Origin of the sequence: Actinomadura sp. DC4, from assembly GCF_030406325.1 — a bacterium.
Lineage (GTDB): Bacteria > Actinomycetota > Actinomycetes > Streptosporangiales > Streptosporangiaceae > Actinoallomurus.
In genome coordinates, this window is the sequence record NZ_JAUEQY010000004.1 from 1 (window position 1) to 113,013 (window position 113,013).

106 protein-coding genes, 1 tRNA gene and 3 pseudogenes (1 of these 110 only partly in view) are annotated in these 113,013 nt (G+C 70.9%); 61 read left to right on the plus strand and 49 right to left on the minus strand.

What is annotated here, in order from left to right:
• Positions 1 to 80 precede the first annotated feature (80 nt).
• The gene (locus QWU11_RS07320; protein WP_290104278.1) at positions 81 to 530 is read left to right on the plus strand and encodes an aldo/keto reductase; all 450 of its coding nucleotides are present in this window, start codon (positions 81 to 83) and stop codon (positions 528 to 530) included.
• Between the two features lie 56 nt (positions 531 to 586).
• Here QWU11_RS07320 and QWU11_RS07325 read toward each other — a convergent pair whose 3' ends face one another.
• The 4 genes from QWU11_RS07325 to QWU11_RS07340 form a co-directional block, all read right to left on the minus strand.
• Positions 587 to 973: an SCO5389 family protein gene (locus QWU11_RS07325; RefSeq protein ID WP_290104279.1), complete on the minus strand. Its 387-nt coding sequence runs from the start codon at positions 971 to 973 to the stop codon at positions 587 to 589.
• Between the two features lie 176 nt (positions 974 to 1,149).
• Complete coding sequence (locus QWU11_RS07330; RefSeq protein ID WP_290104280.1) at positions 1,150 to 2,118, minus strand: ATP-binding protein; 969 nt, start codon at positions 2,116 to 2,118, stop codon at positions 1,150 to 1,152.
• 142 nt (positions 2,119 to 2,260) lie between these two features.
• Positions 2,261 to 2,689 (minus strand): Fur family transcriptional regulator, encoded by a 429-nt coding sequence (locus tag QWU11_RS07335; RefSeq protein ID WP_290104281.1) that lies wholly within the window; start codon positions 2,687 to 2,689, stop codon positions 2,261 to 2,263.
• 26 nt (positions 2,690 to 2,715) lie between these two features.
• On the minus strand, positions 2,716 to 3,516 hold the full coding sequence (locus tag QWU11_RS07340) for a helix-turn-helix domain-containing protein (RefSeq protein ID WP_290104282.1): 801 nt from the start codon (positions 3,514 to 3,516) through the stop codon (positions 2,716 to 2,718).
• A gap of 259 nt (positions 3,517 to 3,775) precedes the next feature.
• On the opposite strand from QWU11_RS07340, the gene QWU11_RS07345 reads away from it, so the two are divergent.
• Entirely contained in the window at positions 3,776 to 5,725 is a 1,950-nt protein-coding gene (locus QWU11_RS07345) for a putative Ig domain-containing protein (protein ID WP_290104283.1), read from the plus strand.
• 55 nt (positions 5,726 to 5,780) lie between these two features.
• On the opposite strand, the gene QWU11_RS07350 is transcribed toward QWU11_RS07345, so the two are convergent.
• From QWU11_RS07350 to QWU11_RS07360, 3 genes are all read right to left on the minus strand, one after another.
• On the minus strand, positions 5,781 to 6,431 hold the full coding sequence (locus QWU11_RS07350) for a choice-of-anchor P family protein (RefSeq protein WP_290104284.1): 651 nt from the start codon (positions 6,429 to 6,431) through the stop codon (positions 5,781 to 5,783).
• A gap of 65 nt (positions 6,432 to 6,496) precedes the next feature.
• On the minus strand, positions 6,497 to 7,321 hold the full coding sequence (locus QWU11_RS07355) for a L,D-transpeptidase (protein WP_290104285.1): 825 nt from the start codon (positions 7,319 to 7,321) through the stop codon (positions 6,497 to 6,499).
• Between the two features lie 139 nt (positions 7,322 to 7,460).
• The gene (locus tag QWU11_RS07360; RefSeq protein WP_290104286.1) at positions 7,461 to 8,840 is read right to left on the minus strand and encodes an amino acid permease; all 1,380 of its coding nucleotides are present in this window, start codon (positions 8,838 to 8,840) and stop codon (positions 7,461 to 7,463) included.
• Between the two features lie 154 nt (positions 8,841 to 8,994).
• Here QWU11_RS07360 and QWU11_RS07365 point away from each other — a divergent pair, with 154 nt between their 5' ends.
• Entirely contained in the window at positions 8,995 to 9,798 is an 804-nt protein-coding gene (locus QWU11_RS07365; RefSeq protein ID WP_290104287.1) for an SDR family oxidoreductase, read from the plus strand.
• Here QWU11_RS07365 and QWU11_RS07370 read toward each other — a convergent pair.
• Both QWU11_RS07370 and QWU11_RS07375 read right to left on the minus strand, forming a co-directional pair.
• Positions 9,795 to 11,219 (minus strand): ATP-binding protein, encoded by a 1,425-nt coding sequence (locus tag QWU11_RS07370; protein ID WP_290104288.1) that lies wholly within the window; start codon positions 11,217 to 11,219, stop codon positions 9,795 to 9,797. The two genes, QWU11_RS07365 and QWU11_RS07370, sit on opposite strands and share 4 nt — an antisense overlap.
• Positions 11,216 to 12,874, minus strand: a complete 1,659-nt coding sequence (locus QWU11_RS07375) for an FAD-dependent oxidoreductase (protein ID WP_290104289.1) — start codon at positions 12,872 to 12,874, stop codon at positions 11,216 to 11,218. The genes QWU11_RS07370 and QWU11_RS07375 overlap by 4 nt, the downstream gene beginning before the upstream one ends.
• A gap of 235 nt (positions 12,875 to 13,109) precedes the next feature.
• On the opposite strand from QWU11_RS07375, the gene QWU11_RS07380 reads away from it, so the two are divergent.
• The 3 genes from QWU11_RS07380 to QWU11_RS07390 all read left to right on the plus strand — a co-directional run bounded on the left by QWU11_RS07380 (position 13,110) and on the right by QWU11_RS07390 (position 15,758).
• Positions 13,110 to 13,520: a hypothetical protein gene (locus QWU11_RS07380; protein ID WP_290104290.1), complete on the plus strand. Its 411-nt coding sequence runs from the start codon at positions 13,110 to 13,112 to the stop codon at positions 13,518 to 13,520.
• Between the two features lie 98 nt (positions 13,521 to 13,618).
• Positions 13,619 to 14,677, plus strand: a complete 1,059-nt coding sequence (locus tag QWU11_RS07385) for a D-alanyl-D-alanine carboxypeptidase family protein (protein WP_290104291.1) — start codon at positions 13,619 to 13,621, stop codon at positions 14,675 to 14,677.
• 127 nt (positions 14,678 to 14,804) lie between these two features.
• Complete coding sequence (locus QWU11_RS07390) at positions 14,805 to 15,758, plus strand: hypothetical protein (RefSeq protein ID WP_290104292.1); 954 nt, start codon at positions 14,805 to 14,807, stop codon at positions 15,756 to 15,758.
• Positions 15,759 to 16,353: 595 nt separating this feature from the next.
• Here QWU11_RS07390 and QWU11_RS07395 read toward each other — a convergent pair.
• Together QWU11_RS07395 and QWU11_RS07400 are read right to left on the minus strand one after the other, a co-directional pair.
• Positions 16,354 to 17,013 carry an RcpC/CpaB family pilus assembly protein gene (locus tag QWU11_RS07395; protein WP_290104293.1) on the minus strand — a complete coding sequence of 220 codons (660 nt, stop codon included), beginning with the start codon at positions 17,011 to 17,013 and terminating at the stop codon, positions 16,354 to 16,356.
• Positions 17,010 to 17,813, minus strand: a complete 804-nt coding sequence (locus QWU11_RS07400) for an S-methyl-5'-thioadenosine phosphorylase (RefSeq protein WP_290104294.1) — start codon at positions 17,811 to 17,813, stop codon at positions 17,010 to 17,012. The genes QWU11_RS07395 and QWU11_RS07400 overlap by 4 nt, the downstream gene beginning before the upstream one ends.
• Positions 17,814 to 17,983: 170 nt before the next feature.
• Between QWU11_RS07400 and QWU11_RS07405 the strand changes: the two genes are divergently transcribed.
• Positions 17,984 to 20,065, plus strand: coding sequence for an MMPL family transporter (locus QWU11_RS07405; protein ID WP_290104295.1), 2,082 nt, complete (start codon positions 17,984 to 17,986; stop codon positions 20,063 to 20,065).
• 37 nt (positions 20,066 to 20,102) lie between these two features.
• On the opposite strand, the gene QWU11_RS07410 is transcribed toward QWU11_RS07405, so the two are convergent.
• The 4 genes from QWU11_RS07410 to QWU11_RS07425 all read right to left on the minus strand — a co-directional run bounded on the left by QWU11_RS07410 (position 20,103) and on the right by QWU11_RS07425 (position 23,755).
• A complete protein-coding gene (locus QWU11_RS07410) occupies positions 20,103 to 20,441 on the minus strand; it encodes an FmdB family zinc ribbon protein (protein WP_290104296.1) in 339 nt (112 codons plus the stop codon).
• 86 nt (positions 20,442 to 20,527) lie between these two features.
• Positions 20,528 to 22,006, minus strand: a complete 1,479-nt coding sequence (locus QWU11_RS07415; RefSeq protein ID WP_290104297.1) for a potassium/proton antiporter — start codon at positions 22,004 to 22,006, stop codon at positions 20,528 to 20,530.
• Between the two features lie 90 nt (positions 22,007 to 22,096).
• Positions 22,097 to 23,083, minus strand: a complete 987-nt coding sequence (locus tag QWU11_RS07420) for an NAD(P)-dependent oxidoreductase (protein ID WP_290104298.1) — start codon at positions 23,081 to 23,083, stop codon at positions 22,097 to 22,099.
• Positions 23,084 to 23,176: 93 nt separating this feature from the next.
• A complete protein-coding gene (locus QWU11_RS07425; protein ID WP_290104299.1) occupies positions 23,177 to 23,755 on the minus strand; it encodes a 5-formyltetrahydrofolate cyclo-ligase in 579 nt (192 codons plus the stop codon).
• Positions 23,756 to 23,858: 103 nt separating this feature from the next.
• Between QWU11_RS07425 and galU the strand changes: the two genes are divergently transcribed.
• The 7 genes from galU to QWU11_RS07460 all read left to right on the plus strand — a co-directional run bounded on the left by galU (position 23,859) and on the right by QWU11_RS07460 (position 28,847).
• Positions 23,859 to 24,767: a UTP--glucose-1-phosphate uridylyltransferase GalU gene (galU, locus tag QWU11_RS07430; RefSeq protein WP_290104300.1), complete on the plus strand. Its 909-nt coding sequence runs from the start codon at positions 23,859 to 23,861 to the stop codon at positions 24,765 to 24,767.
• 2 nt (positions 24,768 to 24,769) lie between these two features.
• Positions 24,770 to 25,978 (plus strand): gephyrin-like molybdotransferase Glp, encoded by a 1,209-nt coding sequence (glp, locus tag QWU11_RS07435; RefSeq protein ID WP_290104301.1) that lies wholly within the window; start codon positions 24,770 to 24,772, stop codon positions 25,976 to 25,978.
• Positions 25,975 to 26,460: a cyclic pyranopterin monophosphate synthase MoaC gene (gene moaC, locus QWU11_RS07440; RefSeq protein ID WP_290104302.1), complete on the plus strand. Its 486-nt coding sequence runs from the start codon at positions 25,975 to 25,977 to the stop codon at positions 26,458 to 26,460. Before glp ends, moaC begins: the two co-directional genes overlap by 4 nt.
• On the plus strand, positions 26,457 to 26,939 hold the full coding sequence (locus QWU11_RS07445) for a MogA/MoaB family molybdenum cofactor biosynthesis protein (protein ID WP_290104303.1): 483 nt from the start codon (positions 26,457 to 26,459) through the stop codon (positions 26,937 to 26,939). The genes moaC and QWU11_RS07445 overlap by 4 nt, the downstream gene beginning before the upstream one ends.
• 55 nt (positions 26,940 to 26,994) lie before the next feature.
• Positions 26,995 to 27,609: a GNAT family protein gene (locus QWU11_RS07450; RefSeq protein ID WP_290104304.1), complete on the plus strand. Its 615-nt coding sequence runs from the start codon at positions 26,995 to 26,997 to the stop codon at positions 27,607 to 27,609.
• Positions 27,610 to 27,778: 169 nt separating this feature from the next.
• Positions 27,779 to 28,399 carry a hypothetical protein gene (locus QWU11_RS07455; RefSeq protein ID WP_290104305.1) on the plus strand — a complete coding sequence of 207 codons (621 nt, stop codon included), beginning with the start codon at positions 27,779 to 27,781 and terminating at the stop codon, positions 28,397 to 28,399.
• A 374-nt stretch (positions 28,400 to 28,773) separates the two neighbouring features.
• Positions 28,774 to 28,847, plus strand: a tRNA-Ala gene (locus tag QWU11_RS07460).
• Between the two features lie 230 nt (positions 28,848 to 29,077).
• Here QWU11_RS07460 and QWU11_RS07465 read toward each other — a convergent pair.
• Positions 29,078 to 29,788 (minus strand): class I SAM-dependent methyltransferase, encoded by a 711-nt coding sequence (locus QWU11_RS07465; protein WP_290104306.1) that lies wholly within the window; start codon positions 29,786 to 29,788, stop codon positions 29,078 to 29,080.
• A gap of 216 nt (positions 29,789 to 30,004) precedes the next feature.
• Between QWU11_RS07465 and QWU11_RS07470 the strand changes: the two genes are divergently transcribed.
• The gene (locus tag QWU11_RS07470; protein WP_290104307.1) at positions 30,005 to 31,111 is read left to right on the plus strand and encodes a hypothetical protein; all 1,107 of its coding nucleotides are present in this window, start codon (positions 30,005 to 30,007) and stop codon (positions 31,109 to 31,111) included.
• Here the strand turns inward: QWU11_RS07470 and QWU11_RS07475 are convergent.
• Both QWU11_RS07475 and QWU11_RS07480 read right to left on the minus strand, forming a co-directional pair.
• Positions 31,071 to 31,961, minus strand: a complete 891-nt coding sequence (locus QWU11_RS07475) for a hypothetical protein (protein WP_290104308.1) — start codon at positions 31,959 to 31,961, stop codon at positions 31,071 to 31,073. The genes QWU11_RS07470 and QWU11_RS07475 overlap by 41 nt on opposite strands.
• Before the next feature lie 12 nt (positions 31,962 to 31,973).
• On the minus strand, positions 31,974 to 32,669 hold the full coding sequence (locus tag QWU11_RS07480) for a TetR/AcrR family transcriptional regulator (protein WP_290104309.1): 696 nt from the start codon (positions 32,667 to 32,669) through the stop codon (positions 31,974 to 31,976).
• Between the two features lie 86 nt (positions 32,670 to 32,755).
• On the opposite strand from QWU11_RS07480, the gene QWU11_RS07485 reads away from it, so the two are divergent.
• Entirely contained in the window at positions 32,756 to 33,634 is an 879-nt protein-coding gene (locus tag QWU11_RS07485) for an NAD(P)H-binding protein (protein WP_290104310.1), read from the plus strand.
• Positions 33,635 to 33,694: 60 nt separating this feature from the next.
• Here the strand turns inward: QWU11_RS07485 and QWU11_RS07490 are convergent, their stop codons facing one another.
• Positions 33,695 to 34,024 (minus strand): helix-turn-helix transcriptional regulator, encoded by a 330-nt coding sequence (locus tag QWU11_RS07490; RefSeq protein WP_290104311.1) that lies wholly within the window; start codon positions 34,022 to 34,024, stop codon positions 33,695 to 33,697.
• Positions 34,025 to 34,120: 96 nt separating this feature from the next.
• Here QWU11_RS07490 and QWU11_RS07495 point away from each other — a divergent pair, with 96 nt between their 5' ends.
• Positions 34,121 to 35,119, plus strand: coding sequence for a zinc-dependent alcohol dehydrogenase family protein (locus tag QWU11_RS07495; RefSeq protein ID WP_290104312.1), 999 nt, complete (start codon positions 34,121 to 34,123; stop codon positions 35,117 to 35,119).
• 24 nt (positions 35,120 to 35,143) lie between these two features.
• On the opposite strand, the gene QWU11_RS07500 is transcribed toward QWU11_RS07495, so the two are convergent.
• From QWU11_RS07500 to QWU11_RS07550, 11 genes are read right to left on the minus strand one after another with little or no spacing between them, the layout of a single operon-like run.
• On the minus strand, positions 35,144 to 35,326 hold the full coding sequence (locus QWU11_RS07500; protein ID WP_290104313.1) for a hypothetical protein: 183 nt from the start codon (positions 35,324 to 35,326) through the stop codon (positions 35,144 to 35,146).
• A 14-nt stretch (positions 35,327 to 35,340) separates the two neighbouring features.
• Positions 35,341 to 35,502 carry a hypothetical protein gene (locus QWU11_RS07505; protein ID WP_290104314.1) on the minus strand — a complete coding sequence of 54 codons (162 nt, stop codon included), beginning with the start codon at positions 35,500 to 35,502 and terminating at the stop codon, positions 35,341 to 35,343.
• A 31-nt stretch (positions 35,503 to 35,533) separates the two neighbouring features.
• Complete coding sequence (locus QWU11_RS07510) at positions 35,534 to 36,385, minus strand: class I SAM-dependent methyltransferase (RefSeq protein WP_290104315.1); 852 nt, start codon at positions 36,383 to 36,385, stop codon at positions 35,534 to 35,536.
• The gene (locus tag QWU11_RS07515; protein WP_290104316.1) at positions 36,382 to 37,158 is read right to left on the minus strand and encodes an alpha/beta hydrolase; all 777 of its coding nucleotides are present in this window, start codon (positions 37,156 to 37,158) and stop codon (positions 36,382 to 36,384) included. The genes QWU11_RS07510 and QWU11_RS07515 overlap by 4 nt, the downstream gene beginning before the upstream one ends.
• Positions 37,155 to 37,763 carry a LysR substrate-binding domain-containing protein gene (locus tag QWU11_RS07520; protein ID WP_290104317.1) on the minus strand — a complete coding sequence of 203 codons (609 nt, stop codon included), beginning with the start codon at positions 37,761 to 37,763 and terminating at the stop codon, positions 37,155 to 37,157. Before QWU11_RS07520 ends, QWU11_RS07515 begins: the two co-directional genes overlap by 4 nt.
• On the minus strand, positions 37,756 to 38,475 hold the full coding sequence (locus tag QWU11_RS07525) for a DUF6182 family protein (protein ID WP_290104318.1): 720 nt from the start codon (positions 38,473 to 38,475) through the stop codon (positions 37,756 to 37,758). Before QWU11_RS07525 ends, QWU11_RS07520 begins: the two co-directional genes overlap by 8 nt.
• The gene (locus QWU11_RS07530; protein WP_290104319.1) at positions 38,472 to 39,623 is read right to left on the minus strand and encodes a hypothetical protein; all 1,152 of its coding nucleotides are present in this window, start codon (positions 39,621 to 39,623) and stop codon (positions 38,472 to 38,474) included. Before QWU11_RS07530 ends, QWU11_RS07525 begins: the two co-directional genes overlap by 4 nt.
• On the minus strand, positions 39,620 to 41,026 hold the full coding sequence (locus QWU11_RS07535; protein ID WP_290104320.1) for an FAD-dependent oxidoreductase: 1,407 nt from the start codon (positions 41,024 to 41,026) through the stop codon (positions 39,620 to 39,622). The genes QWU11_RS07530 and QWU11_RS07535 overlap by 4 nt, the downstream gene beginning before the upstream one ends.
• A 3-nt stretch (positions 41,027 to 41,029) precedes the next feature.
• On the minus strand, positions 41,030 to 41,911 hold the full coding sequence (locus QWU11_RS07540) for an SAM-dependent methyltransferase (RefSeq protein WP_290104321.1): 882 nt from the start codon (positions 41,909 to 41,911) through the stop codon (positions 41,030 to 41,032).
• Positions 41,901 to 43,616, minus strand: coding sequence for a GH3 auxin-responsive promoter family protein (locus QWU11_RS07545; protein WP_290104322.1), 1,716 nt, complete (start codon positions 43,614 to 43,616; stop codon positions 41,901 to 41,903). The genes QWU11_RS07540 and QWU11_RS07545 overlap by 11 nt, the downstream gene beginning before the upstream one ends.
• On the minus strand, positions 43,603 to 44,256 hold the full coding sequence (locus QWU11_RS07550; protein ID WP_290104323.1) for a hypothetical protein: 654 nt from the start codon (positions 44,254 to 44,256) through the stop codon (positions 43,603 to 43,605). The genes QWU11_RS07545 and QWU11_RS07550 overlap by 14 nt, the downstream gene beginning before the upstream one ends.
• Before the next feature lie 249 nt (positions 44,257 to 44,505).
• Here QWU11_RS07550 and QWU11_RS07555 point away from each other — a divergent pair, with 249 nt between their 5' ends.
• From QWU11_RS07555 to QWU11_RS07595, 9 genes are all read left to right on the plus strand, one after another.
• A complete protein-coding gene (locus QWU11_RS07555; RefSeq protein ID WP_290104324.1) occupies positions 44,506 to 45,528 on the plus strand; it encodes a glycoside hydrolase domain-containing protein in 1,023 nt (340 codons plus the stop codon).
• A 714-nt stretch (positions 45,529 to 46,242) separates the two neighbouring features.
• Positions 46,243 to 47,529: an iron-containing redox enzyme family protein gene (locus QWU11_RS07560; protein ID WP_290104325.1), complete on the plus strand. Its 1,287-nt coding sequence runs from the start codon at positions 46,243 to 46,245 to the stop codon at positions 47,527 to 47,529.
• 123 nt (positions 47,530 to 47,652) lie between these two features.
• Entirely contained in the window at positions 47,653 to 48,051 is a 399-nt protein-coding gene (locus QWU11_RS07565; protein ID WP_290104326.1) for a Rieske 2Fe-2S domain-containing protein, read from the plus strand.
• Between the two features lie 31 nt (positions 48,052 to 48,082).
• Positions 48,083 to 49,198 carry a 50S ribosomal protein L11 methyltransferase gene (locus QWU11_RS07570; RefSeq protein WP_290104327.1) on the plus strand — a complete coding sequence of 372 codons (1,116 nt, stop codon included), beginning with the start codon at positions 48,083 to 48,085 and terminating at the stop codon, positions 49,196 to 49,198.
• Complete coding sequence (locus QWU11_RS07575) at positions 49,195 to 50,610, plus strand: iron-containing redox enzyme family protein (RefSeq protein ID WP_290104328.1); 1,416 nt, start codon at positions 49,195 to 49,197, stop codon at positions 50,608 to 50,610. Before QWU11_RS07570 ends, QWU11_RS07575 begins: the two co-directional genes overlap by 4 nt.
• Positions 50,607 to 51,707 (plus strand): hypothetical protein, encoded by a 1,101-nt coding sequence (locus QWU11_RS07580; protein ID WP_290104329.1) that lies wholly within the window; start codon positions 50,607 to 50,609, stop codon positions 51,705 to 51,707. The genes QWU11_RS07575 and QWU11_RS07580 overlap by 4 nt, the downstream gene beginning before the upstream one ends.
• 63 nt (positions 51,708 to 51,770) lie before the next feature.
• Positions 51,771 to 53,009 carry an ATP-grasp domain-containing protein gene (locus tag QWU11_RS07585; RefSeq protein ID WP_290104330.1) on the plus strand — a complete coding sequence of 413 codons (1,239 nt, stop codon included), beginning with the start codon at positions 51,771 to 51,773 and terminating at the stop codon, positions 53,007 to 53,009.
• The gene (locus QWU11_RS07590) at positions 53,006 to 54,385 is read left to right on the plus strand and encodes an MFS transporter (protein ID WP_290104331.1); all 1,380 of its coding nucleotides are present in this window, start codon (positions 53,006 to 53,008) and stop codon (positions 54,383 to 54,385) included. The genes QWU11_RS07585 and QWU11_RS07590 overlap by 4 nt, the downstream gene beginning before the upstream one ends.
• On the plus strand, positions 54,382 to 55,644 hold the full coding sequence (locus tag QWU11_RS07595) for an ATP-grasp domain-containing protein (protein WP_290104332.1): 1,263 nt from the start codon (positions 54,382 to 54,384) through the stop codon (positions 55,642 to 55,644). Before QWU11_RS07590 ends, QWU11_RS07595 begins: the two co-directional genes overlap by 4 nt.
• A 55-nt stretch (positions 55,645 to 55,699) precedes the next feature.
• On the opposite strand, the gene QWU11_RS07600 is transcribed toward QWU11_RS07595, so the two are convergent.
• From QWU11_RS07600 to QWU11_RS07610, 3 genes and pseudogenes are all read right to left on the minus strand, one after another.
• Complete coding sequence (locus QWU11_RS07600; RefSeq protein ID WP_290104676.1) at positions 55,700 to 55,879, minus strand: helix-turn-helix domain-containing protein; 180 nt, start codon at positions 55,877 to 55,879, stop codon at positions 55,700 to 55,702.
• 27 nt (positions 55,880 to 55,906) lie between these two features.
• A pseudogene (locus QWU11_RS07605) lies at positions 55,907 to 56,062 on the minus strand (helix-turn-helix domain-containing protein); the annotation flags it as partial.
• A gap of 84 nt (positions 56,063 to 56,146) precedes the next feature.
• Complete coding sequence (locus QWU11_RS07610; RefSeq protein WP_290104333.1) at positions 56,147 to 56,563, minus strand: ATP-binding protein; 417 nt, start codon at positions 56,561 to 56,563, stop codon at positions 56,147 to 56,149.
• 163 nt (positions 56,564 to 56,726) lie between these two features.
• On the opposite strand from QWU11_RS07610, the gene QWU11_RS07615 reads away from it, so the two are divergent.
• Positions 56,727 to 57,602, plus strand: a complete 876-nt coding sequence (locus QWU11_RS07615) for a helix-turn-helix transcriptional regulator (protein WP_290104334.1) — start codon at positions 56,727 to 56,729, stop codon at positions 57,600 to 57,602.
• Positions 57,595 to 57,690, plus strand: a complete 96-nt coding sequence (locus tag QWU11_RS07620; protein ID WP_290104335.1) for a DUF397 domain-containing protein — start codon at positions 57,595 to 57,597, stop codon at positions 57,688 to 57,690. The genes QWU11_RS07615 and QWU11_RS07620 overlap by 8 nt, the downstream gene beginning before the upstream one ends.
• Positions 57,691 to 57,752: 62 nt before the next feature.
• Here QWU11_RS07620 and QWU11_RS07625 read toward each other — a convergent pair whose 3' ends face one another.
• Positions 57,753 to 60,467, minus strand: coding sequence for a DEAD/DEAH box helicase family protein (locus tag QWU11_RS07625; RefSeq protein WP_290104336.1), 2,715 nt, complete (start codon positions 60,465 to 60,467; stop codon positions 57,753 to 57,755).
• Positions 60,468 to 60,714: 247 nt separating this feature from the next.
• Between QWU11_RS07625 and QWU11_RS07630 the strand changes: the two genes are divergently transcribed.
• The 3 genes from QWU11_RS07630 (at position 60,715) to QWU11_RS07640 (ending at position 65,353) form a co-directional block, all read left to right on the plus strand.
• Positions 60,715 to 62,226, plus strand: coding sequence for an LCP family protein (locus QWU11_RS07630; RefSeq protein ID WP_290104337.1), 1,512 nt, complete (start codon positions 60,715 to 60,717; stop codon positions 62,224 to 62,226).
• Between the two features lie 246 nt (positions 62,227 to 62,472).
• Positions 62,473 to 63,987 (plus strand): LCP family protein, encoded by a 1,515-nt coding sequence (locus tag QWU11_RS07635; RefSeq protein WP_290104338.1) that lies wholly within the window; start codon positions 62,473 to 62,475, stop codon positions 63,985 to 63,987.
• A 70-nt stretch (positions 63,988 to 64,057) separates the two neighbouring features.
• On the plus strand, positions 64,058 to 65,353 hold the full coding sequence (locus QWU11_RS07640; protein WP_290104339.1) for a HAMP domain-containing sensor histidine kinase: 1,296 nt from the start codon (positions 64,058 to 64,060) through the stop codon (positions 65,351 to 65,353).
• Between the two features lie 4 nt (positions 65,354 to 65,357).
• Here QWU11_RS07640 and QWU11_RS07645 read toward each other — a convergent pair whose 3' ends face one another.
• Positions 65,358 to 66,047 (minus strand): response regulator transcription factor, encoded by a 690-nt coding sequence (locus tag QWU11_RS07645; RefSeq protein ID WP_290104340.1) that lies wholly within the window; start codon positions 66,045 to 66,047, stop codon positions 65,358 to 65,360.
• Between the two features lie 106 nt (positions 66,048 to 66,153).
• Here QWU11_RS07645 and QWU11_RS07650 point away from each other — a divergent pair, with 106 nt between their 5' ends.
• Both QWU11_RS07650 and QWU11_RS07655 read left to right on the plus strand, forming a co-directional pair.
• On the plus strand, positions 66,154 to 68,967 hold the full coding sequence (locus QWU11_RS07650) for a bifunctional glycosyltransferase family 2 protein/CDP-glycerol:glycerophosphate glycerophosphotransferase (protein ID WP_290104341.1): 2,814 nt from the start codon (positions 66,154 to 66,156) through the stop codon (positions 68,965 to 68,967).
• Positions 68,960 to 70,045 carry a glycosyltransferase gene (locus tag QWU11_RS07655; RefSeq protein WP_290104342.1) on the plus strand — a complete coding sequence of 362 codons (1,086 nt, stop codon included), beginning with the start codon at positions 68,960 to 68,962 and terminating at the stop codon, positions 70,043 to 70,045. Before QWU11_RS07650 ends, QWU11_RS07655 begins: the two co-directional genes overlap by 8 nt.
• A gap of 3 nt (positions 70,046 to 70,048) precedes the next feature.
• Here the strand turns inward: QWU11_RS07655 and QWU11_RS07660 are convergent, their stop codons facing one another.
• The gene (locus QWU11_RS07660; RefSeq protein WP_290104343.1) at positions 70,049 to 70,450 is read right to left on the minus strand and encodes a luciferase family protein; all 402 of its coding nucleotides are present in this window, start codon (positions 70,448 to 70,450) and stop codon (positions 70,049 to 70,051) included.
• A 130-nt stretch (positions 70,451 to 70,580) separates the two neighbouring features.
• Between QWU11_RS07660 and QWU11_RS07665 the strand changes: the two genes are divergently transcribed.
• Together QWU11_RS07665 and QWU11_RS07670 are read left to right on the plus strand one after the other, a co-directional pair.
• A complete protein-coding gene (locus tag QWU11_RS07665) occupies positions 70,581 to 71,495 on the plus strand; it encodes a threonine/serine dehydratase (RefSeq protein ID WP_290104344.1) in 915 nt (304 codons plus the stop codon).
• A gap of 30 nt (positions 71,496 to 71,525) precedes the next feature.
• Positions 71,526 to 72,107, plus strand: coding sequence for a Uma2 family endonuclease (locus QWU11_RS07670; protein ID WP_290104345.1), 582 nt, complete (start codon positions 71,526 to 71,528; stop codon positions 72,105 to 72,107).
• On the opposite strand, the gene QWU11_RS07675 is transcribed toward QWU11_RS07670, so the two are convergent.
• Together QWU11_RS07675 and QWU11_RS07680 are read right to left on the minus strand one after the other, a co-directional pair.
• The gene (locus QWU11_RS07675; RefSeq protein ID WP_290104346.1) at positions 72,104 to 73,084 is read right to left on the minus strand and encodes a magnesium transporter CorA family protein; all 981 of its coding nucleotides are present in this window, start codon (positions 73,082 to 73,084) and stop codon (positions 72,104 to 72,106) included. The two genes, QWU11_RS07670 and QWU11_RS07675, sit on opposite strands and share 4 nt — an antisense overlap.
• On the minus strand, positions 73,075 to 74,637 hold the full coding sequence (locus QWU11_RS07680; protein WP_290104677.1) for a phospholipid carrier-dependent glycosyltransferase: 1,563 nt from the start codon (positions 74,635 to 74,637) through the stop codon (positions 73,075 to 73,077). The genes QWU11_RS07675 and QWU11_RS07680 overlap by 10 nt, the downstream gene beginning before the upstream one ends.
• 113 nt (positions 74,638 to 74,750) lie before the next feature.
• On the opposite strand from QWU11_RS07680, the gene rsmI reads away from it, so the two are divergent.
• Complete coding sequence (gene rsmI / locus QWU11_RS07685) at positions 74,751 to 75,608, plus strand: 16S rRNA (cytidine(1402)-2'-O)-methyltransferase (protein WP_290104347.1); 858 nt, start codon at positions 74,751 to 74,753, stop codon at positions 75,606 to 75,608.
• Positions 75,609 to 75,726: 118 nt separating this feature from the next.
• Positions 75,727 to 76,014 (plus strand): hypothetical protein, encoded by a 288-nt coding sequence (locus QWU11_RS07690; RefSeq protein ID WP_290104348.1) that lies wholly within the window; start codon positions 75,727 to 75,729, stop codon positions 76,012 to 76,014.
• A gap of 17 nt (positions 76,015 to 76,031) precedes the next feature.
• On the opposite strand, the gene QWU11_RS07695 is transcribed toward QWU11_RS07690, so the two are convergent.
• The gene (locus QWU11_RS07695; protein WP_290104349.1) at positions 76,032 to 77,768 is read right to left on the minus strand and encodes a hypothetical protein; all 1,737 of its coding nucleotides are present in this window, start codon (positions 77,766 to 77,768) and stop codon (positions 76,032 to 76,034) included.
• A 213-nt stretch (positions 77,769 to 77,981) separates the two neighbouring features.
• Here QWU11_RS07695 and QWU11_RS07700 point away from each other — a divergent pair, with 213 nt between their 5' ends.
• The 6 genes and pseudogenes from QWU11_RS07700 to QWU11_RS07720 all read left to right on the plus strand — a co-directional run bounded on the left by QWU11_RS07700 (position 77,982) and on the right by QWU11_RS07720 (position 84,692).
• The gene (locus QWU11_RS07700) at positions 77,982 to 79,283 is read left to right on the plus strand and encodes a glycosyltransferase family 2 protein (RefSeq protein WP_290104350.1); all 1,302 of its coding nucleotides are present in this window, start codon (positions 77,982 to 77,984) and stop codon (positions 79,281 to 79,283) included.
• 126 nt (positions 79,284 to 79,409) lie between these two features.
• Positions 79,410 to 79,622 (plus strand): annotated as a pseudogene (locus tag QWU11_RS47255) (sigma factor); the annotation flags it as partial.
• A 164-nt stretch (positions 79,623 to 79,786) separates the two neighbouring features.
• Positions 79,787 to 80,905: a CU044_5270 family protein gene (locus tag QWU11_RS07705; RefSeq protein ID WP_290104678.1), complete on the plus strand. Its 1,119-nt coding sequence runs from the start codon at positions 79,787 to 79,789 to the stop codon at positions 80,903 to 80,905.
• A 234-nt stretch (positions 80,906 to 81,139) separates the two neighbouring features.
• Positions 81,140 to 82,021, plus strand: a complete 882-nt coding sequence (locus QWU11_RS07710) for a CDP-alcohol phosphatidyltransferase family protein (RefSeq protein ID WP_290104351.1) — start codon at positions 81,140 to 81,142, stop codon at positions 82,019 to 82,021.
• A 71-nt stretch (positions 82,022 to 82,092) separates the two neighbouring features.
• Positions 82,093 to 83,883 carry a methionine--tRNA ligase gene (gene metG, locus QWU11_RS07715; RefSeq protein ID WP_290104352.1) on the plus strand — a complete coding sequence of 597 codons (1,791 nt, stop codon included), beginning with the start codon at positions 82,093 to 82,095 and terminating at the stop codon, positions 83,881 to 83,883.
• Positions 83,880 to 84,692 (plus strand): TatD family hydrolase, encoded by an 813-nt coding sequence (locus QWU11_RS07720; RefSeq protein WP_290104353.1) that lies wholly within the window; start codon positions 83,880 to 83,882, stop codon positions 84,690 to 84,692. The genes metG and QWU11_RS07720 overlap by 4 nt, the downstream gene beginning before the upstream one ends.
• On the opposite strand, the gene QWU11_RS07725 is transcribed toward QWU11_RS07720, so the two are convergent.
• From QWU11_RS07725 to QWU11_RS07735, 3 genes are all read right to left on the minus strand, one after another.
• Positions 84,655 to 85,281 (minus strand): hypothetical protein, encoded by a 627-nt coding sequence (locus QWU11_RS07725; protein WP_290104354.1) that lies wholly within the window; start codon positions 85,279 to 85,281, stop codon positions 84,655 to 84,657. The genes QWU11_RS07720 and QWU11_RS07725 overlap by 38 nt on opposite strands.
• 89 nt (positions 85,282 to 85,370) lie before the next feature.
• Positions 85,371 to 86,600 (minus strand): hypothetical protein, encoded by a 1,230-nt coding sequence (locus QWU11_RS07730; RefSeq protein ID WP_290104355.1) that lies wholly within the window; start codon positions 86,598 to 86,600, stop codon positions 85,371 to 85,373.
• Positions 86,597 to 87,100, minus strand: coding sequence for a SigE family RNA polymerase sigma factor (locus QWU11_RS07735; RefSeq protein ID WP_290104356.1), 504 nt, complete (start codon positions 87,098 to 87,100; stop codon positions 86,597 to 86,599). The genes QWU11_RS07730 and QWU11_RS07735 overlap by 4 nt, the downstream gene beginning before the upstream one ends.
• Before the next feature lie 67 nt (positions 87,101 to 87,167).
• Between QWU11_RS07735 and rsmA the strand changes: the two genes are divergently transcribed.
• The 5 genes and pseudogenes from rsmA to QWU11_RS07760 form a co-directional block, all read left to right on the plus strand.
• Positions 87,168 to 88,028, plus strand: a complete 861-nt coding sequence (gene rsmA, locus QWU11_RS07740; RefSeq protein WP_290104357.1) for a 16S rRNA (adenine(1518)-N(6)/adenine(1519)-N(6))-dimethyltransferase RsmA — start codon at positions 87,168 to 87,170, stop codon at positions 88,026 to 88,028.
• Positions 88,025 to 88,924 (plus strand): 4-(cytidine 5'-diphospho)-2-C-methyl-D-erythritol kinase, encoded by a 900-nt coding sequence (locus QWU11_RS07745; protein ID WP_290104358.1) that lies wholly within the window; start codon positions 88,025 to 88,027, stop codon positions 88,922 to 88,924. Before rsmA ends, QWU11_RS07745 begins: the two co-directional genes overlap by 4 nt.
• Before the next feature lie 92 nt (positions 88,925 to 89,016).
• Entirely contained in the window at positions 89,017 to 90,753 is a 1,737-nt protein-coding gene (locus QWU11_RS07750; protein ID WP_290104359.1) for an ABC-F family ATP-binding cassette domain-containing protein, read from the plus strand.
• 783 nt (positions 90,754 to 91,536) lie between these two features.
• Positions 91,537 to 92,652, plus strand: a complete 1,116-nt coding sequence (locus tag QWU11_RS07755) for an amidase (protein ID WP_290104360.1) — start codon at positions 91,537 to 91,539, stop codon at positions 92,650 to 92,652.
• A pseudogene (locus QWU11_RS07760) lies at positions 92,649 to 93,032 on the plus strand (DUF488 domain-containing protein); the annotation flags it as partial. The gene QWU11_RS07755 and the pseudogene QWU11_RS07760, both read left to right, overlap by 4 nt.
• 150 nt (positions 93,033 to 93,182) lie before the next feature.
• Here QWU11_RS07760 and QWU11_RS07765 read toward each other — a convergent pair.
• From QWU11_RS07765 to QWU11_RS07775, 3 genes are all read right to left on the minus strand, one after another.
• The gene (locus QWU11_RS07765) at positions 93,183 to 93,683 is read right to left on the minus strand and encodes a MarR family transcriptional regulator (protein ID WP_290104679.1); all 501 of its coding nucleotides are present in this window, start codon (positions 93,681 to 93,683) and stop codon (positions 93,183 to 93,185) included.
• Between the two features lie 72 nt (positions 93,684 to 93,755).
• Positions 93,756 to 94,943: a HAMP domain-containing sensor histidine kinase gene (locus tag QWU11_RS07770; protein WP_290104361.1), complete on the minus strand. Its 1,188-nt coding sequence runs from the start codon at positions 94,941 to 94,943 to the stop codon at positions 93,756 to 93,758.
• Positions 94,940 to 95,596 (minus strand): response regulator transcription factor, encoded by a 657-nt coding sequence (locus tag QWU11_RS07775; RefSeq protein ID WP_290104362.1) that lies wholly within the window; start codon positions 95,594 to 95,596, stop codon positions 94,940 to 94,942. The genes QWU11_RS07770 and QWU11_RS07775 overlap by 4 nt, the downstream gene beginning before the upstream one ends.
• A 155-nt stretch (positions 95,597 to 95,751) precedes the next feature.
• Here QWU11_RS07775 and QWU11_RS07780 point away from each other — a divergent pair, with 155 nt between their 5' ends.
• The 5 genes from QWU11_RS07780 to QWU11_RS07800 all read left to right on the plus strand — a co-directional run bounded on the left by QWU11_RS07780 (position 95,752) and on the right by QWU11_RS07800 (position 100,093).
• Entirely contained in the window at positions 95,752 to 96,273 is a 522-nt protein-coding gene (locus QWU11_RS07780) for a hypothetical protein (RefSeq protein ID WP_290104363.1), read from the plus strand.
• Positions 96,270 to 97,316, plus strand: coding sequence for a peptidoglycan-binding protein (locus QWU11_RS07785; RefSeq protein WP_290104364.1), 1,047 nt, complete (start codon positions 96,270 to 96,272; stop codon positions 97,314 to 97,316). Before QWU11_RS07780 ends, QWU11_RS07785 begins: the two co-directional genes overlap by 4 nt.
• Positions 97,313 to 97,999 carry an ABC transporter ATP-binding protein gene (locus QWU11_RS07790; RefSeq protein ID WP_290104365.1) on the plus strand — a complete coding sequence of 229 codons (687 nt, stop codon included), beginning with the start codon at positions 97,313 to 97,315 and terminating at the stop codon, positions 97,997 to 97,999. Before QWU11_RS07785 ends, QWU11_RS07790 begins: the two co-directional genes overlap by 4 nt.
• Positions 97,996 to 99,189 carry an ABC transporter permease gene (locus QWU11_RS07795; RefSeq protein WP_290104366.1) on the plus strand — a complete coding sequence of 398 codons (1,194 nt, stop codon included), beginning with the start codon at positions 97,996 to 97,998 and terminating at the stop codon, positions 99,187 to 99,189. The genes QWU11_RS07790 and QWU11_RS07795 overlap by 4 nt, the downstream gene beginning before the upstream one ends.
• 529 nt (positions 99,190 to 99,718) lie before the next feature.
• Positions 99,719 to 100,093: a VOC family protein gene (locus QWU11_RS07800; protein WP_290104367.1), complete on the plus strand. Its 375-nt coding sequence runs from the start codon at positions 99,719 to 99,721 to the stop codon at positions 100,091 to 100,093.
• Here QWU11_RS07800 and QWU11_RS07805 read toward each other — a convergent pair.
• The 3 genes from QWU11_RS07805 to QWU11_RS07815 all read right to left on the minus strand — a co-directional run bounded on the left by QWU11_RS07805 (position 100,090) and on the right by QWU11_RS07815 (position 102,331).
• Positions 100,090 to 100,383, minus strand: coding sequence for a hypothetical protein (locus tag QWU11_RS07805; protein ID WP_290104368.1), 294 nt, complete (start codon positions 100,381 to 100,383; stop codon positions 100,090 to 100,092). The genes QWU11_RS07800 and QWU11_RS07805 overlap by 4 nt on opposite strands.
• A 70-nt stretch (positions 100,384 to 100,453) precedes the next feature.
• A complete protein-coding gene (locus QWU11_RS07810; RefSeq protein ID WP_354670822.1) occupies positions 100,454 to 101,155 on the minus strand; it encodes a TetR/AcrR family transcriptional regulator in 702 nt (233 codons plus the stop codon).
• 222 nt (positions 101,156 to 101,377) lie between these two features.
• The gene (locus QWU11_RS07815; RefSeq protein ID WP_290104369.1) at positions 101,378 to 102,331 is read right to left on the minus strand and encodes an acyl-CoA desaturase; all 954 of its coding nucleotides are present in this window, start codon (positions 102,329 to 102,331) and stop codon (positions 101,378 to 101,380) included.
• Positions 102,332 to 103,583: 1,252 nt separating this feature from the next.
• Between QWU11_RS07815 and glmU the strand changes: the two genes are divergently transcribed.
• The 8 genes from glmU to cysN all read left to right on the plus strand — a co-directional run bounded on the left by glmU (position 103,584) and on the right by cysN (position 112,281).
• Positions 103,584 to 105,029: a bifunctional UDP-N-acetylglucosamine diphosphorylase/glucosamine-1-phosphate N-acetyltransferase GlmU gene (gene glmU, locus QWU11_RS07820; RefSeq protein ID WP_290104370.1), complete on the plus strand. Its 1,446-nt coding sequence runs from the start codon at positions 103,584 to 103,586 to the stop codon at positions 105,027 to 105,029.
• A gap of 3 nt (positions 105,030 to 105,032) precedes the next feature.
• Positions 105,033 to 106,013, plus strand: a complete 981-nt coding sequence (locus QWU11_RS07825; protein WP_290104371.1) for a ribose-phosphate diphosphokinase — start codon at positions 105,033 to 105,035, stop codon at positions 106,011 to 106,013.
• A gap of 182 nt (positions 106,014 to 106,195) precedes the next feature.
• Complete coding sequence (locus tag QWU11_RS07830; protein WP_290104372.1) at positions 106,196 to 106,846, plus strand: 50S ribosomal protein L25/general stress protein Ctc; 651 nt, start codon at positions 106,196 to 106,198, stop codon at positions 106,844 to 106,846.
• Between the two features lie 134 nt (positions 106,847 to 106,980).
• The gene (gene pth, locus QWU11_RS07835; RefSeq protein ID WP_290104373.1) at positions 106,981 to 107,562 is read left to right on the plus strand and encodes an aminoacyl-tRNA hydrolase; all 582 of its coding nucleotides are present in this window, start codon (positions 106,981 to 106,983) and stop codon (positions 107,560 to 107,562) included.
• Between the two features lie 251 nt (positions 107,563 to 107,813).
• Entirely contained in the window at positions 107,814 to 109,292 is a 1,479-nt protein-coding gene (locus QWU11_RS07840) for a sugar transferase (RefSeq protein ID WP_290104374.1), read from the plus strand.
• Between the two features lie 15 nt (positions 109,293 to 109,307).
• On the plus strand, positions 109,308 to 110,060 hold the full coding sequence (locus tag QWU11_RS07845) for a 3'(2'),5'-bisphosphate nucleotidase CysQ (protein ID WP_290104375.1): 753 nt from the start codon (positions 109,308 to 109,310) through the stop codon (positions 110,058 to 110,060).
• 26 nt (positions 110,061 to 110,086) lie between these two features.
• A complete protein-coding gene (cysD, locus tag QWU11_RS07850) occupies positions 110,087 to 111,016 on the plus strand; it encodes a sulfate adenylyltransferase subunit CysD (protein ID WP_290104376.1) in 930 nt (309 codons plus the stop codon).
• A 2-nt stretch (positions 111,017 to 111,018) separates the two neighbouring features.
• Positions 111,019 to 112,281, plus strand: a complete 1,263-nt coding sequence (gene cysN / locus QWU11_RS07855; RefSeq protein WP_290104377.1) for a sulfate adenylyltransferase subunit CysN — start codon at positions 111,019 to 111,021, stop codon at positions 112,279 to 112,281.
• Between the two features lie 399 nt (positions 112,282 to 112,680).
• Here the strand turns inward: cysN and QWU11_RS07860 are convergent, their stop codons facing one another.
• Positions 112,681 to 113,013, minus strand: partial view of a PPOX class F420-dependent oxidoreductase gene (locus QWU11_RS07860; RefSeq protein WP_290104378.1) — the 3' portion only. Its footprint extends 132 nt past the window's final position; 333 of the gene's 465 nt are visible here — the last part of the coding sequence; its start codon lies off the right edge, out of view — the gene reads right to left on this strand; its stop codon occupies positions 112,681 to 112,683.

The following is a 113,013-nucleotide window of genomic DNA, read 5'->3' on the forward strand; positions in this document are numbered from 1 at the left end:
GCACGCCGTGGGCGTCTTTCCGCTGGTCGGCCGAGATTCGACCGTATGAGACCACGGGGACGAGCGAACTGGATGGGGACATGGCCACCTCCGATTACTTCTTGCCGGAGGTTAAGTTCTACAACCTCCTCCACCGGGAGGAGGAGCGCGAGATGCTGCCGCTCTGCGCCGACCAGGGGATCGGCGTGATCCCGTGGAGCCCGCTCGCGCGCGGCCGCCTCACCCGCGACTGGGACGCGACCAGCGCCCGTAGCGAGACCGATGAGTTCGGCAAGTCGCTGTACCAGGAGAGCGACCGTCAGATCGTCGACGCCGTGGCCGAGGTCGCCGGGGCCCGCGGCGTCGACCGGGCCCAGGTGGCGCTGGCCTGGGTGCTGCGCAACCCGGTCGTCACCTCGCCCATCGTCGGGATGGGCCGGGACAAGCACCTCGACGACGCCCTGGCCGCGCTCGCGATCGAGCTGACCGACGACGAGGTGGAGCAGTTGGAGAAGCACTACACGCCGCGGGAGATCGCAGGCTTCCGCTGACGGCCCCGTGGTGCCCGGAATCCCCCGAGTGGTCCCGGGCACCACGCGCGCGGGGGTCAGCAGTCGACGAGCTCGGGGCGCTGGTTGAGAATCTGTGCACGGGAGGTGACGAAGTCCTGGTAGGCCTCCTCCGCGCCCGGCAGGAAGGCCGCCGCGCGGTGGCAGTTCTGGAACGCCAGCCGTACGCCGAAGTAGCGCTCGATCGTCCCGCGCATGGCGTCGCTGGCCATCAGGCGCAGGAGCTGGCCGCGCGCGGCCTCGTCGGGAGGCGGTGTCCGGTTGTCGGCGAACTCGGCCTCGCTGACCCGGAGGTCGTCGATCAGCCCGCTGACGACCTTCCAGGCGTACGGCAATGAGTCGCGGATGCAGTCGATGAACGCGGCGTCGTCGACATCGCCACGCTGGGCCTGCTGGACGAGTTGCGGAGACACGGTCAGCGACATGAATCTCTCCTGTCGGTCTGCCACGCTTGTCGGTAACGGTTTTCATCTTCCATAAGTGACGATGAGAAATCAACCGAATCGGCGGGCCGGTCAAGGACGGCTCTTCGCCGGTCAGCGGCACAAAACATCGATAGAAGACAACCGATAAGGGCCGCCGTTCGCGAGAGCCTGGGCCGTTACGAACGCCGGCCGGTCAGGGCGGCCTCGGCGAGCGTGAAGCCGGGGTCGACCTGAGCCTCGAGGTCCTCCCCGATGGCGGCGTTGGCCCAGGCGCGGGCGTTCTTCACGTGGAACTCCACGGCCTGGCGGGTGAACTTCGGCCAGTCCTTCGCCCGGTCGTCGACGGCCGCCCGGAGGGCGCCGAGCGAGGAGCGGTCGGCGGCGGTCAGGTCGCCGATGCCGAACGGGCGGCCCTGCTCCATGCCTCGTACGGCCGCGGACTGGCCGAGGCAGCACAGCAGCGCGTCGCCGACGTGCTCGCGCAGGAAGGCGACGTCCTCGGCGTCGTGCACCTTGTTACCGACGACCCGCAGCGCCACGTCGAAGTCGGCGGCGTAGTCGACCCACTGGCGGTAGACCGCGACGCCCTTTCGCGTCGGCTCGGCGACCAGGAAGGTCAGGTCGAAGCGCGTGAACATGCCCGACGCGAAGGACTCCGCGCCCGCCGTGCAGTCGACCACGACGTATTCGCCGGGGCCGTCGACCAGGTGGTTGAGGTAGAGCTCGACCGCGCCGGTCTTGGAGTGGTAGCACGCCACCCCGAGGTCCTCGCCGGTGAACGGCCCGGTGGCCATCAGGCGCGCGCCGGCCGCGTCGACCGCGAGCCGCGTGTGGATCGGGTCGTCGTCGCCCAGGCGCAGCAGCCGGGAGCCGCGGCCCGGCGGGGTGGTCTTGACCATCGACGCCGCCGAGGGGATGCGCGGGTTGGCGCCCCGGAGGTAGGACTTGATCTCCGGCAGGTGCTCGCCCATCGCCGGGATCGCGGCCGCGGTGTCCTCCTCGAGGCCGAGCGCGACCCCGAGGTGCTGGTTGATGTCCGCGTCGATGGCGACCACCGGCGCGCCCGCGGTCACCAGGTGCCGGACGAACAGCGAGGACAGCGTGGTCTTCCCGCTGCCGCCCTTGCCGACAAAAGCGATCTTCACGGTCCCTCCCAGGACGGGTAAGCATCGACACTCAGCGTCAGTGGCCACCACTCATTGTGACCGTTCGCGGCAGGCGGTGACGCCGGAAGCCGTCATCTGTGGACGGCCCCCTCCCGCACTCTAGCGATAGTGATAACCGTTTTCAGGTATCCGGGCGGTCCCCGGCGCAGTCCGGGCACAGCCCGAAGATCTCCACGGTGTGGTCCACGTCGACGAAACCGGCCTCGGTGGCGACCCGGTCGGCCCACCGCTCCACCGCCCGTCCCTCGACCTCCACGCTGCGCCCGCACGAGCGGCACGTCACGTGATGGTGGTGCGCCCGCGTCTCGCAGCGCCGGTAGAGCGTCTCGCCGTCCTCGTCGCGGATGGTGTCGACCGCGCCGTCCTCGCTGAGCACCATGAGGTGGCGGTAGACGGTGGTCAGGCCGATGCGCTCACCGCGCCGGCGGAGCTCCGCGTGGATGTCCTGGGCGCTGCGGAACCCGGCCAGGCTCTCCAACGCGGTGGCCAGCACCTCCGCCTGCCGCGTGCCGCGGACGCGGGTGCCCCGAACCGGCTGTGACGACCTCACCCTCGCACCGTATAGCAGCATCCCCCTCAGGTGACCGGCTCCGCGCCGTCCCAGATGGCCTCGAACGCGTAGGCCAGGCACTGCGCGAGCGCCGGGTGCTCGATGAAGACGTTCGTCGTGGAGGCGGACTCGGCGACCGGATCCCGCAGCGACATCACCACTCGCGAGCCGTCCACGATCCACATGCGCATCGGCACGCTGGCCGCGATCCGTGCGTGCTCGCCGGCGGCGGCGTACCTCCGGATGTCGGCGAGCATCTCGCCGTGGTCCATCGTGTCGCGTTCGTACAGGCAGCGCACGCTGCCGCCGGCCTCGTTCAGCCGGTGGATGGTGGCGATCCCGGACTCGCTCGTGCCGGTGAGGTAGGGGAGCTTGGCCATGGCGAGGATCTCCCGCTCGGCCTCGGCCTGGATCTCCTCGATCCGCTCGGACAGCATCTCCCGGTCGCGCAGCACCTCGACGTAGTCGAGCGGGTCGGTCTCGTCCCGCCCCTGCGACCAGGCCGGTACGAGCGCCTCGACGAGCCGCGCGGTGGTCTGCTCCAGGTGGCTGAACGTCGCGCGGTGCGTCGCCATGAGGCGCTCGATCGCCGAGGCCGGGTCGACCGCGGTGAAGCGCGCCACCTGGCCGGGCAGCGCCCGTACGAGCCCGCGTTCGGTGAGGCCGGACAAGACGTCGTAGACGCGCTGGCGCGGCACGCCCGACTCGCGGGCGATCTGCGCCGCCGTGTAGCGGGACCGGTTGACCAGCGCGAGGTACACGCGCGCCTCGTACCCCGTCAGTCCGAGGTCGGTCAGCTCTCGGCGCCACCCGTCCAAATCCGCCACTCTCCCAAATTATCGGGCGTGCACGAAACACCACTAAAAGCGCTCTTACCGTCCAGAAGCGGACGCATCGGTCAAGAGAGAGTAAAGGCATATTGACCCTCTTGTACCGCATGCCTATCGTCCGCGGCATGCACCACTGACCGTGGTGTCACAGGCTAGGCGACGCTCACCCCGATCGGTTTCGGACCCCCGCCGTACCGCCGCCCGGCCTCCCGCCAGGAAAGGGAGCAGGATGTCACCCCCCACCCTCGCTCGACGGATGAGACGTGCCGGACTCACGGTGCTCGCCTCCGTCGCGCTGGCCGCGGGTTCGCTCGCCGCCTCAGCCTCCGCCCAAGCCGCCCCCGCCAGGGCCGCGAGTCAGCAGGCGGCCGCCGCCGCGCCGGTCCAGCGGGCCTGCGCCACGCCGACCCGCAAGAACCAGATGGCCTGCCTCACGCTCGTACGCACCGACGTGCAGGCGCGGCGCGGCCTCCAGCCGCAGGTCGCGCCCTCCGGATACGGCGCGACCGATCTGAAGAGCGCCTACGCCCTGCCCTCGGGCGGGTCGGGGCAGACGGTCGCGATCGTCGACGCCTACGACGACCCCAACGCCGAGTCCGATCTGGCGACGTACCGGTCCCAGTACGGGCTCGCGGCGTGCACCACCGCCAACGGCTGCTTCAAGAAGGTCAACGAGACCGGCGGCAGCACCCCGCCGAGCGCCGACTCCGGATGGGCCGAGGAGGAGTCGCTCGACCTCGACATGGTCTCCGCGGTCTGCCCGACCTGCCACATCCTCCTGGTCGAGGCGAGCCAGCCGTCGATGGAGGACCTGGGCACCGCGGTCAACACCGCGGTCAGCCTCGGCGCGAAGTACGTCTCCAACAGCTACGGAGGGGACGAGGACTCCACCGACCCCAGTTCCGACTCCGCCTACTTCAACCACCCGGGCGTGGCGATCACGGTGTCCTCCGGCGACGACGGGTACGGCGTGGAGTACCCGGCCGCCTCCCGGTACGTCACCGCGGTCGGCGGCACCTCGCTGTCCCGCGCGTCCAACGCGCGCGGCTGGAGTGAGACCGCGTGGAGCGGTGCCGGCTCCGGCTGCTCCGCCTACGACGCCAAGCCGTCCTGGCAGACCGACACCGGCTGCTCCCGCCGTACGGTCGCGGACGTCTCGGCGGTCGCCGACCCCAACACCGGCCTGGCGGTCTACGACACGTACGGGACCGGCGGCTGGCTGGTCGTCGGAGGAACCAGCGCCTCGGCACCGATCATCGCCGGCGTGTACGCGCTGGCCGGGCCGCCCGCGGCGGGCTCGACCCCGTCCTCGTTCCCCTACTCCCACACCGGCAACCTGAACGACGTCACCTCCGGCAGCAACGGCTCGTGCAGCCCGGCCTACCTCTGTAAGGCGGCGGCCGGATACGACGGGCCGACCGGTCTCGGCACCCCCAACGGCGTCACCGCGTTCGGCAGCGGCTCGACCGGCGGGAACACCGTGACGGTCACCAACCCGGGCAGTCAGACGTCGACGGTCGGCACGGCGGCGAGCCTGCAGATCCATGCCTCTGACTCCGCGTCGGGCCAGACACTGACCTACAGCGCGTCGGGCCTGCCCGCCGGGCTGTCGATCAACGCCTCCAGCGGCCTGATCTCGGGCACGCCGACCACGGCGGGCACGTACAGCGTGACCGTGACCGCCACGGACACCACCAGCGCCTCGGGCTCGACCTCGTTCACCTGGACGGTCAACCCGGTCGGCGGCGGCTGCTCCTCGCCGGGCAACAAGGTCACCAACGGCGGCTTCGAGTCCGGCACCACGCCGTGGACGACGACCTCGGGCGTCGTCTCGGCCAACGGCTCGGGCGAGACCGCGCACGGTGGTACGCACTTCGCCTGGCTGGACGGCTACGGCACCACCCACACCGACAGCGCCGGCCAGTCGGTGACCATCCCGGCCGGCTGCCACGCCTCGCTTAGCCTCTACCTGCACATCGACACGAGCGAGTCCGGCAGCACCGCCTACGACAAGTTCACCGTGAAGATCGGCAGCACGACCCTCGCGACCTACAGCAACGCCAATGCGGCGTCCGGCTACGTGAACAGGACCTTCGACGTGTCCTCGTTCGCCGGCCAGACCGTGACGCTGGCGTTCAGCGGCACCGAGGACTCGTCTCTGCAGACCAGCTTCGTCCTGGACGACGTGGCGGTGAACGCGTCCTGATCCGATGAGAACCGGGCTTCCGCGGGGGACCTCGTCCCCCGCGGAAGCTCCGGCGTCAGCCGGTGACCGGAAGGTCGCTTGGGATCGGGGTCGGCTTCGGAGCCTCGCCCGTGGGCGCGCAGGTCGCGGAGGCGATGTCGATCGTCTGGCTCTTGCCCAGCGCCCGTACGTCGAGGTGGAGGCCGGTGACCGTGAGGGTGCCGTCGGGATTGCGCACCTGCCGGTCGACCGTGACCTGGACGCCGCCGAGGCCCGCGACCGGCACCGTGAGCGTGCTGTTCGGCGAGCCGCCCGCCTCGATCGGCCGCCCGGCCAGGCGTACGTCGGCCAGCTTGGAGACGCCGGCGCCCTCGTCGCACGTGGCCGCGATCAGCTTGGCGGACAGGACCGCGTCCGGGCCGAGCGCCGTCGCGGCGACACGGAGGTCGACGACGCTCGCCTCCGCGTGCCCGGGTACGGCGCGGGCGCGGAGCACCGACACCTTCACCAGCGGGTTGCCCGGGATCGAGGCGACACTCCTGGAGTTCGGGCGCGCGGCGGAGGTCACCGAGGGCGTCGCGGGGACGTTCACCGGACCGGTGGCGGAGATGCCGTACGCCGACGAGGAGTGCCCGCCTGCGTTCGCCGGCGCCGGCACGATGACGGCGGCGGCGGCCGGCGCCGCGAGGACACCGGCGACCAGGCCGAACTTCAGGTGCTTGCGCATGGGGTTACTGCTCCTAAAAGGGATAACGGCTTCCACGCGGGAAGGCCGTGGGTGCGGGGCATGGGCTAAACGGCGATCGAGACGGACGTCCCCAGCGGCACTTTGGCGAGCTGCTGGAGCGCGTCCGACGGGACCCGTACGCAGCCGTGCGTGACCGCCTGGCCGAACACCGACTTCTGGGGCCAGCCGTGGAACGCCACGGTGCCCGGACCGCCGCCGAACGTGTCGAGCGACTCAGAATGCGCGCCGACCGGAAGGATCAGCGGGCTGTAGGTCGGCTTGGCCGGCGCGAGCGAGGCCATGATGAACGTACGGCCGACCGGCGTCGGCGTCTTGGGCGCGCCCACGGCGACGGTCCAGGTGCCGACCGGCCGCCCGGACTTGAGCAGGGAGAGGCGTCGCGAGGACGTGTCGACCTTGATCGTGTACGGGCTGTACGCCGTGCGCACCTTGTCCTTGCCGTCGGCGATCCAGCCCGTCGCGCCGTTGGGGCGGCTGGGCAGGAGGACCCGCTGCCAGCCCGGCTTGGTCTCGACGACCGGGACCCAGGTGGGACCGCCCAGCTCCTTGTCGGGCAGGGTCGCGACCGGCGGGCCGCCGGGGGCCGCCGAGACCGGGATGGCCTTGATCGGGTGCGTGACGGTGCCGTCGGCGGCCGCCTTGGTGTCCTGGGCGATGTTCTTCAGCGTCGCGAAGGTCGTGACGAGCGGCAGGCTGCCGGACGTCGGGGCCACGGAGGGCGGAGGCGACGACGCGGCGTGGCTCGGGCTCTTTCCCGCACAGCCCGTGACGAGGGTCGCCGCGACCGCGGCCCCCACCGTCAGACTGAGCGGGCCACCGGCCGGCCGGAACGAACGGCCGAGGCGAGCCCGCGTGGAGCGAGTGCTCACGGAGGAACTCCAAAGAAAGCGGACAGAGGGGAATCGTGCGAGACCGTAATCTCGCAGGGAAGTCATATAGCTACCACAGGTAATCGAAGACCCGCAGGAGAGTCTGACAACCCAGCACCACGCTGTCTGACTTGTCCGGTTAGTGCATATCGGCCATGGCCGGCTCGGCGGCGCGGGCGCGGCCGTGGCGGACGAACGCGGCGACGAGCACGACCGCCGCGACCGCCATCGACCAAAGCACTTGCGGGCGGCCGTCGTGGTCGAACAGCATGACCACCAGGATCGCGGCGATGCCGACGATCGTGGCGACGGTGAGGTAGGGGTACAGCCACATCCGTACGAGGATGCGCTCGGGTGCCTCACGCTCCAGGCGGCGGCGCATGCGAAGCTCCGAGACGGCGATCACCGCCCAGACGAACAGCGCGACCGCGCCGGAGCCGTTCAGCAGGAACAGGAACACCGTGTCCGGGCTCGTGTAGTTGAAGACCACCGCCACGAAACCGAACGCCACCGACACCCAGATCGCGACGTACGGGACACCGCGCCTGTTCGTACGGGAGAAGCTCTTCGGCGCGTCACCGCGCTCGGCCAGGGAGAACGCCATGCGCGACGCGGTGTAGAGACCGGAGTTCAGGCACGAGAGCACCGCGGTCAGCACGATGACGTCCATGATCGTGCCCGCGCCGGAGATGCCGATGTTGTCGAGCACCGCGACGTACGGGCTGGTCGCCACACTGCCGGCGTTCCACGGCAGCAGCGTGATGACCACCGCGATCGAGCCGAGGTAGAAGACGAGGATGCGCCAGATCACGCTGTTGACCGCCTTGGTCACGGCGCGGCCCGGGTCGCGGGACTCGCCGGCCGCGATGGTGACGATCTCGCTGCCCATGAACGCGAACACGACGGTCAGCAGGCCGGTGATCACGGCGCCGTACCCGTGGGGGAAGAAACCCCCGTGCCCGGTCAGGTTGCTCCCGCCGACGGAGTCCGTGCCCGGGAGCAGACCGAAGATCGCGAGTACGCCGAGCACGATGAAGACGCCGATGGCGACGACTTTGATCGTGGAGAACCAGAACTCGAACTCGCCGTAGGACCCGACGGAGAACAGGTTGGTCGCGGTCAGCAGGATCATCAGGATCAGCGAGAGCGCCCACTGCGGCAGCCCCGGGATCCAGCCGTGCACGATCTTCGCGCCCGCCGTCGCCTCGACCGCGAGCACCACCGCCCAGAACCACCAGTAGAGCCAGCCGATCGTGAACCCGGCCCAGCGCCCGATCGCGCGGTCGGCGTACGCGGAGAACGAGCCGGTGTCCGGCGAGGCCGCCGACATCTCGCCGAGCATGCGCATCACCAGGACGACGAGCAGACCGGCGATGCCGTACGAGATGAGGATCGCCGGACCGGTGCCGTGGATGCCGGCCCCCGAGCCGACGAACAGGCCCGCGCCGATGACGCCCCCGATGGCGATCATTCCGACGTGACGGTTCTTGAGACCTTGCTGGAGGCTCGTATCGGTCATCCGGGGAAGCTCCTTGGGACTGGCGGGGACCCTGCGTGGAACGTTACAGCGAGTCGTGATCGGAGTCAGCCCCGCATTTCGATCACCCTCCCCGGCCCCCGGCGCGCTGGTTATTCGATTGCGGTGGCCCGGCCGGGGCGTCGAGGCTGGGGGCATGACCTCTGACCCGCTTCCGCTGCGCGGCCGCGTCGCGCTGGTGACGGGAGTGAGCCGTCGCGCCGGTATCGGGTACGCCATCGCGCGCCGGCTGGCCGCCCTGGGCGCCGGCCTGTTCCTGCACCACCACGTGCCGCACGACCGGGAGCAGCCGTGGGGAGCCGACCCCGGCGGCCTGGACGCCGTCGTGAGTGGCGTGTCCGAGGCTCTCACCGAGGGCGCGGAGCTGCACCATCAAGGCCTGGACCTCGCCGCCCCCGACGCGCCCGACCGCCTGGTCGAGGCGGCGGCCGGGGCGTTCGGCCACGTCGACGTCCTGGTCTGCAACCACGCCCGCAGCGGTGGCGACGGAGCGCTCGAGGCGCTGGACGCCGCGATGCTCGACACGCACTGGGCGGTGAACACCCGCTCGGTGATCCTGCTGGCCCAGGCGTTCGCCGCCCGGCACGACGGCCGTCCCGGCGGGCGGGTCATCTTCCTGACCTCGGGCCAGAACCTCGGCCCGATGCGCGACGAGGTCGCCTACGCGACCGCCAAGGGCGCCCTCGCCGCGATCACGCCGACGCTGGCCGACCATCTCGCCGACCGGGCGATCACCCTCAACACGGTCAACCCGGGCCCTGTGGACACCGGCTACGCCCCGCCTGGCGTCCTGGAGGAGGTACGCCGCCGCTTCCCGGCCGGACGCTGGGGCGTACCGGACGATCCGGCCCGCCTCATCGCCTGGCTCACCACCGACGACGCCGCCTGGATCACCGGTCAGGTGATCAACACCGAGGGCGGCTTCCGCCGCTGGACCTAGTCCTGGTCCTCTTCCTCCTCGGTGACGGGGAGCAGGACCTGAAAGCGGGTGTCGCCCGGTTCGGAACGGAGTCGCAGGTCGCCTCGGTGCTTGTTCACCACGATTCGCCATGAGATGTCCAGGCCGAGCCCGGTGCCCTCGCCGACCGCCTTCGTCGTGAAGAACGGTTCGAAGATTCGCTGGCCGAGGTCCGCGGGCACCCCGGGGCCGTCGTCGCAGATCTCGACCATCAAGCGGTCGTTCTCGCGGCTGGTCCGGATGGTCAGCGTGCCGGTGCCCTTCATCGCGGAGACCGCGTTGTCGACCAGGTTCGTCCATACCTGGTTGAGTTCACCGGCGTACGCCGGGATCGACGGGAGCGACCGGTCGTACTCTTTGATCACCGCGATGTGGCTCAGCTTGCCCGACAGCATGATGAGCGTCGAGTCGAGGCCGTCGTGCACGTCGATCCACTGGTACGGCGCGCGGCCCATCTGGGAGTACTGCTTGGCGGCGCTCAGCAGCGTCGAGATGCGCGTCGTGGCGTCCTCGATCTCGCCCATCAGCGACTCCGTCTCCACCGCGTACCCGAGCCAGCGCAGCGCCGGGTTGAGGAACGCCTCGCCGACCGCCTCGTTGACCTCGTCCAGGCGCGCCGTGGTGATGCCGGCCGGTACGAAGAGCGCGGCGAGATCCCACCCGTCGGCGACGCCGTGGTCCTCCATCCAGTCCGACAGCTCGTCCTCCAGGTCGGAGGTCTGTATCGCGCTGAGCTTGGGTGCGCCGGCGACCGCCTTGACCAGGACCTCCTGGACGTCCACGAGCTGTTCGAGGAGGTTCGGGTCGATGTCGTTTCGGGCGAGCATCGCGAGCTTCTGCCGCATCCCGGCGACGCGTTCGCGCAGCGAGGAGGTCGCGCGTACGGCCGCCGCGGCGGGGTTGTTCAGCTCGTGGGTCAGGCCCGCGGACAGCGCGCCGAGGGCGAGCAGCCGCTCCCGCTGGCCGACCACGGCGTCGGTGTTGCGGCGGCCGAGGAACATGCCCTCCAGCAGGTGGGCCGCCATCGGGAACCAGGAGGTGAACTCCTCGCCGAGCTCGGCCGCCGGCAGCGACAGGAACTCGGTGTCGGTGACCGCGTGCACCGACGCGGAATAGCGCTGGTCACCGCGCTGGCCCATCAGGAACTGGGTGGCGCCGCAGTACGCCCCGCGCTGGTCGGTGCGGGTCATCTCCAGCTCGTCGCCGTGGACGAGCCGCGTCATCCGCAGCGTGCCGGACAGCAGCACGTAGAAGCAGGTCGCCGGGTCGCCCTCCTGGAGGATCGGCGTGCCCTCGGCGTACTTCTCGATCTCACCGTGCTCGGTGACCCAGTCGAGCTGCTCGTCGGTCAGCTTCTCGAAGAGGAAGAGCGTCCGCAGCTCGTCCCGCGCGATCGAGGTCATCGCTCCTCCAGGTACCGGTGGACCAGCGTCACTGCCATCGCTCCTTCGCCGACCGCCGAGGCGACCCGTTTGACCGACTGCGACCGTACGTCGCCCGCGACGAAGACGCCGGGAACCGACGACTCCAAGTACAACGGGTCGCGGTCGAGAGTCCATCCCTTCGGCCGTTTGCCCTCGGCCAGCAGGTCGGGTCCCGTACGCACGAAGCCGTGGGAGTCGCGGACGATCGCGTCGCCGAGCCAGTCGGTGTACGGGGCGGCGCCGATGAAGACGAACATGTGGCTGCACGGCACCGTCTCGGTCTTGCCGCTGTCGCCCTCGCAGATCGTCACGTGCTCGAGGTGCTCGCTGCCGTGGGCCTCGATGACGGATGTGCCCACGCGTACGGAGATGTTCTCGATGGCCCTGAGCTGCTCGATCAGATAGTGCGACATCGACTGTTCGAGCGACGGGCCGCGTACGAGGAGGGTGACCGAGCGCGCGTAGCGCGAGAAGAACACGGCGGCCTGGCCGGCGGAGTTCGCGCCGCCGACGATGTAGACGTCCTCGTCGCTGCACGCCTGGGCCTCGGTGGAGGCCGAGCCGTAGTAGACGCCGCGGCCGGTGAGGTCGTTGCAGCCGGGTGCGCCGAGCGAGCGGTACGAGACGCCGCTGGCGAGGACGACGGAGTGCGCGGCGATCTCGGTGCCGTCGCTGAAGGTGATCACCCGGGCCGAGCCGCGCGCCTCCAGCGCGACAGCGTCGCGCGCGGTCAGCACCTCGGCGCCGAACTTGCGCGCCTGCCGTCGGGCCCGGTCGGTCAGCTGGCTTCCGGACACACCGTCGGGAAAGCCCAGGTAGTTCTCGATCCGGGAGCTCTGCCCGGCCTGACCGCCGGTCGCCCGGCGTTCGACGAGTACGGTCCGCAGGCCCTCCGAGGCGCCGTACACCGCCGCGCCGAGCCCGGCGGGGCCGCCGCCGATGACGATGAGGTCGTAGAAGTCGGCGGCCGGCTCGGTGGACAGGCCGACCACGGCGGCGATCTCGGCCCCGGTCGGCGAGCTCAGCGCCTTGCCGTCGGGCGTGATGACCACCGGGATGTCGTCCGGCCCGGCGCCCGCGGCGTCGAGGAGCCGGCGTCCCTCGGGCTCGTCCACGGAGTACCAGCGGTACGGCACGAGGTTGCGGGCCAGAAAGTCGCGGACCTTGTACGTCGGCGCGGACCAGCGGTGCCCGACGACCTTGGTCTCCTCGACCGGCCGGTCGTCGGCCGCGCGCCAGGTCTCCACCAGCGCGTCCACCACCGGATAGAGCTTCTCCTCCGGCGGGTCCCACGGCTTGAGCAGATAGTGGTCGACGTCCACGAGATTGATCGCCTGGATCGCGGCGTCGGTGTCCGCGTACGCGGTGAGCAGTGCCCGCCGGGCGTGCGGAAACAGGTCCATGGCCTGCTCGAGGAACGCGATGCCGTCCATGTGCGGCATGCGGTAGTCCGCGAGCATCGCGGCGACGGTCTCCCCCCGGAGCTTGATCTCTCGCAGCGCTTCAAGGGCGTCCGGTCCCGAGTCGGCTCTCACCACTCGGAAGTTCTGTCCGTACCGGCGTCTGAGGTCGCGAGCGACCGCCCGGGACACCGATGGATCGTCGTCTACGGTCAACAAGATCGGTATCCCCATAGTCGGAGTATCCCAGGCCGAGGGGTCTCCCGACGAGACCGGGCATATGCCGTGATTCGGGCAGGACTGATCGTTAGATTCGCGGTCCGGCGGAGTCTGCGCCGGTCGCCCGCGTGGGCGGGCGTTCCGGCGGTCCGTGGGCCGCCGGAGCCGGACCCACGGCGCCGTGTTCCTCGCTACTCTGCTCGGCGTGAACGGGCGACATACGTGGGCATCGGCGCTGAATCCAACAGTTTTGGCGCGTCGTCTGTGGACCAGGTTCGAGTTCCTGCCGTTCCGGTACGGCGTGGCGCTGGGCTCCGGCGCCATCGTCCTGGCCGGCGTGCTGGTCCTCGCGGTGACGCTGGCGGGCGGTGGCTCGGGCGAACCGTTGAAACCGGCCGCCTCGACCGGCGTCCAATCGAGCCGGCCGCCGGCGGGGGCCGCCGTACCGCCCCCGCCGACCTTCGGCGCGTACGTCCCGCCGCGCCGTACGAAGACCACGATCGTCCCCGTACCCCGGCCGCGCGTCGTGGCCACGACCCCGCGCCCGAAGCCGAAGCCGGCGCCGACCCACACCGCCCCGCGCCCGACCATGAGCTGCCCGCCGACGCTGAAGAAGTGGTCGTGGATGTGGCAGATGTGTCACCGCAGGCCGAACGGTTGACCGGCTCCTCGTCCGTCACACGCGGGGCTCTGTCCACGGCGGCACCTGTAGTACGGTCGAGCAGCGTCACGTAGTCGCCAGCCCCCGGAAGGATCCCCGTGCGAAGCCCTCGGCCGGCGGCGCTGATCGCGGCGATCTCGGTGTTCGCGTCGCTGACGATGGCCGGTGCCTCGGACCGGTCGTCCGCCTCCCAGACACCGTCGCCCAGCAGCGCCGAAGCTCTCCGTAAGCAGGCCGACAAGGCCCGCAACGAACTCACCGCGGCGACGAAGACGTGGGAGACCCGCAGCAAGCAGCTCAACGCCTCCGAGGAGAAGCTGAAGAAGACCCTGGCCGACCTCGGCGTCGCCGACGCCCAGCTCAACCAGATCCGTGAGCCGCTGGCGCGCCTGGCCGCCAGCTCGTACAAGGAGCCGGGCGTGCTCGGCATCCCGGCGCTCATCGGCGGCGACGACCCCGACCAGGCGCTGGCCGCCGCGACCGACCTCACGCTGCTGTCCAACGAACAGAAGACGCTGATCGACAAGGCGAGCCAGCTGCGCAAGCAGCACGAGCAGCTCGCCGCCACCGCGCAGGACCTGCAGTCGCGCAACGCCATCGAGCAGACCCGGCTGCAGCAGGAGATCAGCGGCCTGAAGTCCCGCGCCGCCACGCTGACCACGCAGCTGACCGCCGCGCTGAAGAAGCTGGACCCCAACACCCGGCTGCGCCTGACGTGCCGCAAGAGCCTGGTGGCGGACGCGCGCAAGTACCCGAACGGGCTGATCCCCTCTCGCTTCCTGTGCCCGCTTCCTCAGCCGGGCCGGGCGCTGCGCGCGGACGCGGCGCTGGCCTTCTACAACCTCAACGCCGCGTACAAGTCGCGGTTCGGCACCCAGATGTGCCTCACCGACTCCTACCGGCCGCTCGCCGAGCAACAGCGGATCTACTCCCAGCGCCCCGGGATGGCCGCGGTGCCGGGCCACAGCAACCACGGGTACGGCACGGCCGTCGACCTGTGCGGAGGCGTGCAGAGCCAGGGGTCGGCGCAGTTCAACTGGCTGCAGGCCAACTCCAAGCGCTATGAGTTCTTCCACCCGTCGTGGGCCTACAGCAGCCCCTTCGAGCCCTGGCACTGGGAGTACACGAAGGAGAACACCCCGACGGGCAGCGACTGACTCCGTACGTGACCGCAGGTCGGTGTCCGGATCAGGCCACCGCATGAACCGTTGAGGGACCGCACCCGTGGCGAGTGCGGGGATCCGCGATGGTGCGGGTTCCCCGCCACAGGAGCGGAGGACTCTCATGTTCACCACATCGTCGGCTCATGCGACGGCCGCACGCCGGATGTCGACCGTCGTCGTCGGCTTAGCGATCATCCTGGGCTTCGCGGCGGCGGGCGCGTCGGCCGTGTTCGCGGCCACCGGAGGCACACTCGCGAGCCTGACCATCTCCCCGCACACGGTCGACGGCGGCACACCGGCGCAGGGCGCCCTGACGCTGACCGCCGCGGCGGCGGACGACACGGTCGTGTCGCTGTCCAGCACGGACACGACCGCGGCGACCGTACCGGCCTCGGTGACGATCCCGGCCGGTGCGACGACCGCCACCTTCGCGGTGACGACGTTCCGGTTCGACGGGCCGGGGGAGTTCGCCTGCGTCAACGCGACGGCGGGCACGACGCAGACCGACTGCCTCAACATCTTCCCGCCGCCCTCCGGACCCGCCGTCACCTCGGTGACCTTCAGCCCGGCCACCGTCGTCGGCACCGCCGGCGACACCGCCACCGTGACGATGGCCTCGGCGCCGTCCGGCGGCCGGGTGGTCACGCTGACCAGCAGCAACCCGGCCGTGGCGAGCGTGCCCAGCGAGGTCGTGGTCGTGGACGGCACGCGGAGCACGGTCTTCGCGGTCGTCACGACGGCCGTGACGACGGCGACCCCGGTGACCATCACCGCGTCGGCCGACGGCACCACCGCGACCGGCACCCTGACGGTCACCCCGGGCACTCCGCCGGCCCCTGACGTCGTGCGCGTCACCAAGGCCACGTGGAACCGCCGCCTCCTGACCGTCCAGGCGACCTCCACGAACCCGAACGCGATCCTCAGCGTCTTGGACTCGCAGGGCGGCTTCATGTTCACCCTGACCAACACCGGCGGCGGCCGCTACCAGGACCAGCGCGGCTGGCTGGACAACCCGCTGAACATCACGGTCCGCAGCAACTTCGGCGGCGCGAGCAGTTCGGCGGTCCGCTCGTAGCTCGGTGTGTGGGGCGTGTGCCGGGGGCCGCGGGACTTCGGGACAGGCCTCGCCCTGCACACTGCGCGGCGTGCACTCGGCCGTGATGGCTGGACGTCTCGTCCGTCTGCGTGTTGATCCGGACGGAGAGCGGCCTCATAGGGAGGTCCGTCCAGGAGGCTGCGGGCACCGGCCCGACGGGGGTTGGGCCGGTGCCCGCAGCCATTCGGTGCGGTGACGGCTGGGGGGCCGGCGAGGGCGCCTTGTGTCTGTGGCGCACCGCGGAACGCTCTGGAGGGCGGTCGTCGTCAAGGTGATCGCAGGCGCGGACTGTACGGGGCCGGGGTCGTCGTCGGCCACCGAGAGTGGCGACGGAGGGGCGAGAGCCGGCGGCTCTGGCGAGGGCGGTACGTATCCGTCGCCTCCTGCGGAGGCTGGACTGGCGTCGTTGGTTGCCAAGGGTGGTGGCGGACAGGCAGGAGTCGGGGGCGGCCCTGGCGGGAGTGGCGGCCTGGTCGCGGGTGGTGCGTACCGCTGATCTCCTGCGGACCGTTTTGGGAGGTCGCCGGTCCGGTGGCTGTGGGGCACCGGGCTGCCGGGGGTCGGGGTGGTGTCGTCAGTTGCCGAGGATGGTGACGGATAGGCGGGAGTCGGTGGCGGCTCTGGCCAGGGTGGCGGCCTGGTCGCGGGTGGCGCGGACCACGATCAGGGCGCCTTCGTCCGTGTCCGGGTCCGGCTTGGGGACGGCGATGACCGGCACCCCCGACGCGATCGCTCTTGCCGGGGTCGGGGTGTCCGCCCGGGCGGCCAGGACGTCCACGTGGTCGCCTGGGTGCAGGAGGCGTGCGACCGCGGCGTCGGCCAGGCGTATCGGGACCGCCACCGCGGCCGGGTCGGCCGAGTCCGGCAGGCCGCCCACACCGCCCGTACCACCGCCCCCCGTACTGCTCCCGCCCGACCCCGGCCGCCCGCTCCCGCCCAGCAGGCCGTCCGCGCGCAGGCGGACGTCCGTCAGTGGTTCGCCCCGCCGGACCGGGGCCGCAAGCGTCCGGCCCGCCGCCCGGCCGACCACTCCCGCCGGCACGACCCCGGCCGGCAGGACGCGGACCGTCACGTCCCCGGGCCCCAGCACGGCGCCGGCCGCCAGGTCGCGGGCCGCGACCACGACTCGCACGCCCTTCGGGTCGGCGCGGGTCGCGGTCAGGGCCAGCGCCGCGGCCGCGGCGGCGAACGCGGCGGCCAGCAGGCGGCGGTGGCGGCTCAGCAGCGCTCTCATGGCAGGTCGATGGGGAGCTCCAGCCCGTCGAGCGTCTGCGGGCACGGGCACTTGCGCTCGGTGGGGAGGGCGGCCACGATCTTGCCGACCAGGTCGCGCAGGCGGTCGACGTTCTGGGCGAAGACGCGCATGACCTCCTCGTGCGTCACGCCCGCGCCCTCCTCGACGCCCGCGTCCAGGTCGGTGACCAGGCACGCCGGGATGTAGCAGAGCGCCAGCTCCCGGGCCAGCACGCCCTCCGGATGGCCGGTCATGCCGACCAGCGTCCACCCCTGCGCGGCGAACCAGCGGGACTCCGCCCGCGACGAGAACCTCGGCCCCTCGATGACCACCAGCGTGCCGCCGTCGACGGGCTCCCACCCGGCCGCGCCCGCGGTGTCGAGCGTCGTGCGGCGGCCGACCGGGCAGTAGGGGTCGGAGAACGACACGTGCACCGCGCCGTCGTCGTAGTAGGTCTGCGCGCGCCCGCTCGTACGGTCGATGACCTGGTCCGGGATGGCCAGCGTGCCGGGGCCGTACGTCGCCGTGAGGGAGCCGACGGCGCTCGGCGCGACCACCTGGCGCACGCCGACCGACCGCAGCGCCCAGAGGTTGGCGCGGTAGGGGATCTTGTGGGGCGGAAAGCGGTGGTCACGGCCGTGCCGGGGGAGGAAGGCGACCCGCCGTCCGGTGCCGGGCAGGGTGCCGACCGCGATGGGGTCGCTGGGCGGGCCGTAGGGGGTGGACACCTCGACCTCCTCGACGTCGTCGAGGAAGGAGTAGAAGCCGGAGCCGCCGATTACGCCGATCTCTGCATGCATGAGCGGGACATTAGCCGCCCGCCGAACCTCCCCGCGACACCCCGCCCCCGCCTGTGGACAACGTGCGCGACTCCTCGCACGACCGGAGACGCGACATGTCTTGACGAGCAACGAGACGCGTAATATCTTCTCGGAAACCGAGACGACTTCGCAAGGCGAGGAGCCCAGCAATGATCAGCCGACTGGCCCGGCTACCGGCCGGCCGCCGTACGAAATGGCTCGTCCTGACCGCGTGGGTGGTCCTGCTCATGGCCGGCGGCGCGCTCGGCGGCAAGCTGCAGGGCGTGACGCAGAACAACGCCGACGCCTACCTTCCGGGCAGCGCCGAGGCGACCCGCGTCATCAAGCTGCAGGACAAGGTGCGCCAGGAGGACTCGATGCTCGCCGTCGTCTCGTACGAGCGGCGCAGCGGCATCACCCCGCAGGACCGCGCGAACGCCCAGGCCGCCGCCGCGAAGGCCGGCGAGCTACCGCACGCCGGGCAGGTCGTCGGGCCGCTGACCTCCAAGGACGGTCAGGCGATGCAGGTCTTCCTGCCCTTCACCGGCGACGGCGGCGTCGTGCTCCCGGCCATCGACGACCTGCGCGACATCGTCGAGCACGGTCGGCCCGCCGGCCTGGACGTTCACGTCACCGGGCCGGGAGGGAGCCTGTCCGACCTGGTCAGGGTCTTCAGCAGCATCGACGGCCCGCTCCTGCTGGTCACGCTCGCCGTCGTGATCATCATGCTGCTCCTGACGTACCGCAGTCCCTTCCTGTGGCTGGTCCCGGTGGTCTGCGCCGGCGCGGCGTACACGCTGTCGCAGGGTGTGGTGTACCTCCTGGCCGAGGCGGGCCTCACCGTGAGCGGCCAGAGCACCGGCATCCTGGCCGTACTGGTCTTCGGGGCCGCCACGGACTACGCCCTGCTGATCATCGCCCGCTACCGCGAGGAACTGCACCGGCACGAGGACAAGCACGCGGCCATGGCCGTCGCCCTGCGCCGCGCCGGGCCGGCCGTGCTGGCGAGCGGCGCGACGGTCACGATCGGGCTGCTGTGCCTGCTCATCGCCGAGCTCAACTCCACCAGCGGTCTCGGCCCGGTGGGCGCGGCCGGCATCGTCTGCGCGCTCGCCGCCATGACCACGATGCTGCCCGCCCTGCTCGTGGCGCTGCCGCGCGGCGTGTTCTGGCCGGTCGCGCCACGCTACGACGCGGAGTACGCGGACGCGCCGGAGCAGGAGCACGGCGTCTGGGCCCGCGTCGCGCGGTTCGTCAGCGTACGGCCGCGCGTCGTCTGGGTGGGCACCGCGCTTCTACTCGGCGTCCTGGCGGTCGGGCTCACGTCGCTGAGGACCGGGCCGATCTCCAACGCCGGCCAGTTCGTCGGCACGCCGGACTCCATCGTCGGCGAGCGGGCGATCGCGCGGCACTTCCCGGCCGGCACCGGCAGCCCGGCCATCGTGATCGGGCCGGACACACCCGGGCTGCACGACGCGGTCGCGGGCACGCGGGGCGTCGCGGAGGTCGGCAAGCCGGTCAAGGGCGGCGGTTACGCGCAGTACGAGGCGACGCTCACGGACGCGCCCGACAGTCAGGCCGCCCGCGCCACGGTCGACCGGCTGCGGGCCACCGTGCACCCGCTCGGCGGAAAGGTCGGCGGCACCACCGCGATCAATCTCGACACCCAGCGCGCCGCCCGGCACGACAACAAGGCGATCATCCCGGTCGTCCTCGCCGTGGTGCTCGTGATCCTCATCCTGCTGCTGCGGGCCGTGGTGGCACCGCTGCTGCTGATGCTGACGGTGGTGCTGTCGTTCGCCGCGTCACTGGGCGTCTGCGGGCTCGTCTTCACGCACCTGTTCGGCTTCGAGGGCGCCGACTCGGGGTTCCCGCTGACGATCTTCATCTTCCTGGTCGCGCTGGGCGTCGACTACAACATCTTCCTGATGACCCGCGTACGGGAGGAGTCGCAGCGGCTGGGCACGCGGCGAGGCGTCCTGCGCGGGCTCACCGTCACCGGCGGTGTGATCACCTCGGCCGGGCTGGTGCTGGCGGCGACGTTCGGGGCGCTGGCGACCCTGCCGCTGACCGGGACCGTGGAGATGGCCTTCGCGGTGGCGTTCGGTGTGCTGCTCGACACCCTGATCGTGCGGTCGCTGCTGGTCCCCGCCCTGGCGTACGACCTCGGGGCGAGGGTCTGGTGGCCCAGCGGGCTCGCGGCGGCCGGCCGGGGCGAGAGCGAGCCCCGGGTGCACGAGCCGGTCGGCTGACAAAACGGCGGGTCCGGAGGAGTCCGGGCCCGCCGGATCAGGCGACCTTCTCGGACGACGATCCGTTCTTGGACGACTTCGAGGACGAAGACGAGGAGGACTCCGTCTTGGACTCCTTCTTCGTCTCGGTCTTGGTCTCGGACTTCGTCTCATCCTTCTTGGCGGTCTCCTTGGGCGCGCTGGACGCCGCGCCGGAGCCGCTGCGGCTGTCGGTACGGTAGAAACCCGACCCGCGGAACACGATGGCGGCGGGGGAGAAGATCTTGCGCAGGCGCCCTTCACAGGCGGGGCACTCGGTCAGCGAGTCGTCGCTGAACTTCTGCACGACCTCCAGGGATTCGCCGCATTCCGTGCACGTGTACTGGTACGTCGGCACGAGATCCTCCTTGCTGCACAAGACTGGCACTCTCACTTAATGACTGCCAAGTGTACGGGTTGCCGGATCATTCCCGGCCAGGGCCATCAGTCCCCCTGCTCGCCGTACCAACCGGCCAGCTTGCCGCGCCTGCTCACCGCGCGCAACCGGCGCTCGGCCTCCGCACGGACCTCGCTCGTGGTCACGACCAGCAGTTTGTCCCCCGCCTGCAGGCGCGTACTGCCCTCCGGAACGAAGCTCGCGCCGTCCCGTACGACCAGGGTGATCTGCGCGCCGTGCGGCAGCCGGAGCTCGAAGATCTCCACTCCGTCGAGCCGCGAATCGGCGGGAATGCGGATGTCCAGCAGGTCCGCGTGAAGTTCTTCGAGAGGGGCGGCCTCGACGTCGATCTCACGGCTGGCATCGGCGACGGCCAGCTTCAGCGCGCGGGCCAGCCACGGCAGCGTCGGGCCCTGCAGCAGCGTGAAGACGACGACGATGATGAACACCTGGGCGAACAGCTCGTCCGCGTCCTGCAGCCCCGCCGTCATCGCCAGCGTGGCCAAGACGATGGGCACCGCCCCGCGCAGCCCCGCCCAGGACAGGAAGGCCTTCTCCCGCAGGCCGAGCCCCAGGAACGGGGTGGACAGCAGCACCGACAGCGGCCGGGCCACGAGCACCAGGGCGAAACCGCACGCGAGCGCCGGCCAGATCTGCGCGGGCAGCTCGGACGGTGAGGCCAGCAGGCCCAGCATGATGAACAGCCCGATCTGGGCGAGCCAGGCCAGCCCCTCGGCGAAACCGCGGGTGGCCGGGCGGTGCGGCAGCGGGCTGTTGCCCAGGATCAGCGCCGAGATGTACGCGGCGAGGAAGCCGCTGCCGTGGATGACGGCCGCCGCGCCGTACGCGCCCACGATGAGGGCCAGCACCGCGATCGGGTACAGGCCCGAGGCCGGCAGCGCCAGGTGGCGCAGTGCGAACGCGCCGAGCCAGCCGATGAGCAGGCCCGCCGTCGCGCCGATCGCCAGCTCGGCCACGAGTTCCCCGGCCATGCCCAGGCCCGAGGGCGCGTGCCGCGACGTCAGCGCCACCACGAGGATGATCACGGGGGCGTCGTTGAAGCCCGACTCCGCCTCGAGGATGCCCGACAGGCGCGACGGCAGCGGCAGGCGCCGCAGCACCGAGAACACGGCGGCGGCGTCCGTCGGCGCGAGCACCGCGCCCAGCAGGGCGGCGATGCGCCAGTCGGCGCCGATCAGCCAGTGCGCGGCGGCGGCCACCACCGCGATGCTGACCGCGGTGCCGATCGTGGCCAGCGAGATCGCGGCCGGCACCCCCGCGCGTACGTCGGACCACCGGGTCGTGATGCCGCCCTCGGCCAGGATCAGGACCAGCGCGGCCAGGCCCAGGGTCTCGGCGACCAGAGGGTCATCGAACCGGATGCCGAACCCGGACTCGCCCAGCAGCAGCCCGAGCGCCAGGTAGAGGAGGAGGCTGGGCAGCCCGCTGCGATGCGCCAGCCGGACCGCCACGATGGCCGTGATGACCACGATGGAGCCGAGCAGGAGCCACAGATCGAGCTTCACCGGCCGTCTCCCCTTCCCTAGCCGCGCCTCATCGGGCGCGCCGCTTCGGACGCGTCGGTTTCCAGCGGGCGGCCCAGCCGCGGCAGCCGCCTACCGGCGGCGGATCAGCGGATCGACCGCGTTGACGACATTGGCCACCGGACGCCCTTCGACGACGGCCGCCACGTTGTCCCGCACCTGGGTGATGATGTTGAGCTGTGCCTGACGGGTGGCTCCCGCGCAGTGCGGCGACAACAGCACGTTCTCATGCCGTCGCAGCGGGTGGTCGGCGGGCGGTGGCTCCTCGTCGTACACATCGAGCGCCGCGCCGGCCAGCCGGCCGCCGTCCAGCGCCTCCAGTACGGCGGCGTCCGGCGCGATCCCGCCCCGCGCGACGTTCACCAGGAGCGCACCCTGCGGCAGGAGCGCGAGCCGCCGGGCGTCCAGCAGCCCGCGCGTCTCCGGCGTCAGCGGCAGGCAGATCACGAGGACGTCGGACGTGGCGATCAGCTCGTCGATCTCCTTGTAGACGCCGGTCTCGCGCCGCCGCCGCGACCAGTACGCCACGGGACAGCCGAACGCCTCGAACAGCCGTACGACCTCGGTGCCGATCGCGCCCATGCCGAGGACGCCGACACGCCGGTTGCCCATCTCGTCCGCGCCGTGCGCGGCGGCCTCCATCTGCGGCCAGGCGCCCGCGCGCACCTGCCGGTCCGCCCAGGTCAGGCTGCGGGACAGGTTGAGGGTGGCGGCGAACGCCCACTCCGCCACCGACCGCGCGTTCGCCCCTGCGGCGTTGGACACCGCCACGCCCGCGGCGGTCAGCGCGTCCATGTCACAGGAGTCCACGCCCACCGACGGCATCTGCACGAACGCGAGGTTCGGCGCCGCGGCCACCGCCGCCGCGTCGATGGACAGCTTGCCGGTGAAGTCGCCGACCACCAGGTCGGCGTCGGCGAGCGCCGCGTGCAGCCCGTCGCGGTCGCGTACGGCGGGCAGGCGGACCTCGGCGCCGAGGGGCTGGAAGAGGCCGCGGATCAGGTCCTCGCCGAGCGGCGGCAGCACGAGCAGCCGCCAGGGGGCGTCGCTTCCGGTCATTCGGGCGCACTCCTCTCACGTCACTTCCGATTCTTCTGTGCCGGAGAGATCTTCGACACACCACAGCGGTGTGATCAGCGCCTCTTCTGCCGGTCAGGCGAAGCGCGTGACACCGCGCGCGGGCGTCACGACGGCGCGTACGGGACGGTCGTGCGGCTCGGCGGGGACCGGGTCGAGGAGCTCGGTGTCGTAGACCGCCGCGATCGTCAGGATGCCCGGGTCGACGCGGGCCAGCACCCGGTCGTACGAGCCGCCGCCGCGCCCCAGCCGCACCCCGGTCGAGGCGGACACCGCCAGCGCGGGCACGATGACCAGGTCGGCGCCGCGGACCGAGGCGGGCCCCCGCGGCGGCTCCGAGGGCTCCAGCAGGCCGTACGGCCCGGCCCGCAGGGAGTCGGGGCCCTCGTAGGAGGCCCAGTCGAGGTCTCCGTCGGGCAGGAGCTTGGGCACGAGGACGTACGTCCCGCGTTTCCACATCGCGAACAGCAGGCTGTGCGTGCCCGGCTCGGTGCCGATCGAGACGTACGCCGCGACCGTACCGGCCATCTCGGCCTCGGGCAGGGTGAGCATCGCGTCGCGCAGCCCGCGGGCGGCGGCGGTCCGCTCGTCCTCGGTCAGCCGGGCGCGCGCGTCCCGGAGCTCGGCGCGCAGGGCGCTCTTGTCGTTGGGCACCGGTCCATTGTCGCGCCTGGAACCTCCCGGTGATTCCCGCCTGCGGAGGGGTAGCGCGTACACAGTCCACGGAACACGACTCACCGGAGGCTAGGGTCTTCCCATGGCCGACCACGCACCCGTAACCAAGGCGGTCGTCCCCGCGGCCGGCCTTGGTACACGCTTCCTGCCCGCCACCAAGGCGACGCCCAAAGAGATGCTGCCGATCGTCGACAAGCCGGCGATCCAGTACGTCGTCGAGGAGGCCGTCAACGCCGGCCTCGAGGACCTCCTCCTCGTCACCGGGCGCGGCAAGCGCCCGATCGAGGACCACTTCGACCGGGCCTACGAGCTCGAAGAGGCGCTCCGCGCCAAGGACGACCCCGAGCGGCTCGCGGCCGTACGCGAGTCCGCCGAGCTCGGGATCGTCCACTACGTACGCCAGGGCGAGCCGAAGGGCCTCGGCCACGCCGTCCACTGCGCCCACCAGCACGTCGGCAACGAGCCGTTCGCCGTCCTGCTCGGCGACGACCTCATCGACCCGCGCGACCCGCTGCTCCAGCGCATGCTGGAGGTCCGCGAGCAGTTCGGCGGCAGCGTCGTCGCACTGATGGAGGTCGAGCCCGAGCAGGTGTCCCTGTACGGCTGCGCGGCGATCGAGCCGACCAGCGAGGACGACGTCGTCAAGGTCACCAACCTGGTCGAGAAGCCGGTGCCCGGCGAGGCCCCGAGCCGGTGGATCATCATCGGCCGCTACGTCTGCGACCCGGCCGTCTTCGACGTCCTGGAGAAGACCCCGCCGGGCCGCGGCGGAGAGATCCAGCTCACCGACGCGCTGATGACCCTCGCCCAGCGCGACCGCTCTCAGGGCGGCCCGGTGCACGGCGTGCTGTTCCGCGGCCGCCGCTACGACACCGGCAACAAGCTCGACTACCTGCGCACGGTCGTCCAGTTCGCCGCCGACCGGCCGGACCTCGCGGCGGAGTTCCTGCCCTGGCTGCGCGAGTTCGTCGCCAAGCACGACGAAGACTGATCATGAAGACGGTCGACGAGCACCTCGCGGACATCCTGGCGGCGACGCACCGGCTCGCGCCGCTGGACCTCGCGCTGCTGGAAGCCGTACACGGCGTGCTGGCCGAGCCGGTCACCGCGCCGGTGAACCTCCCGCCGTTCGACAACTCCGCGATGGACGGGTACGCCGTCCTCGCCTCCGACGTCGCCGGCGCGTCCGAGACGTCGCCGGTGACGCTGTCGGTCGTCGGCGACATCGCCGCCGGCGACCAGGAGGCGTACGGCATCCGGGCCGGCCTGTGCGCGCGGATCATGACCGGCGCGCCGGTGCCGGCCGGCTGCGACGCCATCGTGCCGGTCGAGTGGACCGACGGCGGCACCGCCAAGGTCGCGATCCGGCGGCCGGCCGTCGCCGGGCACTACATCCGGCGCAGCGGCGAGGACGTCACCGAGGGCCAGGTCGTCCTGGAGCCGGGCACGCGCCTCGGCGCCGCCCAGATCGGCATGCTCGCCGCGGTCGGCCGGGCCCGCGTCGCCGTGCGCCCGCGGCCGCGCGTCGTGGTGCTGTCCACCGGTAGCGAGCTGGTCGAGCCCGGCTCCAGTGTGGGACCGGGCCAGATCTGGGACGCCAACGGCTTCGCGCTGACCGCCGCCGCCACCGAGGCGGGCGGCGTCGGTTTCCGGCAGGGCGTGATCGGCGACGATCCCCGCCAGGTGCTCGCCGCCATCGAGGAACAGCTCGGCTTCGCCGACCTGGTCATCACCTCCGGTGGCGTCAGCATGGGCGCCCGCGACGTCGTCAAGGAGGTGCTGTCCGGCCTCGGCACGATGAAGTTCGAGCAGGTCGCGATGCGGCCGGGCAAGCCGCAGGGCTTCGGCCTCCTCGACGACCACACCCCGATCTTCACGCTGCCGGGCAACCCGGTCAGCGCCTTCGTGTCGTTCCAGGTCTTCGTACGGCCCGCCCTGCGCGCGCTGCAGGGCCTGCCGCCGGACCCGCTGCCGACGGTGACGGCGCGCCTCACCACGCCGGTCTCCTCGCCCTCGGGGCTGCGCCACTTCCTGCGCGGCGCGCTCGTCTATCGCCACGGCGCGTACGAGGTGAGCCCGGCCGAGGGGCAGGGGTCGCACCAGATCTTCTCGCTGTCCTCCTCCAACTGCCTGATGGTGGTCGGGGACGACGTCACCTCGCTCGACGCCGGAGCTCCGGTGGACGTCATGATGCTGCCATGACCTCGCCGGGGGAGTTCTCGCACCTGGACTCGTCGGGGGCGGCCCGCATGGTCGACGTCTCCGCCAAGGAGATCTCGGTCCGTACGGCGACGGCGACCGGTTTCGTACGCCTGTCGGCGCCCTGCGTCGCGGCCCTGCGTGCCGGGAACGTCCCCAAGGGCGACGCGCTCGCCGTGGCCCGCATCGCGGGCATCCAGGCGGCCAAGCGCACCCCGGACCTCGTGCCGCTGTGCCACCCGATCGCGATCCACGGCGTCGTCGTGGACCTGTCCGTACGCGACGACGGCGTGGCCATCTCCGCGCAGGTGCGGACCGCCGACCGTACGGGCGTCGAGATGGAGGCCCTCACCTGCGTCTCCGTCGCCGCGCTCGCCCTGATCGACATGGTCAAGTCCGTCGATCCGGCCGCGGTCGTCACCGACGTGCGGGTGGAGGAGAAGACCGGTGGCAAGACCGGTCTCTGGCGGAGGGAGGACACATGAGCCGCGCCCTGGCGGTGACCGTGTCGAATCGCGCCTCGGCCGGGGTCTATGAGGACACCTCCGGGCCGGTGCTGGTGGAGCGGTTGCGATCGCTCGGCTTCGAGGTCTCCGGGCCGGTGGTGATCCCGGACGGCGACCGCGTCGAGGAGGTCCTGCGCGACGCGGTCTCGCAGGGGTACGCCGTCGTGGTCACCAGCGGCGGCACCGGGCTCACCCCGATGGACCTGACGCCGGAGATGACCCGCCGCGTGATCGAGCGCGAGGTCCCCGGCATCGCCGAGGCCATCCGCCTGACCGGCCGCGACAAGGTGCCGACCGCGATCCTTTCCCGCGGCCTGGCGGGCGTGGCCGGCCGTACGCTGATCGTGAACCTTCCGGGGTCGCGCGGCGGCGTCAAGGACGGCATGGACGTGCTCGCCGGCGTCCTGCGGCACGCGGTCGACCAGATCGCCGGGGGTGACCACCCACGTACCCCGTAATCGTTCTGGGATGGCGCGGAACGGGAGGTGGGGGAATCATGGGGGGGTGGATCGCATGCGGGGTTGGCCCGCCATCTTGGCCGAGGGCCCGGTGGGGCTCCGGCCGTTGCGTCTCCGCGACGCCTCCATGTGGCGCGAGGTAAGGATCCGCAACGCCGAATGGTTGCGTCCCTGGGAGCCGACGAATCCGGAGACCCCTCTGTTCCGGAGCGGTATCGGCCCCTACCTCGGCATGGCCCAGACGATGCGCCGCGAGGCGCGCCAGGGGCTGGCGTTGCCCTGGGTGGTCACCTACGAGGGCGACTTCGTCGGCCAGCTGACCATCGGTGCCATCGTGTGGGGCTCGGCCCGGTCGGCCCAGATCGGCTACTGGGTCGACAAGACCGTCGCCGGCCGTGGCGTGATGCCGACCGCCGTGGCCCTCGCGGTAGATCACTGTTTCTTCAATGTCGGGCTGCACCGCGTCGAGGCGAACATCCGCCCGGAGAACACCGCGAGCCGCCGCGTCGTGGAAAAGCTCGGTTTTCGCGAAGAAGGGGTCCGGCAGCGCCATCTGCACATCGACGGAGCGTGGCGCGATCACCTCTGTTACGCCTTGACCACGGAGGATGTACCCGGCGGCCTCATGTCCCGCTGGCGGGCGAGCACGCGGCAGGCTTTCCCCCGCTGAGGCGGCGGACGGCAAAAGCTTGGTCATCCAATGTTTATGTACGGCCCGATCTCGCGACACACCGCCCCGAATGCTCGTCAACCACTGACGGTGGGTCTTAGCGTGCGGGACGTGAGCGCGCGCGTATCCAAGGTCGGCGCGGGCCTGGACGCGGCAATGGGGAGGGCTGATGAGCAGCGCAGTCCTCTATCTCGCCATCGTTGCCGTGTGGGGCATCGTGTTGGTGCCCATGTGGCTGCGCCGCGACGGCGACGGCATCGGCCGTCTTCTGCATCGCCGCGCTGAGTCGCTGGAGGCCGAGGAGGAGTTCTCGGCGGCCTCGGAGTCCTCGGGTGTGGACGCTTCGGACTCGGGCTCGGTTTCGGGCTCGGTTTCGGTTTCGGTCTCGGGTGAGGAGGGCTTGGAGCCGGCCCGGCGGCGTCGCGTCACCCGCGGCGCGGTCATCGCCCGCCGCCGGCGCCGCACGCTGGGCCTGAGCCTGCTGACGGTGACGGCCGTGGTCACGACGGCCACCCAGCTCACCCCGTGGTGGTTCACCGTCCCGCCGGCCGTGCTGCTGGCGGGCCATCTGTCGCTGCTGCGCGTCGCCGTCCGCGTGGACCAGACGCGCCGGGTGGAGGCCCGCCGAGCCGCGGCCGCCCGGGCGGCCCGCCTCCGCCGGGCGGCAGAGGAACGAGAGGCGCGAGAGGCCGCAGAGGCGTCGCGCACGGCAGAGGTGATCGAACTCCCGGCCTGGGCTCGGGAGGAGGTCTACGACCAGTACGAGGACCGCCGAGCCGTCGGAGACTGACGTACCGGTTCGCTGGGCACGATCCACGGGGCCGGCCCCGGCCGGGACACGTGAGGCGAGTGAGGCGGCGTGTGCGGTCTGCGGCTGCGGCCCGGGGGTCACCCGCCCGTGCCCGTACGTGCTGCGGCTTCACTCGGTGAAGCACACCCCTCGAGGAGGCCCTGGCGACCGCCGCGGACCTGCTGAGGACGTCGCAGGGGCCGGCAGAGGCGATCGACTTCCCGGCCGGGGCGCGGGAGGAGGTCTACGACCAGTGCGAGGACCGCCGAGCCGCGGGGCACCGTGGTTCCGGCCCGGCGGGCCTGATCCAGGCGGATCAGGCCCGCCGGGATGCGCGGGGACTCCTGAATGTTTGCTAGCCTTACTGCGTTGTTGGGGCTGTAGCGCAGTCCGGTAGCGCACCTCGTTCGCATCGAGGGGGTCAGGGGTTCGAATCCCCTCAGCTCCACGAGTCGGGCCATCGTGTTCGGTGCCTTTTTGGCACCTTCCCGGTGGCCCGCGATGCTTTTCGGGGGGACGACCCCCCGTGCCCCCCGATGTGGGGGCTCCGCCCCCACGCCCCGTCCGGGCTGGGGTTGGTGGCACTGGCTCGGCCTGCGTTTCGGTGAGGCCGGCGCGCGTGACCACGCGCCCCGCTCACCCATTTCAGGCCGGTCCTCGCTTTGCTTGTCGCGTCGGTCAGGGTGTTTTGGCTTTGCGCGCCAGGACCAGGCGAGGGGCCGGGTCGTCGCGGCTCAGAGGTGTCAAGGGGACTGTCGTCACGGTGAATCCCGCCGTTGTCAGGTCGTCGCGCAGCGCCTTTATCGGGCAGGTGCGGTAGTACATGACGAACGGAGGGCGCCAGACGGCGTTTCGGAGTCGCATGGCCAGGTCGAAGGCCAGGAGCGCCCAGTAACGGCCCGACATGATGGGCGTCGGGGCGCCGAGCGGGAAGGCGAACAGGCCACCCGGTCTCAGGGCGCGGTGCACTCCGGCGAACAGCGCAGGCCGTTCGGCGGGCAGGAAGTGGCCCAGTGCTCCGAAGCTGACCGCCAGGTCGAAGGACTCTGTGAACGGCAGGCCACGGGCGTCGGCTCGTACCCACCGAACGTCCGGATGCGCCTCGCTTGCCTGGGTGAGCATGCCCGCGCTGAAGTCGACGCCCGCCGTACGCCCGTTGCAGAGACGTTCAAGGACTCCCACGCCCGCGCCGGTGCCACAGCACACGTCCAGGCCCTGGCCGAACGGGCCGAGGGGGCGCAACGCGCCGACGGTCGCGTTCAGAACGCCCTCCGGCGTGCGGAAAGGTGTGTGGTCGAACTTCGTGGCGAGCAGGTCATAGCCGCGCTCGACCGAGGACAACGCCTGGGCCGCCAGCTCCCGTAGAGATGGACCTTGGGGAGAGAACATCGGCCAAGGCTATTCACAACGTGCCGATGCCGACTCGTGACCTTGATCCGGCCGGTGATCCCCCGGCAGGTCAGCAACGGCGATATCAAGATCCACCGCGCGGCGGCGGCGCCTGCGAACCGGATGGGTTGGGCCGTACGGCTTCCGGCACGTCGGTGTGCGCTCGTATTCTCCCGGTAGTGATGCGGGGAGGGCTCGGCGATGAGGTCTCGGATCGTGAACTGGCCGACGGACGTCGAGACGGTCGGGGCGGCCTGCGGGCTTGGGTCCGTCGTCGGGGTGCATCGCCTCGATCACGAGCGCCGGCCGCTCTTAGCCGCGGACGTGCTCTACTGGGCGACGCTCGTCCTCGCGTTTCTCCTGTTCAGCCTACGTTCGGGGTGGCTGGGGGCGCTCGGCGCCGCGTTGGGTGCGATCTTCGCCCTCGCCCGGGGGAGCAGCGACGCGTGGGTCGAGTCGTTCGTCGTCCGGATGTGCGTCTCGCTGACGGCGCTCGCCGTACTTGTCGTGGTCGGCCTGGCGATCGGCGAGTCCGTACTTGTCGTGGTGTACCTCCTGCCGGGCCTGACCGCCTGGGCGCTGTCGCTCTGGCACCACCTCTACCGGGCGCACGCCGCCTGGATCTGCTGTACGGACGGCATGATCAAGACGGACGGGAACGGCACGTCGACCGTACGTTTCACCTGGCCCATGGTCTCGACCGTCCACTACACCTGCCGGCTCCGTACGATGCCGCACGCGGCGACCGCCGAGGGGTACGCGTGGTTCGCCACCGATGAGTTCACCCTGACGCTCGCCGACGGCACCGAGCACCGGTTGCACATCCCCTCCGGCGGTCCGCCCGACCTCGTGATGCATGCCGGTCCGCCGAGTCCGTTCAGCACCACGATCGCCGAGCGGGTGAGCGAGGTTCAGGTCGTCGCGGCCCAGGCGCGGATCGACGCCGGCGAGACGGTCCCGTTCGGGCCGCTCACGGTCGGCGGCGACGGGCTGGGTACGACCGGCGGGCTGCTCGCGTGGCCGGAGATCGAGCGGGTCAGGGTCGACCAGTGGGCGATGAACGTCGTCTACAACCCCCGCGTCGAGGACGTCTTCCGCTATCTCCGGCTGTTCATCCAGGTCCGCACCGAGGCCGCCGAAGACGGACGCGACCCGCGCCCGTCGCGGTGGAACGTCGGAGAGGTCCCCGATGTCGCGCTGATCCGCCGCGTCCACGTCCCCGAGGGCGAACGGCTCGAATCGGCCGAGCTCGACGCGACGGACAGCCAGATTCCCAACCTTTTCACCCTGCTGCGTCTCTTCGACGCGTACGGGAAGCGCTGAACCCGAGCGGCTCGGGGAGGGCGGTGGGGGTGACGTGCCAGCGGCCGGGGACGACCGCTCGTGCGGCCGCGAGGAAACCGGCCGCGGCCTGCTCGGCGTCCTCGCTCGCGAAGAAGAACACGCTGTAGCGGTCGGAGCGCCGGTCCGGAGGATCGGCTCCGTGCGCGATGGCCAGCTCCGGGAGCGTACGGTCGATCAGTTCGGTCTGCCCGGCATCGTGGGGTCCAGGGTGGTTCACCGTCACGGCACGGATGCCCTGCGACGCCCTCAGCAGGTCCGCGGCGATCGCCAGGGTCTCCTCCTCGACGGTGTACTTCACCGAGTGGAACCGCAGCGCGTACGGCTCGGGCCGGGTGACCCCGTGCCGCTCCAGGAGGGCATAGACCTGCTCCTGGCAACGGTCCGCGCGTGAGTCACCGGGGCCGCGCGTGATGCCGTACAGCGTCATGATCACCGGCCCCTTCACGTACGGGGCGAGCTCGGCGTCGGGCAGGTAGCGGCCCGCCGGCGGCTCGTGGTCGGTGAGCACCAGGCGGAGGCGGTACGGATCTCGCCCCTGCTGTGACGTGGGCTCCTGCGAGTAGACGAGACCGGCGACCCGGTCCCAGGGAACGCGGCGGCGCCGCCACGGCCGGATGACGGTGATCGCGTCGTCGTCGAAGCGCACCGCGACGAGCCAGGCCAGCTGCGCCACGTGCACCGCGAGCACGACGAGGATCGTCACGGCGATCCACCACGAGCCGAACACCACCATGAGAGGCGCGAGCACGGCGAAGCACGCGACGTCGACGAGCATCGGGAGGGCGTGCTCGTACCAGAGCGGATAGAGCCGTACGGTCGTCGGTGCCACGGTCACCCCCGGTCAGCGGGACGGGTCGATGATGCGGTCGAGCCACTCCTCCATGAGGCTGCGTTCCCGGCCGCTGAGGGCGGCGGACTTCGGCAGGACGGCGCGCAGCGCCACCGCGGCGGTGACCGGCTCGGGCGGCGTGACCGGCGGGGTGTCGGTCGTGATCGCGGCGATGACGGCCTCGCGGGCCAGTGTGGAGAGCTCCAGGTCGCGGCGGTCCTCGGGCAGGGAGATCAGGGTCACCGTCGTGCCGCGGCCCGTGGCCTGGATGAGGTGGGAGGCGCGTTCCTCGCCGACGCGAAGGCGGCCCGCCTCCGCGATGCGGTGGACGAGCGCGCCGAGGAACCTCTCGCCCGCGGCGGCGGCCGGCGGAGGGACCGCGCCGGGGCGGGGCTCGCTCATGATCAGGTAGAGGGCCGGGTTGGCCAGGCCGAAACCGACGTGAAGGTCCCAGCCGGCGCGGAGGTCCTCGACCGGGTCGGCGGTGGGCTCGCGGTCGGTCTTGCTCTTCAGATAGGCGGCGAAGCCCTCGGCCGCGACCGCGTCGAGCAGGCCCTGCATGTCGCCGAACAGCCGGTAGAGGGTCGGGGCCTGCACCCCGGCCGCGGCCCCCACCGCGCGCGTCGACACGGCCTGCCTGCCGCCCTGGGCGAGCAACTCGGCCGTGGTCGCGAGGATGCGTTCGCGGGGGCCGTCTTCGACATCCATGCTAGCGATGATAACAGAAAGGCGTTAGCGCTCAACTCGGAATCCTGCTAACGTCAATCTCGTTAGCAGCGATACGGGAGGTAGTCATGATCGTCATTACCGGAGCCAACGGCCGGCTCGGGCGGGCCATCGTCGAGGACCTGCTCGGGCGGGTTCCCGCCGGGGAGGTCGCGGTGAGCGTCCGCGATCCGGACCGGGCAAAGGAGCTCGGGGACAGGGGCGTCCGCGTACGCCGGGGCGACTTCGCCGACTCCGCGAGCCTCGCCCACGCCTTCGAAGGCGCGTCTCAGGTCCTGGTCGTCTCCGCCGACGCGGTCGGCGAGGAGGCGGTCGGCCGGCACCGTACGGCGATCGAGGCGGCCAAGGCGGTCGGCGCACGCCGGATCCTCTACACCGGACACATGGGCGCGAACCCGTCGTCGCCCTTCCTTCCCATGCCCGACCACGCCGCCACCGAGGCGGCGCTGCGTGAGTCCGGCGTCGCCTGGACCTCACTGCGCAACGGCTTCTACGCGTCCACGACGCTGATACTGCTCGGCGGCGCCCTGCAGACCGGCGAACTCGCCGCGCCGCAGGACGGTCCCGTCTCCTGGACGGCCCACGCCGACCTGGCCGAGGCCGCCGCGGCCATCCTGGCCGACGAGGGCCGCGCGGACGGCCCGACCCCACCGCTCACCGGTGCCGAGGCCCTCGACCTCGCCGACGTGGCGGCGCTCGCCTCCGAGCTCACCGGACGCCCGATCAAGCGGGTCGTCGTCACCGACGAGGAGTACCGGGCGAGTCTGGTCTCCCACGGCGTGCCCGAACCACAGGCGGAGATGCTCGTGGGAATGTTCGCCGCCAGCCGTCAGGGCGATTTCTCCCAGGTCGACCCGGCGCTCGCCGACCTGATCGGCCACCCGGCGACGCCGCTGCGTGAGGTCATGAGAGATGCCCTGCGCCCGACCGGCATTACAGCGCGATGAGCCGTTAGTTGGGCATCTTCCGGCCGAGAACGTCGGGGCGTATGACGCGGCACTCCGAACTCAGGTGACCCCGGTGGCGGTTGTGCGTGCGGCGGTGACGATGGCGTCCAGCAGGCCCGGGAATGCCTTGTCGATCTCGTCGCGGCGCAGGGTGTTCATGCGTGAGGTGCCGACGTAGTACTGCCGGATGAGGCCGGCCTCGCGCAGGACGTGGAAATGGTGCGTGGCCGTCGACGTGCTCACCGGGAGGTCGAAAGACCCGCACCTGAGGTCCTCGGGAGCGTCGCTGAGCTGCGTGACGATGCTCCGCCGTACGGGGTCGACGAGGGCGTCGAGCACCCGCTGGAACCCGATCGTCCGTACGTCGGGGTGCGGGGGAATGCGGTCCATGGCACCACCATACTACGATCGCCATCAAAGTTTGACAGCCATCGTAGTTCTGGGGTTGAGTGGCCCACCATTCCCCGACGGCGTGAGGACGAGGCGATGACCGAGACGGTGCGATTCCACGAGCTGGGCGGACCCGAGGTGCTGAGACTGGAGGACATCGCGGTCGGTGAGCCGGGACCGGGAGAGGTACGGATCCTGGTGGACGCGATCGGCGTCAACCGGGCCGAGGTGCTCTTCCGCTCGGGCCACTACATCGAGTCGGTGACGCGGTTCCCCGCGCGCCTCGGCACCGAGGCCGCGGGCGTGGTGGAGGCGGTCGGGCACGGCGTCACCGGGCTCCGGATCGGCCAGCCGGTCAGCACCGTGCCCGCGTTCTCGCAGAACGACTACGGGGTGTACGCCGAGCGAGCGATCGTACCCGCGGCGGCGGTGCTGCGCCGCCCCGAAGGGCTCGGCGCGGTCGACGGCGCGGCGGTGTGGATGCCGTACGTCACCGCGTACGGCGCGCTGGTCGAAGTCGGCGGGATGCGGCCCGGGGACACCGTCGTGCTGAACGCGGCGTCCAGCAGCGTCGGGCTGGCCGCCATCCAGGTCGTCGATCGCATGGGCGCCGTGCCGATCGCCCTCACCCGTACCGCCGCGAAGAAGGACGCACTGCTCAAGCAGGGCGCGGCGGAGGTGATCGTGACCGAGTCGGAGGACATCGCCGGACGGGTGATGGACGCGACCGGGGGGCGGGGCGCGGAGTTCGTCTTCGACGCCGTGGCCGGCCCGGGCCTGGCGGAGCTGGCCGGGCTGGTCGCCCCCGAGGGCACGCACCTGGTGTACGGGGCGCTGAGCGGCGAGCCGACGCCGTACCCCGGGATCGATCTCGGCATGCCCGCGCTGAGCATTCGCACCTACACCCTGTACGAGACGACCCAGCGGCCGGAACGCCTGCGCCGGGCGGCGGCGTTCGTGGCCTCCGGGCTGCGTTCGGGCGCCTTCCGGCCCGTCGTGGACCGCACCTTCGAACTGGCCGAGGTCGTCGAGGCCCACCGCTACATGGAGTCGAACGCCCAGATCGGCAAGATCGTGATCACCGTGACGCACTGAGCGCGGAGGCCGGAGGAGCCCGGCTCACACCGACGAGTCCAGCGCCACGGGCTCCTTCGGCAGCGGGGGCGCGCAGGCCGCCTGAAATGCGGTCGCCTCCTCGTTCACCCGCGTCGTGGTATCGGCGAGGCGGTCGAAGTAGTCCATGGACCGCCACTTCGCGACCTCGAAACCGCAGAACCCTGCGGTGCCGGCGACGAGTCCCATGGGCGAGAACGTGGTCACGAACACGAGCACGACGGCCGTGGGACATGGACGGCGGTCTGGGTGGAGAGGAACTCCGCCGGCGCCTGAGCGATCACCCGGCACAGACCGCCCGCCGCCCCGGCGAGCGTCGAGAAGCCGGTGACCGCCGGGACGAACCGCGAGGCGACGTACGTCACGAAGGTCTACGGGCGGGTCTACGGGCGGGGTCTACGGGCGGGTGGTCTCGCCGCTGACCGTGGCGGTGGACAGGACGTTGCCCTCGCAGATGTAGGCGTCCGGGTGGTTCAGCGGGTTGATCGGGTCGGCCGGGTCCAGGTAACGGCTCCAGTCCCCGCGGGCGCCCAGTGCGCGGGCCTTGCGTGCGATCTGGGCGCACGACGGGCCGTAGAACGCCTTCTCCACCGGCGACAGCGGGCCGTAGTGCTCGGAGAACACCGTCCGCTGCCGTACGCCGGTGAGGCCCGCCTCGCGCAGCCACCGGTACAGATCGCGGGAGCGGAGCAGCTGCGCCCCGTACCCGGGGACCTCCCCGGCCATCCGGAAGAAGTCCGCGAACATGTAGGGGTCGCCCGGCCGGGCCCTCACCACGCTGACGTCGATCTCCTTGACGGCGATCAGGCCGCCCGGCCGCACGACGCGGCGCATCTCCGACAGTGCCCGCCGCAGTTCGGCGTCGGACAGGTACTGAATCGTGTTGGCGCACCACACCGCGTCGAAGCGGTCGTCGGAGTAGGGCAGCCGCAGGACGTCGCCTTGGATCACGTCGCACGGTACGCCCGCGCCGTGCGCCCTCAGCCGGGCCGCCGTGACGTTCTCGGCGGTCAGGTCCAGCGCCGACACGTGGCCGCGTGGCCCCACCTGTTCGGCCAGGAGCGACAGGAACGATCCCGCGCCGCAGCCCGCGTCCAGGACGTGGGAGCCCGGCCGGATCCGCGCCTGGCGCAGGAGGAGGCCGTACGTCGGCCGGCACGCCTGGAAGTGCGCGTCGACGATCGTCGCGTTCGTGAAACCGAGGCCCGTCGACGCGGTGAAGCCCCAGGACTCGTGGTCGCCGGTCACGCCTTCCTCCTGACTCCGGGGGACAGCGCGGCGCGGCTCAGGACTTCCGCCAGCGCGGCGGTCACGGCGCCCGGGGTCTCCATCGGCGCCAGGTGACCCGCCTTCGGTACGGTGACCAGCTCCGCGCCGGGCAGGCAGTCCGCTACTTCCCGCGCTTCGGTGAGCGAGACGAGCTCGTCCTCCTCGCCCGCCACCACGACGCTCGGGACGTTCGTCGCCCGCAGCACGCCGAACGCCTCCCGCCGGTCGGCGATCGCCCGCTGGGACCACGCGATCGCCTCCGGCGAGGTGTTCTCCACGAGGCCCCGTACGGCGGCGACGACCTCCGGCCGCCCGCCGCGCGTCGTCGCGCCGAGCAGCGTCGGGATCGCGGCGGCCACCACGCGCGCCCGCGAGGCCGGGTCGAGGATGAGCGAGGCGAAGGCGCGCCGCTGCGCGGCCTCGGCGGGGGTGTCGGCCGAGGCCTTGGTGGACACCAGCATCAGCGCACGGACCCGGCCCGGATGACGGCGCAGGAACGCCATCGCGACGTACCCGCCCATCGACGCCCCGGCCAGCGCGACCGAGCCGATCTCCTGCCGGTCGAGAAGCGCGGCGAGGTCGTCGGCGGCCACGTCCAGCGACGGACCGGCCGGGCCGAGCGGCGTCGTGCCGTACCCCCGCTGGTCCGGGGTGAGCACCTGATGACCGGCACCGACGAACGCCCGCCGCTGCGCGGACCACATCGCCGAACTCGTCGCCAGCGCGTGCAGCAGGACGACCGGGGCGCTCATCGCCGGCTCCCCAAGAAGGCGGCCTCGGCGTCCGCGACGAATGCCTCGACGGACGCGTGCGAAGGGATCCAGGCGAGGGTGACGGGCGCCGGCGGCAGGTCGTGGATCGGGATCACGCGGATCCGGGGCGGTGCGACGTCCGCCAGCGACAGCAGCGAGATGTGCACGGCCTCCCCGCGTACGACCAGGTCCATCAGGGCCGCCGTCGTCGCCATCGAGTGACGTCTCCGTACCGTGCGCCCGCCGGGCGTCACCGGTGGCACCACCTCGTCCCACACCTGGGGCGGGAACGTCCCCGGGCACTCGAAGCCGTCGTAGTCGGCGAGCTCCTCGATCGAGACCGACGCGCGGTCCGCGAGGGGATGCGCGGCGCCCACGATCGCGGCACGCGCGTCGGTGTCCAGGATCGCGCTGTAGGCCAGGTCGGGCTCGCTGGGCGCGAACTTGGTGATCATCACGTCCAGCGAACGCGCCCGTAACGCGCGGAACGGGTCGGCGACGTCGTACTCGATGAGTGAGAACTCGCGGTCGCCTCCCGCCGCGCGCACGAGCCGCGTCGGGAGGTCGCGCGAGCCGTGGTAGCCGAACCGGATGTGGTCAGTCATGGCCGATCTCCTTCGTCAGACCCGCGAAGGCGCGGAGCCGGTCCGCCCTGCCCTCCTCGCCTCCGACGCGCAGCGCCGCGAACGGTTCGGTGACGCCGCTCAGCCGGGGCACCGGCCGTACGGTGAGCACGTCGCCACACGCGAGCAGCCCGTCGAGCACGGCCTCGCAGAGCAGGTGGTTGAGGTGCACCATCACCTCGGCCACGGTGATGCCGGCCACCGCGACGTACAGCGCGCGCCGCACCGGCGCCCGCACGGCGGACCCCGGCACCCCCACGGTCAGCGGCGCCTGCGCGGGCAGCGAGCCCGGCCCGTCGAAGAGCTTCAGCAGCCGCCGCAGCGGCATGAGCGCGCTCTCCTCGTCAGGGACGGTCCAGGCCGCGCCGCCGTCCTCGCTGACGTGCGCGAAGGAGAACCGGTCCGCGAGGTTGCCCGGATTGCCCGCCAGGAAGATCGTCCGGGTGAACGAGCGCCGCCACGCGGGCACCAGTGAGGGCGGCAGGCCGGCCGCGTACGCGCAGGTGCCGCGGATCCAGGGGAGGAGGTCGAAGCGCCCGACGACCGAGACCGCCATGACCTCCGCGCCGACCTCCCGCTGCACGGCGGCCAGGCCCGAGACGGTGGACAGGTCGCGGCCGTGGGCCAGGTCGGGGCGCGCGGCGCGGAGCCGGCGCACCGCCTCGTCGCGGAGGAGTTCGGGGCCGATGGTCACGTGAACACCCCTGCGAGCAGTTCGCGTACGGGCCCGCGGGGCCGGGCGGCGAGCAGGCCGGAGGTGAGCCGGTACGGGTCGACGTAGGAGTGCTCGCCCCGATGCCGCTCCAGGGCGCCGGCGATCGAGCCGGACCCGTCCGGCCCGGACAGCAGCCGCTCCGCGCGCCGCAGGCAACGGCGCAGCAGGTCGCCGCGGAAGGAGTTGCGGTCGCCGGGTCCGAGCGTCGCGATGAAGTACATCCGCATGCCGAGCCGTACGGCCTCCGGGTCATACGACGCCGCGGCGTCGAGTAGCGCGCCGGCGGTGTGGCCGCGCCATTCGCCGTGGCGGGCCGAGCGGATCCGGCCCTCGATCGGCACCCGGCCGAGCGCGACCCGGTGGGCGCGGACGCCGAGCGGCTCCAGCGCGCGTGCCAGCAGCAGATAGTCCTGTTCCAGCTCACGGTCGTACAGCAGCACGACCTCGTCATACGACGGAGCCAGCGCGAGGAGTTCGCGGAGCGCGCAGGCCAGGTAGTTCGGCCGCCCGTCGGCGGCGACGATCTGCCGGAGCGGGAGGCCGTCGCGCGTCGCGTCCAGGTACACCGGCCCGCCGTGCCGGCGCAGGTCCAGGCACATGCCGAGCGACCCGAGGCGGTCGATCATCTCGGCGAGCCCGAGCCCCGGGGGCTGGCGCTGGCCCAGCCCGGGGTCGTGCATGCCGAGACGCGCGTAGTGCGCCTGCCACAGCTCCAGCACCCGGGCGCTGGCCGGATGCACCCAGCCGTGGCGTTCGGTCGCCTCGACGTACGGGCGGCAGGCGGCGAACGGCGCGCGGTCGCCCGCCGCGCGGTAGCGGACGTACAGCTCGCCGATGTCCTCCTCGGAGCAGGTGGAGTAGTCGGTGTCGCCCAGCGTCCGGTCGAGGTACTCCCAGAAGCCGGCGGTCTGCTCGCAGACGTCGTACGTCGTGTGGCTGCTGCGGAGGGTGACGTCCGCGAGCAGCCGCGTCGCGCGGAACATCACGTCGGTCCAGAGCAGGCCCTTCAGGTGGCTCGGGAGGAGCGGCTTGGCCGGGGTGATCGTCACCGGCGCCAGCAGCACGCGCGGGCGCGGCGGCGGATCGGCGACGGCGGCGCGCCGCACCGCCAGAGTGCGCACCGTCATGACCCCGCCCCGGCCATGACGGTGCTGACCAGCTCGGCGCGCGTCGGACCGGGGGCGACCGGCCGGGGCGGCGCGCCGCCGAGCGCCCGGCGCACCCGGTCCTCGAAGGCCGGGTCGCCGAAGACCTCCGACGGCGTGCGCAGCCCCATCAGCACCCGGATGAGCCCGCGCCAGATGTACGCGTCGGTGCCGGCGACGGCGCCCACCGTGCGCATGGTCAGGCCGCCGGGGCGCGGCGGGGGAGGGTCGCCGGCCATGACCGCGCGCCAGCGCGCGACGCGTTCGGCGTCGTCCTCGGCCGCCGCCTCGAACCACGGCATGAACATCACGCGGGCGAGCCGGGCGGCGGCGCGGCTCTGCGCCGGGCCCGCCTCGGGATGCGCGGTCAGGAGGCCGGCGAGCCGGAAGGCGTGCGCGAGGGCCAGGGACACGCCGCGGCCGTACAGCGGGTTGGTGACGCAGGCCGCGTCACCGACCGGGAGCAGGCCCGCGACCGGGGAGGGGGAGACGGCCAGGGTGCGCAGGAGGTTCGGCGGGCAGGTGATCGGCCGGATGCCGGTGGCCGGGGTCGACACGTCCTCCGCCAGCCAGTCGGCCACGCCGGGGGTGGCCAGCGCGGCCGCGGTGAACGCGGCGGGGTCCCGGAGCGTGCGCATCATCCGGTCCTCGGGGAGCACGCCGAGCGCCACTGAGAACGTACGGTCATCGCCCGGGTGCAGCACGCTCGCGTAGTGGTCGCCGAGCAGGCCCGCCGCGTTGCCGCGGTTCAGCGCCGCCGCCCGGCCGTGCCGCCGGTAGAACCGGGAGAAGATCCGCAGTCGCGACGGGCTGGTGAGGTCGTCGGGCAGGCCGATCCCGGCCGCGCCGAGCCACGACCGTCCCGCGGCACGCCGCCCGGTGGCGTCGATCACGAGCTCCGCCGGGATCCGCGTGCCGTCCTCGCAGACGACGCCGGTGACGCGGGCGGCCTCGACCTCCAGCCCGCGTACGCACGCGCCGTGGCGGATCTCCACGCCGGGCAGGTCGCGCACGTGCCGGTAGAGGACGAGCTCCAGCGTGGGCCGGCGGCAGGCGAGCGAGACGAGCTCGTCATCGCCGGCGACGCGGCCCAGGGGGTACGGCGGCATGGCCTGGACGAGGTCGAGGACGACGCCGCCCGCCTCGACGGCGGCGGCGAGCACCTCGGGGGCACCGCGGCGCAGCACCGAGACGCCGAGCGAGGTCAGGGTGTGGGCGTGCCGCCAGCCTGGCACGGTGGGCCGCTTCCAGCGCTGGGCGACCGCGCCCGGTGGCCCCTCGGGCGGGGGCCCGCCGCGTTCGAGCACCAGGACCGTACGGCCCTGCCGGGCCAGGGCCAGGGCGGTGGCCAGGCCCGCGACGCTGCCGCCGGTGATGACGATCATCGCTTACTCGCCGGTGCGGGTGCCGTGCACGAAGAACACGCGGCGGACGCCGGTGTCGGTGCGCGGAGGTACGGGGTCGGGCCACCGGCCGTAGTCGGCCGTCGCGTCGCCGGGCTGGACGGCCGTCGCGCGGACGCCGTGGCGGGCGAACAGTTCCTCCGGCTCGTCGCTGCCGAACAGCCATGGGCAGCCCCACCCGGCGAAGACGTCGAGCAGGCCGCGCATGTTGGGCAGGGTCAGCGCGGCGGAGTTCACGATGTCGGCGGCGACGAGGCTGCCGGGCGCGGTCTGCGCCCGTACCCGGCCGAGGATGCGGTGGGCGTCCGGCTCGGGGATGTAGTAGAGGAGGCCTTCGAGCAGCCAGGCGGACCGGCGGCCGGGGTCGTACCCGGCGGCGGCCAGGTCCGCCTCCCAGCCGTCCTCGCGCAGGTCGACGCCGATCGCACGCCGGTCGACGACGGGTTCGGCGGCGCCGAGCACCTCGTCCTTGGCCGCCAGCACGACCGGGCGGTCGAGCTCGAAGAGGCGTACGCCGGCCGGCCAGCCCAGGCGGAACGCACGGGAGTCCATGCCGCACGGCGCGATGACGACCTGGTCCACCTCGCGTGCGGCGTCGGTGAGCCAGTCGTCGAAGAAACGGGTCCGGATCGCGTTGTAGTCCGGCGTGCTCGGCAGCGTCCGCGCCCGCCCGGGCGGGAAGGTGGCCGCGCGGATCTCTGCGAGCAGCGAGCGGCCGAGGTCGCCGGCGAACGCCGCGGCGTACGGGTCGGAGTAGAGCCGGTCCTCGCGCCGCGTCTCGGCCTCCCTCAGCGCGGCGGTCAGCAGCGCCGTACGCTCGATCGTGCCCAGGTTCGTGGCGTGGTTCGTGGCGGAGTCAGCCATCATCGTCCTTCCTTTCCGAGCCATCCGAGCCGTCGGCCGACCTCGTCAGCCGCCCCCACGCCTCCCGGTCACGCCAGAAGAGGCGGTCCTTGACCTGCGCCGGCCGCGTGCCCCGGCCGACCTCCTCGTGCCAGTTCCGCAGGAACGCCTCGCCGTCGAGCCGCCGGAGCGCGAGCGGGCCGAGACGCCCCGAGGAACGCGCGCGGGCGTACTCCGGCGCCTCGCGGCCGAGCGCCTCGTCGAGCCGTACGGCGAGGAGCCCCGACTCCTCCGCGGCGAACGGCGCCGTCGAGGCGAACGCGAACTCATACCTCGGCGGCAGGCCCTCCCGCGTCCGTACGTGGCAGGCGGCGTTGCGGACCTCCAGCCCGCCCATCTCCAGCGCGGCCGTCATCGCCCGTACGACCTGGGACTCGCGTAACCGCTCCCCGCACACGTCGGACAGAGTGCTCCGCCCGGCGTACTCCAGCCGCGGCACCCCGCCGGAGATGTCGGTGACGCGTACGACGTCGCCGACGGCGTACCGGTACAGGCCGCCGACGTGGCTGAACACCACGTGGTAGTCGTGGCCGGGCTCCAGCTCGTGGGGTTCGAACGTCGTCACGTCCGGGCCGAGGTCGATCGCGGCGGGCACGAACTCATAGACCGCGGCGGTCACCACCAGGCTGCCCGCCGCCCCGTGCCGGTCGAGTGCGACGCCCACCGGGCCCTCGGAGGCCGCCACGGGCGCGGGCAGCACGGCCACGCCGGCCCCGTACTCCTCGCGCAGGCGGGGCAGGTAGAGGGAGGCGAGCCCGCTCGTCCAGCAGAAGATGGCGCGCATGTTCGGCCAGACGTGCGCCGGGCGCGGGAGGGTGAAGCGCTCGGCGAGCCACTCCAGCTCCCGCGCGCGTTCGGGGTTCGGCGCGTAGTGCGGCAGGCCGTCGACCGTGCCGTCGTAGACGTCCTTGACGATGCGCGGCCACCACAGGCGCAACTGGTAGGGCAGGGCCGCGACCATGGCCGGGTTGATCCCGATGACGCAGCGGACGTCGCTCTCCACGGCGCGGCGCAGCCGGGCGTAGGACTTGCCGAGGTGGTCGTCGGCGGCGATCGAGGGCGGCAGCCCGGCCCACGGCGCCGAGGTGCCGGGCTCGGCGGACAGCGGCTCGCCGAACTTCTCGCCGAAGTCGACCTGGCTCGCGCCCAGGTGCGGCCGGCCGTCGGCGGCCCGGCGCACCACGGGCGCGGGGTCGAACTTGAGGTTCAGCACGGCGTCCGGCGCCGACAGGACGTCCGGGAAGTGCTCGATCAGCGGCGCCCACGCCGCGTAGAAGAACGGGAAGAACGTCGTGTGCATGAAGCGCGCCGTCACCGGCACCTTCTTGTGCGCGCCCGTGCTGCCGCTGCTGGTGAAGTACACGACGGGCTCGTCGGCGGTCAGCACGCCGGCCTCGCCGCCGGCCGTCCGCTCGATCCACGGCGACAGGGCCGCGTAGTCGCGGATCGGCACCGCCCGCCGGAAGTCGGCGAGTGTACGGACGCGCCCGAAGCCGTGCTCGCGGCCGAACGCCGTGTCCGCGTTGAAGTCCAGCAGGTCCGTCAGGACGTCCCACTGCCGCGCGGCCGGGTCGCGGAACGCGCGGCCCAGCCGGTCGCGTTCGGCGAAGACCCGTTCGCGGTAGCGCGCGATGTGCGCCGCGCCCCAGGGACCCTCAGCCCCGCTCATCCGCAAGCACCTCCCTGATGGCCCGTACGGTCTGGCCGACCGTGCCGCGGGCGTCGACGACGCTCACCGGAAGGTGCCGGATCTCCTCGAGCATGATCTTGCGCAGGTCCGCCTGGTACGCCGCGAAGGCGGCCTGCTCGGGCCGCTCGCCGTAGTGCTCCAGCGGGTTGAGGCCCGCCCCTTCGCCGCTGCGCCGCCAGGCGGTCTCATGCGGAAGGTCCAGGTAGAGCACGCGCCCCGGCTGGGGCAGCGAGCGCCACCAGGCGAACAGAGGACTCTCGCCCGCTCCCAGGAGCCGGCACTTGGCGAGGATCTTGTAGTAGTAGGAGTCGACGAGGACCGGGCCGAGCGGCCGGTACGCGGCGACCTGGTCGCGCAGGTGGACCACGGCGGTCTGCATGAGGCTGGCGGCGAAGTCGGGGGAGTACGCCGTGCCCAGCGCGGGCAGCGTCTCCGTCACCAGGTCGCGGCGCAGCCGGGCGATCAGCCGGTGGGCGGGGCCGAGGAAGGCGTCGTCGACCGAGAGGAGACGCCAGGGCGAGGGCCCCCCGGCGAGCTCGGTCATCACCGTCGACTTGCCCGCGTAGTCCGGCCCCAGTAGCACGCAGAACGGCGGGAAATCTCCCGTGTTCGCGGCCATGACTCCCCTTCCCCTTGCTGCCGGGCACCATGATCAGAGTCTCCGATCAGCGGGTTTTCGGTCATCTCCGGTATTGCGCTACCGAGGGAGCGAAGCCGTCTTGACGGTAAAGGCGGGTAAAAGCCGTAACTCTGGAGATCAATCACTGCTTGACTGAATCCTTGGCGGTATCTGACCGATCCCGGCCCGGGACCGCCCCTCGGAGGAGTGCCGTGACCGACGTCCTCGACGTGCTGGTGGTGAATCGCGATGCCTGAGGGGATCGACTACGCGTTCGGGCGCCCGACGATGGCCGCCCTGAAGTCCGCGGGGATCACCTTCGTCTGCCGCTACCTGTCCCACAGCCCGAGCAAGAACCTGACGTCGTCCGAGGCGCGGACGCTGACGGACGCGGGGATCTGGATCGTGGTCGTGTGGGAGACCACCGCGAAGCGGGCGCTCGACGGCCGCGCCGCCGGCGCCGCCGATGCCACCTCCGCGCGCGCCCAGGCCCGCGACTGCGGGATGCCCGACGACCGCCCGGTGTACTTCGCGGTCGACTGGGACGCCTCCTCGGGCCAGCAGAGCGCGATCAACGCCTACCTGGACGGCGCCGCCTCCGTGCTCGGCCGCGAGCAGGTCGGGATCTACGGCGGGTACGGGCCGGTGAAACGGGCGCTGGACGGCGGGCACGCCCGGTGGGCCTGGCAGACCTACGCCTGGTCCGGCGGTAAGTGGGACTCCCGCGCTCAGCTACAGCAGTACTCCAACGGCCACACGATCGGCGGCGTCGGCTGCGACTACGACCGCGCCGAGGCCGACGACTACGGTCAGTGGCGCGTCGGCGTCACGCCAGGAGAGGACGACATGGCCCTGGTTTGCAGCCTCGGCGTGGACGGCGAGCAGGTCGTCGCCGCCGGTGCGACCGGTGACGTCAAGTTCACCGTCGAGTACAGCGACAAGCACGGCCTGCACGGCGAGAACGGCCTGTCGGTCGTCATCGCTCCCGCCGCGTACTGGGTGGTGGCCGACGCGCTCGTCGACATCGACGGGCTGACCGCCGGGGCGCGGATCGACCTGGCCTGGACGCGGGTCAAGGACGACGGCACCTTCATCGACGATCCCTGGCGGCTCGCCTTCACGGCCGACGAGAGCGGCCGGATCCGCGCGCAGCTCGGCGGCCAGTTCGGGGTCGACGCCTCGAACCGCCTGCGGCTGCGTGTCTACAACACGGCCGGCGTCCCGGTGGCCGTACGGGACTGTCTGGCCAAGGCGTCTCTGCTGAAGTACTGACCTCTGCGGGGGCCTGCGCGGCACCCCGCCCGGCCGGATACGGCCACGGGCGGGCGCGAACCGATCGCACCCGCGAGGTGCGTTCCCGGTGGCGGAAGCTCCCCTCGGCGTGCTCTGACCCACGACATCACTGCTCTTGACTCCGGGTGTATACTGACTCGGCACTTTTCCGGCTCGGTCGGACGGATCGTACGGGCGTGCGTCCACGCAGGTGGGCGTGACGCCCCGTATCACCTGCTCCTTACCAGGTAGTCATTGGTTTCTGTCATTTCATCGCACGTTGAGCGGTTTGGTGTGACATGCCGGGTGGTCCGCGACACGGCGTCCGCGAATCTGGATCTTCGCCCGATTTGTGAGCTTTGTCCGGAAGTCGACTCGATGTCCGAAGTCTCGTGTCCGGAACGTTATACAGCGCCGCGCTTTTCGGATGTTAATCTGCCCGCCAGGTCGACATAAGAACGATCCGCGTTCTCATGTAATTCATCGATTGCGCTGCGCAACCGCGTTAGTGCCGCGCCCGAGCTGAAAGCCCTTGTGCCGCGTTATGCGGGTGACCCCCGATGGCGTGGTCGTCGTCTGAGCCCGACCGATTTACACCTGGTGGACGGCCATTAAATGACAATGCAGCATGTGTCGGTGCCGGCTGATGCCGGTATCGACTCCCTTTCCATGCGAGCTCTCTCCTTCGCTCGAAATCCACTCTTCACGGGTGACGTGCCGGTTCTGCACGGGCCCAATCCGTACCGGCGGATGCTGGTGCCCGACGCGCTCGCGGAGGTGGACTTCACGCGCCCGCTGGGCGCCGGCGACTGGCCGACCCACCGCTCGCTGGCGGCGCACCGCCTGCTCGGCACCTTCTATGAGGCCGAGACCGTCCTGCTCCCCGAGCAGGGGCTGACCGGGCTGCGCGGCGACTTCGACGCCTTCTACGGCGAAGAGCTCCGGCGCCTGCGCGAAGGGACCCTCTCCGACCTGGAGAGATTCGCCTTCGGCTGTCTCTCCGACGAGGTGGACGTCAGCGGGACCTGCACGACCGACGTCCTCGAGGCCTACTTCCAGCACGTCACGACCGAGTCCGAGCAGGGCGAGTCGCCGGCGCTGAACGCGATCGCCGCCGCGCGCCGTCCGGAGGTGGCGGCGGACACCTACCTGGTCCAGCTCGCGCTCGACGGCCTCACCGAGGCGTCCGCGATGTCGCGCAACCTCGCCGGGGCGTACGGGCCCGAACAGTCGGCGCTATTCAAGATCTTCATCGACGAGTTCGGCTACGGCGTCTACGAAACCAAGCACACGACGATTTTCGCCAAGATGCTGCGCAGTCGTGCCATGGCGACGCACGTTCACGCGTACTGGAACTTCTATCTCTCGGGGCCGCTGGCCACGAACAACTACTATTACTACCTTTCTCGCGATCATGCGAAGTTCTTTCGCTATGCCGGTGCGGTCACCTATGCGGAAGCGGTTTTCGCTCCCGCATTCGTGAAGATGATTAAGACGTATCGCGAGATCTTCGGCGACGACGTCGACCTGCATTACTGCGACGAGCACGCCCATATCGACGAGCACCACGGGCGGATCACCCGTGACCAGGTGCTTCTCGCCCTGGCCGAACGGCACGGACCGGGCGTGGTGCCGGAGCTGATGCGCGGCATCGCCGAGGCACGCCTCATCGGCGGCTGGTTCGAGGAGGACACCGCCGCGCAGATCCGCTGGGCGGACGACATCCCGCACCACCGCGAGCTCGGCGCGGCGGCCGAGCACGCCGGCGAGCCGCAGTACGTCGTCCGGACCGCCGAGAGCCCGTTCGGCACCCGCAGCCACGACCGGGAGGCCGTGCTGGTGCTGGAGCGCGGCGAGGCCGACCTCGTCACCAGCGCGACCGGCGAGCCCGAACGGCTCGTGCGCGGCGACGCCGTGCTCATCCCCGCCGGACGGGTCTACGGCGTCAGCGCCGTCTCACCCGAGTGCCGGTACCTCCTCCACGACACGGCCAGGCCCTAGGCCTACCTCTCCCGCCATCGGGTCGCGCCTCGCGGCGCGTCCCGGCCCCGGCCTGCCCGCGTCCACCGGGGCGGCGCCGAGCCCCGCCCTGCCCGAGAACAGAGCCGAGCCGAAGAGGAACCGATGAGTCGAGTCGTGGTGATGGACCTGCGGCGGCACAACACGGTGCTGGTGGGTCACGAGCGTTACTTCATCTTCGCCGCGGACGGGCGCAAGCTGCTCGTCCGCGACTGGTGCCCCCACCGCGGCGGGCCGCTCAGCCTCAGCCGCCAGACCGCCGACGGCCGGCGGCTGGTCTGTCCCTGGCACGGCACCAAGGTCGGCACGGCGGCGGTCAAGCGCACGTCCGTGCCGATGGTCCGCAGCGGCGACGAGGCCGTCGTCCTGCTCACCGGCACGGAGGCCGACGCGCCGGTCACCGTGATCCACAAGCGCATTCTGGCCAACCTGCCACCGGAGGCCGAGTCAACGGAGACACCAGCCTGCCTGCCGGAGAGAGCACCGGCAGGCGCACACGAGTAGTCGATCGTCGGTGACGGCAAGGGGTGATCACATGGAAGAGAACGTCAAGAGCGCGAGCGTGGTCGACATCACCAAGACACGGGAGGAGACCGGCGGGCCGGACCTCCGCAAGCTGATCCACTGGGGCAACACGCTGCACGACGAGGGCCGCTACGAGGAGGCCGCCAGGGCCTTCGAGATCGCGCTCGACCTCGAGCGCGGCAACTGGCAGGCGCTCATCGGTCACAACCGGGCGATCCGCCGCAGCGTCCCGCGCTGGCACTGGGAGATGCTGCACGACGAGGAGCGCTTCGAGCTGTATGACAAGGCGATCCGCAGCGTCGTGACGCCCGAGCACCTGGTGCTCGACGTCGGCACCGGCTCCGGCCTGCTGTCGATGATGTCCGCGCGGGCCGGCGCCCGGCAGATCGTCGCCTGCGAGGGCCAGCCCGCGGTCGCCGACGTCGCGCGGCGGGTCATCAGGAAGGCCGGGCACGACGATGTGATCAAGGTCGTCCCGAAGCTGTCGTCGAGCATGCGGGTGCCGGACGACCTGCCCCGGCGCGCCGACCTTCTGGTCACCGAGACCGTCGACTGCGCGCTGCTCGGCGAGGGCATCCTGCCCACGATCGCCCACGCCCGGGAGCACCTGCTGACCGAGGACGCGATCATCATGCCCGGGGGAGGCCGCGTCTTCGCCCAGCTCGTCGAGAGCCCCTCGCTGCACCGCAAGAACCACGTGGGCCAGCTCTACGGCTTCGACTTCACCGAGTTCAACGAGCTGTCCTCCATCGAGTACTTCGACTCGCGGCTCCGTCACCACGAGCACCGCACGCTGTCGGAGCCGCTGGAGGTCTTCAAGTTCGACTTCTACCGGGACACCGCCGAGCCGCGGCGGGCCGAGTTCGTCGTGCCGCCGGCGGTGGCCGGCGTCTGCCACGCGGTCGTGTTCTGGTTCGAGCTGGAGCTCCTGCCCGGGATCCGCCTGACGAACTCCCCCGAGACGCCGCACACGCACTGGAAGCAGGCGGTCCAGTGCCTGCCGGTCCCCATTCAGGTCCAGCCCGACGAACCGTTGCTGCTGGACGCCAGACACGACGGCGTGAACATTCACTTCACCGCCGTCGCGAGCGGGGTCCGAACCGCCCCGGACGGAGCATCCGAATGACCATCACCACCACGGGGCTGGGCAGCCCGATCGAGGCGTACTGCGCCCAGCGGATCTTCCAGCCGGGCCCAGAGGTCTACATCGTGGGCAACCCCTACCACCGGCCGGTCAGCGCGGCCGGCGTCGGCGCGCTCGACTTCTCCTCACCCGCGACCGAGGCGGAGTTCCTCAGCCAGCGCCAGCTCGTCGCCGGCCGGATCCTGTGCAACGCCTACGAGAGCGACATGATCCTGCTGCCCGAGGCCGGGCTCGCCACGGCGAAGGGCGACTTCGACCTCTTCTACGACGACGAGGTACGCCGCCTGCGCGACACGATCCGGCCCGGCCTGGAGCGGTTCGCCTACTCCTTCCTCGACACCTCGGTCACCGTGCCGCCCGTACGGACCATCGAGGAGCTGCAGGCGTACTTCCTCGGCGAGGTCGGCGGCGTCGGCGCCCCGGCCGACCACACGGGCAACAACCCCGAGGTCGACACCGCGCGCCCGCTGAGCGGCACGATGCGCGCGATCGCCGAGTGCAAGCACGCCGAGGAGGCCGCCGGGCTGCACCTGATCCAGCTCGCGCTGGACGCGCTGACCGAGGCGTCCGCGATGGCGCGCAACCTCGGCGGGTCCTACGGCGTCGTGCAGTCCGAGCTCTTCAAGATCTTCAACGACGAGTTCGGGTACGGGCTGTACCCCGCGAAGCACAGCACGATCTTCAAGGGGATGCTCGCCAGCGTCGGGCTGCGCACCGACCTGCACGCGTACTGGAACTTCTACCTCAACAGCTCACTGATCGGCGTCAACTACTTCAACTGGCTCACCGAGGACCACCGCGGCATGTTCCGCTACATGGCCGCGGTGACGTACCTGGAGTGGCTGTTCGCCCAGGGCTTCGCCGACACCGGCGCCATGCTCCGAGCGGTCTACGGCGACCGCGTCGACACCAAGTACTGCGACGAGCACGCCCACATCGACATCCACCACGGCCGGATGACGTATGAGAACCTCCTGCTCGGCCTGGCTCGCGCGCACGGCGAGCTGGTCATCCCCGAGCTGGTCCGCGGCATCGAGGACACCAAGCTGCTCCTGCGTCTGGGCGATGAGGACTTCCGCGCGCAGATCCGCTGGGCGGACACGCTGGATGAGCACACCCGGCTCGGCGCGTCGCTGGTCACCTCGACGCTCGACGACGCCGACGCGGCCACGCTGCGGCCCGGCGACCCGTTCACCACCCGCGTGTACGACGCCGACCGCGTCATCGACGTGACCGACGGCGAGCTCGACGTCTACGCCTGGGCGACCGAGCGGCCGCACCGGATCGGCAAGGGCGACGCGCTGCTCGTCCCGCGCGGCCGGCTGCACGGCCTGACCGCGGTCTCGGCGTCGGCTTCCGTGGCCGTACGGACTCTCGAAGGGAACCCCAGGTGACGGAAAGCCCGGTCGGCTCGTACAACGAGTGGGACCCGCTGGAGGAAGTGATCGTCGGCGTCGTCGACGGAGCCGCCGTACCCCCTTTCCATCCGGCGATCGAGGCGACCGTGCCGCCGGAGGCGTGGGACTTCTACCGGCGCAACGGCGGCGGCGCGTTCCCGGCCGACCAGGTCGACGCGGCGCGCGAGGAGCTGGAGGAGTTCGCCCGGGTCCTGGAGGGCGAGGGCGTGACCGTACGCCGCCCGGACCCGGTCGACCAGTCGCGGTCCTTCAGCACCGCCTCCTGGGAGTCCACCGGCGGCTCGTCGCACACGTTCCCGCGCGACATCGCGCTGGTCGCGGGCGACCAGATCGTCGAGGCCACGATGGGCTGGCGGTCGTACTACTTCGCGACCCACCCGTTCCGCACGATCTTCAAGGACTACTTCCGGCGGGGCGCGGGGTGGGTCGCCGCGCCCAAGCCGGAGCTGACCGACGCCTCCTACAACCCGGGCTACGCCGACGCAAAGCCGGCCGGCGGGCCGTCGCCGGAGAACCCGTTCCCGCCGGAGACCTCGGTCATCACCGAGTTCGAGCCGATCGTGGACGCCGGGGACTTCATGCGGTTCGGCCGCGACATCCTCGTGCAGCGCAGCCACGTGACGAACCGGTTCGGCATCGAGTGGGTACGCCGCCTGCTCGGGGAACGGTTCCGCGTCCACGAGGTCGCGTTCGTCGACGACCACCCGATGCACATGAACGCCACGTTCGTGCCGCTGCGGCCGGGCAAGGTGCTGGTCAACCCCGAGCGGGTGCCCGAGCTGCCGCCGATGTTCGCCGGCTGGGACGCGATCGTCTGCCCGGAGCCGGCCATCCCGGCGGACCAGACCATGTACTTCTGCAGCCGCTGGATCGCGATGAACACCCTGATGCTCGACCAGGAGCGGGTGTTCGTGGAGGCCGGCGAGATCGAGCTCATCCGCCTCTTCGAGAAGGAGGGCTTCACCCCGATCCCGATCCCGTTCCGGACCGTGAACACGTTCGGCGGCGGGTTCCACTGCGCCACGCTCGACATCCGCCGGCGCGGCCCGATCGAGGACTACTTCACGTCCTGACCAGCACCGGTTGCCCGCCGGAGCGCTCCGGCGGGCACCCACCCGAGGAAGAGGCAGTCAAAGATGACGACAGAGCGTCCGCACCTTCTCGTGATCGCGACGGGGTGGCAGGTCTACCGGGAGTACCTCCTGCGCTCGATCGGCGAGAGATTCCGGATCCACCTGTTCCACGTGGCCGAGCCGACGTGGGAGAACGCCTACATCACCGGGTCGACGGTGGTGCCGAGCACCATCGACGGACCGGCGATGGCCGAGGAGGCCCGCCGCCTCCACGAGCGGGATCCGATCGACGGCGTGCTGTGCTGGGACGAGGCGAGAATCCTGCCCGCCTCGTACGTCACCGAGGCGCTCGGCCTGCCCGGCGGTGGCCCGGCGATGATCGCGCGGGTACGGGACAAGGGGCAGACGCGGGCGGCCCTCGACGCGGCGGGTGTGGCCCAGCCGCGGTCGGTCCCGGTCACCACCCTGGAGGAGACGCTGGCGGCGGCCGACGCCATCGGCTACCCGGTGATCCTCAAGCCGCGCGGCCTCGCCGCGAGCCTCGGCGTCGTACGGGTCAAGGACGCGGGCGAACTCCGCGACGGCTTCACGTTCGCTTCCGGGGCCAAGGCGCCGGACCCGGTCGGCCTGGACTTCGCCACGCCGCTGCTCGTGGAGGAGTACGTCACCGGCGAGGAGGTCAGCGTCGACGCGGTCGTCCGCGAAGGCGAGGTCACCGCGCTCTATGTCGCGCGCAAGGTCATCGGCTACCCGCCGTACGCCGAGGAGATCGGGCACGTCGTGGCCGGCGACGACCCGCTGCTGCGCGACCCGGTGCTGCTGCACGCGCTGCGGGACACCCATGACGCGCTGGGGTTCCGCGACGGCTGGACGCACTCGGAGTTCATCCTCACCACCGACGGCCCGCGGCTCATCGAGGTCAACGGGCGGCTCGGCGGCGACATGATCCCCTACCTCGGGCTGCTCGCGACCGGCATCGACCCGGGCCTGGCCGCCGCGTCGGCCGCCTGCGGCCTGGCACCGGACGTCGAGCCGTCCCTGGCGCGTACGGCGGGCATCCGCTTCTTCTACCCGGCGGAGGAGAACACGACGGTCGCGTCGGTCGGTTTCGCCGAGGAGCGCCTGCCCGACGCGATCGACCAGGTGTCGCCGATGGTCCTGCCCGGCGCGGTCGTCTCGCCGCCGCCCGCGGGCATCGTCCTCGGTCGCATCGCCTTCGCCACCGCGGTGGCGGACAGCGCGGCCGGATGCCGGGAGGCGCTGGAGTCCGCGGAGGGCGCGCTCGTCGTGGAGACGTCATGAGCGACGGCAAAGCCTCGCACGCGACCGTCCTCGGCACCCTGCGGGAGACGCCGGGCACCGTGCGCGTGCTCGTCGTCGGCAACTTCATCACGAACCTGGCCGCGTTCCTCAACGCGTTCCTGGTGCTGTTCCTCACCCAGCGGGGCTTCTCCGCGTTCGACAGCGGCGTCGCGTTCACCGCGCTGATGGTCGGCCGGATCTCCGGCACCGCGGTCGGCGGCGCCGTCGCCGACCGGATCGGCTACCGCCTCGTCATCGTCTGGTCGATGATCGGCTCGGCCGTGCTCACCGCCCTGCTGGTGCACGCGCCGAACCTGGCGACGGTCGTGGTCGTGGCCCTGCTCGCCGGGATCTTCAACCAGGCGTACCGGCCGGCGGCGCAGGCGTGGGTGGTCGAGCTCACGCCGATGAACCGCCAGGTGATGGTCTTCTCGTTCCTGCGGCTGACCTTCAACCTCGGCTCGACCCTCGGCCCGCTCGGCGCCGCGCTGGTCCTCGTCTACTACTCCTACAACGTCCTCTTCTACGCCGACGCGACCGGCTCCCTGGTGTTCGGCCTGGTCGCGCTCGTGGCCCTCCGTTCGGGGCCCCGGCAGGAGACGGACGCCGCCCCCGCCGAGACGGGCCCGGAAGTGCGGGCCGGCTACCGCCAGGTGCTGTCCGACGGGCGCTTCGTCCTGTTCGTCGTCGGGCTCTTCCTCACCGCGATCACCTACATCCAGCTCACCGCCACGCTGCCGCTGTTCGTCACGGACGCGGGCTACAGCAAGCAGACGTTCGCGCTGCTGCTGGCGATCAACGGCTTCGTCGTGATCGTCTTCGAGGTGCTGCTGTCGAAGTGGACCCAGCGCCTGCCGATCGGCCTGCCGATGTCGGCCGGGATGGCCCTGCTCGGCATCGGCTACCTGATGTACCTCGGCCCCTCCGGCATCGGCCTGCTGGCGGTCGCCACCGTCGTGTGGACGTTCGGCGAGGTGGTCGCGACGCCGTCGATGATGGCCTACCCCGGCATGGTCGCCCCGCCCGGTCTCCGGGGGCGCTACATCGCCGCGGCCACCGTGCCGCAGCAGGCGGGCTACAGCGTCGGCCCGCTGATCGGCGTCGCGGCGTGGGAGTGGTGGGGCGAGGGCGTGTGGCTGGTCGTCGGCCCGTTCGCCCTGGTCGCCGCGGTGCTCACCGCGATCGGCGCGGGCCTGCGCCGCCGGCCGGAGCCCGCTCCCGAGCCGGACGCCACCGTGCCCGACCTTCCCGACCCCGACGTCACCCGGCCGGACCTGCCCGACCCCGAGGTGGCGCAGGCCGCACTGCTCACGCCGCCGGAGACGATCTCCGAGCCGGCTCCCGAACCTCTCACCCTGAAAGAGGACACGAGATGAGCAAGCCAGTAGTCGCAGTCGTCCAGCCGCTGACCTCGGCGGCCATGGTCGCCCCCGCCGTACGCGAGGCCGGGATGAGCCCGGTGGCCGTGGTCGACTACACCGGGCCCGCGCTGGCGCCGCTGCGAGGCGGGTACGACCCGCAGGCCTACGACGCGGTCGTCAACCACCACGGTGACGTGGAGGGCACCCTCGCCAAGCTGCGCGCGCTCGCGCCGGTCGCGGTGATCCCCGGCGTCGAGGCGTCCCTGCGCCTCGCCCAGCGTCTCGCCGACGAGCTGACCCCTGGAGAGGCGAACGTCAGCGAGCTGGTGGACGCCCGCCGTCACAAGTACGTCATGCACCAGGCGCTCGCGGCGGCCGGGCTGCCGATCGTCCGCCAGATCTGCGCGACGGACCCGGAGGAGGTGGCCGCCTGGATCTCGCGGGAGGGCCTCACCGGTAAGGACCTGGTGATCAAACCGACGGCCAGCGCCGGCACGGTCGGTGTCACCCGCGCGCCGGGCGGCGAGGGCTGGCGCGACCGGTTCGCCGAGCTGCTCGGCACGTACGACAAGCTCGGTGTCTATGCCGAGGACGTCCTCGTGCAGGAGCACATGACCGGCACGGAGTACGCCATCGACACGGTCAGCCACCACGGCCGGCACTCCATCACCGACATCATCAAGTACCGCCGCATCCCGTACGGCGAGGGCATCGCGGTCTACGACAGCGTCGAGTGGCTGCCCTACGACACCGACGAGCTCGCCGAGCTGATCGCGTACGGCCTCGGCGCCCTGGACGCGGTCGGCCTGACCGACTGGGCCGCGCACACCGAGATCATGATGACCCCGGACGGCCCGCGGCTGCTGGAGGTCAACGCACGGCTCGCGGGCGCGGGCAACCCCGCGGTGACCGAGATCGCCTCCGGCGAGAGCCAGGTGACGCGCATCGTGGACGTGTGCGCGGGCCGCGGCGACCAGATGCCGCCCGGCTACACGCTCCAGCGCAACGTCATGGCCGTCTTCCTGATGGCCCACTCCGCCGGGATCGTCCGCAACGCGGAGATCTACGACGAGGCGCGCTCGCTGCCGAGCTACCACTCACCGGTGCACCTGGTCGGCTCGGGCGACCACGTCGACGCGAGCACCGACCTGTTCGCCACGATGACGATGGGCTACATCATCCTCGCGCACGAGTCGAGCGAGCAGATCGCCGCCGACCGCAAGGCCATCCGCGAGCTGGAGCAGAAGCTCATCATCGAACCGGACCACTCCTGAGTCTCCCGTACCGGTCGCGGGGCAGGGACCGCGGCCGGTACGGGAGAGAACCCCTCTACGGAACGGGGGGATAGCGGCCGCCTCGCGCCCGCAGCCTGACACCCCGTGCGAGCAGCAGACGACGAACGAAGCCGTAGCTACAGCCGAACTTTCCCGCCACCCGGCGAATGCTCCACCCCTGGTCGTAGAGGCGCACGACATCATCCGCGTAGACGAACGTGACCTTGTCGGCCACCGCTCCGCCGATGACGTCTTGGATCTCACCGGCCAGGTAACGACGGTGGCCGCCGGGGGTGGACAGGGCCGATAACCGGCCGAGCCGGACCCAGTTCGCGAGCGTCGTCGGCCGTACGCCGAGAAGCCGTGCGGCCTCGCTGGGCTTGAGAGGCGTTTCGTGATCAGATTGGCGAGGAAACATCGCTAGATCCAGGAGACGCCTGACGCGGGGACGGGTCGGTTGCGCATTGGGACTCCTTCTGTCGGGCTTCTCTTGAGCCGCGGATCAGCTCTGTAGCCGCTGCTCGGCCCAGACGAGCTTTCCGCCGTCCTCGCAGTGGCCGGCGGCCCACCTCGCGCAGACGAATTCGACGATGCCGAGGCCGCGCCCGCCGGTGTCCTGCTCGCCCGCGCTCTTGCGCGCGGGGAGCAGGGGGTTGATGTCCCAGACCTCGGTGAAGAGGCTGGGGGTCGTCCAGCGCAGCCGGAGCCGTATCCGGCCGACCTCTTCCAGGCCGCGAGCCGCATTAAAGAATTGTGTCGCTTTGACCGCATTGGTTGTTAATTCCGATGTGACCAACTCGGCGTCTTCGGCGAGGTCGCGCGGCAGGTGCCACTGCCGGGTTATGTCGGCGACGATCCGCCGTGCGAAGGGCACGGCATTGGCCGTCGCGGCAAGCGTGACGGCCTCCGCTTGCTTCACCGGAAAGAACGCTTGCCGTGGCATTCCCACGCGATCGCCTCCGTCTCGCCACATTTATTAGTGCCATGTGACACGCTTGGCCTCGGCCTAGTGTGCTCCTGCAATCAAGATCAATGCAAGGTAATGCATTCGCCCAGTCATGCATTTTCTCGGAGGTCTTCAGATGCCCGCTCGTCCTCGCCCGACCATCCGCCTTCGCCGCCTGGCCGGCGCACTGCGCCGGCTCCGCGCCGAACGGGAGCTGAGCAGGGAAGATGTCAGTGAGGCGACCGGCATCAACATGACGACGCTGTACCGCATCGAGAAGGCGCGGGTACGCCCGCAGGCCCGGACCCTCGCCGCGATGCTCACCGTGTACGAGGTGAGCGGCGACGAACGCGCCGCGCTCACGCAGCTCCTCAAGGACTCCGCCCGACCGGGCCTACTCCAGGCGTACGCGGACGAACTGCCCGAGGAGTACAGCACCTACATCGAGTTCGAGCAGGAGGCGCGCTCGGTCTGGAACTACGAGAGCCTCTTCATCCCCGGGCTGCTGCAGACGGAGGAGTACGCACGGGCGGTGATCCCGGGCACCGTGCCGTCGTACACCCGGACTCAGTGTGACCAGCGCGTCAAGGTACGTATGGAGCGCCAAGAGGTGCTGCGGCGCGACCAGCCGTTGCATCTTTGGGCCATCTGTGACGAGGCGGCACTCCATCGGGCCGTCGGCGGGCCGAAGGTGATGCGTGACCAGCTTCTGCACCTCATCAATGCGATGGAGCTGCCGCATGTGACGCTCCAAGTCGTAGACTTCGCCACCGGCGCCCACCCGGGCATGCCCAGCTCGTTCGTCGTGATGGACTTCTCGGACGACCCCCAAGTGGTTTACATCGACAGCATGGCGGGCGACCTCTTCCTGGAAGAGGAAACCGAGCTACGCCGCTACACTGGCCTTTTCGAGTACCTTCGGGCCTTTGCCCTGAATCCCGATGCAACACGGCAATTGTTGACCCGCGTGGCCGGTAAGCATCAAGCGAAAGGAGCGGCAGGCGATGGCTGACCTGTTCGACGTCGAGTGGCAGAAGAGTAGCCGTTCAAGCGGAAGCGGTCAGTGCGTAGAGATCGCCGTGATCGAAAAGGGCGTCTGAGCCGTACTGCGTGGGCCCCTGGCTCCTAGCGAGTCGGGGGTTTCTGCTTCTCCGAAACGAGCTCAGTCCCAGGCGACGCGGAGGACGGTCGTGGCGGCCAGGGGGTCCTCGCCTCGGTGGGTGGCCATGACGCCCTCACCCTCCGGGGTGTTGGTGTAGAGCGGCGCGCCGTCGGAGATCCACACATGCCAGGCGGCGGCGAAGGCGGCGGCGCGGGCGCGGTTCTGGCCCAGTGCCGCGGGCACCGCGTGGTAGACCACGCCGTCCGCTCGGGCCGTGCCCGCCAGCCACGCCTCGGCCCGGTCCGGCACCGGGCCCGGCCGCAGCACGTACCTCGGGATCACATAGCGCGGCGCGGCGATCGGGGAGAGCACCTCGTCGAGCGCCAGGGCGAACCGTTCGGAGTTCGCGGCGTCGACGTCGGCGAGGGACAGGCGGTACGAGCCGTCCGGCTCGACGCGGGCCACCACGCCCTCGGCTCCGCGCCTCGACAGGCCGGAGTCGCGCAGCGCGTCCGCCACGGCGTACGCGAAACGCAGGAGTGGCGGGTCGCCGGCGGCCTCGTCCAGCAGCCGCCGGGCCCGGCGGAGCGCGCGCACGCGCCGCAGGCCCACGGCCGCGCCGGCGAGGGCCGGCAGGGCCGCGACCAGCACGAACACCCAGGTCAGCAGCGTCAGGGCCGACGCCGCGACGCCACCCCCCAGCAGCGCGAACGCGACTCTGGCATGGACCGGCGCGGGGGGTACCGGACGCGCGCAGGACTCGGCGGGCACCACGGCCGGTGGCCCCGGCCGTACGCGGCCGGTCACGGCGAGCACGGCCGTACGGGAAGGCCGCACGCGGACCGTGTGCACCAGCTCGTCGCGGAACGGGGTGCCCAGCCGCCAGGCCTCGCGGGTCGCCTCGCGTGAGGCCGCCCGCTCGCGCATCGCGACGTTGACCCGGTCCAGCTCCGCGACGGCGGGCGGGGCGTACGGCGAGAACGCCGCGTCCACGTGGGCCACGCCGGACACGATCTCCCCGTCCGGGGCGGCGGCCAGGTAGCCGCGGTGCTTGCGGACGAAGCGCTGCCAGTCGGCGGCGCCCTTGGGATGGCGGTCCGTGAGGCAGACGACGGTCCAGACGTTGGCCGCCTTCTCCGGCCAGGACGGGTCGAGGCGCAGCGCGCGCCCGCGCGTCTGGACCACGGACGTCGTCGTGGTCGCGGCGGTCAGGTCGATCAGCGCGTTGACGCCGCGGGCGTCCCAGCCCTCGCCGAGCAGCGCGCGGGTGCCGACGAGGATCCGGCAGTGCCCCTCCTCGAAGAACTCCGTGACCAGCCGTACCCAGGTCCGTACGGACCAGGCGCCGCCGATCACGCACAGGCCGTCGTCCTCGGTGAGGGACAGCTCCGGACGTTTCGCCCAGGCCAGGAACGCGCGGGCCGTGTCGGGGCCGGCCGCCACGGTCCGGCCGGTGACGAGCATCGGCCCGAGCGCGCCGGTGCGCTCGTCGGCCACGAGGTTGCCGAGCACGAGCCAGGCCGAGCCCGCCTCCGCCTCCAGCACCCCGTGCAGCCGGGCGGGCAGCCGCGCGCCGACGCGTTCGTGGTCGCAGAGGACGAGGGCGCGCAGCCGCGTCCCCAGCGCGGCGTCCTCGGCGGCGGCGATCTCCACGGTCGCGTACGTCTTGGCCGCGCTGCGGGCCAGCACCCGGTCCACCGGGGACTGCGCGGCGCGGATGCCCCGGCGGGTGAGCCGGTAGCCGACCGCCGGGAGCGCCCGGCGTACCGCCTCCAGCGTGTCCTCATCCCCTGAGCGCCGTACGTAGTCGTCGAGCAGTTCGACCCAGTCCTCGGCCGACGGCGCGTGCCGGTGCTCCTCGCGCAGCCGGGCGCCGGGCGGCAGCGCGAGCAGCCCGGCGTGGTGCATGCGCAGCGCGGCGGCGGCGAGCCGGGGTTCGTCCTTCTCGAGACGGGCCCAGGGGACCGTCCGCGTGTGCTCGGTGAACCGGGAGTCCAGCCAGGTCAGGAAGCCGGTCGAGCTCACCAGGTCGGTGGTCAGCTCCGCGAAGCGCTCGGCCTCGCCCGCGATGTGGTCCGCCTCCACGGCGGTGGGCGGGGTGAGCCAGGCGAGCTCGGTGAAGGGCGCGAGGTGCCCCTGCCGTACGAGCGCCGGGATCGAGGCGCCGAGGATCGGGGCGCCGAACAGCGTGTCGACCAGCGCGGCCTCGGCGGGGGAGAGCGACTCCGGCGGGGTCCCGGTCAGCCCGAGGACGACGGCGTCGGGCAGCCGGTCGAGCACCTCGGCGACGAGCCGCCCCCAGACGTCGAGCAGGTGGTGGCACTCGTCGAGGACCAGGGTGAGCGGGCCGGCCCCGGCGAGCCGGGTGATCAGCTCCTGGCCGTTGGCGTGCAGCCGCCGCAGCGGGCTGTGGAGCCGGCCCTCCTCGTCGGTCTCCGCGTCCGGGTCGAAGACCGCGAGGGACTGATAGGTGAGCACCGTGACGTCGGCGTCCAGCGAGCGGTCCGCGCCGGCCGTGGTCACCGCGGGCGTGAAGGAGCGCCAGTGCGCGATCCACTGGTTCTGGATCGCGGTGTTCGGCACGAGGACGACGGTCCGCCGGGCCAGCCGCCGCGCGGCCTCCAGCCCGATGAGCGTCTTGCCCGCGCCGGGCGGCAGCACCACCCAGGCCCGCCTGCGCCCGTCGGCCCATGCCGCGCCGAGCTGGTCGAGCGCCCGCGCCTGGTACGGCCGGAGCGTTCCGGGCCAGCGCGTACGGGAGAAACCGGCGGTCACCGCGCCATGATGGCAGCCGCGTTCCCCGCGCTGTCGCGCATCCCTCAGGATCATCGACAAAACCTGACAAAATGCGATCTGTGGGGTGGTGGGACCTTCGCATCGGCGAAGCCTGCGCATGTCGTCGCGGATGTCCGGCTATTGTCACCGTCCGTGCCGCTTCGTTCACCTGGCAATCTCGGTGAAGCCTTTATGCGTCCCGTACAAGTTGGAATCTATGCTCCCAATCCGGGACAGAGGAGTATCGATGGGGCAGAGCGCCACGGGGGCCGCGTCCGTCGGTGACGACGACGCGGACGCCGAGTCCGGTCATCGGCCGGAGGGCTCTGTCTGGCACGCCCTCGGTCTCACCGCCGCGTCGGTGGTCGTGTGGGGTGTGGCACACCTTGCCGCGGGCCGCCGTCTCGCCGGCTTCCTGCTCATGACCCTGCTCGCGTTCCTCATCGGCGGCGCGATCATCGTGGTGCTGGACTTCCGCGAGGACCTGAAGCAGATCGCCGTCGAGCGCGACTGGCTGGCCGGCATCACCATCGGCATCCTCGTGCTCGCCCTGATCTGGGCCGCGATCGTCGTACGGTCCTACCTCGTCGTCCGCCCGCACGGGCTGGCCGGGGCGCCCCGGGTGCTCGCCGCCGGGATGGTCGTCGTACTCGTCCTCGGCGTCTGCACGCCGCTCGCGTGGGCCGCCCGCGACACCTACACCCTGCGCGACACGATCGGCACGATCTTCCACAGCGACAACGTCGCGCCGCCGGTCGTCAAGAACGTCGACGACCCCTGGAAGGACAAGCCGCGGGTCAACATCCTGCTGCTGGGCGGCGACGGCGCCGGCGACCGCGTCGGGGTGCGGACCGACAGCATGACGGTCGCGAGCATCGACACCAAGACCGGCGACACCGTCCTGCTCAGCCTGCCGCGCAACCTGCAGCTCTTTCCCGTGATCCCGCGGCTGCGCTCACGGTGGCCGAACGGGTTCTCCGGCGTCTCGGCCGGCGACGAGGGACTGCTGAACGAGCTGTTCCAGGACGCCGAGAACGACAAGTCGCTGATGCCCGGATACGGCAAGGGCCGTCGCGGGCCGCAGCTGGTGGCCGAGGAGATCTCCTATCTCATCGGCCAGCCCATCGACTACTACATCCTGGTCAACCTCTTCGGCTTCGCCGACATCATCGACGCGATGGGCGGGGTCGACGTGCACATCCCGGCGGACATCCCGTACGGCGGGCCGGAGGACGGCAGCGCGCCCACGGGAGTGCTGAAGGCCGGCAACCGGCATCTGGGCGGGAAGCAGGCCCTGTGGTTCGGCCGCTCCCGTACGTCGAGCAGCGACTTCATCCGGATGGGCCGGCAGAAGTGCCTGATGAAGGACGTCGCCGAGCAGGCCGACCCGCAGCGGGTGCTGACGAAGTTCCAGAAGCTGGCCTCGGCGGCCAAGAAGACGATCTCCACGAACATCCCGGCCGCGATGCTGCCGGCGCTCGTGAAGCTGTCCGGGACGATGAAGCAGGGCGCCCAGGTCAGCAGCCTGATGTACGTCCCGCCGCAGTTCCACGTCGTACGGCCGGACGCCGAGGTGATGCGGAAGGCGGCGGCCAAGGCGATCGCGGCGAGCGAGGCGAGCGGGGCGACGCCTTCGGCGAGCCCGGACGCCTCCGCGGCCCCCGACGCCTCCGGCAGTCCGAGCGTCTCCGGCAGTGCGACGCCAAGTCCTGACCAGCCGAAAAGCAAGGCGGTCTCGCTGGCGACGGCCTGCGGGTGAAAGGCGTTTTCTCGATATGTGTCGAACGCTTTACGGGTCGATGACGCTTTCTTTTCCCGGTATTCGCGCTGGCAGTGGGCCTTACCGGGCAATCGCGGCAGGTGGGGTCATACGTGCGGTACGATCCATCAGTCATCGCCAAGGCTTACTGACTGCGTCTATTCAATCACTTTGCATACCGCACGGTGTGGCAGGCCGTCCTCAGCCGGGACGTGAAGCGCCACGAGCAGAGGATCAGGAGACTTCATGGCACGGCGTCTAGACGGAGGGCGGGCGGTGAGCCGGCGAGAGCCGATCCCGATCGCCGGACTCTGGCGCGCCCTGGGACTGACCGTCGCCTCGTCCTTCGTCTGGGGCGTCGCGCACATCTGGGCGGGCCGGCGCGCCGTGGGCTTCAGCCTGATGGGGCTGCTCGCGGTGATCATCTTTGGCGCTGCGACCGCCGGGCTCGCGTTCCAGGAGAAGCTGAAGCAGCTCGTCGTCCAGGGCTTCTGGCTCAACGTCATCATCGCGGGCATTCTCGTCCTCGCGGTCGTCTGGGCGCTGATCGTCATCCGCTCGTTCCAGGTCGTGCGCCCCCCGGGCCTGCCGACCGCGATGCGCGTCGTCTCGGGCGCGCTCGTCGTGATCATGGCGCTGATGATCTGCACGCCGCTGGTGTACGCGGCGAACGCGACGTACGTCCTGCGCGACACCCTCTCCAGCATCTTCCCGGGCGACGACAAGTCCGGGGCGGCGGTGAACGCCTCGAACCCGTGGAAGAACAAGCCGCGGATCAACGTCCTGTTGCTGGGCGGCGACGGCGGCAAGGACCGTACGGGCATCCGCACCGACAGCATGACCGTCGCCAGCATCGACACCAAGACCGGCAACACCGTGCTGCTCAGCCTGCCCCGCAGCCTGCAGAAGTTCCCGGTGCCGCCGCGGCTGCACGCCAAGTGGCCCTACGGCTACACCGGTGACGCCCCGGACCCCCAGCACCCCGGCAGCGTGGGCCTGCTCAACGAGCTGTACATCCAGGGCGAGCAGCACCCTGAACTCGAGCCCGGTTACAAGAAGGGCACGCGCGGCGCGCACCTGCTCGAGGACGTCATCGGCTACCTCCTCGGCCTTAAGATGGACTACTACGTCCTGGTCAACCTCGACGGGTTCAAGGACATCGTCAACGCCATGGGCGGCGTGACGGTGCACATCGAGAAGCGCCTGCCGATCGGCGGCGAGATCGTCAACGGTGTCCAGACGCGCCCGCCGACGGGTTACCTCCCGGCCGGCACCCACCACCTCAACGGCTCCCAGGCCCTGTGGTACGGCCGGTCCCGCGACGCGGACGACGACTTCCACCGCATGGACCGGCAGAAGTGCCTGATGAAGGACATCGCGGACCAGGCGGACCCGCAGAAAGTCGTCACGAACTTCCAGAAGCTCGCGAAGGCGGCCAAGAACACCATCTCCACCAACATCCCGGCCGCGCTCCTGCCCGCCCTGATCAAGCTGTCCAGCACGGTCAAGAAGGGCGCCGACATCCAGAGCACGCCGTTCAACCCGGGCAAGCTGGTCGGTTTCCACGTCTACGAGCCGAGCCTCACGGTCATGCGCCGGGCGACGACGCGGGCCATCGCCAACAGCGTGGCGCCGAAGCCGCCCGCGGCGGCCACCCCGACCGCGACGGCGAGCAGGAAGTCGACCACGACCGCCGCCGGCACGACCAAGAAGCCGGCGTCGGCCGGCAGCGCGTCGTCGCTGAAGAACATCTGCCACTGACGTACGCCGAACGCGGGGCCGGCCTCGGCCCCGCGTCCGGCCATCGTCGTATCAGGGGCAGAATGTCCGGATGACCGGTAATCCCCCTGCGGGCCGTCCTCTTAGACGCCGTGTGCTGGTCGCGATCGTCGGCGTGGCCGCGTCGGCGGTCGTACTGTTCGCGATCCCGCTCGCGGTCGCGCTGCAGCGGCTGTACCGCGACGAGGCGATCGTGTCGCTCGAACGCGACGCGACCCGGATCTCGGCCGTCGTCCCCGACGACATCGCGCGCCGGCCGAAACCGGTGCCGCAGGTGACCCGCGTGGCGCGGCGGCTGAGCGTCGGCGTCTACACCCTGGACGGGCGCCGGGTCACCGGCCGCGGGCCGACGCGGTCAAGGGTCGCGGGCCGCGCCGCCGACGGCGAGGTGCACGAGTCGGTCGAGCACGGCCTGCTGACCGTGTCCGCGCCCGTGCCCTCGGACGAGTCGATCGTCGCGGTGATCCGGGTCGCGACGCCGTACCGGCAGGTGACCGCGCGGGCCGAACGCGCGTGGCTGTTCATGGGGGCGCTCGCCGTCCTCGTCGTCGGGCTCGCGGCCGTGGTCGCCCGGCGCCAGGCGGGCCGTCTCGCCGCGCCGCTCGAAGGCCTGACCCGCGACGCGCAGGCCCTCGGCGGCGGAGACTTCAGCATCCGGGCGAGGACCGTCGGCGTACGCGAGGCCGACGCCGCGAGCCGCGCGCTGGAGGCGACCGCCCGGCGGCTGGGCGGCGTGCTCCAGCGGGAGCGCGACTTCAGCGCGCACGTCTCCCACCAGCTCCGCACCCCGCTGACCGGGCTGCTGCTGGGGCTGGAGGCGGGGCTGGCCGAGGACGACCCGCGGGCGGTCATCCGCACCGCGCTGGAGCGCGGCGAGCACCTGCAGGAGATCATCGAGGACCTCGTCCGGCTGTCCCGCGGCAGCGCCGCCGACCGGGGCGTCCTCGACGTGCCGGCCCTGCTCGACGAGGTCCGGTCGCGCGCGGACGTGACCGTCCACGTCCCGGACGGATTGCCCGAGGTACGGGCGTCGGCCGCCGCCGTACGCCAGATCGTGCACGTCCTGCTGGACAACGCCGCCACCCACGGGCGGCCGCCGGTCACGGTGTCCGCGACCGACCTCGGCAACGGCATCGCCATCGACGTCGCGGACACGGGTCCGGGGATCCCCGAGGGGGCCGACGTCTTCCGCGCGCCGGCGGACGGGCACGGCATCGGACTCGCTCTTGCCCGTTCCTTGGCCGAAGCGGAGGGCGGGCGCCTCATCATCCGGCGTTCGGCACCCCCCACGTTTAGCCTTCTTTTGCCGGTGGCTGGATACGGTAGCCGCCATCAGCCAACTTCCTGACCGCTCATTCCTCCCCGGCGGCGTCGCGTTCGTAGCGATAGCCACGCCCGCGCAGGGTGGTGATGTGCGCGTGAGCCCCGAGTTTGCGGCGGAGAGTGGAGACGTGCACGTCAAGGGTCTTCGTCGGGCCGAACCAGTTCTCGTCCCAGACCTCGTCCATGAGCTGCTCGCGGGAGACGACCTCGCCCGCGCGCGTCACCAGCGCGGTCAGCAGGTCGAACTCCTTCGGCCGCAGCACCACCTCGGTGTCGTCCGCGTGCACCCGCCGGGCGGGCAGGTCGAGCCGCACCCGGCCCACCGTGACGACGGTGTCGCCCGGCGCCGCGCCCCGGCGGCGCAGGTGGGCGCGCAGCCGCGCGACCAGCTCGGTCAGCCGGAACGGCTTGGTCAGGTAGTCATCGGCCCCGGCGTCCAGCGCCACCACGACCTCGAACTCCTCGGTACGCGCGGTGAGCACGACGATCACCGTCTGCGGCAGGTCGGCCCGCAGCCGCCGGCACAGCTCGACTCCCTCCATGTCGGGAAGACCCAGGTCAAGGAGGATGAGATCCGGCGGATGCCTGCGGGCGTCCGTCTGCGCGGCCTGCCCGGTCGTGGCCAGGCTCGCGTCGTATCCGCTCGCGGACAGGGCCTTCAGCAGCTCCGAGCCGATGACGGCGTCGTCCTCCACGATGAGGATGTGTTCACGGGGCACGTCTCTGATCCTAAGGATCCCCCCGGCGCGATCGTTCGATGACCTGAGTTCGTACCCGTCTGATGCGGGCATTTCGTCCTGAAGGAAAGCGCGAGGGGTTTCCTCTATGACAGACGTCAGCGTGGTCGTCATCGTGTACAACGATGCCGATCGCCTGCCGGCCGCGGTGCGTTCCGTGCTCGACCAGTCCCATCGCGACGTCGAGGCCGTGATCGTCGACGACGCCAGCACTGACGCCACGGCCGCGGTGGCCGACGGGCTCGCCGCCGCCGAGCCCGCCCGCGTCCGGGTGATCCACCGCACGGCCAACTCCGGCGGCTGCGGGCAGCCGCGCAACGACGGCATCGCCGAGGCGCACGGCACGTACCTGATGTTCCTCGACAGCGACGACACGCTCGACCGGCACGCCTGCCGGAACCTGGTCGCCGCGGCGGAGGAGAACGAGGCCGAACTCGTCTCCGGCTGCTGCTGGCGCGTCTTCCCCGACAAGGGTGAGGAGCGGGCCTGGTACCGCGGCGTCTACCGCGAGCGGGGCGTGTACGCCTCGGTGCGGGAGCGTCCCGAGCTGCTGTACGACACGCTGTCGACCAACAAGCTCTACCGCCGCGACTTCCTCGACCGCGAGGGCCTGCGGTTCGTGGAGCGCCTGCACTACGAGGACCTGCTGTTCAGCACGCAGGCCTACCTCGCCGCCCGCAAGATCGCGATCATCCCGCACCGCGTCTACAACTGGATGATCTACGAGAACCGGCGGTCGATCACCAACCAGCGGGCCGAGCTGCGCAACTTCTCCGACCGATTGGAGATCTTCCGGCGCATCGACGCGGTGTACGCGCGGTACGAGGCCGGCGACCTCAAGCTGTCCAAAGACGTGAAGTTCCTCAACCACGACCTGCTGCTGTACGTCCGCGGCCTGCGCAGCCGCGACCGCGCCTACCGCGAGGCGTTCCTCTCCCTGGCGCGGGAGTACCTCGCGACCATCGACCCGCGGGCGTACGGCGAGGCCCACGAGATCCAGGCGATCATCGGTTTCATGGTCGCCCGGGGCGACTACGAGGGCGCCATCAGCGGCGCGGACTTCGCCGGGAAGGGCAAGACGGGCCGGCCGCGGCTGACCGCGTCGCTCGTCGAGCGCGACGGCCGTATCTACTGGTCCGCCGACCACCTCGACACCGAGGAGGGGCGCCGCGTCCTCGACGTCACCGAACTCGGCATCCACTCGCTGCCGCTGAAGTCGCTGAACCCGGGCGGCCGGGTCACCGGGATGGAGCGCGCCGGGCGCGTCCTGCGGCTCACCGGCGACGTCGTCAACCCGCTGAACCGCATCCGCGCCGACGCCCCGATCAGCGCCCGGCTGGAGTTCCGCGACCGCAGCCGTACCGGGCGGTTCTTCGCCGTCCCCGCCGAGGTGACGCCCGCGGCCGGCCGGCTGCGGTGGAGCGCCGAGGTCGTGCCGGGGCGCGACGTGCGCCCGCTCGGCTTCGTCGACCAGAGCTGGGGCCTGCGCCTCCGGCTGAGAACGGGCGGCGAGGAGCTGTTCATCCGGCTCTTCGCCGACGACCCGATGGACTTGTCGGTGCCGGTACGGCCGCGGCTGACCCGCCTGGCCGGCGACCACTTCGAGGCGTACGTCCCGGAAAGCGGCGAGATGGCCTTCCGGCTCGTCGCGCACGGCCGCGTCGGGCGGGCCACGCTCGCGGCGCTGCGGAGGCTCACCGCCACCGGGCGCGGCCGGCGCTGGTGGACGGCGCTGCTCCGCGCCGAGCGGCGGTGGCGGGGCGTCTTCACCCGGCGTACGACCAAACTCGCCGTCTACAACCGGCTGCTCGTCCGGCTGCCGATCCGGCGTGACGCGATCGTGTTCGAGAGCCACCTGGGCAAGCAGTACTCCGACAGCCCGAAGTACATCTACGAAGAACTCCGCAGGTCCGGCGCGAAGTACACCGCGATCTGGTCCTACGCCAAGAACCCGGACGGTTTCCCCGAGGGCGCCAAGCTGGTCCGGCGCGGCTCCTGGCCGTACTACCTGGCGCTGGCGCGCGCCGGCCACTGGGTGGACAACCAGGGTTTTCCTCCGGACGCGGTCAAACGCCCGCAGACGACCTACATCCAGACCTGGCACGGCTCGGCGTACAAGCGGATGGGGTTCGACCAGCCGCAGGTCAAACGGAGCACGAAGAGCCGGCGTGCCCGTTTCCAGCGGACCGTCGACCGCTACGACGCCTTCCTGATCCGTTCCGAGCACGACGCGCGCACCCTGGCCAAGGGCCTCGGCGTCCGCGCGGAGCTGATCCGCAGCGGCTATCCGCGCAACGACGCCCTGGTCAACGGCGCCGACACGGCGAAGCTGTCCGCCCGGCTCCAGCTCGACGGCCGCAGAGTCGTGCTGTACGCGCCGACCTTCCGCGCCGGTCCGAACGGCAAGGCCGGTAAGCGGTTCGAGATGCCCTTCGACCTGGAGGAGTTCGCCGCCGAACTCGGCGAGACGCACATCCTCCTCGTGCGGCCGCACTACCTCAACAGCGCGGTGGTGCCACCGAGCCTGCGCGGCGTCGTCCGCGACGTCACGGCGGTCCACGACGTCACGTCGCTACTGCTCCTCGCGGACGCGCTCGTCACCGACTACTCCTCCCTGATGTTCGACTACGCCCTGCTCGACCGCCCGATGGTCTTCTTCGCCCCCGACCTGGAGGACTACGCCCGCACCCGCGGCACCTACTTCGACCTGCGGCAGGAGGCGCCCGGCCCGGTCGTGACCGAGCCGGACGAACTCTTCGGCACCCTCGCCGACCTCGACGGTCTCGCCGCCGCGTACGCGAAACAGCGGCGGGGGTTCGCCGAGCGCTACGGGGAATACGACCGGGGTACCGCCGCGAAGCAGATCGTCGACCGTTTCTTCACCGGAGAGCGCGATGCGTGACATCTTCATCGTCTGCAACAACCACGAGGAGCTCGGCGGCCTGCAGCGATGGGTGCACCACGTCGGGCGGCTGTTCGCGGGGCAGGGGCACCGCGTGCACGTGATCGGCGTGACGCACGCCGAGGAGCCGCACGATCACGGCCGCGGCCTCCCGTACGACCTGACCGTGCTGCACGGCGCGCCGCCTCCCCGCGGGCCGCGGCGTCGCTGGGCACAGCACCGGGGCGCGGCCACGCTGAGCCGGCTGTTCCGGGCGGCCCGGCCGGGCGGTGTGATCATCGCCGCGCAGGTCTGGGCGATGGAGTGGGTGGCGCTGGCCGACACGGCGGGCATGCCGGTCATCGGGATGAGCCACGAGTCGTACCAGGCGACCAAGGCCTCCTCCCGCTACGAGCGGGTGAAGCGCTACTTCGCGGACACGCACCGCTTCCTCGTGCTGAGCACCGCCGACGCCGACTCCTGGGCCCGCGACCAGATGTCCAACGCCGACTTCATGCCGAACCCGCTGCACGTCACGCCGTCGGCCTACCCCGACCTGTCCCGGCCCGTGGTCGAACTCCTCGGCCGGCTGTCCTTCGAGAAGGGGCAGGACATGATGCTGGAGGCGTGGGCGGAGGTCACGGGGCGGTTCCCGGACTGGCGGCTGCGGCTGTACGGGTCCGGGCCAGAGGAGGAGGCGCTGCACCGGCAGGCCGAGGAGCTGGGCCTGACCGGGACCGTGGAGTTCAGAGGGATGACCACCGACGTCGAGGGCGCGCTGAACGAGGCGTCGATCTTCGCGCTGTCCTCGCGGGTGGAGGGCTTCCCGATGTCGGTCATGGAGGCGATGGCGTACGGGCTGCCGACGGTGGCCTTCGACTGCGCGCCGGGAGTACGGGAGCTGATCACCCACGAGTCCGACGGGCTGATCGTGCAGCCGGGCAACACGATGGCGTTCGCCGAGGAGCTCGCGCGGCTGATGGGGGACGAGGGCCTGCGCGCCAAGCTGGGCGGTCAGGCGCGCTCCTCGGTCCAGCGGTTCTCCGCCGACATGGTCATCGACCGCTGGGAGCGGATGTTCGAGCTGGTCGATCGCTGAGTGTCAGGTCCAGGGGACACGCGGCCTCGCGCGCGGGCGATCGCGCTCCCACGTGCACGGCCGGGGCGGTTTCGGCTCCTCGGCCGCGCGGATCGCCAGACTCGTCAGGCTGATCAGGATGGCACCCGCCGTGTCGGTGTCGAGTAAGACGGTCACCCATTCGTCGCCGTGCCGTACGAGGACCTGGCCGCTCTCGGCGAGCACCGTGTCCAACCGCTCGACGAACCCGAGCGAAAGGCGCAGATCGGCTTCCTCGCCCGTGTGCAGATGAAGGATCTCACCGCCGTGGAAGCTGAAACTCCGCCCGGTACCGCAGGAGGAACGGCCGGTCTCCAGACCTGGCCACGTCACCAGTTGCGCGGCCACCCGCTCGGCCGCGCTCCGGCCCTTCGCGGAGCCCGCCACGGCACCAGCATCGCGTGCCACGCTCTTTCTTCAAAAGAGCCCGCATCCCAATTGTTATGACTGGACTTCGTCATTTTTCCCCTGGTGGCCATCGCGGCGACGTCCTTACGCGGGCCGGTACCGTGGATGGGTGATCTCTCGTGATGACGTCGAGGCGGCCCAGGCCAGGATCGGTTCCCGGGTGCTCCGGACGCCCGTCGTACGGCTGGACGGGCTGTGGCTGAAGCTGGAGCAGCTCCAGCACACCGGTTCCTTCAAAGCGCGGGGGGCCTTCAACCGTGTCCTGGAGGCGTCCTCGCGGGGCGCCGTCCCTTCGGCGGGCGTGATCGCCGCGTCGGGAGGCAACGCGGGCCTCGCCGTCGCGTACGTGGCCCGCGAGCTGGGCGTTCCCGCGGAGGTGTACGTCCCGGAGACCGCCCCCGCGCTCAAGGTCGCCCGCCTGCGCGCGCTGGGCGCGTCCGTACGCCAGGTCGGCCGCGAGTACGCCGACGCGTACGAGGCCGCGACGAAGCGCGCCGCCGACTCCGGAGCGCTCTTCTGCCATCCGTACGACCAGGCCGAGGTGTGCGCGGGCCAGGGGACGCTGGCCCTGGAGCTGGAGGAACAGACCGGTGGAGTCGACACGGTGCTCGTCTCGGTGGGCGGAGGAGGCCTGATGGCCGGCATCGCGGCGGCCCTGGAGGACCGGGCGCGGGTCGTGGCGGTCGAGCCGGAGAACTGCCCGTCGTTCCACGCGGCCCTGGCGGCGGGCGAACCGGTGGACGCGGAGGTGTCGGGCGTGGCCGCCGACTCTCTGGGCGCCCGCCGTGCGGGCGAGATCCCGTTCGCGGTGGCCCGCCGAACGGGCGTGCGCTCGCTGCTGGTGAGCGACGAGGATGTGGTCGAGGCCCGGCGAGCGCTGTGGGCGGACCATCACCTGGTGGTCGAACACGGCACGGCCGCGGCCTACGCCGTCCTGCTGACGGGAGCCTACGAACCCTCACCCGGCGAGCGCGTCGCCGTCATCTGCTGCGGCGCCAACACCGACCCGGCCGATCTCGCCTGACTCCGCCGGCGCGCATGGCAGGCTTGTGACATGCGTGACGCGCCGGTGGAACACCCGAGCTTCACACCTCCGGCCGGCGGACTCACCGCCGGGGACCTGGACCGGATCCCGGGGCTACCCCGGCACACCGAGCTGATCGACGGCGCCCTGGTCTTCCGAACTCCGCAGAACGCCTTCCACACGGTCACCGTCTCCCTGCTGGTCTTCGGCATCCGCGACCATGTCCCGCCCGGCCTTCGCGTACGCCGCGAGATGACGGTCACTCTGGCGAAGCGGCAACGGCCGGAGCCTGACGTGCTCGTCGTCCGGGAGGAAGCCGTCACCGGCCTCGACCAGACCGACCACGCGGCCGCGGACGTTCTCTTGGCGGCCGAGGTGGTCTCGCCGGACTCGGCGGTTCGCGATCGGGAGCGGAAGCCCCGGCTCTGTGCCGAGGCCGGGATACCGCACTTGTGGCGCGTGGAGAACGTCGCGGACCGTCCGGCGGTGCACGTCTATGAGCTGGATCCGGCGACCAGGGTGTACTCGCTCACCGGTATTCATCATGACCGGTTGGAGCTCACGGTTCCGTTCGACATCGACATCGATCTCACGGAGATCGACGAACTCTAGAGCCAGTCGCGTTTCTTGAAGACGGCGTACAGGGCCAGTGCGGTGCCCACCAGGATGACGACGCTGACCACGAAGCCCCAGTGCTTCTCATAGCCCGGGTACGGGACGTTCTGCCCGTAGAAGCCCGTCACCGCCGTCGGTACCGCGATCACGGCAGCCCAGCCGGTCAGTTTCTTCATCACCTGGTTCAGGTGGTTGCCCTGCAGGGCGATGCGGGTCTCCTGCAGGCTCGTCACCACGTCGCGCAGGCTCTCCGTCCACTCCGTGGCGCGCAGCACATGGTCGTAGACGTCCTGGAAGTACGGCGTCATCTCCTCCGGCACGACCTTCAGGTCGCGGCGGAGGAGTGTGTTGACGACCTCCCGCATCGGCAACACGACCCGGCGCAGCAGGGTGAGGCTCTTGCGCAGGCGGTAGGAGCGGTGCTGGGCGTCGCGGCCGGGCACCTCGTCGGCGAACAGCCGCTCCTCCAGGCCGTCGATCGCGGTGTCCAGTGACTGCACCGTGTCGAAGTGGCCGTCCACGATGAGGTCGAGCAGGCCGTGCAGGAGGTAGGACACACCGTGTTTCGCCAGGTCGGGGGATGCGTCCCACTGCTTCACCAGCGCGTCGGTGTCGAAGTCCTCATCACCGCGTACGGTCACCAGCGCGCGTTCGGTGATGAAGGCGGAGATCTCGTGGGTGGTCAGCTGGCCGTTCTCGTCGCTCAGCTCCACGGAGTAGGCGTTGAGGAAGAGGTAGTCCTCGTAACGGTCGAGCTTCGGCCGCTCGTGGTGGCTGACCGCGTCCTCGACCGCGAGCGGGTCCAGGCCGAACTCCTCGGTGATGACCCGCAGGCCCTCGTCGTCCGGGGCGCACAGGTCGAGCCACACGATCGTGTCGGGCTCGGCGAGATAGTCGCTGAGCTCGGCCACCGGGAAGTTCTCCTTCTCCAGCTTTCCGGCGCGCCATACGCGGGTGCGGGCGTCTAGATCCATGAGTCGAACCACATCCGCGCGTGCCAGGCGTCATAGGGAATGATCTGGCCCGCGAGCACGGGATAGAGGTAGTAGAAGTTGGCCAGCACGATGAGGACGTACGCTCCGGCGGCGGCGGCGCCGAAGACGCGTCTGGCCGGCAGCGCGTCGGCCGGGCCGACGATCATGCCGATCACCAGCACGATCGACAGGACCATGAACGGCAGCATCGGGGTGGCGTAGAACAGGAACATCGTGCGATGGTCGAAGCCGAAGTAGAACCACGGCAGCCACCCGGCCAGGAAACCGGCGAGGGTCGCGCCGGCCCGCCAGTCGCGCTGCACCAGCCACCATCCGGCCACGACGAGCAACGTGATGATCGAGACCCACCAGATGGCGGGCGTGCCGATGCCGAGGACCTCACGCGAGCACTTGCTCGCGCCGCAGCCCGACGGCTCGGTGTAGAAGAACGCGACCGGGCGTTTCAGCACCATCCAGTTCCACGGCCAGGACTGGTAGTCGTGCTTCACCGTGAGCGTCGTGTGGAAGTGCCACATCTGCTGGTGGTACTCCCACAGCCGCGGCATCGCCTGGACGAACGCGGTGATCGGGTTGCCCGAGACCTTGCCGCGCCCCCAGCCGCCCGCGTTGAAGATCCAGCCGCTCCACCACGCGAGGTAGGTGACGCCGCTCAGCACCACCATCGAGAAGAACGCCGGTATCGCGTCGAGCACGAACCCGCCGGCGTACGGCTGGCGCACTCCGGCCGCGCGCCGCGCGCCGATGTCCCAGATGACGACCATGAGGCCGAAGGCCGCGATGTAGTAGATCCCGGTCCACTTGGTCGCGACGGCCGTTCCCAGGCAGAGCCCGGCGGCGAGGCGCCACCAGTGCATGACGAACGGGCCGAGTGCGCTGTCGTTGCCGGTCGCCTGCACCTTGGCCGCGAGAGCGTCGCGGGTCTTGTCGCGGTCGATCACCAGGCAGGCGAACCCGGCCAGGATCCAGAACATCACGAAGATGTCCAGGATCGCGGTACGGCTCGTCACCAGGTGCATGCCGTCGACCGCGAGCAGCAGGCCGGCGGCGGAGCCCAGCAGCGTCGAGCGGGTCATCCGCCGCGCCACCCGGGCCAGGATCAGCACCGAGAGCGTGCCGATCAGCGCGGCGGAGAACCGCCAGCCGAAGGGGTTCATGCCGAACGTCCACTCGCCGATGGCGATCAGCCACTTGCCGGCGGGCGGGTGGGCGACGAAGCTGCCGCCGTCGGCCCAGATGTGGTAGTTCGGCGGGTGTTGGAGCAGGAGCTTGTCGGCGTCCTTGACCGTGTTGCGCTCGTACCCGAACTTCAGCAGGGCATAGGCGTCTTTGGCGTAGTAAGTCTCATCAAAGATCACGGCCCGCGGCTTGGCCACCTCGTAGAACCGCAGCACACCCGCGAACAGCGTCACGAGGAGGGGGCCGATCCACCCCATCAGTCTGCTGCCCGGAATCGCCGGCGCCAGCCACTGGCGCAACGATGGCGGGCGCTTGTCGCGCTGGGACTGGGGTGCTGCCGGTTCGAGCCCTGTCATCGCCACCACCCCGACATCGTACGGGGGGAAACCGGGCCGATCGTGCACTTCGCGCCGCCTGCTCTCGCCGGACCCTCCCCGGCCGGAACCGCGGGCCTGGGACGTGGTCGAAGATGGGTGGTGTGCAAACCACTGGGACGCTGACGCTGGCCGCCGCGCCGATCGGCCGTACGGAAGACGCATCCGAACGCCTTCGCACGGCTCTCGCCGAGGCCGACATCATAGCCGCGGAGGACACGCGCCGGTTGCGCCGCCTCACCGCTGACCTGGGCGTCGACCCCGCCGCGCGGATCGTGTCCTACTACGACGCGAACGAGCGCGCACGCGCCGCCGAGCTGGTGGAACAGCTGCGGGAGGGCCGCGACGTGCTCGTGATCACTGATGCGGGACTGCCGGGCGTCTCCGACCCCGGCTACCGCCTCGTCACCGCCGCGATCGAGGCCGAGGTGCCGGTGACGGTCCTGCCGGGCCCCTCCGCGGTCACGACCGCGCTGGTGATCTCCGGGCTGCCGAGCGACCGCTTCTGCTTCGAGGGGTTCCTGCCGCGCAAGGCGGGAGAGCGCTCGGCGCGGCTCGCCTCCCTCGCGGAGGAGCCCCGCACGATGGTGTTCTTCGAGGCGCCTCACCGGCTGACCGCCGCGCTGGAGGCGATGGCCGCCGCACTCGGCGCGGACCGGCCGGCCGCGGTGTGCCGCGAGCTGACGAAGACGTACGAGGAGGTACGCCGCGGCCCGCTCGGCGAGCTGGCCGTGTGGTCCGCGGACGGCGTGCGCGGTGAGATCACGGTCGTCGTCGGGGGCGCGCCGGAACGCTCGGGCGACGCGGACCTGGGTGAGCTGGCCGAGGAGGTCGAGCGCCGGGCCAAAGACGGAATACCGCGAAAGCAGGCGATCGGGGAGGTTGCACGTGAACATCGTGTCCAAAAAAGGGTGCTTTATGACGCAGTTATTGCGCGAAAAACCGCACGATGACCATTATTTGACTTAATCTTTACGCAGCTCAGAGGGCTACAAGTGGCGTCAAATGGAGGAAACTCAAGGGCGGGACGTAATCCGGCTCGCCCGGGGGTGACAGGTTATGCACGAATCCATGATCTCGAATGAGACGTGGAAGTACGAGTGCCTCGGCTGCCTGCACGAATGGCAGGAGGAGTTCGAGGTCGGCCGTTCCTCCGACGGCCACGGCGGGGCGGTCGTTCTCTACAGCCGCCTCGGCCAGCGCTGCATCTCACCGTGGGCGGAGCTGTTCTGCCCATCGTGCGGCGGGTACGACGTCAAGATCCTCCCGACCGGCTGGGCCGAGGCGCGGCCGCTCCCGCGGCAGCGCTACGCCGAACTGGAGATGATCTTCCGGCTCCGCCGGCTCCACGCGTACTGAGCCGAAGCCGTCCGCGGTCACGCGGTCACCGTGTCCTTCGCGGACGGCTCGTCCGTCGGCTTCTTCTCCGGTTCGCCGCCGGGGGCGGTCTCGCCGGAGCGGCGCCACCGCAGCATCCGCCCGAGCCGCTCGCGCGGCTCCCGGGTGAAGGTGATGGCCGCGGCGACACAGGCCAGCGGCACGGTCGGCAGGACGTACCGGTAGTCGAACTCGGCCGTCGCCGGCGGCACCAGCAGCAGGCCCGTCGCGGTGATCCAGGGCAGGAACGACTCGCCGCCCCAGCGCCGCCACATCGGGACCATCCCGGCGAGGCCGATGATGAGGATCCCGCCGAGCACCGTGCCGGGCAGGTGGACGCCCTGCTGGTAGGTGCGGATCGTCGACGCGTACGGGTCGATGATGCGGGTGCGCGCGTTGCCGTCCTCGTAGGCGTGCGCCTCGGAGGAGGCCGTACGGTCGCGGCTCATCCGCCAGCTCGGCAGCGCCGCCGACTTTTTCCCGAACTGGTACATCTGGTACGTCGCCTTGTCGGGGAAGACCGTGCGGTGCCAGCGGAACGTGTAGAAGAAGTCCTTCGCGACGACGCGGGCGTAGTCGAGCGGCTGGGCCAGGATCGCCCGCTTGGCGAAGTCGCCCGCGAGCTGGTTCTGGTAGTCGGTGAACCGCTGGGCCGGGATGCGGTGGAACGGCGAGTTGCGGTCCCAGATCGCGTCCTGGGAGAAGGTCAGCGGAGTGTGGGAGGTCTTGCTGTCCTTGCAGAGGGGGTACTCCGAGACCGGCGGCTTCATCTTGTTGCAGTCGGCGAACTCGGTGACCCGCGCGTAGAGGAAGACGCCGCTGCTCGTGGTCATGCCCGGCTTGCCGTACCAGGACCAGAACCAGCCGGCGTACGCGCCGATCGGCAGGGCGCACAGCGCGATCGTGGCGACGAGGACGCGCCAGTTGAACCGCCGGATCAACAGGTAGACGACGATCGCGATCAGTACCGGCTCGCCGACCGTACGGGTCAGCGTGGCGATCCCGAGAAGCAGCCCGACGACGCCACCGATCTTCCAGGTCAGCGCCTTGCCGTGCCACAGCAGGATGGTGACCACCGACACGAGCAGGAACTCGAACGTGATGTCGGACAGGATCAGGTGCTCGAGCTGGATCTGGTACGCGTCGTACAGCAGCGGCACCGTCGCCAGCGCCGCCCCCCAGCCGGGCAGCCCGAACCTCTTGCGCAGCAGCGCGTAGATCATCACCGCGCCGGCCAGCCCCATCAAATGCTGCAGGCCGGCCACCAGGGCGAAACTGTGGAAGGGCTTGAGGATCCACAGGAAGAAGGAGTAGCCGTCCGGCCGGATCGGATGCGGGTACGGCGACATCGCGACGTGGAGATAGTCGAACGAGTCGTTGAACCACGACGCCGGGCGGTAACCCAGCATGGCGAGCATTCGCAGCAGCGTGCCGCCGGCGAGCACGGCGGTGAACGTCTTGTGCCGGCGGACGAGCGCGACGAGACCCGTGACCAGGCCGGTCAGAGACGCGGCGAGGGATCCGAACGAAACGGAATCGAATGAGGGGAGCGAGATCCGGTGGGCGCGCGAGGCGTCCTTCTCGGCCGGTGCGTTCTCTTCTTCGGCCGGTGTTTCTTCGGTCGCGGGCTCAACCCTTGTGACCTGCGATTTCTCCTCGGCGGACGGGTCGGGAGGCACCGGCGACGGCGCCCCCGTCACGGCGGATTCGCCGCCCTGTTCTCCCGCGCTAGTCAAGTCCGACCGACCTCTCTGGACAGCACAGCCCTTATCCTGTATCCCCAGCCTGCCGTCACCCGAGTGCTCCATGTGGAGCCAAAGGTTGCGGCTTTGCAACACGTAGTCGCTCGTCGGCGGGCATCATGGGTAACACACGCCACTTGTCGGAACAATGACGAGGTTAGTCGAAACCCCCAAAGCTCGTGGCAGAGGGGTAATGGAGGACACGACGTGGAACTCTCCGTGGTCATGCCTTGCCTTAACGAGGCGGAGACCGTAGAGACCTGTGTGCGGAAGGCCCTCGGTTCCTTCGCTGAGCACGGCATCGACGGTGAGGTCATCATCGCCGACAACGGCAGCACCGACGGCAGTCAGCAGCTCGCCCGCGAGGCAGGTGCCCGCGTCGTGCCGGTGACCGACAAGGGTTACGGCAACGCCCTCATGGGCGGCATCCGTGCGGCTCGCGGCACGTATGTCGTGATGGGCGACGCCGACGACTCCTATGACTTCACCTCTCTGATGCCGTTCCTCACCGAGCTGCGGGACGGCGCCGACCTGGTCATGGGCAACCGGTTCAAGGGCGGTATCGCGGACGGCGCCATGCCGCCGCTGCACCGCTACCTCGGCAACCCGGTCCTCAGTTTCGTCGGCCGGCTGTTCTTTCGCAGCAAGATCGGTGACTTTCACTGCGGGCTGCGCGGATTCCGCCGCGAGTCGATCCTGCGGCTCGGGCTGCAGACCGGCGGCATGGAGTTCGCCAGCGAGATGGTCGTCCGCTGCACGCTCGCCAAGTACGACGTGCGCGAGGTCCCGACGACGCTGTCCCCGGACGGCCGCACCCGCGCCCCGCACCTCAGCACGTGGCGCGACGGCTGGCGCCATCTGCGGTTCCTCATGCTCTACAGCCCGCGCTGGCTGTTCCTGATCCCCGGTCTGCTCCTCATGACCCTCGGCCTGGTCGGCAGCGTCGCGCTGTCCGCCGGCCCGATCCACGTCGGCGACATCGCCTTCGACGTCGACACCCTCGTCGGCACCTCGGCCATGCTGGTGATCGGCTTCCAGGCCGTGCTGTTCGCGCTGCTGACCAAGGTCTACGCGATGGAGGAGGGCTTCCTCCCGCACGACCGGCGTGTGCAGCGCATCGTCGACTCCTGGAGCCTCGAACGCGGCCTCGTCGTCGGCGGCCTGCTCGCCCTCGCCGGCCTCGTCGGCCTGGTGGCCTCGCTGGTCCACTGGCAAGGTCACAGCTTCGGCGAGCTCGACCCGCGCGACTCGCTCCGCATCGTGATGCCGGCCGCGACCGCGCTGATCATGAGCTTCCAGATGATCTTCGCGTCGCTGTTCGTCAGCATCCTCGCCATCCGCCGCCGCTCCCACCCGCCGGTCATGGACCCGGCCGAGGAGGCCGCGGACGTGGTGGACGCCGCCGTCGTACGGGTGGCGGGCGAGACCAAGACGCTCAAGCTGAAGGTCGACGCCGACCTGAAGGCGGACGCGGACGAGGAGAGCAAGGACCCCGCAGAGACCGCCTGACGATCGTTTCGAAGAGGGCCCCGGCACACGCCGGGGCCCTCTTCGCGTTCGTGGCGCCACGGTGTAAGCGGCGGCCCCGCCGGAGGGACTACTCCGTGTCGACCCCCGAACGGAGAGGACGCGTGCGTGAGCGATCCCGCCGAACGATTCACCGCCCTGTACGACCGCCACTACAGGAGTGTGCTCGGCTACGCGTTGCTGCGGGCCGAGCAGGACGTCGCGGAGGACGTGGTGAGCGAGGTGTTCCTGGTCGCCTGGCGGCGACTGGACGACCTGCCCGACCCGTCGCTGCCATGGCTTCTCGGCGTCGCGCGCAACCTGCTGTACAAGCAGTACGACTCCGGCCGCCGGCGACAGGTGCTCGCCGACCGGATCACGGCGGCCACCAGCAGGGCCGACCTGGCCGACCTGGACGTGGCCGAGCACGTCGTCGAGCGCGAAGCCGTGAAGGCGGCGCTTTCCGCGCTGAATGAGAAGGACGTCGAGGCCATCGTGCTGGCGACCTGGTACGGCCTGTCCCCCGGCGAGGCCGGGCGCGGCGCCGGATCACCGACCTCACCCGCATCACGACCGCCGCGCGCGAACCTGTGGTCGTCCCGACGCGCCGCCGCAGGACCGTGCCGATCCTCGCCGGTGCGGCCGCCGCCGCGCTGGCGGCCGGAGCGATCGCCGTCCCCGCCGTCATGTCCGTGCACGGCAGGGGCCATGGGCCCGCGGTGCCGCCGCGGCCTCTGGACGCGAAGTCGGTCCTGCTGGCCAGCGCCGAGCTCACCGAGCACAGGCCGGCGGCCGCCCACGGGAGCTACTGGTACTCCCAGATCCGTGTCATCAAGCGCGTCAGGCAGCCGGGTGACAACCCGCCGCCCCCGGTCGCGAACGAGATGCCGCGGACCGGCCCGTATTACCCGTTCCGGGCGTACGAGACCGTCACCTGGGAGAACTGGGACCCGTACCAGCAGGGCCGGCCGTCGCGCTCAGTGGACCGGGACGTCAGGATCAGCTTCGCCACTCCCGCCGACAAGGCCGCGTGGCAGCGGGCCGGCTCGCCGCCGCTCGCCGGCACGAAGCCGTTCACCGCCACCGCCCGCTACAACGAGCCGTACCTCGAACTCGGCCCCAAGGGCACGAAGATGGCCGACCTGCCGAAGCTTCCCGACACCGTGGCCGGGCTCGAGAAGCTGGTCCGTGCCGACAGGAAAAGGAACCTTCGGCTGCTGACGAAGTTCCACGCGAAGTCGCAGGAACCGTCCTACCTCCAGAACGTCGTCGACGCCGCGATGGAGATCATCACCTCGCCCGCGCCGCCGAACGTGCGCGCGGCGGCGTACCGGATGCTCGCCGCCCAGCCGGGGATCCGCAGCCTCGGCCAGGTCCGTGACGGGCTCGGCCGGTCCGGAGTGGCGCTGTCCGTACCCGCCCAGGCGCTCGTGTCGCAGCGTGTCCCGAAGAGTGCCCAGCGTGGAGAGGAGCACCTGGTCATCAAGCCCGTGTCGGGGGAGATCCTGGCCAAGGAGTTCCACCCGGTCGGCAGGGACGGCGAGGCCGAGAGCGAGCCCGTCAGTTCCACATTGATCGTCAGGGACGGCTGGACCGACCGGATCGGTGCCGTCCCGCGAAGCTGATCTTTCAGCTGACGGCGACATAGCGGCGACGATCCACCGGCGTCTGAGAGAGGGAACCCGAATCCACGGTCGGGCGAAGTACCGGTGTGAGCGGTGCCGAGCGATTGGTGAGCCGATGTTGAGAGCCCTTTTCGAGCAGATCGCAGCACGTCTCGGTCCCGAACCCGACCTGCATGCGGGCGATGACAGTCACGCACTCGAGACGGATGACGAGGAATACGACGTGGATGAGGCATGGTGAACGCGCGGTTCACACTGGAGGACGTCCGGTCGCGCACGTACAAGGGCCGCGACGCGTGGTGGACCGTCGTGCTCGTCGACCCCCTGGCCGGGCGTCTCGTCCGGTTCACGGCGAACCGGACATCGCTGAGCCCCAACAGCCTGTCGAGCGGGGCCCTGGTCCTCGGGCTCGGCGCGGCCTGGTGTTTCTGGGAGGCCGGCACGAGATGGCTGGTCCTCGGTGCGGTGTTGTACCACCTGAGCTTCGTGCTCGACTGCATGGACGGCAAGATCGCCCGGCTGAAGGGGACCGGCACGGTCTTCGGGAGCTGGCTCGACTATGTCTTCGACCGGGTGCGGGTGCTGATCTGCGCGCTGGCGCTGACGGGCGGCCAGTACGAGGCCACCGGCCGCCCGGAGTACCTGGCGCTCGGCGTGGCGATCGTCTTCCTCGACATGCTGCGCTACCTGGACGCGCTGAAGGTGGCCGCGGCACGCCGGGAGATGCGCTCGCGCCTGCGGGCGGCGCGCGGCGCCGTGGGCGAGGACCGGTTCGTCGAACAGATGCTGCCCGTCCATCCGGACGAGGTCCCCGACGAGGTGGTCCCGCAGGCCATCGATCTTCAGCAGGAGTTCCGGGCGCAGTTCTCCTGGTATCTGAGGGTCCGTGACTGGCTGGCCCGGCGGCGGATCAGGCCGCACCTGGTCAGCGGGATCGAGTTCCAGATGGCCGTCTTCATCATCGGCCCGCTGTGCCAGGCGATCATCCCGGTGACGGCCGTGGCGGGCCTGCTGATGCTGGTCTTCGAGGTGGCGATCATCTACAAGCTCTGGCTTTCGACCCGGGACTTCGCCCGCGCGATGGCCGAGGCCGAGGGGGAGCGCGTCGCGGCGTGAACCGGCGTGCCGGGCGGGGCGGATCGGATATCGGCGTGAGGCATCACGGCATGACCTCTAGGCTTAGAGGCATGTCCAGCCGACACATCCTGACCGCGCCCGCCTGGCCGTACGCCAACGGGCCCCGCCACATCGGGCACGTCTCCGGTTTCGCGCTGCCCTGCGACATGTTCAGCCGCTACCAGCGGATGGCGGGCAACAAGGTCCTGATGGTCAGCGGCACCGACGAGCACGGCACACCGATCCAGGTGCAGGCCGACAAGGAGGGCGTCAGCGCCCGCGAGCTCGCCGACCGCTACAACAAGGTGATCGGCCAGGACCTCCACGGCCTCGGCATGTCCTATGACCTGTTCACCCGGACGACGACGAACAACCACTACGCCGTCGCCCAGGAGATCTTCAGGGGCCTGCACACCAACGGCTACGTCTTCGAGAAGACCACGATGGGCGCGATCTCCCCGTCCACCGGCCGTACGCTGCCCGACCGCTACATCGAGGGCACCTGCCCGATCTGCGGCTATGACGGCGCGCGCGGCGACCAGTGCGACAACTGCGGCAACCAGCTCGACCCGATCGACCTGATCAACCCCAAGAGCCGCATCAACGGCGAGACGCCGAAGTTCGTGGAGACCGAGCACTTCTTCCTCGACCTGCCCGCCTTCTCCGCGACCCTCGGTTCGTGGCTGCAGGGCAAGGAGGGACAGTGGCGGCCGAACGTCTACAAGTTCACCCGCAACCTCCTCGACGACATGCAGCCCCGGCCGATCAGCCGTGACCTGGACTGGGGCGTGCCGGTGCCGCTGCCGGACTGGATCGACCGGCCGGACAAGCGGCTCTACGTCTGGTTCGACGCGGTGATCGGCTACCTCTCGGCCTCGGTCGAGTGGGCCAAGCGCTCGGGCGACCCCGACGCGTGGCGCGCCTGGTGGCAGAGTCCCGACGCCGAGTCCTACTACTTCATGGGCAAGGACAACATCGTCTTCCATTCCGAGATCTGGCCGGCGATGCTGCTCGGCTACGACGGAGAGGGCGACAAGGGCGGCCGGCCGGGCTCCCTCGGCAGGCTCAACCTTCCCTCCGAGGTGGTCGCCTCGGAGTTCCTGACCATGGAGGGGCGCAAGTTCTCCTCCTCGCGCCAGGTCGTGATCTACGTACGTGACTTCCTCGAGCGCTACGACGTCGACGCCCTGCGCTACTACGTCGCGGTCGCCGGCCCGGAGAACCAGGACACCGACTTCACCTGGTCGGAGTTCGTCCGCCGTAACAACGACGAGCTCGTCGCCGCGTGGGGCAATCTGGTCAACCGTTCGGTCTCCTTCGCGGCCAAGAACATCGGTGAGATCCCGGCCGCGGGTGAGCTGACCGACGGCGACCGGGCGATCATGGAGCGCTCGCGCAAGGCGTTCGACGCGGTCGGCGCGGAGCTGGCCCGGTCGCGGTTCAAGAACGCCGTCAGCGAGACCATGCGCACGGTGGCGGAGGCCAACAAGTACCTCTCCGACCAGGCGCCGTGGAAGCTCCGCAACGAGGACCCGGAGCGGATGAAGACGATCCTGCACGTCGCGCTGCAGCTCATCGACGACGCCAAGACACTGCTGACCCCGTTCCTGCCGCGTTCGTCGGACAAGGTCCACAAGCTGCTCGGCGGCGAGGGCGAGTGGAGCGGCATGCCGGAGATCCGCGACGTCGACGAGGACGGCGGTCCCGCCTACCAGGTGCTGACCGGCGACTACGGCACGGCCGCGCGCTGGGAGTCCCAGCCGATCAGGCCGGGCACCCCGCTGGCCCCGCCGAAGCCGCTCTTCGCCAAGCTCGACCCCTCGGTCGTGGACGAGGAGCTGGCCAGGCTCGAGCAGGCATGAGCGACAAGGGACGGGAGGCGGCGCCGCCGCCTCCCGAACCGCTCGCGGCCGAGGTGTTCGACAGCCACTGTCACCTGGACATCCTCAAGACGCCGGTGGCCGAGGTCGTGGCCGCCGGCCGGTCCGTCGGCATCCGCCGGGTCGTCACCGTGGGGTACGACCTGCCCTCCTCGCGCTGGTGCGCGGAGGCGGCCGCCGCCCACGACGACGTCTACGGGGCCGTGGCGATCCACCCCAACGACGCGGGCAACGCCACCGACGAGGTGCTCGCCGAGATCGCCGGCCTGGCCGCGCTGCCGCACGTACGCGCGGTCGGCGAGACCGGGCTCGACTACTACCGCGACTGGGCGGAGGCCGGCGACCAGCAGCGGTCCTTCCGCGCGCACATCGACATCGCCAAGCGCACCGGCAAGGCACTGGTCATCCACGACCGCGACGCGCACGACGACGTCCTGCGCGTCCTTGCCGAGGAGGGCGCACCGGACAATGTCGTCTTCCACTGCTTCTCCGGCGACCGCGCGATGGCCAAGATCTGCGCCGACCGCGGCTACGTCATGAGCTTCGCCGGCAACGTCACCTTCAAGAACGCCGGTGACCTGCGAGAGGCCGCCGAGGTGGCGCCGCCGGACCTCCTGCTCGTGGAGACCGACGCGCCCTACCTCACGCCGGTCCCGTACCGCGGCCGGCCCAACGCGCCCTACCTCGTGCCGCTGACGGTCCGCTGCCTCGCCGAGGTCAAGGGCATCGACCTCGGCGAACTCTGCGGCGCGATCAGTGCGACCGGTGAGCGTGTCTTCGGCCCCTGGTGACCGCGGTCAGCCGCCTCCGTACCGACGCCCGGCAGAGCGCGATCGAGCCGGCGAGCACGGCGGCCATCCCGGCCAGCACGGTCGCCCCGACGTCGCCGCCGGTGAACGGCAGCCGGCCCCGGCGCGGGGCGTGGCCGGGACGTTTCCCGGCGTGAGCCCCGCCGGCGGTCCGGCCGCGGATGACCGACGGCGTACGCGGGTGGCCGTGCCGGCCGGGATGACGCGCTTGCCGCCCGGTACGACCGGTACGACCGGTATGGCCGCCTTGGCCGAACGAGACTCCGCCGGAGTGCCCGCCGTGGTCGGCGTCCAGGGCGACGGACTGGTCGTTGCCCGATCCGGCGAAGGACGAGGGTCCCTCATCACCGGGCGCAGCGCCTGGCTTCGCCGGCGCCGTCGGTGTGACGGTCGGGCTGATGGTCGGCCCGGGAAGCACCTGGAACGTGACCGCGGTGGACCCGGTGGTGGCCCTGAGCTGGTCCGGCGCCGCCCTACGCCGGCCACCCGGATCGGTCGAGGCGATCGCGCCCGGGCACAGGATGAGCCCGCTCCCGATGGCGAGTAGGACGGACAAGCGATGACGCCGCATCGTTCACCCCGTTTGTTTCCGGCTGAGAGCCCGGCCTTCCGTCATTACCCAGTTCACGCTGGGAGTAATGATCGTGACGGTGCGTGTCGTCACCGGATCGCACCGAGGTCAACGATCACGTATCCGCCGTTGGTCGTCGTGTAGTAAAGCCTGCTCGTAGGACCGAAGGGACTGACGAGCCCCGCGCCGCCCTTGCCCGAGTGGATCTGCAGGTCGCCCATCCGGCCGGTGTCCAGGTCGTACACCGCGATGGTGCCGCCGGAGGGCAGGGCGATGGTGAACCGGCCCAGGATCGGGGGCATCGACGGGCCGGGCTCCCCAGGCGGGATCGCCCGGCGGCCGCTGCCGTCGCGGCGCTGCGCCTCCGTCAGGCCCTTCCCGTCGTTCCCGACGCACCAGGTCACGCCGCAGTTCCACGACACGTGATCGGTGAGGCGGGCCGAGAGCGTCTGGCCGGTGAGCACGTTCTTCACATGGGCGAAGCCGATGTCGCCGGCGTTCTTCCCCTGCCTTCCGAGGTACTGGTTCGCGGCCGGAGACCCGATCCACGGCCAGGTGAGGATGTGCGCCTTGCGGCTGCCCGGCACCTCACGTGCGGGGCCGCCACCGGCCAGGGGCGCCCGGTGGACGCCGCCGGTGCCACTGACCGACCAGACGGCGTCCGTGCCGTCGACCGTGAGCCGGGACGGCGCGGGGGTCTTCGCCCGGTCGACGAGACGCGCCGGGCCGCCGGACAGCGGTGCCGACCAGATGTCGGTGCCGTAGTCGCCGGTGAACCACCAGACGGCGTATCCGCCGCCGACGGTGAAGTCCGTGGCGAAGATCCTCGTGTTCGGCGGCGTGATGACCTGGGTGATGTGCTTCGCGGTGTGATCGCGCAGGTCATAGGAGTACAGACTGCCGGCCTTCTCGAAGCTCGCGTCGGTCGAGACGAGGACGGTGCGATCGTCGATGAAGGCGAGCGGTGTGTACTCACGGCCGCCTGGAAGGGTGCGCGGCTCCCGGTACGCGGTCTTCGGCCAGACCTTCTCGATCGGCGGCACCTTGACCTTCTTCGGGGGGCGCAGCGACGGTGACGGGTTCGCGGTGGCGACCGGCGTGCCGCTCGCCGAGTGCGATCCGCGCATCAGCGTACGGCCGCCGACCGTGGCGCCCCCGATGGCCACGGTCACGGCGGCGGCGGTCAGCGCCATCTTCGAGTAGCCGCGGGGCGCCCGACGGTGGCGCGTCTCCCGGCCGATGCCCGGCGGTGCCTTCGGGGCGCGTTCGGCCGCGTCCCTCAGCGTCCGCCGCAGGGCGGTCTCCAGTTCCTCGGTCATCGCACACTCCCATTCGTGACGGACGGGCGCCAGGCCGCGCGCAGCTTGTCCAGGGCACGCGAGGCCTGGCTGCGTACGGTGCCGCGCGAGATGCCGAGGACATCGGCGATCTCCGCGTCGCTGAGCGACTCGTAGTAGCGAAGGACAAGGACGGCGCGCTGCTTGCGGGGCAGCCCGCCGAGGGCGTGCCACAGGCCGTCGTCGCCCTCGGCACGGGTCAGGGCGGCGTCGTCGTAGCCCTGCTCGGGCGGTTCGGGCATCAGGCGTTCCCGCCTCCGCCCTCGCCAGACACTGATGTGCAGCCGCGACATCGTGGTGCGCACGTAACCTTCCGGCTCGCGCTTGTTGACGATCCCCGGCCAGGCGGCGCGAACCCTTAAGAGCGACTCCTGCAACAGGTCGGCGGCGTCGTGCGGGTCGCCGGTCAGTACGTAGGCGTAACGCATCAGGGCGTCGGCCCGCGCCTCGGCGAACTCCTCGAAGCTCAGTGCTTCATTCAAGGCACCCTCCTCGGTACCGGGGACGCGCCTGGCGCCGGAACCGTTGCATCTGCGGGACACTGAGTATGTGGCTGAACGACTACTGGGGCCGGCGGACGTCCGCACGCTCGCCGCCGAACTGGGCCTGCGCCCGACCAAGACGCTCGGCCAGAACTTCGTCATCGACGCGAACACGGTGCGCCGCATCGTCCGCGACGCCGACGTCGATCCGTCGGACGTGGTCCTGGAGGTCGGGCCGGGCCTCGGCTCGCTGACGCTCGGGCTGCTGCCCGCCGCGAGCCGGGTCGTCGCGGTGGAGGTGGACGAGGCGCTGGCGCGGCGGCTGCCGCCGACCGTGGCCGAGCGCGCTCCGGACCTCGCCTCCCGGCTGGAGGTCGTACGCGCCGACGCGCTCCGCGTGACCGAGCTCCCCGGGCCGCCGCCGACGGCGCTCGTCGCGAACCTCCCGTACAACATCGCCGTGCCCGTCGTCCTGCACCTGCTGAGTGAGTTCCCGTCGCTGCGGCACGGACTGGTCATGGTGCAGGCCGAGGTCGCCGACCGGCTCACCGCCGGGCCCGGCGGCAAGGTGTACGGCGTGCCGTCGGTGAAGATGGCCTGGTACGCCGAGGCGCGCCGCATGGGCAACGTCGGCCGCGCCGTGTTCTGGCCGGTGCCGAACGTCGACTCCGGCCTGGTCGCCTTCACCCGGCGTACGTCTCCCGCAGAGGTCCCGCGCACGGAGGTCTTCGCGGTGATCGACGCGGCCTTCGCCCAGCGGCGCAAGACCCTCCGCGCGGCGCTGGCCGGCTGGGCCGGATCGGCCGCCGAGGCGGAGGAGACACTGCGCGCCGCGGACGTCGACCCCCGCGCCCGCGGCGAGGCCCTCGACGTCGCCGCCTTCACCCGGATCGCCCGGCAGCGGCGCGGATCCCCTAGCATCCGGTGACCGTGACCACTGTTCGCGTACCCGCCAAGGTCAATCTCGAGCTCAGCGTCGGCCCGGTCCGCGAGGACGGCTACCACGACCTCGTCAACGTCTTCCATGCCGTGTCGCTGTTCGACTCGGTGACCGTCACCCCCGCCGAGGAGCTGAGCGTCTCGGTGGAGGGCCCCTCAAGCGTGCCGACCGGCCCGGACAACCTGGCCGCCCGCGCCGCGACGCTGCTCGCCGACCACGTGGGTGTACGGCCTCACGTCGCGCTGCACATCCGCAAGGACATCCCGGTGGCCGGGGGGATGGCCGGGGGGAGCGCCGACGCGGCGGCGGCCCTGGTGGCGTGCGACGCGCTGTGGGAGTCGCGGCTGGGGCTGGAGACGCTGCTGGAGCTGGGCGCCGAGATCGGCAGCGACGTGCCGTTCGCGCTGCTCGGCGGCACGGCCGTGGGCCTGGGGCGGGGGGAGCGGCTGACCTCGGTCGAGGTCACGGGGGAGTTCCACTGGGTCTTCGGCTACGCCGACGGCGGCCTCTCCACGCCGGCCGTGTACGCGGAGTGCGACCGGCTGCGGGCGGCCGGCGGCGGCCCGCAGCACTGGCCGCGCGTCTCGGACGACCTGATGACGGCGCTGAAGACCGGCGACGCGGCCGGCCTGGGGCGGGCGCTGGACAACGACCTGCAGCCGGCTGCCTTGTCGCTGCGGCCGGCGCTGGGCGAGGCCCTGGCGGCGGGCCGGGCCCTGGGCGCGCTGGGCTCGGTCGTGTCGGGCTCGGGCCCGACGTGCGCGTTTCTGGCGTCGTCGGCCGCGCACGCGGACGAACTGGCGGCTGCGCTGGCCGATACGCCGCATTTCGCCCAGGTCCGCCAGGCCCACGGGCCTGTCCCGGGCGCCGAGCCGGTGAACTGAGGTTCTACGGGAGATTCGGGCTGGACCGGGTTATCCACAGGCGGGCGGGGCGGTTTTCGGGGTGTGCCGGGGCGGATAGCCTTGCTGGCGTTGTGAATCTCATCAATGTTGAAGGTCTCGGCAAGGCGTACGGGCCGGAACCTCTGCTCGACGGCGTCTCACTCGGCGTCGCGGCAGGGGATCGGGTCGGCGTCGTGGGCCGCAATGGCGGCGGCAAGTCCACGCTGGTATCGCTGCTGGCGGGGCGGATCCCGCCGGACGACGGGCGGGTCACTCACACGCGGGGGACGCGGCTCGGCTTCCTGAGCCAGCGCGACGAGTTCCCGGCGGAGTCGACCGTGCGCTCGCTGGTCTTCGGCGACCGGGCCGAACACGACTGGGCGGGTGACGCGCGGGCGCGCGAGATCCTCGCCGGCCTGCTGCCCGGCGTGCCCCTGGACACGCCGGTGGAGGGCATGTCCGGCGGCGAGCGGCGGCGCGTGGCGCTGGCCCGGCTGCTGGTGCCCCAGACCGACCTGCTGATCCTCGACGAGCCGACCAACCACCTCGACATCGAGGCGATCGCCTGGCTGGCCGGCCATCTCAAGGACCGCACGCTGATCGTCGTCACCCACGACCGGTGGTTCCTCGACGAGGTCACCGAGCGGACGTGGGAGGTGGCCGACGGGCAGGTGCACCGCTACGAGGGCGGCTACTCCGCGTACGTCCTGGCCAAGGCCGAGCGTGCCCGCATCGCCGCCTCCACCGAGGAAAAGCGGCAGAACCTCCTCCGCAAGGAGCTGGCCTGGCTGCGGCGCGGGCCGCAGGCGCGGTCCACCAAGCCGAAGTTCCGGGTCGACGCGGCCAACGCGCTGATCGCCGACGAGCCGCCGGCGCGCGACAGCGTCGAACTGGTGAGCTTCGCGACCGCGCGTCTCGGCAAGACCGTCTACGACGTCGAGGACGTCGCCGTCCAGGTCGGCGACCGCACCCTCTTCGAGCACCTGACCTGGCATCTCGGCCCGGGCGACCGGGTGGGCCTGGTCGGCGTCAACGGCAGTGGCAAGACCACGCTGCTGCGGCTCCTGGAGGGCTCGGTCCGGCCGAGGTCGGGCCGCGTGATCACCGGCAAGACCGTCCGTCTCGCGCACCTGTCCCAGGAGCTCGCCGAGCTCGACCCGTCCCGCCGCGTGCTGGAGACGGTCGAGGAGATCAAACACCGCATCACGGTCGGCAAACGGGAGTTCACCGCGGGCCAGATGCTCGAACGGTTCGGCTTCCGCGGCGACGCCCAGTGGACCCCGATCGGCGACCTGTCCGGCGGCGAACGCCGGCGCCTGCAGCTGCTGCGGCTGCTGATGGCCGAGCCCAACGTCCTGCTGCTCGACGAGCCGACCAACGACCTCGACATCGAGACGCTCACCGAGCTGGAGGACCTGCTCGACGGCTGGCCGGGTTCGCTGGTGCTCGTGAGTCACGACCGCTATTTCCTGGAGCGCGTCAGCGACCACGTCGTGGCCCTCATCGGCGACGGTGGGGTGAAGATGCTGCCGGGCGGCGTGGACGAATACCTGACGCGCCGCCGCCGGACGGCCGCCGAGCCGGAGCCCGCCCGCCCGGTCGAGCCCCCGAAGGTGACCAAGAACGCCTGGCAGGCCAAAAAGGACCTCGACCGCCTCGAACGCCGCATCGAACGCCTGGGCGAACGCGAGGCCGAACTCCACGACCTCATGGCCTCCCACGCCACCGACCACGAGAAACTCCTGACCCTGGACGCCGACCTGCGCGCCGTACGGGCCGAGCGCGAGGAGATCGAGGAGCAGTGGCTGCAGCTCGCGGACGACGCCTGACCTGAGCCGCCGGGTCGGCGCGTGCCAGCCCCGCCGGCTCGCGGGTCGAGGTCGACCGACCGGGGGCTGGAGCGGGCGGAGCGGGCCCGGCACGCGGAAGAGGACGTCTTCGCGGGCGCGGCGGTTCTGGCGCTGGCGGCGGGGGTTCTTGGTCGGGCGGGTGATGGTGGCGCCGGGGCTCGACCTGGTAGGCGTGCAGCTCGGCGAAGCCGCTGCGTCCCTCCGCGAACTGCGCGAAACCCACCAGCGCGACGAGGTCCTCGGCGTCGCGGGTGCCGGCGGTCGGGACGGTCGGTGCCAGCCGCCGTACGTCGAAGTCGGCGGGCCAGGTGAGGGCCGACATCGGGCGAGCGACGACCCGCCCCGGGACGCCTTGACCCAAGCCAGGGCGCCGGGTCGGCCGCTGGCCCACTCGTGCCGCGGGTGTGCTTCGGAAGACCGTTCGCGGCGTCGGCCACAGGTCCTGGAGCGGCACGAGCTTGGAGCGGCCCGTCCATGAGTCGTGGTCTCCGGCCAGGCACTACCGGCTCGTTGACCTGCCTGTCGCCGGAGGGTGTGGGCGTTCCGCCGAAAGGACAAGGCCTCCCACTCTTACCGGCCCGGATGCTCGGCCGGTGGCGGCTGGACCTGCTGGTAGCCACCGGTCTACCCGGCGTTCCGCCGGGTAGACCGTCCCGGCAGGGGCCTGAACGTCTCCGCCGGATCCGCACGGCCGGGCTGGTCCCCTCCCCGGCCGTCGCGTCAGAGCTGTCTCCTGTCACCCCGTCACGTCATGATGTCCGGGTGACCATCTGGCTGGAGAAGTTCACCGCGCACGGCGACGGGCCGCGGCTCGCCGTCAAGGACGCCATCGACGTCGCCGGTTCGCCGACGACGCTGGCGTGTCCGGTCATCAGTGACCTCGCCGTCCCCGCGGACCGCGACGCCCCCGTGGTCGCCGCCGCACGCGCGCAAGGGGCTCGCATCGTCGGCAAGACCAATCTCACCGAGCTCTGCCGCGCCGCCGACGGCGTCAACCCCTGGACCGGTACGCCCGAGAATCCGCTCGACGCCGAGCGCATCCCCGGCGGGTCGTCCAGCGGTTCGGCGGTGGCGGTCGCGCGAGGCGAGGCGGACGTCGCGCTCGGCACCGACACGGGCGGATCGATCAGGGTGCCGGCCGCCTGCTGCGGCATCGTCGGCCTCAAGACCACACACGGGCGCGTGTCCCTCGAAGGCGTCTTCCCCCTCGCCCCCTCACTCGACGTCGTCGGTCCGCTCGGCCGCGACGTCGCCGCCGTGGCCCTCGGCATGTCCCTGATCGAAGACGGCTTCACCACGTCGGACTTCGACGCGGGCGCGATGATCGGGCGGCTGCGGCCCGCGGGCACGACGGTCGCGGGCCCGCTGGACGACGCCGTCGACGCCGCCCTCCGTACCTCCGGCCTGATCTTCGCGGACGAGCCCGTCGACCTCTGGCCGGCCGCGCTCGACGCCGGCAACACCCTGATCCTCGGCGAGGGCTACCGCGAGCACCGGCACCTTCTCGCGTACCCCGACCGGATCAGCGCGCGGATCCGGCGCCGGATCGAGCGCGGCGAAAAGGTCGCCGACGGCATGCTCGACGAGGCGTACGCGACGCGGGCCGCACTGCGGGAGTTCCTGGACAAACTCTTCGAGCGGTACCCGCTGCTGGCCCTGCCGACGATCACCCAGCCGCCGCCCCGGCTCGGCGCCGAGCGGGACGTGGACCTGACCGCGCTGACGCTGCCGTTCAACGTGTCGGGCGACCCGGCGCTCGCCCTGCCGATCCCGGTCGGGGAGGCGGCTCTGCCCGGTTCGCTGCAACTCGTCGCCCCGGCGAACGAGGAGGGACGGCTTCTGGCCGCCGGCGCGCTGATCGAGGCGGCCCTGCGTTGACCGTACGGACGTTCGGGCACGGTACGGCCGCACAGGAAGAGATCGCCGCACTCTTGCGCGGCGCCGGTGTGTCCCTCGTGGTCGACGTCCGTACGGCACCGGGCAGCCGCCGCAACCCGCACGTCGCCCGCGACGAACTGGCCCGATGGCTGCCCGAGCACGGTCTGGCGTACCGCTGGGACAAGCGCCTCGACGGGTTCCGCCGGCCGCCGCCCGGTTCACCGGAGATCTTCTGGCGTGAGGAGATGTTCCGCGGATACGCCGCGCACATGCGTACGCCGGAGTTCGGTGCGGCGGTGGACGAGCTGCCGGCGTACGACGGGCCGCAGGCGGTGATGTGCAGCGAGTCGGTGTGGTGGCGCTGTCACCGGCGCCTGCTCACCGACTTCCTGGTGCTCGTACGGGAGGTTCCGGTCGACCACCTCATGCACGACGGCCGGCCGACCGCCCACACGCCGCCCGCGGGCGCGCGACGGCGCGACGACGGACTGATCGTGTACGACGGCGGCCAGGAGCCACTGCTCTGGGAGCTACTTGGCGGGATCGGCGTCGAAGGGGACGAGCAGCGAGCGAAGGAGCCCGGCGAGCGTACGGCGGTCGTCGTCGGTGAGAGAGGCGAGCAGGTCACGCTCGCGGTCGACGAGATCGTCGAACGCCGCGTCCACGTGCGTACGCCCGGCGTCGGTGAGCCGTACGAGAACTCCGCGTTTGTCCTGCGGGTCGGGGCTGCGCCGGACCAGGCCCGCGCTCTCCAGCCGGTCGATGCGGTTGGTCATGGTGCCGGAGGTGACCAGCGTGGCGCGCAGCAGCCGGCCGGGACTCAGCTCGTAAGGTGGTCCCGCGCGCCGGAGCGCGGTCAGGACGTCGAACTCCCACGACTCCATGTCGTGCGCCGAGAACACCGCCCGCCGCGCCCGGTCGAGATGCCGGGCGAGCCGTGACACCCGGCTGAGGACGTGCAGGGGCTCGGTGTCGAGGTCTGGCCGCTCCGTGCGCCAGGCCGCGACCAGGCGATCGACCTCGTCCTCCACAATCGATCACCTTACCTGTCTTGACATCGAGATATCTAGCCGGGATCTCGATGTCAAGAGACCTGTCGCTCCTCAGCGGCCGGGGAGGAGGACCGTGACGGTGAGGCCGCCACCCGCGCGGGGCTCGGCGGTGACGGTTCCGCCGTGGGCGGTCGTGGTGGCGCGGACGATCGACAGGCCCAGGCCGGAGCCCCGGTCGGAGTGGATCCGGTCGGTGCCGAGGCGGCGGAACGGTTCGAAGATGGTGTCCACCTCGTACGCCGGCACGACCGGTCCCGTGTTGGCGACGACGAGCTCCGCCCCGCGGCGTGTGGTGACCGAGATCTCGCCCCCGTCGTCGTTGTGCCGGATCGCGTTCTCGACGAGGTTCTGGACGATCCGTTCGATCAGGACCGGGTCGCCCGTGGTCGGGGCGCCGAGCAGGTCGCGGCCGACGGTGATGCCACGCGCCGACGCCTCGGCGGTGGCCTGGTCCAGGACGTGCCCGGCCACGTCCGAAAGGTCCAGCTGGACCCCGTTGACGACGGTGTTCTCGCTGCCTGCGAGCGTGAGCAGGCCGTCGATCAGCCGTTCGTGCCGGCCGTTGACGATGAGCAGCGACTCGCCGAGACGCTTGACGTCCTCGGTCGCGTCGGGGCGGCGCAGGGCCACGTCGACCAGGGTGCGGTTGATCGCGAGCGGCGTGCGCAGCTCGTGTGAGGCGTTCGCGGCGAAGCGCTGCTGCCCGTCGAAGGCGCGCGCCAGCCGGCCCAGCATGGTGTCGAAGGTGTCGGCAAGCTCCTTCACGTCGTCGCGCGGCCCCGAGTACGCGATCCGCTCGGTGAGGTTGCGGCTGTGAGCCACCCGGCGGGCCGTCTCGGTGATCTGGTGTACGGGGCGCAGCGCCCGGTCGGCGAACAGCCATCCCAGGCCGACGGCGGCGACCGTCACCACGCCGAGCGCGATGCCGCCTCGCGTCAGCAGGGAGTTCAGCGCGTCGCGCTGATAGTCGATGTTGGCCGCGAACAGCACCCGCTGGGCCTGCCCGGCCGTCATCGGCGTATCCGGATCGACGTTGTTGAGAAAGCGCGGCGTGGCGTCCTGGCCGACGCCGGTTCCGAAGACCTGGGTCACCGAGCCGCCTGAACGCTGCATGTTGGTCTTGACCAGGAAGTACGTCAATGCGAGGAGGACCATGCCGCCGACGAGGAACACACCGCCGTAGATGAACGTGAGACGGGCGCGGATCGTGGGCCGCAGCCGTTCGGCGAGTGTCGTCATGGAATTCGGTACCCCACTCCGGAAACGGTCTCGATGACGGGCGGATCGCCGAGTCTGCGGCGCAGCTTCATCAGCGTCACCCGCACGGTGTTGGTGAACGGGTCGGCGTGCTGGTCCCACACCTTCTCCAGGAGCGACTCGGCTGAGACGACGGCGCCGTCCGCGCGGAGCAGCTCCGACAGCAGGCCGAACTCCTTGCGGGCCAGGTGTACGTACCGGCCGTCCCGGTGGACCTCGCGGCGGGCCGGGTCGAGCCGGATGCCCGAGCGTTCCAGCATCGGCGGGTCGGCCGGCCGGGCGCGGCGGCACAACGCGTGGATCCGGGCCACCAGCTCCTCGAACGCGAACGGCTTGGTCAGGTAGTCGTCCGCGCCGATCCGCAGTCCGTCCACCCGCGCCGGTACGGTGACGGCGGCGGTGAGCATCAGCACCCGCACGGACGCGCCCGACTCGACCACGCCGCGGCAGACGTCGTCGCCGTGCACGATCGGCAGGTCACGGTCGAGGACCAGCACGTCGTAGTCGTTGACGCCGAGGAGTTCGAGCGCGGCGTCCCCGTCGTACACGACGTCCACCGCGAGCGCCTCGGCCCGCAGTCCCTCGGCGATCGAGTCGGCGAGCATCCGCTCGTCCTCGGCGATCAGTATCCGCACGCTCCCCGCCTTCCGGTTGCTGCCGCACATCCTTCGGATATGCGCGTAAAGCTGGCATAACCACTTCTGGTTACGCCGGAGTTATGGAGTGACGGCTGAACTTCTCGCGGACCGCCGGGATCGGTCCCGGCGGCAACGACGAGGAGACGATGGACATGCGACGGCAGACACTCGCGGTGCTGATCGCGGTGCTCGCGCTCGCCCCGGCGGCCTGTGGAGGCGGAGGCAGCAAGGACCCGGTCGCCAAGGCCGCCGCCAGCAGGAGCGCCGAGATCGGGAACCAGCGCAAGTTCGCCCAGTGCATGAGGGAGAACGGCGTGAACATGTCCGACCCGAGCGGCAGCGGTGGCGCTACGCGTATCCAGGTGAACGGTGAGCCGGGAAAGAACGGGCCGGAGAAGCTGAAGGCGGCCGAGGAGAAGTGCCGCAAGTTCCAGCCGAACGGCGGCAAGCCGGTTCAGCTCAAGCCCGAGGAACTGGCGAAGATGCGCGCCATGGCCAAGTGCATGCGGGCGAACGGCGTGGACATGCCGGACCCGGACGCGGACGGCCGGATCACCATCACGGGCAGCGGAAAGAACAACCCGGGGCCGGAGAACCCGAAGTTCCAGGCCGCTCAGAAAGCCTGCCGTCAGTACGCTCCCAAGGGCGCCGCCGGGCAGCAGGGGGGCAGTTGAACCGTCGGCGGGCCGTCGCGACTGGTGTCGGCGGGGCCGTCCTGGCCTGCGGATTCGTGCTGGCGGCGATCGGCGTGGGCGGAGGGGGCACCACGAAGGCGCCGCACAGCTCGCTGCCGCCCGCGACGGCCCCGATCGAGCGGACCACGCTGACCGAGACCCAGGAGGCGGACGGCACCCTCGGTTTCGGCGCCACGCACGTCGCCAAGGGCACGAGTGGCCGTGGCACCCTGACCTGGGTGGCCGCGCCGGGGTACGAGGTGACCCGGGGCCGGTCCGCGTACCGCCTCGACGACCGGCCGGTGCCGCTGCTGTACGGGTCGCTGCCGCTGTACCGCACGCTCGGCACGGGTACGACGGGTGCCGACGTCGCACAGTTCGAGCGGAATCTCCGGGCTCTCGGGTACACCGGGTTCACGGTCGACAAGACCTACAGCTCCGACACGGCCGCCGCCGTACGCCACTGGCAGGGCGATCTCGGCGTCACGCAGACCGGCCGGGTGAGCGCGGGGTCGGTGTTCGTCGCGCCGGGCCCGATCCGCGTCGCCGAGCGCAAGGCGCAGGCCGGCGACCGGCCGAACGGCCCGCTGTTCACCTACACCGGGACCAGTCGCGTCGTCAGCGTCGCCCTCGACGTGAAGTACCAGCGGCTCGCCAAGAAGGGCGCGGCCGTGTCGATCGACCTGCCGGACGGCGGCACCACCAAGGGCACGATCGCCAAGGTCGGCAAGGTCGCCAAGAAGGGGCAGGGCGACAACCCGAGCACGATCACGGTCACCGTCGAGGTGGCGGGACAGCGGTCACTCGGCTCGTACGACAAGGCGCCTGTGACGGTCCAGCTGAGCGCCGGCCGGCACCCGAACGTGCTCGCCGTGCCCATCGCGGCCCTGCTCGCACAGCCCGACGGCGGGTACGCGGTGCAGGTCGTGGAGGGGGCGCGCGTCCGTACGGTCGCCGTCGAGACCGGCGCGTTCACCGACGGCAAGGTCGAGATCTCAGGCTCCGGGCTGTCCGAGGGAATGCAGGTAGGAGTGCCGGCGTGAGCGCGGTCGTGGAACTAGAAGAGGTCACCAAGACCTATCCCGGCGGCGTCACGGCGGTCGACGCCGTGTCGGTACGGATCGAGGCGGGCGAACTGGTGGCGATCGTCGGGCCGTCCGGATCGGGCAAGTCGACCATGCTGCACCTGATCGGGACGCTCGACCGGCCGAGCGGCGGGACCGTACTGGTCGAGGGCCGGGACGTGTCGCGAATGTCCGATCGGCGGCTCTCGGCGCTGCGGGCCCGGCGGATCGGCTTCGTCTTCCAGCAGTTCCATCTGGCGGCCGGGGTCAGCGCGCTCGAGAATGTCGCCGACGGCCTGCTGTACGCCGGCGCTCCGCCGGGGCAGCGGCGCCGCCGTGCCCGCCGGGCGCTGGAACGCGTCGGACTCGGCCATCGGCTGGACCACCGGCCGCACCAGCTGTCGGGCGGGGAGAAGCAGCGGGTGGCGATCGCCCGCGCGGTGGTCGGCGAACCGGCGATGCTGCTCGCGGACGAGCCGACCGGGGCGCTGGACTCCGTGTCCGGCGCCGGCGTCATCGAACTGCTCAGGGAGCTGGCCTCGGGCGGCACCACGGTGATCGTGATCACCCACGATCGCGACATCGCCGCGACGCTGCCCCGCCAGGTCCGGATGCGCGACGGCCGGATCGTCGAGGACGGCGTACTGGAGGCCACCCGATGATTGGTGAGGAACCGGCGAGGCTGGGCCTCCGCGACGTGCTCAAGGTCGGCGCGGCCGGCCTGCACGCCCGCCCGCTGCGGGTGTTCCTGTCCGCGCTCGGCATCGCGATCGGCATCGCGGCGATGATCGGCGTGGTCGGCATCTCCGACTCCAGCCGCGCGCAGCTCCAGGCCACCCTGAGCCGGCTCGGTACCAACATGCTCACCGTGACGCCCGGAAAGGACTTCTTCGGGGAGAACGCGAAGCTGCCCAACGAGTCGGTGGCGATGATCGGCCGGATGAACCACGTCATCTCCGCGTCCGCGACCGGCAAGATCGCCGACACGCACGTCTACCGGAACGACCGCATTCCTGCGGAGGAGAGCGGAGGAATCGCCGTACTGGCGGCCCGCCTGGACCTGCCGCGCACGGTCGGCCTCACGACGGTGGCCGGGACCTGGCTGAACGCGGGCACGAACCGCTATCCGGCCGTGGTGCTCGGTTCCCAGGCGGCGGACGGGCTCGGCGTGGCCCAGACGAACGTCCAGGTATGGCTGGGTTCGCAGTGGTTCACCGTGGTCGGCATCCTGGACTCGGCCCCGCTCGCACCGGAACTCGACTCGGCCGCCTTGGTCGGCTGGGACGTGGCGGCCGCGCGCCTGGGCTTCGACGGTCATCCGACCACGGTCTACACCCGAGCGGACAAGGACTCGGTGGAGAGCGTACGGGGCCTCTTGGCGGGCACCGCCAACCCTCAGTCGCCCAACGAGATCGAGGTCAGCCGCCCCTCTGACGCGCTGGCCGCCGAGACCGCGTCGAACCAGGCCTTCACCGGCCTGCTCTTGGGCCTCGGCGCGGTGGCCCTGCTGGTCGGCGGGGTCGGTGTGGCCAACACGATGGTCATCTCGGTACTGGAACGCCGCGCGGAGATCGGCCTGCGGCGTTCGCTCGGTGCTACGCGGGGTCAGATCAGGCTGCAGTTCCTCACTGAGTCGCAGCTGCTGGCGGCGCTGGGCGGAGTGGGAGGCGTGGGACTCGGCATCGTGGTCACGGCGGTGTTCGCGGTGATCCAGGGCTGGCCGACGGTGGTCCCGCCATGGGCGATGGCGGGCGGGGTGACGGCGACGCTGCTGATCGGCGGTATCGCGGGGTTGTACCCGGCCATCCGAGCCGCCCGCCTCGCCCCGACGGAGGCACTAAGTGGCCCCTGAGCAGCGCCGTCGCACCTGCGGTGAGCGCGACAGTCGACCGAACGGAGGCAGGTCGAACGGAGGCAGCGCCCGTCCGGGGCTGCGCCTGCCGGGCTGCGCCTGCGGAGAACTTCGCGCATGTGGGGCGGCGCTTGGCGGAAGCTGCGCCCGCGCAAGGGTTCGGGTCCGCTCAAGCATCCGGCCTGTGCAAGGTTCGGCCCGCGCGGGGTTCGGCCCATGCAAGCGTCCCATCCGCGCAAGAGGTTAAGCCCGTGCAACGGATTCAGTCCGCACAGGCGTTCAGTCCGCGCTCGCGTCCGGTCTGTACTGGGCTGCGCCGTTGTCACGGCCGGACGCCTGCCGATCGGGTCGCGCTGGGCTGTGTCCGTGGCTGCGCCACGGACACAGCCCAGGCCAGGCCAGTCGTGCGCCGGTCACAAGGTGGCGGGAGGCTTACCCTTGTTCAGCTTCGTGACGATTCCGCCTTTCGTGACCACCTCCGTGAGGAGCCAGGCTGATGACGACCGCAAACCTCGGTGGAGGGGATGGTGTGAGCCTCCTGGTCGGGATTCATCATGTGCAGCTCGCGGCGCCGTACGGCTCCGAGGAGCGGATGCGGGGCTTCTACGTCGGTGTTCTCGGCATGGCCGAGGTGGCCAAGCCTCCCGTGCTCGCCGCCCGGGGCGGGGCGTGGTTCGCGGCGCCCGGTATTGAGATCCACATCGGGGTCGAGGAAGACTTCCGGCCCGCGCGCAAGGCGCATCCCGGGATTCTCGTGCGGGATCTCGACGCCATGGCGGAGCGGCTGCGGGCGGCAGGTCATGAGGTGCGTGCCGATGACCTGCTGCCAGGGTTTCGCCGCCTCTACGTCGACGACCCCGCCGGCAACCGGCTGGAGCTGCTCGAACCCGTCAGCGGGCCCTAACGACCCCCGCCCGTACGCTCGACGGCCATCTCCCAGTCGGCCAGGACGTCCAGGAGAAGGCCCAGCACGCGGCGTAACTCCTCGACGTGCTCGGCCTTGCGGCACGCGTGCTCGAAACCGTGGTCCGTGGTCTCCGGAGCCAGGGCCGCCTTCTCGAGACTCTCGATGAAGCGCACCGCGCAGGCGTCGGCTCCATCGTCGTTCGCCTGGCGCGTGCGTCGCCGGGCGACGAAGCGGTCGATCTCCGCTCGCAACCCTGCCCGGCCGCCGTACCGTCGCCCGTGCCGCATGACCCGTCCCCTCCCTGAAGTCCATGCTCAGCACCATAGGGCGAGGGTGTGACAATCCGACTACGGAGGGTCAGGCGGGCTCTGGTTCGATGCTCGTACGACGGGCGGCGCGCGCGGTGTCCTTGGCCTCTTTCGCCGCCTCCTTGGCCTTGGCCTTGAGGTCCTTCTGGCGGGCCTTGTGGTCCGTGGTGAGGTACGGCTTGGGTTCCAGCCCGGACAGGCCGTTCCACGCGAGGTTCACCAGGTGGGCGGCGACCTCCTCGCGCTTTGGCTTGCGGATGTCGAGCCAGTACGTGCCGGTGAGGGCGACCATGCCGATGAGCGCCTGGGCGTACAGCGGGGCGCTCTTCGGATCGAACCCCTTGTCGCGGAACTCATCTCCGAGGATGTGTTCGACCTGGCCGGCGATGTCGCTCAGCAGACTGGCGAACGTGCCGGTCGCGGACGCGGCGTGCGAGTCGCGTACGAGGATGCGGAACCCCTGGCTGCTGTCCTCGATGTACTCCAGGAGGGCCAGGGCGGCGCGTTCGATCTTCTGTCGGGGATGTCCGCCGACCAGCGACTTGGTGACGGTATCGAGCAGGTGCTCCATCTCGCGGTCGACCACGACCGCGTACAGGCCCTCCTTGCCGCCGAAGTGCTCGTACACCACGGGCTTGGAGACGCCGGCCACGGTGGCGATCTCCTCGATGGAGGTGCCGTCGAAGCCGCGTTCGGCGAAGAGGGTCCTGCCTATGTCAAGCAGCTGCTCCCTTCGTTCTTTGCCCGTCATGCGCTTGCGACGGGACCGGGGAGGTTCACTCACACCATCAATTGTGACGGTCACACTTTCTCCTGGCCGGGCGGCTCGTCAACGGGAGAACGCCGGCGGTGCCGTACTGAATGGGAGGTGCCCAGCTCACGAGGGTGCGGGGACACCCCGCTCGCGTCGTCCTGCGCACGCCGGGCGGCCGATACCGGCCGCCCGCGGCGCAGAGGGCTTGGTTAGCTGTGCTTACGATATCCGCTTCGAGGCCAGACGGTCGGCGTTCGGCCAGCGGACATCGGAGACCCAGCCGACCTTCTCGAAGAGCCAGATCGTACGAGCGCTGCTGTCGAGCTGGCCCTTGAGCACGCCGTGGCGAGCGCAGGTCGGGTCGGCGTGGTGCAGGTTGTGCCACGACTCGCCGAACGACGGGATGGCCAGCCACCACACGTTACGGGACTTGTCGCGGGACTCGAACGCCTCTTCGCCCATGGCGTGGCAGATCGAGTTGATGCACCAGGTGACGTGGTGGAGGACCGCGATGCGTACGAGCGAACCCCAGAAGAACGCGGTGAAGGCGCCCCACCAAGACATGCTGATCAGCCCGCCGATGGCCCCCGGGAGGAGCAGCGAGGTGGCGACCCAGACCGGGAAGAGACGGCTGACGCGGTTGATGTCCTTGTCCGCGACGAGGTCGGGGCAGAACTTGGCGGGGGAGGTGCGCTTGCTGTCGAACAGCCAGCCCATGTGCGCCCAGACCAGACCCTTGGTGAGCGCGCGCCAGTCATCGCCGAAGCGCCACGGCGAGTGCGGGTCGCCCTCCTTGTCGGAGTACTTGTGGTGGCGGCGGTGGACGGCCACCCAGTCGATCACGCTCATCTCGATGGAGAGGCCGCCGGCGATGCCGAGCGCGATGCGCAGCCAGCGCTTGGCCTTGAACGAGCCGTGGGTGAAGTGCCGGTGATAGCCGACCGTAACCCCCAGGCCGGACACGACATAAAACACGAACATGATCGCGATGTCCGTCCAGCCCAGGCCCCAGCCCCACGCGAACGGCACGGCCACCACCACGGCGAGTAGCGGAACCACGATGAAGACGGCGAGAAGCCCCTTCTCGAAGTTGCCCTTGGGGGTGGGTTCGATCTCGGGTCTGGCCTGCGGTCGAGAGGTGTCGGATGGTGTTGCGGTCGGGGCTACGGTCATGCGGAGTCCTCCTGCTGGGCGAGTAACTTACGCTTACGCAACCGTAACCTACGGCGGCGTAGGTTACGCAAGATGCCCGCCTGAATTCGGCCAAACCTGTCGCGCTAGTCACACAGGGGTTACTGCGCCGCAAGATGAGCCTTTGGTGACGAAACGTATGAGGGTGTTGTGGCGCGTGGGGCTCGTGTGACGGGGTGGTCCGGCCTCTCGGGGGGCGTGGTGGAGCGGGGACGGGGCCTGGGGCGGCACCGAGGGGCGGGGCGAGGTGGAGTGGGTGGTCTGGCGGACGGGCCGGTCGGTTGGAGTGGCCGGAAGAGGGCGGGGCGTACGCGGCGGTCGGATGTAGTAGGCAGGGGCCGCCGTATGTGGTGGAGGCGTACGTCCCAGTGGGTGGGGCTTTCGGTAGGGATATAGGTGTGCTTCGAGTCGGTACGGCAGGAGTGGATGTGTGGTGCCGGTTGAGGCGGTTTGCGCGGCGGGCAGCTGGTTCGGGTGGCCAGGCGCGTGTGTCGGGGTGGTCGGTGGTGGTCAGGTGTAAGTGGGGTGGTGCCGGTGCGCGGCGGGGCGAGATGCGTCGCCCGCTCGGTGGTCGGCGTGGGCGAGAGACGGGGACGGGCGGGAGTTGGGGGAACCGGGGGCCGGGGATGGAGGCGGGCCGTCGGGGGTTCGGGAGGTGGGCGTCGGTCAGATGGCTGCGATCAATGTGCGCTCATCGGAGGTGGGGCAGCCGCTATCGTTGGGAAGAGCCACAGCGGCGTTGACGCCCGCTGGCGATCCGGCGTGGTGAAATAGGCATCACGGAGGGTTTTGGTCCCTCTATTTCTGGTTCGAGCCCAGACGCCGGAGCCGAGACCCCCGTCCCGCAGCCGGACGTGTGGTGCCGCTCTTCGGTCTCGGCGCGGCCACATCAGAGCACTCCCGCCGATGCCCTCGTGACCCGAGCGAGAATTCGAGGAGATCGTTCTCGCCCCCGCGGCGAAGAACCGGGGCGAGCGCAGATCACCGAGGGGCGGGAGGAGGGGCGGGGACCCCCCGTACAGGCAGAACGGCCGGACGGTATCCTTCGGGTGTCGGGCGGGTAACAGCCCTGCGGCTCCTCCGTTTCCGCAGGTCCGAGCCTATGCGGAGCGTACGTTTCGCACCCCGGCTGACCTGTCAGCGACGCCGAGGAGTCTCCTCCAGTGAGCGGAGTGAGCGACCGGGCGCAGCCATGCCGTGAACACCCCGCCCCGCCTTCGGGCAAGGTGGTCTCATGAGCTCAAGCCGCCCTTCCGCCGTCATCGTCCTCGCCGCGGGCGAGGGCACCCGGATGAAGTCCCGCAAGATTCCGAAGGTCCTCCACGAACTGGCCGGCCGCAGCATGGTCGGGCACGTCGTGGCCGCCGCGCGCGCACTCGCGCCCGAAAGGCTCGTCGTCGTGGTCGGGCACGGGCGGGAGAAGGTGGTCGAGCACCTCCAGGCGGTCGAACCCACCGCGCTTCCGGTGACTCAGACCGAGCAGAACGGCACCGGGCACGCCGTACGGATCGCGCTCGACGGGGCGGCCGTCGCCGCCGGGACGGTCGTCGTGACCAACGGCGATCACCCCCTGCTCAGAGCGCAGACGCTCGAAGATCTCGTACGGCTCCACCACGACGAGGGCAACGCCGTCACCCTTCTGAGCACCGAGATGCCCGACCCCACCGGGTACGGGCGGATCGTCCGCGGGTCCCAGGGCGAGGTCACGGCGATCGTCGAGCACAAGGACGCCGACGACGGGCAGCGTGAGATCAGCGAGATCAACGTGGGCATGTACGTCTTCGACGGCCTGCTCCTCGCCGACGCCCTCAAGCGGGTGACGACCGACAACGCCAACGGCGAGGAGTACCTCACCGATGTGGTCGGCATCCTGCGTGGCGACGGGCACCGCGCCGGCGCGTACAAGGCCGCCGACTGGGTCGAGACCCAGGGCGTCAACGACCGCGTGCAGCTCGCCGGCGCCCGGCGGCAGCTCAACGACCGTATCCTCGAGGCCCACATGCGCGCCGGGGTCACGATCGTCGACCCCGCGTCGACCTGGGTCGACGTCCAGGTGACCATCGACGCGGACGCCGTCATCAAGCCGGGCACGCAGCTGCACGGCGACACGCACGTCGCCGCCGGCGCCGAGATCGGCCCCAACTGCACCCTCACCGACACGAGCGTCGGCGAGGACGCCGTGGTGATCAACGCCGTCTGTGACCAGGCCGAGATCGGCCCCCAGACCAGCGTCGGCCCCTTCGCCTACCTGCGGCCCGGGACCAGGCTCGCGCGCAAGGCGAAGGTCGGCACCTACGTCGAGACGAAGAACGCCGTCGTCGGCGAGGGCACCAAGGTGCCGCACCTGACCTATGTCGGCGACGCCGAGATCGGCGCGGGCTCCAACATCGGCGCCGCGTGCGTCTTCGTGAACTACGACGGCGTCGAGAAGCGCAAGAGCGTGGTCGGCGACCACGTCAAGGTGGGCAGTGACAACATGCTCGTCGCCCCGGTGACCATCGGCGACGGGGCGTACACCGCGGCCGGTTCGGTGATCACCGAAGACGTGCCGCCGGGCGCGATGGCGGTGGCACGTGCCCGCCAGCGCAACGTCGAGGGCTGGGTCGAGCGCAAACGGCCCGGCACCCCCTCCGCTGAGGCCGCGCGCCGGGCGGCCGAGCGAGCGAAACAAGGAGACTGACGCGTGACCGGGATGAAAACGACGGGCGAGAAGAAACTCATGCTCTTCTCCGGCCGGGCCTACCCAGGGCTGGCCGAAGAGGTGGCCGAGGCGCTCGGCGTGGAGCCCACGCCGACCTCGGCGTACGACTTCGCCAACGGCGAGACCTTCGTACGGTTCAACGAGTCGGTCCGCGGGTCCGACGCGTTCGTGCTGCAGAGCCACACCGCTCCGATAAACCAATGGATCATGGAGCAGCTGATCATGGTCGACGCGCTCAAGCGGGCGTCGGCCAAGCGGATCACGGTGGTCGCGCCGTTCTTCGGCTACGCGCGGCAGGACAAGAAGCACCGTGGCCGCGAGCCGATCTCGGCCCGGCTGATGGCCGACCTGTTCAAGACCGCGGGCGCCGACCGGCTGATGGTCGTCGACCTGCACACCGCGCAGATCCAGGGCTTCTTCAACGGGCCGGTGGACCACCTGTTCGCGCTGCCGCTTCTCACGGACTACATCAAGGAGAAGCTCGACACCGGCAACGTCTCCGTGGTCGCGCCCGACGCGGGCCGGGTACGCGTGGCCGAGCGCTGGAGCGACGAGCTCGGCGGCTGCCCGATGGCGATCATTCACAAGCGGCGCAATCCCGACGTCGCCAACGAGGTCAAGGTCTTCGACGTCGTCGGTGAGGTCGAGGGCCGTACGTGCGTCGTGGTGGACGACATGATCGACACCGGCGGCACGATCGTGAAGGCGGCCGAGGCGCTGTTCGAGGAGGGCGCGGCCAAGGTGGTCGTCGCGGCCACCCACGGCGTGCTGTCCGGCCCGGCGGTGGACAGGCTGAAGAACTCCAGGATCTCCGAGGTCGTCCTCACCAACACCCTGCCGATCCCGGACAACAAGCGGTTCGACAAACTCACCGTGCTGTCCATCGCCCCGCTGCTCGCGCGGGCGATCAGCGAGGTGTTCAGCGACGGCTCCGTCACCAGCCTGTTCGGCGGTCACAGCTGAGATCGGCCGCCTCACGGCACGAAAGGGAACGGCGATCGGCTAGACTTGGTTGACCGTGTGCGTCCGACGCTGTGCTGTACGACCCAGGTAACCCGGGTCTGTGCGCCGCGGGGAGCACCGGATATTTCGACTGATCCCGTCGACGTAGTACTGACAAGCTTTATCCAGCGAGGAGTTTTGCCGTGTCCGAGGTAAGCATCGCCGCCGAGCCCCGCACCGAGTTCGGCAAGGGCCCAGCGCGGCGCACTCGCAGGGCCGGCAGGGTGCCCGCCGTTCTTTACGGCCACGGCACCGACCCCCGTCACATCTCGCTGCCGGGCCACGAGCTGATGCTGGCTCTCAAGTCCGCCAACGTGCTGCTGCGCCTGCAGGGGCTCGACGGCGGCGAGGAGCTGGCCCTGCCCAAGGACGTCCAGCGCGACCCGCTCAAGGGTTTCCTCGAGCACGTCGACCTGCTGGTCGTGACCCGCGGTGAGAAGGTCACCGTCGAGGTTCCGATCCAGCTGACCGGCGACATCGCGCCGGACGGCATGCTCGACCAGCAGATGATCCAGGTCTCCCTCGAGGTCGAGGCGACCCACATCCCGCAGTCCGTCGAGGTCGACGTCGAGGGCATGGTCGTCGGCGACGCCGTACACGCCAAGGACATCAAGCTCCCCACCGGTGCGACGCTCGACGCGGAGGACGACGCCCTCGTCCTGCACGTCATCGCGGCGCCGACGGCCGAGCAGATGGAGGCCGACCTCGGTGAGGGTGGCGAGGCCGCCGAAGGCGAGACCGCCGAGGGTGAGGCCGCCGAGGGCGAGGCCAAGTCCGAGGGTGACGAGGAGTAAGGCTCACGAGTGCGTCGGGCGCCCCCTCGGGGGCGCCTTTCGCGTTGAAGGCCCGAGCGTTGAAGGCCCGCGCGTTGAAAGGCCCGCGCGTTGAAAGGACCCGTGTATCGACAGGCCCGCGTTTTGGAAGATCGATGGCCCCGGATGACCCGTGGCTCGTGGTCGGCCTGGGCAACCCCGGCCCGGACTACGCCGGAAACCGGCACAACGCCGGCTTCATGGTGCTCGAGGTTCTGGCCGGTACGGTCGGCGTTCGCTTCAAGTCCCACCGCGCCCGCGCCGACGTCCTCGAAGGACGACTGGCCGGGCAGCGGGTCGTGCTGGCCAAGCCGAAGTCGTACATGAACGAGTCCGGCGGGCCGGTCAAGGCCCTCTGCGACTTCTACAAGATCCCGGTCGAGCGCCTCATCGTCGTCCACGACGAGCTCGACATCCCGTACGGCACGCTGCGGCTGAAGCGCGGCGGCGGTGACAACGGGCACAACGGCCTGCGCTCGATCACCAAGTCCCTGGGCGGGCGTGACTACCTCCGCGTACGGTTCGGCATCGGGCGCCCGCCGGGCCGGATGGACGCCGCGGCGTTCGTCCTGCGTGACTTCTCGGCGACCGAGCGCAAGGAGCTCGAGCTGGGCGTCGACCGCGCCGCCGACGCCGTCGAGGCACTGATCACGCAGGGGCTCGACCGCGCCCAGAACACCTTCCACGCGGAGCTCTGAAGCGCCCGCAGGGGCCCGCCCGCTGTCGTATGGTGTACGGCGGACCGAGGCCGGACGTCGTGATACAAGTGACGAATGGTGACTTACGGGGCGAAGTCCTATCAACGGGACTGATGATGCCGATGCGCCCCTCTTCGTGTGAAGTGAAGCCTAAGATGTGTGTCACACACAGAACAGACATGTGAACCTCAGGTGGCTAACGGACGTCCTGCACTTGGATGCGAAACCCGTGACGTTCGGCAAGGGGTGAGATGGCGGTCGTCGAAGAGGCGCGGCCGAGAGCTCGGACCGTCGGAGGAAGCAGGGAGCAGGTCGCGGCCTGGACGTCCCGGTATGCGCGGCACGCTTTTTGTGTCGACTTCGTCGCCGCTCTGCTCGGTGGTCTGATCGCGTTCGGAATCCGCTTTCGATACCCCTCCATCGGCAGCCCGTGGAGCACCCCGTACATCGGGGGCAGCCTCGTCCTCCCCTTCCTCTGGACCGGGACTCTCGGTGTGGCCCGCGGGTACGAACAGCGGCTCTTCGGCGTCGGCCCGGAGGAGTTCCGCCGTATCCTGCAGGCCGGTTTCGCCGTGACCGCCACCGTCGCGATCCTCGCGTACGCCACGAAGGTCGAGGTGGCGCGCGGCTACGTCATCGCCGCTCTGCCCCTGACCACGGGCTTTGACCTGTGGGGCCGTTACCAGCTGCGCAAGCGCCTGCACCGGCGCCGCAAGGACGGCGAGTACATGCGGCGGGTCGTCGTGGTGGGCCACCGCGCCGCCGTGGGCGACCTGATCCGCCAGCTCCGCCGGGAGCGCTTCCACGGCATGGAGATCATCGCCGCCTGCCTGCCGACGATGCTCACCAGCGGCGAGGACGCGGTGGCCGAGGTCGAGGGAGTGCCGGTCGCGGGCGACTTCACCGGGGTCGGCGGCGTCGTGGAGGGCACCCGCGCCTGTACGGTCGCGGTGCTGGCCTGCCCGGAGCTGGACGGCATCGCGCTGCGCCGGCTGGCCTGGCAGCTGGAGAAGGACGCCGTCGATCTCGTCGTGGCCCCCGCGCTCATGGAGGTGGCGGGGCCCCGCACCTCGATCCGCCCGGTGGCGGGCCTGCCGCTGCTGCACGTCGAGCACCCCGAACTGTCCGGCGGCCGGCGCCTGGCCAAGACCATCTTCGACCGCGCGGGCGCGAGCCTGGCGCTGATCTTCCTCTCGCCCCTGCTGGCGTCGATCGCGATCGCGATCCGCCTGGGGAGCAGTGGACCGGCGCTGTTCCGCCAGGTGCGCGTGGGACGCGACGGCCGCGAGTTCACCGTGCTGAAGTTCCGTACGATGGTGGTCGACGCCGAGCGCCGCAAGGCCTCGCTGGTCCAGTACAACGACCACGACGGCGTCCTCTTCAAGATCAGGAACGACCCCCGGGTCACCCGCACCGGTGCCTGGCTGCGCCGCTACTCTCTGGATGAGCTGCCACAGCTGATCAACGTCCTGCGGGGTGACATGTCTCTCGTCGGGCCGCGCCCGCCGCTGCCGGACGAGGTCGCCCAGTACGGTGACGACGTACGGCGACGCCTCGTCGTACGTCCCGGTATGACCGGTCTGTGGCAGGTGAGCGGTCGCGCCGATCTTTCCTGGGAGGAATCCGTCCGGCTCGACCTGCGTTATGTCGAGAACTGGTCCCTCACCCTCGATCTGCAGATTCTGTGGAAGACCTGGTCCGCGGTGGCCCACGGTTCCGGCGCCTACTGACGTAGAGAGAAATACGTGACGCACGACGACCACGCCCTCGCCCGTGATCTCGCGACCGAGGCGGGCGCGCTCCTGCTCAGGCTGCGCTCCGACCGGGGCTTCGGTGACCTCCGCGCCCTGCGCGAGGCCGGTGACCGCGAGTCCCACGTCTACCTGACCGAGGCGCTCGCGCGGCAGCGGCCCGGCGACTCCGTCCTCAGCGAAGAGGGCAAGGACGAGCTCTCCCGGCTCGACGCCGAGCGGGTGTGGATCGTCGACCCGCTCGACGGCACCCGGGAGTACGCCGAAGAAGGCCGCGGCGACTGGGCCGTGCACGTGGCGCTCTGGGAGCGCGGCGGGCTGACGGCGGGCGCCGTCGCCCTGCCGTCCCAGGGAAAGACGCTCTCGACCGCGGAGCCCATGGCGATGCACGGCCCACCGGCCGGCCGCATCCGCGTCGCGGTCAGCCGTACCCGGCCACCGGAGTTCACCCGCCGGCTCGCTGATCACTTGGACATCGACGTGGACCTGGTGCCGATCGGCTCGGCCGGCGCGAAGGTCGCCGCCGTGCTCCTCGGCGACGTCGACGCGTACGTCCACGCAGGTGGCCAGTACGAATGGGACTCAGCCGCCCCGGTCGCCGTCGCCCACGCGTTCGGCGCTCACGCCTCGCGGATCGACGGGTCATCCCTGACCTATAACCAAGAGGACACCAACCTGCCGGATATCCTGGTCTGCCACCCGGAAATGGCGCCAACGCTGCTCGCCGGAATCCGGGCGGTCCTGTAAGAGCCGACCCGGGGAGCGTTTTCTCGATGCAGCGCAGCACAGCTGACGCCCGTGACTACAGGACGTCCCAGCTCGACGTCCTCGAAGCAGAGTCGATCCACGTCGTCAGGGAGGTCGCGGCCGAGTTCGAGCGGCCCGTCCTGCTCTTCTCCGGCGGCAAGGACAGCATTGTCATGCTGCGCCTGGCCGAAAAGGCCTTCTGGCCCGCGCGGATCCCCTTCCCGGTGATGCACGTGGACACCGGCCACAACTTCCCCGAGGTCCTGGAGTACCGCGACCGGAGAGTGGCCGAGCTCGGCGTACGGCTGGTCGTCGCCTCCGTACAGGAGTCGATCGACAAGGGCCGGGTCGTCGAGGAGACCGGGCGCCGGGCCAGCCGCAACCGGCTGCAGACCACGACGCTGCTGGACGCCATCGAGGAGCACCGCTACGACGCCGCGTTCGGCGGTGCGCGCCGGGACGAGGAGAAGGCGCGGGCCAAGGAGCGGGTCTTCTCCTTCCGCGATGACTTCGGCCAGTGGGACCCCAAGAACCAGCGACCCGAGCTGTGGAACCTCTACAACACGCGGACCCGCCAGGGCGAGCACATCCGGGTCTTCCCACTGTCCAACTGGACAGAGCTCGACATCTGGGACTACCTCAAGCGCGAGGAGCTGGAGATCCCCTCCATCTACTTCGCCCACCCCCGTACGGTCTTCGAACGCGACGGCATGCTGCTCGCGGACAGCCCGTACTCCAACCGGGGCGACGACGAGCCCGCCTTCGAGACGACGGTCCGCTACCGCACCGTCGGCGACATGAGCTGCACCGGAGCGGTCGAGTCGACCGCGGCCACCCTGGACGAGGTGATCGGCGAGATCGCCGCGACGCGGATCACCGAGCGCGGCCAGACCCGCGCCGACGACCGGACCAGCGAGGCCGCGATGGAAGATCGTAAGCGCGAGGGGTACTTCTAGAGATGGACATCCTGAGGCTCGCCACCGCGGGTTCGGTGGACGATGGTAAGTCGACGCTCATCGGGCGGCTGCTGTACGACTCCAAGTCGATCTTCGAGGACCAGATCGAGGCGGTCGAGCGTACGAGCCGTGACCGGGGCGAGGAGTACACCAACCTGGCCCTGCTCACCGACGGCCTGCGCGCCGAGCGCGAGCAGGGCATCACGATCGACGTCGCGTACCGCTACTTCGCCACGCCCAAGCGGAAGTTCATCATCGCCGACACGCCGGGGCACATCCAGTACACCCGGAACATGGTGACCGGCGCGTCAACGGCGGATCTGGCGATCATCTTGATCGACGCGCGCAAGGGCCTGCTGGAGCAGTCGCGGCGGCACGCGTTCCTCACCACGCTGCTGCGGGTGCCGCACCTCGTGCTCGCGGTCAACAAGATGGACCTGATCGACTACGACCAGGAGACGTTCGAGCGGATCAAGGACGAGTTCACGTCGTTCGCCGCGAAGCTGTCCGTCGGCGACCTGACCTTCATCCCGATCTCCGCGCTGCACGGCGACAACGTGGTGGACCGCTCGGCGAACATGTCCTGGTACGACGGGCCGTCGCTGCTCCACCACCTGGAGAACCTCCACATCGCCTCCGACCGCAACCTCATCGACGTGCGGTTCCCGGTGCAGTACGTCATCCGGCCGCAGGCCTCGACCGACCCGGAGCTGCACGACTACCGCGGCTACGCGGGACAGGTCGCGGGCGGCGTGCTCAAGCCGGGCGACGAGGTCATGCACCTGCCGTCGGGCCTGACGTCCCGGATCAAGCGGATCGACACGTTCGACGGCCCGGTCGACGAGGCCTACCCGCCGATGTCGGTGACCCTCCTGCTGGAGGACGACATCGACATCTCCCGCGGCGACCTGATCTGCCGCCCGCACAACAAACCCCAGGTCACCCAGGACATCGACGCGATGATCTGCTGGATGTCCGACGAACGCACCCTCACGCCGCGGACCAAGCTGGTGATCAAACACACCACCCGCACGGCCCGCGCGATGGTACGGGAGCTGAACTACCGGCTCGACGTGAACACGCTGCACCGCCACGAGGACGCCGACCGCCTGGAGCTCAACGAGATCGGCCGGGTGACCTTGCGCGTCACCCAGCCGCTCTTCGCCGACGCCTACGGCCGCAACCGTACGACGGGCGGCTTCATCCTCATCGACGAGGCCACGAACGCCACCCTCGCCGCCGGCATGATCATGGACAGCCGCTGACCATCATTTCGACCTCGTCCGCTCCAGGCACTCGTCGTACGGGAGCGGGCGAGTTCGGTGTGCCTCCAGAGGATGCCGGCTCTGCGACTCGTGTAATCCATCCGAGTAATCGGTCTTGTGGCTATCTCCTTAAGCTTGAATTTCAAGCCGGTAGATTCTGTCGGATTAAATCCCTCGCGACGAACAGTCCTACCTGGGTGATCGCGGTCAGCACGTGTGCTACCTGGGCGGCGGCCCACAGCCATTTGCGCAGTTCACGCTGCGGTGGCTGAGGCGCGATCAAGGTGTTCACAACAATGGCGGCACCGGCCCGGAATTGGGAAGCGGCGTTATTCGGTCCGCGACCAGTAAAAACGCGCGCCCCCGGTCCGGGGAGCGCGCGGTGTGGGCGGGTGGTGTCTAGGCGGTGTGGCCCGGAGGGAAGCCGCCGGTGGCGATCGGGCCCCACGAGTCGATGGTGATGCGGATCAGGGACTTGTTCTGGCGGTGCATGGCCTCGCGGTACTCCTCCCAGTCCGGGTGTTCGCCCGAGATGCTGCGGTAGTACTCCACGAAGTCGTCCTCGGCCTGCGGCATGTCCAGGATCTCGGCGCGGCCGTCCACCTGGACCCAGGCACCGTCCCAGTCGTCGGACAGGACGCAGAGCGAGACGCTCTCGTTGCGGCGGGCGTTGCGGGTCTTGGCGCGTTCCGGATAGGTGGCCACCAGGATCCGGCCCTCGGTGTCGACGCC

Coding starts and splice junctions, on each gene's coding strand:
- QWU11_RS07320 (WP_290104278.1), top strand. CDS start 81: ATGGCCACCTCCGATTACTTCTTGCCGGAGGTTAAGTTCTACAACCTC.
- QWU11_RS07325 (WP_290104279.1), bottom strand. CDS start 973: ATGTCGCTGACCGTGTCTCCGCAACTCGTCCAGCAGGCCCAGCGTGGC.
- QWU11_RS07345 (WP_290104283.1), top strand. CDS start 3,776: ATGAGACGTGCCGGACTCACGGTGCTCGCCTCCGTCGCGCTGGCCGCG.
- QWU11_RS07350 (WP_290104284.1), bottom strand. CDS start 6,431: ATGCGCAAGCACCTGAAGTTCGGCCTGGTCGCCGGTGTCCTCGCGGCG.
- QWU11_RS07360 (WP_290104286.1), bottom strand. CDS start 8,840: ATGACCGATACGAGCCTCCAGCAAGGTCTCAAGAACCGTCACGTCGGA.
- QWU11_RS07365 (WP_290104287.1), top strand. CDS start 8,995: ATGACCTCTGACCCGCTTCCGCTGCGCGGCCGCGTCGCGCTGGTGACG.
- QWU11_RS07370 (WP_290104288.1), bottom strand. CDS start 11,219: ATGACCTCGATCGCGCGGGACGAGCTGCGGACGCTCTTCCTCTTCGAG.
- QWU11_RS07375 (WP_290104289.1), bottom strand. CDS start 12,874: ATGGGGATACCGATCTTGTTGACCGTAGACGACGATCCATCGGTGTCC.
- QWU11_RS07390 (WP_290104292.1), top strand. CDS start 14,805: ATGTTCACCACATCGTCGGCTCATGCGACGGCCGCACGCCGGATGTCG.
- QWU11_RS07395 (WP_290104293.1), bottom strand. CDS start 17,013: ATGAGAGCGCTGCTGAGCCGCCACCGCCGCCTGCTGGCCGCCGCGTTC.
- QWU11_RS07400 (WP_290104294.1), bottom strand. CDS start 17,813: ATGCATGCAGAGATCGGCGTAATCGGCGGCTCCGGCTTCTACTCCTTC.
- QWU11_RS07405 (WP_290104295.1), top strand. CDS start 17,984: ATGATCAGCCGACTGGCCCGGCTACCGGCCGGCCGCCGTACGAAATGG.
- QWU11_RS07420 (WP_290104298.1), bottom strand. CDS start 23,083: ATGACCGGAAGCGACGCCCCCTGGCGGCTGCTCGTGCTGCCGCCGCTC.
- galU (WP_290104300.1), top strand. CDS start 23,859: ATGGCCGACCACGCACCCGTAACCAAGGCGGTCGTCCCCGCGGCCGGC.
- glp (WP_290104301.1), top strand. CDS start 24,770: ATGAAGACGGTCGACGAGCACCTCGCGGACATCCTGGCGGCGACGCAC.
- moaC (WP_290104302.1), top strand. CDS start 25,975: ATGACCTCGCCGGGGGAGTTCTCGCACCTGGACTCGTCGGGGGCGGCC.
- QWU11_RS07445 (WP_290104303.1), top strand. CDS start 26,457: ATGAGCCGCGCCCTGGCGGTGACCGTGTCGAATCGCGCCTCGGCCGGG.
- QWU11_RS07450 (WP_290104304.1), top strand. CDS start 26,995: ATGCGGGGTTGGCCCGCCATCTTGGCCGAGGGCCCGGTGGGGCTCCGG.
- QWU11_RS07455 (WP_290104305.1), top strand. CDS start 27,779: ATGAGCAGCGCAGTCCTCTATCTCGCCATCGTTGCCGTGTGGGGCATC.
- QWU11_RS07465 (WP_290104306.1), bottom strand. CDS start 29,788: ATGTTCTCTCCCCAAGGTCCATCTCTACGGGAGCTGGCGGCCCAGGCG.
- QWU11_RS07480 (WP_290104309.1), bottom strand. CDS start 32,669: ATGGATGTCGAAGACGGCCCCCGCGAACGCATCCTCGCGACCACGGCC.
- QWU11_RS07485 (WP_290104310.1), top strand. CDS start 32,756: ATGATCGTCATTACCGGAGCCAACGGCCGGCTCGGGCGGGCCATCGTC.
- QWU11_RS07490 (WP_290104311.1), bottom strand. CDS start 34,024: ATGGACCGCATTCCCCCGCACCCCGACGTACGGACGATCGGGTTCCAG.
- QWU11_RS07495 (WP_290104312.1), top strand. CDS start 34,121: ATGACCGAGACGGTGCGATTCCACGAGCTGGGCGGACCCGAGGTGCTG.
- QWU11_RS07500 (WP_290104313.1), bottom strand. CDS start 35,326: ATGGGACTCGTCGCCGGCACCGCAGGGTTCTGCGGTTTCGAGGTCGCG.
- QWU11_RS07515 (WP_290104316.1), bottom strand. CDS start 37,158: ATGAGCGCCCCGGTCGTCCTGCTGCACGCGCTGGCGACGAGTTCGGCG.
- QWU11_RS07520 (WP_290104317.1), bottom strand. CDS start 37,763: ATGACTGACCACATCCGGTTCGGCTACCACGGCTCGCGCGACCTCCCG.
- QWU11_RS07530 (WP_290104319.1), bottom strand. CDS start 39,623: ATGACGGTGCGCACTCTGGCGGTGCGGCGCGCCGCCGTCGCCGATCCG.
- QWU11_RS07535 (WP_290104320.1), bottom strand. CDS start 41,026: ATGATCGTCATCACCGGCGGCAGCGTCGCGGGCCTGGCCACCGCCCTG.
- QWU11_RS07540 (WP_290104321.1), bottom strand. CDS start 41,911: ATGATGGCTGACTCCGCCACGAACCACGCCACGAACCTGGGCACGATC.
- QWU11_RS07545 (WP_290104322.1), bottom strand. CDS start 43,616: ATGAGCGGGGCTGAGGGTCCCTGGGGCGCGGCGCACATCGCGCGCTAC.
- QWU11_RS07550 (WP_290104323.1), bottom strand. CDS start 44,256: ATGGCCGCGAACACGGGAGATTTCCCGCCGTTCTGCGTGCTACTGGGG.
- QWU11_RS07555 (WP_290104324.1), top strand. CDS start 44,506: ATGCCTGAGGGGATCGACTACGCGTTCGGGCGCCCGACGATGGCCGCC.
- QWU11_RS07565 (WP_290104326.1), top strand. CDS start 47,653: ATGAGTCGAGTCGTGGTGATGGACCTGCGGCGGCACAACACGGTGCTG.
- QWU11_RS07570 (WP_290104327.1), top strand. CDS start 48,083: ATGGAAGAGAACGTCAAGAGCGCGAGCGTGGTCGACATCACCAAGACA.
- QWU11_RS07575 (WP_290104328.1), top strand. CDS start 49,195: ATGACCATCACCACCACGGGGCTGGGCAGCCCGATCGAGGCGTACTGC.
- QWU11_RS07585 (WP_290104330.1), top strand. CDS start 51,771: ATGACGACAGAGCGTCCGCACCTTCTCGTGATCGCGACGGGGTGGCAG.
- QWU11_RS07590 (WP_290104331.1), top strand. CDS start 53,006: ATGAGCGACGGCAAAGCCTCGCACGCGACCGTCCTCGGCACCCTGCGG.
- QWU11_RS07595 (WP_290104332.1), top strand. CDS start 54,382: ATGAGCAAGCCAGTAGTCGCAGTCGTCCAGCCGCTGACCTCGGCGGCC.
- QWU11_RS07615 (WP_290104334.1), top strand. CDS start 56,727: ATGCCCGCTCGTCCTCGCCCGACCATCCGCCTTCGCCGCCTGGCCGGC.
- QWU11_RS07620 (WP_290104335.1), top strand. CDS start 57,595: ATGGCTGACCTGTTCGACGTCGAGTGGCAGAAGAGTAGCCGTTCAAGC.
- QWU11_RS07630 (WP_290104337.1), top strand. CDS start 60,715: ATGGGGCAGAGCGCCACGGGGGCCGCGTCCGTCGGTGACGACGACGCG.
- QWU11_RS07635 (WP_290104338.1), top strand. CDS start 62,473: ATGGCACGGCGTCTAGACGGAGGGCGGGCGGTGAGCCGGCGAGAGCCG.
- QWU11_RS07640 (WP_290104339.1), top strand. CDS start 64,058: ATGACCGGTAATCCCCCTGCGGGCCGTCCTCTTAGACGCCGTGTGCTG.
- QWU11_RS07650 (WP_290104341.1), top strand. CDS start 66,154: ATGACAGACGTCAGCGTGGTCGTCATCGTGTACAACGATGCCGATCGC.
- QWU11_RS07655 (WP_290104342.1), top strand. CDS start 68,960: ATGCGTGACATCTTCATCGTCTGCAACAACCACGAGGAGCTCGGCGGC.
- QWU11_RS07670 (WP_290104345.1), top strand. CDS start 71,526: ATGCGTGACGCGCCGGTGGAACACCCGAGCTTCACACCTCCGGCCGGC.
- QWU11_RS07675 (WP_290104346.1), bottom strand. CDS start 73,084: ATGGATCTAGACGCCCGCACCCGCGTATGGCGCGCCGGAAAGCTGGAG.
- QWU11_RS07680 (WP_290104677.1), bottom strand. CDS start 74,637: ATGACAGGGCTCGAACCGGCAGCACCCCAGTCCCAGCGCGACAAGCGC.
- rsmI (WP_290104347.1), top strand. CDS start 74,751: ATGGGTGGTGTGCAAACCACTGGGACGCTGACGCTGGCCGCCGCGCCG.
- QWU11_RS07690 (WP_290104348.1), top strand. CDS start 75,727: ATGATCTCGAATGAGACGTGGAAGTACGAGTGCCTCGGCTGCCTGCAC.
- QWU11_RS07710 (WP_290104351.1), top strand. CDS start 81,140: ATGGTGAACGCGCGGTTCACACTGGAGGACGTCCGGTCGCGCACGTAC.
- metG (WP_290104352.1), top strand. CDS start 82,093: ATGTCCAGCCGACACATCCTGACCGCGCCCGCCTGGCCGTACGCCAAC.
- QWU11_RS07720 (WP_290104353.1), top strand. CDS start 83,880: ATGAGCGACAAGGGACGGGAGGCGGCGCCGCCGCCTCCCGAACCGCTC.
- QWU11_RS07725 (WP_290104354.1), bottom strand. CDS start 85,281: ATGCGGCGTCATCGCTTGTCCGTCCTACTCGCCATCGGGAGCGGGCTC.
- QWU11_RS07730 (WP_290104355.1), bottom strand. CDS start 86,600: ATGACCGAGGAACTGGAGACCGCCCTGCGGCGGACGCTGAGGGACGCG.
- QWU11_RS07770 (WP_290104361.1), bottom strand. CDS start 94,943: ATGACGACACTCGCCGAACGGCTGCGGCCCACGATCCGCGCCCGTCTC.
- QWU11_RS07780 (WP_290104363.1), top strand. CDS start 95,752: ATGCGACGGCAGACACTCGCGGTGCTGATCGCGGTGCTCGCGCTCGCC.
- QWU11_RS07795 (WP_290104366.1), top strand. CDS start 97,996: ATGATTGGTGAGGAACCGGCGAGGCTGGGCCTCCGCGACGTGCTCAAG.
- QWU11_RS07805 (WP_290104368.1), bottom strand. CDS start 100,383: ATGCGGCACGGGCGACGGTACGGCGGCCGGGCAGGGTTGCGAGCGGAG.
- QWU11_RS07810 (WP_354670822.1), bottom strand. CDS start 101,155: ATGACGGGCAAAGAACGAAGGGAGCAGCTGCTTGACATAGGCAGGACC.
- QWU11_RS07815 (WP_290104369.1), bottom strand. CDS start 102,331: ATGACCGTAGCCCCGACCGCAACACCATCCGACACCTCTCGACCGCAG.
- glmU (WP_290104370.1), top strand. CDS start 103,584: ATGAGCTCAAGCCGCCCTTCCGCCGTCATCGTCCTCGCCGCGGGCGAG.
- pth (WP_290104373.1), top strand. CDS start 106,981: ATGGCCCCGGATGACCCGTGGCTCGTGGTCGGCCTGGGCAACCCCGGC.
- QWU11_RS07840 (WP_290104374.1), top strand. CDS start 107,814: ATGGCGGTCGTCGAAGAGGCGCGGCCGAGAGCTCGGACCGTCGGAGGA.
- cysD (WP_290104376.1), top strand. CDS start 110,087: ATGCAGCGCAGCACAGCTGACGCCCGTGACTACAGGACGTCCCAGCTC.
- cysN (WP_290104377.1), top strand. CDS start 111,019: ATGGACATCCTGAGGCTCGCCACCGCGGGTTCGGTGGACGATGGTAAG.